The organism is Acinetobacter sp. YH12135 (assembly GCF_013418565.1).
GTDB lineage: Bacteria > Pseudomonadota > Gammaproteobacteria > Pseudomonadales > Moraxellaceae > Acinetobacter > Acinetobacter towneri.
In genome coordinates this window covers 1-115,343 of record NZ_VPBU01000002.1, presented here as the reverse complement: position 1 = coordinate 115,343, position 115,343 = coordinate 1, and the positions used below count along the sequence as shown (strand labels likewise).

Sequence of the window (115,343 nt, the reverse complement as noted above, 5' to 3'; positions counted from 1 at the left end):
AAGACGTCAAACTTGATGATGACGATGAGGAAGAAGAAGCTGAAGCCGAAGAAGAATCTGAAGCAGATTCAGGTCCAGACCCAGAAATTGCAAGAATGCGTTTTGGTGAATTGGAACAGGCTTATCTTGCAAAAATTGCTGCCATTGAAAAACATGGTCGTGAAAGTGCCGAAGCTCAAGAGGCTTTAGAAGCTTTAGCGACTGTATTTATGATGTTTAAATTTACGCCACGTTTATTCGATATTATTTCGGAAATGATTCGTGGTACACATGAACAAATTCGTACTGCTGAACGTGAAGTGATGCGTTATGCGGTGCGTCGTGGTCGTATGGATCGTACTCAATTCCGTACCTCATTCCCAGGTCAGGAATCTAACTTTGCTTGGTTAGACGAGCACATTGCCAAAGCACCTGCCGACCAAAAAGGCTATTTGGAAAAAGTACGTCCAGATATTTTGGCGTTCCAACAAAAAATTGCCGACATTGAAAAAGAGTTAGGCTTAGATGTTAAAGGCATCAAAGAAATTTCTAAGCGTATGGCAGTAGGCGAAGCCAAAGCCCGTCGTGCGAAAAAAGAAATGGTTGAAGCCAACTTGCGTCTGGTTATTTCGATTGCAAAAAAATACACCAACCGTGGTTTACAATTCCTAGACTTGATTCAGGAAGGTAACATCGGCTTGATGAAAGCGGTAGACAAGTTCGAATACCGTCGTGGTTATAAGTTCTCGACTTATGCAACATGGTGGATTCGTCAGGCGATTACCCGTTCTATTGCCGACCAAGCGCGTACCATTCGTATTCCAGTACACATGATCGAAACCATTAACAAGATCAACCGTGTATCGCGTCAATTGCTTCAGGAAATGGGTCGTGAACCGACTCCAGAAGAATTAGGCGAACGCTTGGAAATGGATGAAGTTAAAGTTCGTAAAGTTCTGAAAATTGCCAAAGAGCCGATTTCTATGGAAACGCCAATTGGTGATGATGAAGATTCACATTTGGGTGACTTCATTGAGGACAGCAACATCACCTCACCTGTTGATGCGGCAACCTCTGAAGGCTTAAAAGAAGCGACCCGTGAAGTGCTTGAAAACTTGACTGAACGTGAAGCCAAAGTTCTGAAAATGCGTTTTGGTATTGATATGCCAACCGATCATACTTTGGAAGAAGTTGGGAAGCAGTTTGATGTGACCCGTGAACGTATCCGTCAGATTGAAGCCAAAGCCTTACGTAAACTTCGTCACCCTTCTCGTTCTGAACACTTACGCTCGTTCTTGGAAAATGACTAAGATTGCTGCATAAATGAGCTATTGAAATTTTTAAATTCAGCCTCATTTATTCAACAAGACAAAAAACGCCTGCCCTATGCAGGCGTTTGATATAGAGATAGAGACACACGCTTATGACGTTATTCAACCGTACCCCATCTCGTGAACTACAAGAGCATCTTTGGGTGTTTCCAATGGATTACCCAATTAAACTCATTGGTGACGCGGGTGATGAACTGCGTATTGCTGTGCTTGAAATTTTAGTGAAGCACTTCCCTGAGTTTGATGCACAAAGCATCAGCATTACCCCATCACGCACAGGCAAGTATCATTCAATTACAGCACAATTGCGTTTTGAAGAATTGGAACAAGTGCATGCCATTTATGCAGATTTGGCAGCTTGCCCACTGATTAAAACTGCATTGTAATTTTGTAGATTGATTTTCAAATAACACGCTTTCGGGCGTGTTTTTTGTTTCTGCGCTGCCAAAATCTTATTCAATCCACAAATCCCCTACAGCCGCCACATTTTCGTATAATAAAATCAATTTCTTGCTTTTATGGATAGGACTGCATCACTGTGGATACTGCACAACGGCCAAACCTGATTATTCGTCAATATCATGACCTGACTGACTATCAAGCTCGCTTTCAGGAAATGAAAGACTGGACTGAACAACGTGATGCAGACAGCCCTGACCAACTCTGGATTTTGCAACATCCGAATGTACTGACCCAAGGGCAAGCAGGCAAAGCCGAACATATTTTAATGGCGACAGATATTCCTTTGGTACAGACTGATCGTGGTGGTCAAGTCACATGGCATGGCCCAGGCCAATTGGTCGCCTACTTCATGTTTGACCTGAACCGTTTAGGCTGGAATGTCCGTACTTTGGTATCTTATGCTGAAAACTTGATGATTGAGCTGCTTAAAAAATACGGCATTGAAGCCTATGCCAAAGCAGATGCACCAGGGGTATATGTCAATGAACGAAAAATTGGCTCACTCGGTTTTAAAATTCGTAAAGGCCGTAGTTATCACGGTTTAGCCCTCAATATTGATTGTGACTTGACTGGTTTTCAAAGTATCAACCCTTGCGGCTATGCAGGTTTGGAAATGGTACGTGTGATGGATTTAGTCAATGACTATCCACATTTTGAAAACTTCTGCGCAGATATCATTGAAACTTTACAAAACAGCGGTTACTTTAATGACGTTCAAGTCATTCACGTATAAATGGCTTTCTTTTCAATAAGAAATAAAATAGAGTATTTACTCTAAATAATGATTTATAACACAGGGATTCAGCGCGTGATTTCAACTAAATCTGTGAAACCCGCTTTGCAACTGGCCTATGTCAAACTCATGATGGATGTGATTGGCAGAGGTTTAGTCATGGCAAGTCAGGTCGATGAAGAAATTAAACAGGAAGTTGCAAAATTCCCCAGCAACTTTGTGTTGTCTATGAAAGTTTTTCCGAATGGTCCAGCCTTTGTTGCCAAAGTCACTGCAGATCATCAATTAGAACTGTTACAGAATACGGCACAAAAACCCGATTTAACCATTACCTTCAAACACTTAAATCATGCATTTTTAGTGTTTTCATTTCAGGAAAGTACCGCACAGGCCTTTGCGCATGACCGCATGATTGCTGATGGTGATGTGTCTTATGCAATTCGCTTGGTACGTTGCCTGAATAAAATGGAAGCACTGATCTTGCCTAAATTACTGGCAGAACTGGCGGTAAAACAATATCCGACTGAACTCAGCTTAAAAGAAAAACTATCAGGTGCAGCCAATATCTATCTAAAAGTTGCCCAATCTTATTTCAAACGGAGTGCATAACATGGCGAAGCCTTATTACGAATTTTTTTGCCCAGTCAAAGTCATTGCAGGTCATGCAGCGCTTGAACATATTCCGTTTGAATTGGCGACACTCGGTTCGCAGCGTCCAATGATCATTACCGACAAAGGTGTGCGTTCCAACAATTTGCTTGCACCGATTGAAGCGGCTTTTGAATCTACCGATGCCGTGATTGGCTATGTTTTTGATGATGTCCCGCAAGATTCAAGTGTGGCAACAGTGCGTCGTGCGGCACAGTTGTACCGTGAAAATAACTGTGATGCCATTATCGCGGTGGGTGGCGGTTCAGTCATTGACACTTCTAAAGCCACCAATATTTTAGTCAGCGAGGGCGGTGATGACTTATTGCAATATTCAGGTGCGCATAACTTACCACGCCCACTGAAACCTTTTTTTGTGATTCCAACCACATCTGGAACAGGTTCAGAAGTGACTATGGTTGCGGTGGTATCCGACACAGAAAAGAACGTCAAAATGCCATTTGCATCGTATTACTTAATGCCACATGCAGCCATTTTAGACCCGCGTATGACGCAAACTTTGCCACCACATTTAACAGCAATGACGGCTATGGATGCCATGACGCACGCCATTGAGGCTTATAGTTGCATGGCAGCCAACCCAATTTCTGATGCTTATGCCACTGCAGCAATTAAAAAAATCAGCAATAACCTGTTCAATGTATTAGACAACCCAAGCGATGAACAAGGCCGTTTGGAATTGGCACAAGCATCTACTATGGCGGGCATTGCATTTTCAAATTCCATGGTTGGTTTAGTGCATTCCCTAGGTCATGCGTTGGGTGCTGTGGCACATTTGCCACATGGACTGTGCATGAATTTATTCTTGCCATACGTGTTGGAATACAACAAAGACGTCAATGCCGATAAAATTGCCGAGCTGCTATTACCGTTGGCAGGCGCAGACGTCTATGCGCAAACCCCTGCACATTTACGTGCCGATAAAACCATTGCGACACTCTTAGCTATTCGTGACCGCTTATATGCACTGACCAAATTGCCACGCACTTTACAAGAAACTGGTAAAGTCAGCGAAGCACAATTAGATGAAGTCGCTGAAAAAGCCCTGAACGATGGTTCGATTATTTACAACCCGAAAGAAGCCAATTTAGAAGAACTCAAAGCTATCTTAAAAAAGGCTTGGTAATTCCTACAAAATAGGCGAACATAGCCGAAAATCTAGCCTGATGTTTTTCTAAACATCGGGCTTTTCATTGGTAGACTGCTGCGTCTGATGTTTTTTCATCAATATGGCGTTTTTTCTGCTAAAAAAGAAAGCAAAGATACTGACAAAGCGCGTCATTATGGAGTAGATTGGCGCGTTTTTACTTTTTATGTAGGGGGGATTGTTCGTCTCAAACAATCCTGAACAAACATGACTGATCCTTGATCAACGATTAAGAGGATAACGCCGTTGACAAATATCTCTGGGACTCAATCGGCAGCTAAACTGCAAAAAACGCTAGGACTCTGGCACATTATTATTATTGGTTTAGCCTACATTCAACCGATGACGTTATTCGACACTTTCGGCTTAGTATCGGAAGAAAGTCATTTTCACGTACCCACATCTTATATTTTTGCACTGGTTGCCATTCTTTTAACTTCTTTAAGTTATGGTCACATGATTCGTCGTTATCCTTCTTCTGGGTCGGCGTATACCTATGCACAAAAATCGATTCATCCCAACGTTGGTTTTATGGTGGGTTGGTCATCTTGGCTAGATTATTTACTCTCCCCAATGGTCAACATCATCTTGGCGGTGATTTATCTGGAAGCCTTATTCCCTGATGTGAATCACTGGATTTGGGTGGTGGTACTCACGGCATTTATGACGGGTGTCAACTTGCGTGGCGCGCGTTTTGTCGCCAACTTTAACAGTATGATCGTTTTGGTACAGTTGGTGGTCATTGGCGTATTTACATGGATGATGTACACCAAACTTCAGGCAGGCTTCAATGCCGATGGTCCAATTACTGCCGAGCAACGTTATCAGTTATGGAGCTTAGAACCTTTCTGGAATGAACTTACTTCGGTAGGCGCATTGATTACAGGTGCAACCCTACTCTGCTTCTCATTTACAGGTTTTGACTCACTCAGCTCGCTTGCAGAAGAAACCAAAGACACTGAAAAAACCTTACCGAAGGCAATGTTCTTAACTGCGCTGATTGCGGGTGTGATTTTTATTGTCAGCACCTATTTCATGCAGATTTTCTTCCCGAATGAACCAGGCAGCTACTTTAAAAATATTGCTGAAACACAGCCAGAAATTCTGCTCTTGGTCGGCGGCTCGTTGTTCCAGTCATATGTGCTTGCCTTTGCTATTGTAACGGTAATGGCATCGGGTATTTCGGCTCATGCGGGCGTATCGCGTTTAATGTACGTGATGGGTCGTGATGGCGTGATCAACAAAAAAATCTTTGGTCATATCAGCCCACGTAGCTATACACCTTCATACAATATTTTAATTGTAGGTGCTGTGGCGTTAACTGCTGGTTTTATGAACTTGGATTTTGTCATTTCATTAATCAGTTTTGGTGCCCTCACCGCATTTAGCTTTGTGAATTTATCGGTGATTTCACGTTATGCGCTACGTGATGGTCGCACCAAAGGCTTTAAAGACATTCTCAATTTTGTGATCGTACCGTTGTGCGGCTTTATTGCAGTCTTTGCTTTATGGCTCGAAGTCGATGAAACTTCATTGAAGTATGGCTTATGGTGGGCGATGTTTGGGGTTTTATACCTCGGTTATAAAACCAAAGGCTTTAAACACCCTGCTCCGCAGCACAATGAGTTTGATGATCGCTAAGACAAATAGCATCTCAACCTCTTAAGATCAGGCGCTTTATGCGCCTTTTCTTATGCCTCAAATGGGTTTCAGCTTTAAAGCAGCAAAATAGCGAAAATAAAAAAGCTAAGTACAATTTTGTCTCAGCTTTTTATCTATCAATGCATACAATTACGATGAAGATAGGATCAAATTTGAAATGAATTGATGCTCAAATTAGAGCAATGCTTTAAAACCTTGCTGACGCCATGCCTCATACACAATCACAGCCGTTGCATTAGACAAGTTTAAACTACGTGAGTTTTCTGCCATGGGTAAACGAATCCAGTGCTGCTGCGGAAACAACATGCGTACGGCTTCTGGCAAACCGCGTGTTTCAGGCCCCATCAACAAGGCAACAGGTCGGTTTAAATCCGAAGTATGTGGTGTTTCTGTGCCTTTGGTGGTTAATGGATAAATCGCATCTAAACCCACGCCTTTGCTGTCTAAATCAGCCAAGCATTGCTCAAGATTGTCCCAAATCTGCATACGTGCCCATTCGTGATAATCCAAACCTGCACGTTTCAGCTTTTTATCATCCAACTCAAAACCTAATGGCTTAATCAAATGTAATTGCGCACCTGTATTGGCACACAAACGAATGATATTTCCTGTATTGGCTGGAATTTCAGGCTCATATAAAACAACGTGGATCACAAATTTTCTCTACTTTTCACAATCCCTCCCCAGCTCCCTTTAGAAAATGTAGGAACTCCCCTCTTTTTAAAAGAGGGGTTGGGGGAGATTCATTACCATTTCAACTGTTCACGTAAATTGACCACTTCACCAATAATGGTCAAGGTAGGCGCCTGAATGTGGTGCTGTGCGACTTTACTGGCAATATCCGCCAACGTCCCCACCACCACTTTTTGTTCAGGGGTCGTGCCTTTAGAAATTAAGGCGACAGGCATATCCGCCCGTTGTCCATGTGCAATCAGTTTTTCACAAATGCTTTCTAAGCCAACCAAGCCCATATACAGCACCAAAGTCTGGTGTTCATACACCAATTCTGACCACGGCAATTCAGGCGAACCTTCTTTTAAATGCCCAGTAAGGAAACGCACACTTTGCGCATAATCTCGATGAGTCAGTGGAATGCCTGCATAAGCCGAACAGCCCGAGGCTGCGGTGATGCCCGGTACGACCTGAAATGACACACCTGCTTCATACAATTCTTGAATTTCTTCACCGCCACGCCCAAAAATAAACGGATCGCCACCTTTTAAACGGCAAACTCGCTTACCTGCTTGTGCATATTTCACCAATAATGCATTGATGCCTTCTTGCGGTACAGCATGGTTAGAACGTGCTTTTCCGACATAGACTTTTTCGGCATCACGGCGACACAATTCTAAAATAGGTGCAGACACCAAACGATCATAAATCACCACATCGGCTTGCTGCATTAAACGCAAGGCTTTTAAGGTCAGTAACTCAGGATCACCTGGCCCTGCACCAACCAAATACACCTCGCCTTTCGGTGTTTGCCATTCCGCTAAAGCCTGTTGGATACTTTGGTTTGCAGCGTCAAGATTGTCGTTGAACACCTGTTCTTTAAGAGGACTGGCATATAGCTCCTCCCAAAAAATACGGCGCTCATCTGGATTTACAATTTTCTGTTTTACTGCGGCACGCCACTGACCTGAAAACTCTGCCAGTTTGCCCATACCATGCGGAATGGTACTTTCCAGTTGTGTACGAATTTGACGTGACAATACAGGCGATGTGCCATTACTCGCGACTGAAATCACCAAAGGCGAACGGTCAATGATGGCAGGCACCATAAAACGGCAATGTGGTGGATCATCAACACTATTGACCAGCACATTTTCGGCTTCGCAAGCTGCAAAAACTTGCTGATTGACCAAATTGTTATCCGTTGCAGCAATCACCAAACGATAGTGACGTAACGCAGTAGATGGACTAAAAACATCCTGTACATACTGCCCCTGACTTTGTTGCACCAGTTGCAATAAATTGACATCAATTTCAGGGGCAAGCACATCAACTTTTGCGCCCGCTTTAGCCAGTAACACCGCTTTGCGATAAGCAATATGCCCACCGCCCACAATCAGACAAGGTTGCTGCTGCAACTTTAACGAGATTGGAAAAATATCCACACTAAACCTCAATATTTAAATCTGATTGTAAGCAATTTCATCCTAAGTCGACCTGCACTCAACTTAGTCAATAAACTCTAAACCGCCCATGTACGGACGTAATACTGCAGGAATTTCAATCGAACCATCGGCACGTTGATAGTTTTCCATAACAGCCAATAAAGTACGTCCTACCGCCAAACCTGAACCGTTTAATGTATGCACAAATTCAGTTTTCTTTTGGTCGGCACGGTAGCGTGCTTTCATACGACGCGCTTGGAAATCCCCCATGTTTGAGCATGATGAAATTTCACGGTAAGTGTTTTGACTTGGCACCCAAACTTCTAAGTCATAGGTTTTGGTTGCGCCAAAGCCCATATCGCCACCACATAGAATAATTTTACGGTACGGTAAACCAAGTGCCTGCAAAATACCTTCTGCATGTCCAGTCAATTCTTCTAAAGCCTGCATTGAGGTTTCTGGTTTTACAATCTGCACCATTTCGACTTTATCAAATTGGTGTTGGCGGATTAAACCACGAGTATCGCGACCATAAGAACCTGCTTCGCTGCGGAAACAAGGGGTATGAGCGGCATATTTTAATGGCAAGCGTTCAGGATCAATGATTTCATCACGCACAAAGTTGGTTACTGGAACTTCGGCAGTTGGAATTAGATAGTATTCTTTTTCACCTTGTAGCTTGAACAAATCTTCTTCAAATTTAGGCAGCTGACCAGTACCACGCAATGAATCTGCATTGACCAAATACGGTACATACGCTTCGGTATAACCATTTTGAACAGTATGCGTATCTAACATGAACTGTGTAATCGCACGTTGTAAACGCGCCAATGGCCCTTTTAAAACACTAAAACGAGAACCTGTTAATTTGGTTGCAGTTTCAAATTCCAAACCACCCATTATTTCGCCAAGGTCGGTATGATCTTTAATTTCAAAATCAAACTGGCGTGGTGTGCCCCATTTCAATACTTCTACATTATCAGCTTCGTCTTTACCTTCAGGCACAGACTCATCTGGCAAGTTTGGAATAGACAATGATTTAGCTTCTAACTCATCTTGTAACTCTGCCAAAGCCACTTCAGCGGCTTTGATTTCATCGCCAATAGCAGCCATACGCGCCATAATTTCAGAAGCATCACCACCTGCTTTTTTAATCTGACCGACTTGTTTTGCGCCCGAATTACGCTCTGCCTGTAATGCTTCGGTTTTAGATTGCAATTCTTTACGACGTGCTTCAAGTGCTGCCCACTCTGCCACATCTAATTGCACACCACGTTTTGCCAAGGCTAAATTTACAGCCTCAATATTATTTCTGAGTAATTTCGGGTCAATCATAGCCAATCTTGGAATAAGAAAAAAACTGGCTATAGTGTAAGCGCTTCGGGTTAAAAAATACAGTAACCCGATTCACTGCTGCACCTTATTACAGCAATCTCTGCGTATTTTTGTGCAATTTTATTGGCGAGGATACTGCGGCAAACTTGGCAAATATTCAGGCTTAATTAATTTTTCCGTCGCATAGTAAGGCAGAATCAACTCAGGCATACCTTCTGCATAAGATGCTAATTCATACAACGGATAGACAAAGACCAAACCATTAGCGCCATAATAAAAATTATCGCTCAATTTAAACTTTTCACGGGAAATATCATGTTCATTTAACCAATTATAATTATGGTTAAACAATTCTTCGGTCATTTTGGCTTCCGTATTGGGCAGCATAATATCTTGCAACGCCAAACGCTTTTTCTGTTTTAAATCAAAAGTCACAAATTCTTGGTGATGGATACCATGCGCCGCACCCGCAGGGTAACTGTAGCTTTGCAAACTAAACGTCGCTAAATTGGCATGTTGCCCGATATATCGCACATAGCTTGAACTCTGACTCAGCCGCATAGGATCAGTTTCTTCTACCTTTGGCGTTGCAGTTGATGCCGCAGCTTTTGAAAATGCAATTGGGTCTGCCTTTTGCAAGCGCTGCATAAAATATTCATCAATCCACGCCACATTGGTTTTTACCGTCTGAATATCGTAAGCAGTACAACCACCTTCATCACAAATTTGCTGTTGTGGCAATTTAAGCGCCACCACTTTAGCTTGAATCACAGGAATATCAGCTGCGATAGATGCAGGCGCAGCTTGCTCTGCTTCGGTTTTAGAAGTTGCCTCACTCTTTGGCTGACATGCAGTCAATAGCAATACTGAACTTAAAGCGACAGCACCCAAAAACACCTGTGATTTTAAATATTGCATTAAATTCCCCTCAGCCACGATTCACAAAGTCTAATGATTTGAAATGCAAGCCTGCACAAATCTTGCGATAAAATTGGTTCAATTGAATTAGTCAAGACTATAGATAACTCTTGCTGTTCAATCCTAGAGCAGTTGTGTAACGGAATAATCGGTGGATAAAACTGTTTAAAATTACTACTCAAATTTTTGCGTGATTATTTTTATTTTTTCATTATAAATCAAAATTTTGATAACAAATCCTTAATATAAAATAATGATCTGTGATGACTCAATCTATATCCCGCATACTGCAAAATATGAATTATCCCGAGATTTATCCACAGAAATTGTGGATTTCTCAGGAAGAATATTCAAATAAATTTCCGCTATGCTGAAGCTGAAAACCTTCTCCCTGTGGGAGAAGGCTAGAAAGGGATAGCAAATTATGCTTTTAAAAGAACGTATAAAACATTCAATTATTGATCAATAATGTCCGTGCCTTTTGGCGGCGTGAAATTAAAAGTCGATGCAGGAATTTTGGCATTGACTTTCACATTGTTAAAACGCACATGCGTGGTTTGTCCCAATGAATCCTGCAAAATCATTAAGGTTGGCGCGTTACGTGCACCAAAACTAATGGTTAAACTTTGAAATACGCCATCATCACTTTTTGGGTATAAGGTGTAATAAGTCTTTGACTTATTCGGCTGGGTCACACGATACGACTGCATGATTTGATTGGTATTGCCCGAAAGCAACAACGCAGGCGTATTTGCCACTTGATCATCTAGGCTTTGGCGTACAGCTTGTTGTAAGTCTGGGTCATAAATCCATACGGTTTTACCCGTAGTCACAATTGTTTGTTTGGCTGGACTGGTGGTTTCCCAAAAGAATTTACCCGGACGCTCAACTTTCATAACCCCTTTAAAATTCTGGTTCATGTGCTGTGCCGATAAACCACGGTTTGGCAAAGCCTTGCCATTGTTGCTAACTTTTGTGGTTTGCTCAAAATTGGCGGTAAAACTTTTAATACCATTCAATTGTTTAACAAGGTTTGCTGTCGCTTGTTGCTCCGATGCTGCCACTGGCGCAGCAAACACTGTAGTACTCATGATTGGCGCCAAAGTGGTTGCACCCAATGCCACAGCACACATCGTTTTACGAAGCATATTCATAGATTCACCTTTTTATATTTGCTCAATCGCAATGTTTTGGATGTCCCATCTTAAACCAATTTCTGGCGCTAATATGATAGAAAATAAGAAGTTTTGTATGCTTATTAATATAAAATGTAGAAATTTATCCATCATGATGAAGAACTAAAAGTTATCCTTTGACCCTAATTTTCCATCATACAAGCATAAAAAAACCCACAATCACTTGTGGGTTTTTTCACTATTTCAGCTTACGCTTCAACAGATACGTAGCGACGGCCAAATTGACCTTTCACTTCGAATTTTACTACGCCGTCAGCAGTAGCAAATAAAGTATGGTCACGGCCCATACCTACGTTTGCACCAGCGTGGAATTCTGTACCACGTTGACGAACGATGATGTTACCAGCAGTTACAGTTTGACCACCGTAAACTTTAACACCTAACATCTTAGGATTCGAATCACGACCGTTCTTAGTCGATCCACCGGCTTTTTTAGTTGCCATGTCTATTTACTCCTAGTGATTAGCCTGCAATACCAGTAATTTTCAACTCGGTAAACCATTGACGGTGACCTTGTTGCTTACGGTAGTGTTTACGACGACGCATTTTAACAATACGGATTTTGTCGTGACGACCATGACCAACCACTTCTGCAGTTACTTTAGCGCCAGCAACAACTGGAGCACCGATTTGAACGTTGTCACCGTTTACAACCATTAATACGTCATCAAACGTAATAGTTGCGCCAGTTTCAGCTTTCAATAATTCAACTTTAAGGGTTTCACCCTCAACAACACGGTGCTGTTTACCACCGCTTTGGATTACTGCGTACATAATGTACTCCAAACATGCCCGTGTCGTCGTGCCGATAAAGGGATATATCGATCTTAAAACGAACGCCACTGGGGGTTATTCAAGGGCAAAGATTTTAAGCGATATTCGCACAAACAACAAGCCATTTACGGCAATTATTGCACAACAAGGTTGATTATTTAATACCCAGCCGCGTAAATGACTTTCTGCAGCCTCATCCATATTCAATGGATCAATCAATACAGACAGATTGTGTTGGCGTAAACTGCTGTGCTTGTTAAAATCATGCCCAACTTGAGCAAATAACTGAATTTACCCACAAAGTTATTGACTTCGTTTTCTAGTAGAATTAACAATTACAGCATTTGGCAGGTGCCTAACTATTGCATTCATTGCGTTATTTTCGCAGACTTAAGCAGTTTTCTTGGCTGTAACATAAGTTACAACTGATTCAACTAAGTTGTCATTCAATATTATTGAGGTTTCTCTTCACATGACCATCGACTTTAAGCAAGACATTCTCGCCCCTGTTGCTTCTGATTTTGCCGCGATGGATACATTTATTAATGAAGGGATTACCTCTAAAGTCGCGTTAGTGATGGCGGTTAGTAAGCATGTGGTCGAAGCTGGCGGTAAGCGCATGCGTCCAATTATGTGCTTACTTGCTGCCAAAGCTTGTGGTGCAGAAGATTTAGAGCGTCAACGTAAACTGGCTGCAATTATTGAAATGCTGCATACCGCAACTTTGGTGCATGATGATGTGGTGGATGAGTCTGGTTTACGTCGTGGTCGACCTACTGCTAACGCCACTTGGAATAACCAAACAGCGGTTTTAGTCGGTGACTTTTTAATCTCCCGCGCCTTTGACTTATTGGTCGATTTAAACGATTTGGTATTGCTAAAAGACTTTTCTACAGGGACTTGTGAAATTGCCGAAGGTGAAGTTTTACAATTACAGGCACAGCATCAACCTGACACTACAGAACAAATTTATTTAGACATTATTCACGGCAAAACTTCACGTTTATTTGAACTTGCCACTGAAGGTGCAGCAATTTTAACAGGCACGCCACAGTACCGTGAGCCGTTGCGTTTATTTGCAGGACACTTTGGCAATGCCTTCCAAATTATTGATGATATTTTAGATTACACATCAGACGCTGAAACATTAGGTAAAAATATTGGCGATGATTTAATGGAAGGCAAACCAACTTTGCCTTTAATCTCTGCATTAAGAAATACCACTGGCGAACAACATCAAATTATTCGTCGCAGTATTGCGACAGGTGGTACTTCTGACCTCGATCAGGTTATTGCCATTGTGCAGTCCTCTGGCGCTCTCGATTATTGCCGCCAACGTGCCACAGAAGAAACAGAAGCCGCTATTGCCGCTTTAGAAGCACTGCCAGACTCGGAGTATCGTCAGGCCTTAAAGAATTTAGCCTTATTGGCTTTACATCGCATTCAATAATTTAAGCAGCTTATGCATATAAAACTCAACGATTTATTTAGAAAAATGCAAGAACAGCTGGATACACCAAAAGCTGTTCTGGATGAAAATCTGCTGATTGAACTGGTCAATCGTATCCGTCCAAGTGACACTCAAGATTTAGAAGAAACTCATCAAAAGTTTCAAGCTTTCTTACAAGCCTTGCTGCTGACACCCGATGCCAGCTCAACCTTGCAACATTTTGTTTTACGTCTAATCAATCAATACAAACAAACCAGTTTATATGCCGACACGGGAATTTTATCGCTCGATGGTTTTTGGAATCAGTTGTTTCAGCGTTTGGGCGCGCACTTTTTACCGCTGATTAATGATGAAAGCCAACTGCAAGATTTAGTCCGTCGAGTTTTTCCACTACGTAGTGATAAATACTGGCTCGACAATATTGAAGATACCGAATGGCAGCAATTATTTACTTTACTGAATCGCGGACATGGCGGACAAACACAAAAACGCCTGATTCGCAGTGAAATTATTAAAGCTCTAACAGTGCTGTCATATCGGGTCAGCGGCATTGGTTTATATCCTGAATTTATTAGTGCCTATCCCGAACTAAGTGAATATGATTCACCTTTTTTGGCACAAAACCGCGAAATCAACGAGTTTATTCAGCTTTATAAAGTTGCCGATCAACAACACGATCAAATCAGTGCCATTCAACCACCCGATGCCTCTCAAGCTTTGGTGATGATTGACCAATGTCATGATGTCAGCAGTAAAATTCGTCGTGCCACCAAACGAACTGGCGTCAGCATCAGTCTGACCTACTTATTGTCTTTACTTGAACAATGTTTAGAGCGGATTGAACTGTTGCTGAATTTAATCGTGGCGCAAGACAAAGTCCGTTATGTTTCGGCAGGACAATTACTGGTAGATGTAACTGCGGCATTGTATAGCGAACGCAGTGTACGCTCCTTGCTTGCAGAAAACAGTGAGTTAATTGCCTTACAAGTCACTGAAAATGCTAGTAAAACGGGTGAGCATTATGTAAGTACCGACAAAGACGGCTTTTGGGGCATGTATAAAGCTGCGGCAGGTGCAGGTGTTTTAATTGCCACGATGGCGACTTTAAAAACCCTCGCCTCGCGTTTAGTGCTCGCTCCGATGATGCAGGCCATCATCAACAGCATGATTTATTCATTTGGTTTTATGCTGATTCATGTCTTGCACTTTACTGTTGCCACCAAACAACCCGCAATGACTGCTGCAGCATTGGCTTCTACGGTACAGCATCGTAAAGGCTCTAAAATGGCACAAATTGCCGAACTTGCTGCCTTAATTATTAATATTATCCGCACGCAGTTCGTCGCCATTTTGGGCAATATCTCGATTGCCATTCCAGTCGCAGCCTTAATTGCTTTTAGTTGGGATGCCATGTTGCATGAACCGTTGATGTCACATGCCAAAGCATCCAATATGCTGCACGACTTGAATCCGTTTACTTCACTTGCCATTCCACATGCCGCCATTGCAGGGGTATTTTTATTTCTGTCTGGTTTGATTGCAGGTTATTTCGATAACATGGCCGTGTATCGTAAAGTCGGGCCACGCCTAAAAGCCCATCTGCATTTAAAAAAGCTACTCGGGCAAGAACGTCTCAATATATTTGCCAATTATATAGAACGAAACTTAGGGGCTTTGGCAGGTAATTTCCTGTTCGGGATTATGCTCGGCAGTACCGCCACACTGGGTTATATTTTGGGTTTACCGATTGATATTCGCCACATTGCCTTCGCTTCTGCCAACTTTATTCAGGGTTTAATGAATATTAATGGCTCACCTGAAATTGGCCTGATTATTGTGTCCTTTTTAGGCGTACTGCTAATTGGTTTAACCAACTTATTTGTCAGCTTTACTTTAACCATTATTGTGGCATTGCGTGCGCGTCGGGTACGTTTTGAACAGTGGAAACCTTTGGCAAAATTGGTGCTGACTCACTTCTTAACCCGTCCAAGTGATTTCTTTTGGCCACCGAAACAACCAATTACAGTGGATGACGATGCATCCTCAAATACTGAACGAAATGCTAAAATTTAGTGCACATTTACATTGCGCACAAAGTAACAAAAAAAGAAATTCTTCTCATTTACATTGGCTTGAAATAAAGTGTACTGACTAGTACACTTTATTCCATTCATCAACCGTGCTCAAATCGGTTAAACTTACAGGGATTTTTAGCATGCCTAAAATACTGCTTTATCTCGGTAGTTTACTATTTATAATCAGTGTGTTAGTACTAAACATTCCAAGTTGGCAACAATTTGATGTTGCCAGTGTGGAGTTTTTAAGTACCCAGCGCACCGCACATTTGAATCAATTGGCAATCACACTTTCTGTATTAGGTGGCATGCCATTTGTATTATTTTTAACCTGCCTATGGTGTTTCTATTTGGCATGGTATAAAAAATACACAAAAATTGTTTTTATCAGTGTAGGACTGGTCGTAAGTATTGCGCTTTCATGGCTGCTCAAATACCTATTCGCGCGACCTCGCCCGCCTGAAGCATTGCATTTGGTGGAAACTTTTGGCGCATCATTTCCAAGCGCTCATAGTTTTTATGCTGCAACTTTAGGTTGTTTGGTGATTTACCTGAGTTTGCAACATCCAGCGCATAAAATTTTGTCTGTGTGCGCGTGGTTATGGATGTTGCTGATGGGCATTTCCCGTGTGTATCTGGGAGTGCACTATCCTTCAGATGTCCTCTCTGGTTGGAGCATAAGTTTTATTTGGATCACATTGTGGTATCTGTTTTGCGCTCAATATCTGCAAGACAAACCAATACATAAGTTTAGATAAAAATCTAATAGAGGTGAAAGAATGATGTCTGCAAAGCTTTGGGCTCCTGCCCTGACTGCTTGCGCATTAGCCACAAGTTTAGCACTTGTGGGTTGTAGCAAAGATCCAAAAGATGCACAGCAAGCAGGTGCAGCTCAGGAAATGCCACCGACTGAGGTTGGCGTACTGGTGGCACAGCCACAAAGCGTGGAACAGTCTGTAGAACTGTCTGGACGTACCACAGCCTTTGAAATTTCAGAAGTTCGCCCACAAACCAGTGGTGTGGTTCTGAAACGTTTATTTACCGAAGGCAGCTACGTGCGTGAGGGTCAGGCGCTTTATGAAATTGACTCACGTACCAACCGTGCCAGTCTAGACAGTAGCCGTGCAGCACTCACCCGCCAGCAAGCGCAATTGAATGTGTTACGCATTAAAGAAGGTCGTTACCGTCAGTTGGTAGGCAGCAATGCAATCTCTAAACAAGAATATGATGACATTGTGGCACAGGTAAAACTTGCCGAAGCCGATGTTGCTGCGACTCAAGCAGAAGTACGCAATGCCGAAATTAACCTAGGCTATTCGACTGTACGTGCCCCAATTTCAGGGCAAACTAACCGCTCTACTGTGACTGCAGGTGCATTGGTTACGGCTAGTCAGGCGGAACCATTGGTGACGATTCAACGCTTAGACCCAATTTATGTAGACATCAATCAGTCCAGCGCAGAATTACTACGTTTACGTCAGCAATTGAGTCAGGGCAGTTTAAACAGCAGCAACAACACCAAAGTGAAGTTAAAACTTGAAGATGGCAGCTACTACCCTGTTGAAGGTCGTTTGGCTTTTTCTGATGCCAGCGTGAACCCAGAAACAGGCACCGTAACTTTACGCGCCGTGTTCCCAAATTCAAATCATTTATTATTGCCAGGGATGTTTGCCACTGCGCAAATTGTGCAAGGTGTGATTCCTAACGCGATCTTAATTCCACAAGCTGCGATTAGCCGTACCCCAACAGGTCAGGCAATGGCAATGATTGTCAATGCCAAAGGTATCGTTGAGCCGCGTCCTGTAACCACAGTTGGTACGCAAGGCAGCAACTGGATTGTGACTGAAGGTTTGCAAACTGGCGATAAAGTGATTGTCGAAGGCATTGCCAAAGTAAAACCTGAACAGCAAGTGGTCGCTAAGCCGTATCAACCGCAAGGCGCTGCTCCTCAAGCTGCACCTGCTGCACCAGCAAAATCGGGGGATGCCAAACCAGCCTCAGAAGCCCAAGCAACTGAATCAAAAGCTACTTCAAATACATAAGGAGTAGACGTTAATGGCTCACTTTTTTATTCATCGCCCCATTTTTGCATGGGTGATTTCATTGGTAATCATGTTGGCGGGGATTATTACCCTCACCAATATGCCAATTGCCCAATATCCGACCATTGCACCGCCAACGGTCACCATTGCTGCAACCTATCCGGGTGCATCTGCTGAAACTGTGGAAAACACAGTAACGCAAATTATTGAACAACAAATGAACGGCTTGGATGGTCTGCGCTATATTTCATCCAACAGTGCGGGGAACGGTTCTGCATCCATTACGTTAAACTTTGAACAAGGTATCGACCCAGATATTGCACAGGTTCAAGTACAGAACAAATTGCAATCTGCTACGGCGCTCTTGCCTGATGATGTGCAACGTCAAGGCGTGAAAGTGACCAAATCAGGAGCGAGCTTCTTACAGGTTCTCGCTTTTTATTCACCTGATGAAAGCCTGTCTGCCGATGATATTAAAGACTATGTTAACTCTAACATTTCTGAACCGCTGAGCCGTGTTGCAGGTGTGGGTGAAGTACAAGTCTTTGGTGGCTCATACGCGATGCGTATTTGGATGGACCCTGCCAAAATGGCGAGCTTGCAAGTCACACCAAGTGATATTGCTCAAGCGATTCGTACCCAAAACGCACAGGTTGCGGTAGGTCAATTGGGCGGCGCACCTGCAATTCAAGGTCAGGCTTTGAATGCTACAGTAACTGCGCAAAGCTTGCTGCAAACACCTGAACAATTCAGCAATATTTTTCTAAAAAATACCGCTTCAGGCGCTCAAGTGCGCTTGGGTGATGTGGCACGAATTGAACTTGGTGCAGACAACTATCAGTTTATTTCTAAATACAACGGCAAGCCTGCGGGCGGTGTCGCAATTAAATTATCTACAGGTGCTAACGCCCTAGATACTGCTGCTGCTGTGGAAGAACGCCTCAAGCAATTACGTCCTAACTACCCTGCGGGTTTAAAGGATGAGTTGGCTTTTGATACCACGCCATTTATTGAACTTTCGATTAAGAGTGTTGTTAAAACCTTAATTGAAGCGATCATTTTGGTCTTTATTGTGATGTTCCTGTTCTTGCAGAACTGGCGCGCCACAATTATTCCAACTATGGCCGTACCTGTGGTGGTACTGGGTACCTTTGCCGTGATCAACATGTTTGGCTTCTCGATTAACACCCTGACCATGTTTGCCATGGTACTGGCGATTGGTCTATTGGTCGATGACGCAATTGTCGTGGTGGAAAACGTAGAACGTGTCATGGTCGAAGAACATCTTGACCCTGTGGCGGCGACTGAAAAGTCGATGAAACAGATTTCAGGCGCACTGATCGGGATTACCTCGGTATTGTCTGCGGTATTCGTACCTATGGCATTCTTTGGTGGGACTACAGGCGTTATTTATCGTCAATTCTCAATTACGCTTGTGACTGCAATGGTGTTGTCACTGGTCGTAGCGTTGACCTTTACCCCTGCCCTATGTGCCACGATTCTTAAACAACACGATCCAAACAAGCCTGAAAGCAACGGTATTTTTGCGCGTTTCTTCCGCTGGTTTAACCGCAGTTTCGATAAGCTCTCGGTTAAATATCAAGGTGGTGTTAACCGCATGACGCATCATAAAATCTTCTCGGGGGTTTTATATGCAGTGGTACTGGGCATTATTGTGCTAGTGTTCCAAAAACTACCATCATCATTCTTGCCTGATGAAGATCAGGGCGTGGTGATGACATTGGTACAACTCCCACCAAATGCAACTTTGGAACGTACTGACGCCACCATGACCAGCATGACCAACTTTTTCAGAGAAAATGAAAAAGAGCATGTGCAGTCGGTATTTAGTGTTTCAGGCTTCTCTTTCTCAGGCGTTGGTCAAAACGCAGGTATGGCGTTCATTAAGTTAAAAGACTGGAGTGAGCGTACAAGCCCTGAATCTCAAGTTGGTGCAATTATCCAGCGTGGTATGGCACTGAACATGATTGTGAAAGATGCCACTTACATCATGCCATTACAGCTTCCTGCGATGCCAGAATTAGGTGTCAGCTCAGGCTTTAACTTGCAACTGAAAGATGCTGCGGGCAATGGTCATGAAAAACTCACCATGGCACGTAATATTGTGTTGGGTGAAGCATCTAAAGACCCTCGCTTAATGGGCGTACGTCCAAATGGTCAAGAAGATACACCACAGTACCGTATTATTATTGACCAAGCGCAAGCAGGTGCGGCAGGTGTCAGCATTGCTGAAATCAACAGCACCATGGGCATGGCTTGGGGTGGTTCGTACATCAATGACTTTATTGACCGTGGTCGCGTGAAAAAAGTCTATGTGCAAGCCGAATCTGATTCACGCATGATGCCTGAAGACCTGAACAAGTGGTATGTCCGCAACAACCGTGGTGAAATGGTGCCATTCTCTGCCTTTGCAACAGGTGAATGGACTTATGGTTCACCTCGTTTGGAACGCTATAACGGCGTATCTGCCAAGAACATTCAGGGTGCACCTGCGCCAGGTGTCAGCTCTGGTGAAGCCATGCAAGCGATGGAAGAAATTGTCGCAAAACTTCCATCTATGGGCTTAAACGGCTTTGACTATGAATGGACAGGCCTATCGCTAGAAGAACGTGAATCGGGCGACCAAGCACCGTTCTTGTATGCGTTGTCTTTACTGATTGTATTCCTGTGTTTGGCAGCCTTGTATGAAAGCTGGTCTATTCCATTCTCGGTGCTGTTGGTGGTACCGTTGGGTATTGTCGGAGCATTATTGCTCACCTTCGGGGGCATGATCTTGTTCAAAAACCCGAACCTATCCAACAACATTTACTTCCAAGTGGCAATTATTGCCGTGATTGGTTTATCAGCCAAAAACGCGATTTTGATTGTGGAATTTGCCAAAGAGCTACAAGAAAAAGGTGAAGACCTGTTTGAAGCGACCTTGCATGCTGCAAAAATGCGTTTACGCCCAATCATTATGACCACTTTGGCCTTTGGTTTTGGTGTATTGCCGCTTGCACTTTCATCAGGTGCGGGTGCAGGTAGCCAACACTCAGTAGGTTATGGTGTGTTAGGTGGTGTGATTAGCTCAACCTTGTTAGGGATCTTCTTTATTCCTGTATTCTATGTCTGGATTAGAAGTATCTTTAAATACAAACCAAAACAACAAAATAATCAGGAGCATGTATCGTGATGCAAAACTTATGGTCGCATACAGGCCGTGGTATTGCGGTTTCTGCCCTCGCGCTTGCTTTGACAGCTTGTCAAAGTATGCGTGGGCCAGAGCCCGTCGCTCAGGCAAGTATTCCAAGCAGCTATACTGCTGCTGCATCGGGTACTTCAGTGGCTGAACAAGGTTATAAAGATTTCTTTGCCGATCAACGCTTATTACAAGTTTTGGATATGGCATTGAACAATAACCGTGATTTACGCACAGCGACGCTGAATATCCAACGTGCCCAACAAGCCTATCAAATTACCGAAAACAACCAGTTACCTACCATTGGTGCTAGCGGTGGCGTACTGCGTCAAGACCAAGGTACTGCTTTAGGCACACACACACGCTATAACGTTGGTTTAGGTGTAACTGCCTACGAACTAGATTTTTGGGGTCGTGTACGCAGCTTAAAAGACAATGCATTAGATAACTTCTTGGCAACTCAAAGCTCGCGTGATGCCACACAAATTGCCTTGATTGGTCAGGTGGCGCAAGCATGGCTCAACTATTCTTTTGCCAATGCCAATTTAAAACTGGCAGACCAAACCTTAAAAACACAGCTTGAGTCTTATAACCTCAACAAAAAGCGTTTTGATGTCGGCATTGATAGTGAATTACCTGTCCGTCAGGCACAAATTTCAGTTGAAACTGCACGTAATGATGTCGCCAACTACAAAACCCAAGTCGCGCAAGCACAAAACTTGCTGAACTTGTTGGTGGGCGAACAAGTTCCAAGTGCGTTATTGCCAACGCAGCGTGTGACGCACATTACCAAAACTACCGCAATTGGCGCTGGCTTACCAAGTGACTTGCTGAATAACCGTCCTGATATTCGTACTGCAGAGTATCGACTATCGGCTGCGGGTGCCAATATTGGTGCAGCAAAAGCACGTTTATTCCCAAGCATTAGCCTCACGGGCAATGCAGGCTATGCATCAACTGACTTGAGTGATTTGTTTAAATCAGGCAGTTTTGTTTGGGCAGTGGGCCCGAGCATCGACTTGCCAATTTTTGATTGGGACACACGCCAAGCCAACATCAAAATTTCAGAAACGGATCAACAAATTGCTTTGGCTGACTATGAAAAATCAATTCAGTCTGCATTCCGTGAAGTGAATGATGCTTTGGCAGTTCGTCAAAATATTGGTGATCGTTTAGCGGCACAAAAACGCTTGGTTGATGCGACCAATACCACTTATAAATTATCTAATGCACGCTTCCGCGCAGGCATTGACAACTATTTAACCGTGTTGGATGCACAGCGTACGTCTTATGCAGCAGAACAAGGTTTATTGTTGTTGGAACAAGCCAATTTGAACAATCAGGTGGAGTTGTATAAATCTTTGGGTGGCGGTGTGAAAGCCAACACTTCAGATGCCACATCACAACCTGCATCATCGGCAGAACGTAAAGTGCAATAAGTCTTTGCGTCTACCTTAAATTTACTGCTTAACAGCTCAGATATAAAGACTAAATCAGCTCACTTCGGTGGGCTTTTTTATTGCTTTTTGCAAGCACATTTCATATCTTCAATACGTCTTGTTTTTAAATATTAGAATCTTATGTTGCTTAGTAATCTTGAATCTGTACCAGGTCATCGTATTTCACGGCAAATTGATGTGGTCTATGGCAGCACCGTACGCAGTAAGCATGTGGGGCGTGACTTCTTGGCAGGACTCAAAAATATTGTCGGTGGTGAATTAACGGCTTATACCGAATTACTAGAAGAATCACGCCAAGAAGCGATGGATCGTATGATTGCTAAAGCACGTGGTTTAGGTGCCAATGCTATTGTTGGGATTCGCTTTTCTACTTCAAATATCGCTCAAGGTGCTTCGGAATTGTTTGTTTATGGTACAGCAGTGGTGGTCGAGGCAGATATTCCTAAACTTCCAGACCCATTTCCAGCATCACACTAAAGCAAAGATTATTGAACAGGAATAACATCACATGGATAATTTAATTCTGCAAATTGTTGTCTTTGCGATTTTATTTGCCGTAGGCTTTGGTTTTGGGCGACACAACGAACGCAAACATTTCAAATATTTAGCCGAGCAAGAACTGCGTTTAAGTTATATTCAGCTTGATAATAACCGCTTCCAGACCAGTCCCAATTTTGGGCAATTGATACACAGCAATGTGGTCATTTCTCATGATTATTTTAAGTTTGTGATTGCCAATATTCAGAACTTCTTTGGCGGGCGCTTGACCAGTTATGAAAGTATTGTCGAGCGGGCGCGTCGTGAAGCCATCGTCCGTTTAAAATTAGAAGCTGAAAAAATGGGCGCAAATCATATTATGGGGCTGCGTTTAAGCACCACAGAATTGGGGATGCAAGGCGGCATGGTCGAAGTCTTTGCTTATGGAACGGCGGTTCAAAATAGCGTTAGTCAATTCTCTGCAAAACGCTGAGTACATCTTTCAGCGTTTGTAAAGAATTTAGTATAAATACTGATCTCGATAAGGCTGAGGAATTTGATATTGCCGACCATCAAATTTTAAAGTGAAACGCTGTTGAGTAGACACTCGTTTAGTTTCTTTGCAATTTTCTAAATCGCCCGACATTTCATAATGTTGAATACGATCACGTAATTGCATATCAAAATATTGTCGAGTTGTATTTCGCAAGATCATTAAAATAGCTTTGCTTTCTATTACTTTGGCATTACAACGTGTATCGGTTTCTGCCTGATAGCGCGCTACGATTAAGCCGTTTAAAATTTTCTTGTTATGTTGTAAATCATATAAATCGAGTACTTGCGCCGAAAAAGGATTGGCACTTGAACGTCCTGCATAATTCCTTCTTAAACCAATTGCCCTTAAGCTTTCAGAAACTTGATACGGCGCCAAATCTAAATGGATAGAACGCAGTTCAATTGCATCTGAAGGCAAAAGCTCTTTCACGTGATAGATTGAATGAAGCTTTTGCGTTTTACTATTTACGGTTAAAAAAGTCAGCTGATAATCATCTACAGGTTGATCATCTTTTGTCTGAGTTTCAGCATAAGCAATTAAAGTTTGTTCAGTAACATTGGGGAAATCTGCACAAGCCAAAAAGTCCTCATTCACTGTGGTTGTATTTGTGTGCTGTCGTAAAATCTTTTCAATATATTCAGGTTGTTTACACAACGAATCATCGTTTGTTTGTAATTTGGCAAATGTCGTTTGAGTCATCCCTAAGAAAGCGAAAAGCCACGCGCTGATAAAAAAAAACCTTTCATTATTAAACGCATGGCTCATCCTTCTTTTTGTTTTTATTATTTTATTTTGAAGTCACTTTGATTAAAAATTACTTCACTTTGGTTTTACGAATCATTTTATATAAAGTACTTGGCGATAAACGCGACACCAACACGCCCAGTTTTTCTTTAGCGCCCCCGACCACGATATATTCATCGCCTGCCATGAGTGCTTTAACTGTATTTTTAGCAAAAACATCGGCATCTAAACCATTTTCAATGGCTTCATCTTGATGTCCTTGTGGTTTGCCTTCACCATTCAACGCATTAAAAGACACATTGGTATTCACAAATCCTGGGAAAACAACTGAAACCTGTACGCCCTGCTCCGCTACTTCGGCACGCAAACTATTCGCCCACATGTGAATGGCACTTTTCGCTGCAGAATATGACGCGCGATATTGCGTACCCAATAATGCTGCAACACTAGATACAAAAATAATGCGACCATGTTTTTGCTGTAAAAAGGTCGGCAAGACAGTTTTGGTCAGAAAGACCTGAGAAAAATAATCCACTTCCATAATGGTGCGTTCAGTCTGCATGGTCGTATCAGCAATTAAAGCGCGCTGACTTAAACCTGCATTATTAATTAGCCAGTCAATGCGTCCTTTACGTGCCAAAACTTGTTCATACGCATGTAACACCTGACTTTCATTGGTAATATCTGCACATACAGAAAGATGACGTTCAGGATTCAGCAAACTCACGCGTACTTTTTCAAGTTCTTCATAACGACGTGCGGTTAAAATCACTTGTGCACCTTGTAAAGCACACTCTTTTGCCAATGCCTTACCAATGCCAGAAGATGCACCTGTAATCCACACCACTTTATGTTCCAAGTTTTCTCGTTTTGCCATAACCGTTTGTCCGCGTTATTTAAAAATTTAAGTCATCAAAATTTAAGTCTTAGGTTTTGCAGGATGCTGCAAAAACCCAAGAAAATGGTTTAAATATATCTCTGCACTTTCCAAATCGAATTGCGCACCCATTTTTTCTAGGCGTTTATACCCCAGTTGCGTAGTCAAATGAATCACGCCGTTTAAAGTTTTATCGACCACCAAATTAAATTTCAGCATTTTTTTCGGATCACGAATTAAATAACCCACGCCCTGATCAATAATTTGAGTAAACCCTTTAAATGCAGGCGCAATACATGCACTGTTGCCCTGCCGAATTTGCTCAATACAACCCAACGTTTCTTTCATAACAATACTATCGACAGGATAAGTCACAAAACCTTGCCCTTCCTGCTGATACATCATGCTTGCCAGATAATTCACCATAGGCGTTAAGCGTTCATTGCCAAAAAACGACACCGACCATGGCATATATTTTTGCATGGTTTGTATGACTTGCTGAATAATTTTTTCAGATTCACCATCCAGTGAATGACTAGAACGTGACAATTCACCAAAAAGTTGCTCAATAATTTCACAAGAAATATCGGTCAGTACCGCCCCCAAAGCTTTAGATAAACTTTCCGATTCACCTGCATTGAGTTGTTGATGAATGTGTTGAAATCTTTGATATGTTTCTGGTTTTAATTTTAAAGATACAGCATAAGTCATAACTGAACTTGCCTATTTTGACCGCATTGATGTGTTTTCATCTATTTTAAAATCCATTGCTTAAACCCAGTTTAAAACAGTGTTACAGGCAACGGAGAACTTGAAGTTTTTATCATACTTGTCGCCCATCATACGATGAGTTTGCCCAACTGCCAATTGCGATAAGTTTGGCTGAGTTGAATCTCGCTTAGCGGGCAATTTTTTTGCTACAATAGTTGCAATTTTTTATTCACTTTTAACCTGTTCTTACTATGACTGATTCAGCGCAAAATATTGCTACAACCTACGATCCTACCGAGATCGAGAAAAAATGGTACAAGACTTGGGAAGAAAACGGCTACTTTAAGCCGTCTGAAAAAGGCGAATCATTCTGTATCATGATTCCGCCGCCAAACGTCACAGGTAGCTTGCACATGGGTCATGGTTTTAACAACGCCATTATGGATGCCCTCACGCGCTTTAACCGTATGTCGGGTAAAAATACCTTATGGCAACCGGGTACAGACCACGCGGGTATTGCCACACAAATGGTAGTAGAGCGTCAATTGGGCGCGCAAAATATCAGCCGCCATGACTTAGGTCGTGAAAAATTCATCGAAAAAGTCTGGGAATGGAAAGAACAATCTGGCGGTAACATTACCCGTCAAATCCGCCGTTTAGGTTCTTCGGTAGATTGGTCACGTGAACGCTTCACTATGGACGAAGGCTTATCGAATGCGGTGAAAGAAGTTTTCGTGAAATTACACGAAGAAGGTTTAATTTACCGCGGCAAACGCCTTGTAAACTGGGATCCAAAATTACAAACTGCCCTTTCTGACTTAGAAGTTGAGTCGGATAAAGAAGAACAAGGTTCATTGTGGCACTTCAAATATTTCTTTGAAGATAAATCACTACGCACTCACGATGGTAAAGATCACATTGTAGTGGCAACCACTCGTCCTGAAACATTGCTGGGTGATACTGCGGTTGCGGTTGCCCTTGATGATGAGCGTTACTCGCACCTTGTTGGTCAAAACATCATCCTCCCAATTACAGGTCGTGCCGTTCCAATCGTAAAAGATGAGTATGTCGATAAAGAATTCGGTACAGGTTGTGTAAAAATTACCCCTGCACACGACTTCAATGACTATGAAGTGGGTAAACGCTGCGAATTGCCAATCATCAATATCTTCAACAAAAATGCTGAAGTATTGGCTGAGTTTGAATATATTGCGAAAGCAGGCGAACAAATTTCTAAAACCATTCCTGCACCTGCAGACTACATTGGTTTAGAGCGTTTTGAAGCACGTAAAAAATTAGTTGAACAAGCGGAAAGCGAAGGTTGGTTAGATCAAATCCAACCGTACACCTTGAAACCACCTCGCGGTGACCGTTCGGGCGTAATTGTTGAGCCATTATTGACTGACCAATGGTATGTGAAAATTGCACCGTTAGCGCAACCTGCAATTGAAGCGGTGCAAGATGGTCGCATCAAGTTCGTGCCTGAGCAATACAGCAATATGTATATGGCGTGGATGAACAACATTCAAGACTGGTGTATCTCGCGTCAATTGTGGTGGGGTCACCGTATTCCTGCTTGGTACGATGCTGAAGGCAATGTTTATGTAGGTCGTAACGAAGAAGAAGTTCGTACGAAAAATAATATCCCTGCCGATGTTCAATTAAACCAAGACGAAGACGTACTGGATACATGGTTCTCCTCTGCACTTTGGACATTCTCGACCTTAGGTTGGACGGGTGATGCCAAGAAAGATGCAGAAAACTACTTCTTAAATACCTTCCACTCCACTGATGTATTGGTGACAGGTTTTGACATCATCTTCTTCTGGGTGGCGCGTATGATCATGATGACCATGCACTTCATGAAGAATGAAGATGGCACGCCACAAGTACCGTTCAAAACAGTTTACGTTCACGGTTTGGTACGTGACAGCGAAGGTCAAAAAATGTCGAAGTCTAAGGGCAACGTGCTTGACCCATTAGACTTGATTGACGGTGTAGATCTTGAAACTTTAGTACAGAAACGTACGACGGGTTTGATGAACCCGAAACAAGCAGCGAAAATTGAAAAATCGACCCGCAAAGAATTCCCAGAAGGGATTCAGGCTTATGGCACAGACGCGGTTCGTTTTACCTTCTGCGCATTGGCAAATACAGGTCGTGACATCAAGTTTGATATGAAACGTGTGGAAGGTTATCGTAACTTTGCCAACAAAATTTGGAATGCTACCCGTTTTGTATTGATGAATGTTGAAGGTCAAACGGTTGGTCAAGAGGCACGTCAAGACCTTTGGGAATTGCCTGAACAGTGGATTGTGAGCCGTTTACAAAAGGCAGAGCAAGCTGTTCATCAAGCGTTTGCAACTTACCGTTTAGACTTGGCTGCGCAAGCGATTTATGACTTTATTTGGAATGAATACTGCGACTGGTATGTAGAGCTAACCAAACCTGTTCTGAATGATGAATCTGTTTCTGAAGAACGCAAAGCAGAAGTTCGTCGTGTATTGCTTGCAGTGATGGAAGCTTCGTTACGTCTTGCTCACCCAATCATGCCGTACTTGACGGAAGAAATTTGGCAAACCCTTGCACCAATGATTGGCTTGGGTGGCGAAACCATTATGTTGGCAAACTACCCTGTTGCAGATGAAGCCAAAATCAACGAACAAGCCGAAGCAGATATGCAATGGCTACAAGGTTTGATTGGTGCGGTGCGTAACATTCGTGGTGAAATGGGTCTAGGTAATGCACGTTTATTGCCTGTACTTTTACAGAACACGACTGAAGCAGAAAAAGCACAAATTTCTCGTATTGAGCCGTTGTTTAAAGCATTGGCAAAAGTTGAGAACATTACCTTCTTGGCGGATGGTGAACAACCACCATTGTCTTCTTCTTCTGTAGTCGGCCATGTGTCTGTATTTGTTCCAATGAAGGGTTTAATTGACCCGAAAGCGGAATTGGGGCGCCTACAAAAAGACTTAGACAAGGTTCAAAAGCAGCATGACCAAATTGCCACTAAACTTAGCAATGAAGGTTTTGTAGCTAAAGCCCCTGCGGCTGTGGTTGAAGGCGAGAAAGTGAAACTTGCTGAATTTGCAGATCAGTTAGCGAAAATTAAAGCGAATATGGAGCAGATTGCGGCGCTTTAATGTGTTGTTAGTTTGATCTAAAATCCCCTCAATTGAGGGGATTTTTATTTAGTCATCTTCCCAATCAAACTCATCATCCCAATTGATATGAGAAGAATCATATAAATAACGAGTAAAATTAAATTCATCCAAGTTTGCATAAAATTGAATTAGCTTGTTCACTTCTTGATTAACTATATTTTCTTGCTCTAATTTTAATTTAGGTAAATGTATATCATGGCGACCACTTTCAGCTGCGAAAATATTACCTTGATCATATATTGCTTCTGTCTTGTAATTACCTTTTGCTAAATCATAACCAAGATACTGAGCAAATTTTTGCCATTTCCATGCTTCAATCAAATTATTCTCTTTTAATTCTTTGATTTCATCAAAGCTATCACAGACGATTCGATCGAATATTTCTCTCAGGCATCCTTCATCACCACGTTTTGCTAATGCCAATTCTATATCTGATGGATAAGTTGAATAACTATAGTTCTCTATATCTTCATCAACGTCTTCATAATCATCATTATCTCTAAATTGGTAAAGTTCTAGCTGAGCAGGAAAACTTCCTAAATCAGCAGCTATTTTCAAATACTTTACATAGTTCTCTTTATATTCATCATTCTGTTCTTTTTCTTGAATAAAATAATCTAAGTCTGGCTTCCAAGTTGGACTAATTTCTTGACCTTGCAAATATCTATGATACAGATAGTTCATATCTTTATTTTGTTCATCAAAATCATTTTCACAATCACTATAAAATTGTGCAATCAAATATGGATAAATCGAATATTCAGGAAACTCTATAAAAGTTTTTTTTAGGCGGGTTAGTACATTCTTTCGTATTGATTCATCATCTAGGGCTTCTCGAACAAGCTTACTAATTTCTTCAGCTGTTAAATATAAAAAATGATAATCTGAAATATATTTTTGAAACACTGGGGCTACAGTAAGTGATATATTTAATTCCCCACAACGTTCTACAAACAACTCTGCATTCAATTGATCATCTATTGAATCTATATAAATTGGGTAAGAACTTAGTTTTAAACTATTAAATTTTTTAAAACCAAAAAGTGCTGCAACTATTTCATTTATATGAGAACGTTTAATCTCTATATTATGAGATTTAATAGCTTGTTGGATTTCAAAAGCTAATGTGCTAATAGTAGACATGTTTATCCTTAAAATTGTTTCTTAGAATCAAAATTGGACACACGTTTAAACTTTTGAATCTAATAACGAAACAAAATAAAGAAAACATTTAAGAAGATTTGGTTACTCAATATAAGAATTGATTTGTCTTTTTTTACTCGTGTGTAAGTAAGGTGGACACCTATACTTCATAATAACAATCAAAAGATAAAAATCAAGTCTTTTATAACTTCCCAATTTTGCTTATTCCCAACTCAATGACCAAGCCAATTTCATGACAGTAAAAATCTACAATATACGGTTCAATGACCTGCTGACGTCTAAATTTAAGCTCCATAAAGCGTTTGGCACGAAGTCGCTGCTACAGCAAATTTTCAGCATCCCTAGCAACATGACGCATAGCTTTGGCAAATTGTAAGAGTTGCGGATTCATCTTCTTATTCATTATTTTTGTATTTATAGTTTTTAGGCAATATAACAAATTTCTATGTTTCTAAACCACTAAAATAATTGCAGTTCTTTACTCAAAACCACTATTTTACCCACTCAATTTAAGCATAGTATCAAGCATCAAAATAACAAAATAGACAATCTATGGATTGGTTCACCATCTTCATTCACGACACCACATGGACATTTGTTGCAGAATTAATGATTCGTGCTGCACTCATGTTTGGCATGATTATTCTATTTTTACGCCTCACAGGAAAACGCGGAGTACGCCAGCTTTCTATTTTTGAATTGGCCATTATTTTATCGCTCGGTTCTATTGCGGGCGACCCTATGTTCACTGAAGATTTACCCTTGGTACATGCCTTGGTGGTGATGACAGTGGTGATTGGGATGTATCGCCTGACCACATGGCTCATGATGAAATACCAACCCTTTGAAGATTTGATTGAAGGTAAATCGCTATATATTGTAGAAGATGGTGAATTGGTCTTAGAAAAAATTAAGTACGGTAAAATGTCGCATGATGAATTCTTTGCCGAAATGCGCCAACAAGGCGTGGAGCATTTAGGGCAAGTACGTGTTGGCTTACTAGAAAGTGATGGAAAATTCAGCATGTTGTTTTTTCATGGCGGTGCCACACGCTATGGTTTACCCTTATTCCCTAAAGCTTACCAACCCGTGAACCGCACAACTCCAAACACGTATTATGCCTGCATGTATTGTGGGCATGTCCGTTTACTTGAACACGCCAATGAAGTCTGTCCGCGTTGTAATCACCAACAATGGACACTGGCAATCAATACTGCATATCGCAGCTAGAATATGTTGATTTTAGCTGCAACACACCTCTATGCGACTTAAATTGTCGCAGGATTGTCATAATTTAACGTTATACTGCCTGCGCTGCCGAAGAGAAGCACTGAAAGCGCAAATAATAATTTTTGAAAATACAAAAACGAGGTCGGTATTGGCTTTAATGTGGATACCTTTTATACTCCAGCGACTCTTTAAAGGTCGCTTTTATTTTTTCCACGCAATGACTTTTTAACGTGGTTTAGGTCTGTCATCCTGTCTTGATGATCTACCTTGTTATTCAAGTGCTGATGATTGAACGCTTTTCGCAAGCTTTGCCCATTTCCAGATCAGTACAAAGCATAGAATCGCAACAATACAAATCAACAGTAAATAATTCGCGTAGCCTAAAGCATCGCCTAAGATTCCACTCAGGGTATAAAGTACCCCGCTCACAGTCGCCATAATCGCAACCTGAAATGTAAAATCAGTCCCTGCATATTGTTTACGACTGTACTGCATAATCAAGGTTAGCATCACTACAAGTAACATGGCAGAGCAAAAATCTTCCGCAGCATTAATGCTATAAATCAGCCAGTGTGCCACATCAACTTGCTGTTCATACAATTCAGCCAAATAAGCATAGGCCACTAAACTCAAAATTTTAAGCACAGAAAAAATGATGAGGGCATGCGCTCTAGACCACCATTTCAGCATCAACCCTGCGATGCCTGCACCCAACAAAGCGGCCATTGCTCCCAACATGGTCACATAAATGCCAATTTGAGAAAAGCTTAAGCCTAAATCTACCATTAAAGGTTTTAATAAAGGGCCAGCCAAACCATCGGCAATTTTAAAGCTGAGTAACACCCATAGCCATGCGTACAGTACAGGCGTTTCCACAAAATAGCGCAGATATTCACGAATCGCAGCAAGACGTGCGTGAAATGACATTTTACTTTGAGCTTGAACAAGCACTTGTTTAGCAGCATGTTGTGGCTCTTTAAACATTAAAATTGGCAAGGTATTTAAAAACACCAATCCCGCTAAAATTAAGAAAGTTTTTTGCCAATCTAGCCAATCCAATGCCCACAGAATTGCACCACCACCCACAATAAAGCCCAGTCGTGAACCAACCACCTGAAAGGTATTACCCCAATGTTGCTGTTTGGCTTGTAAAATATTGACCGCCAAACCATCGGTGGCAATATCTTGGGTTGCACCGACCAAGTTCATACCGAGCAAAGCCACAAAAAACACCCACAAATATATAGGATGATTTAAGGACTCAATCGGTAAAAAGGACAGCCCAATCAGCACCAAAACACTCAGCCACTGGCACGGCAAAATCCAGCTACGATAATGCCCAAAATATGAATGTCCAAAGCGATCCACCAAAGGTGCCCAAAACACTTTGATTGACCATGGCAGCATTAACAAACCGAAACCGCCAATATGTGCCAAAGACACACCTTGCGCACGTAAAATCACAGGCAAGGCATGGGTCATAAAACCAACAGGCAAGCCCTGCGCCCAATACAGAGAAAATAACAACAAATAAGTTTGGCGCAAATTGGGCATAGCATCTCAATTTAGATATGGGCAAAAGATCAAAAAAACGCAGTACTACACTAAAATTTTGAATAATGGATTGTTATTTTTCATCACTTTCACATTCAGATTTCGACTATTTTGCCAATGAATCAGACAAAGCGAAAGTCTAATATCTTGAATAGATTTAGATTCATGCGTCATGATATTGGGTATTTATTGTTGTTAATCACGCACGTCAGGATGACATCGCATTCATGAAAATCACCAATCCTTTTGCACGCAGTGCACGGCAATTTCCACAGTTACCCGACCAAGTTCCACAACGTGGAACAGCCAGCAGTCGTGCTTTATTTAAAAATATTTTTTTGGCGCAAGGCTGGCAAATGGTGGGCGAATTTCCCAACTTGCCCAAAGCAGTTGCTATTATCTCACCGCATACGTCAAATATTGATGCGTGGCATGGTTTTACCGCCCTACTCGGTTTAGGTATTCAAATTACTATTTTTGGTAAGCACACTTTATTTGAAACCCCACTCAAGCCACTTTTAAACTGGATTGGGGTAATTCCTGTGGTGCGCCATTCTCCTCAAGGACATACCCAAGATATTATTGAGATTGTACGAAAAAAAGAAAAAATCTGGATTGGTATGGCGCCCGAAGGCACACGTAAACAAGCCGAAAATATCCGCAGTGGCTTTTACCATATTGCCTACGGCGCCAATATCCCAATTGTGATGTTCTCTTTTGATTATGCACACAAAACCATTCATATTTTGGGCGTGTTTCATCCTACGGGCGATTATGCTCAAGATTTAGATGCAATTTATACGCAATATCACGGCAAGTTTTCGGCTAAAAATCCACATTGGTTGGCAAAACCGTTACAAAAGCTTTTGAAAAAGGGCTAGTCAAAGTTTCTATTTTTTGTTCAGATGGGCGCAATATTCTTTGATCTAAATTTAGATTTGATATGCAACTGATTCGTTATTCTTTAGTGGGCGTACTAGCTCTAACTTTGGCTGGCTGCGACAAAACAACAAAAACACCGCCAAGCACCACACCTATCCAAGCACGTGAACCTGTAATTGCACTGGCGCTGGGTGGCGGTGGTGCTAAAGGTTTTGCACATATTGGCGTCATTAAAGTTTTAGAGTCTCACGGGATTAAACCAAAAATTGTCACAGGCACCAGTGCAGGCAGCTTTGTCGGCAGTTTATACGCCAGTGGTAAAAGTCCTTATCAGCTCCAACATATTGCCCTAACCTTTAAAGAATCCGACATTCGTGATTTAACCTTAAACCGTCAGGGTTTTATTGCAGGTCAAAAGTTACAAGACTTTGTCAATCAACACGTAGCCAATAAACCGATTGAAAAATTTCCAATTCGTTTTGCTGCCGTTGCCACACGTTTAGATAATGGACGTAAAGCCGACTTTATTAAAGGCAATGCTGGTCAAGCCGTACGTGCCTCTTGCAGTATTCCGAATGTTTTTGTACCTGCCACCATTGGCGGAACACAATATGTGGATGGCGGCTTGGTCAGCCCAATTCCCGTACAGACGGCTAAAGCGATGGGTGCCGACTTAGTCATTGCAGTGGATATTTCTGCACGTCCGACAGGCAATCAACCTGTCAGCATGTGGGGCTTACTCGATCAAACCCTCAATATTATGGGGCAGCAAAGCATCAATCAGGAATTGGCGCAGGCCAATATCGTGATTCAACCTAAAGTTGGACATATTGGTACTCTAGATTTAAAAGCCAGTAACCAAACCATTTTAGAAGGTGAAAAAGCCGCACAATTACAGGTCAAAGCAATTCTGCAAGCCATCAATAACTTTAAAAAATCACCTGCCGCGCTGAAACCTGCACCGCGTCCGAAATTTTAGGATTCAGTGATTTTTTTAATATTCATAAACTTATTGATCTGTTAAAGTGATGAGAGCGCATCTTTTTAAGTCGATGCGTTTCTCTAAGCAATTAGAATTAACCAATCGTAAAAAATACGCGAGTAGATGTATGGAATTCGTTCTTGAACCTTGGCACTGGTTTGTACTAGGCGTTCTGTTAATGCTTTCAGAACTGGTCTTGCCTGCGTTTGCCGCTTTATGGTTTGGCATTGGGGCAGTCATGGTCGGTATTTTATACTGGATGTTCCCCATGATGGGTACCACTACCCAATTGGTGATGTGGATTATCTTGTCGGTACTGTGTACCTTGGCGTGGTTTAAATTTATCAAACCCTTATCTACCGATAAAACCAAAGCAGGCTTGTCACGCGAAGCCACTATTGGACAAATTGGCATGGTCATTCAAACCAACTTAGAACATGATCAAATTAAAGTCCGTTTCCCGATGCCCGTACTTGGTTCAGACGAATGGAACTGCCGCACCGCAAGCCCTGTGCAAGTGGGAGATCGTATTCGCGTGATTGATATTTTGGGTAATGATTTGGTGGTGCAGCCGCATCACAGCACACATGACAACGAAAAAGTGAGAAATTAAAATGTCTGGTGGATCTATTATTGTTTTAGCGATTTTAGCCTTTGTTGGAATTACCATTTTTAAAGGCGTGCGAATTGTTCCGCAAGGTTATAAGTGGATTGTGCAACGTCTGGGTAAATACCACACCACACTTGCACCGGGACTTAACTTCGTCATTCCTTATGTCGATGAAGTGGCCTATAAAGTCACCACCAAAGATATTGTATTAGATATTCCATCTCAGGAAGTCATTACCCGTGACAACGCAGTTCTGCTCATGAATGCGGTAGCGTACATTAATCTCACGACTCCTGAAAAAGCAGTGTATGGCATTGAAAACTATACTTGGGCGATTCAAAACCTTGTTCAAACCTCATTGCGTTCTATTGTGGGTGAAATGGATTTGGATGATGCCTTGTCTTCGCGCGATCACATCAAAGCCAAACTCAAAGCAGCCATTTCTGATGATATTTCAGACTGGGGAATTACCCTTAAAACTGTAGAAATTCAGGATATTAAACCATCGCATACCATGCAGGCAGCTATGGAAGAACAAGCTGCAGCAGAACGTCAGCGTCGTGCTACCGTAACCAAAGCCGATGGTGAAAAACAAGCGGCTATTTTAGAAGCCGATGGTCGTTTGGAAGCTTCACGTCGTGATGCAGAAGCGCAAGTTGTATTGGCAGAATCTTCTCAACGTGCCATTGAAATGGTCAGCTCTGCGGTAGGTGATAAAGAAATTCCTGTGGCGTACTTATTGGGTGAGCAATATGTAAAAGCCATGCAAGATATGGCGAAATCCAACAATGCCAAAACTGTGGTCTTACCTGCAGATGTCCTGAATACCATTCGTGGTGTTATGGGTCGCAATAATCCATAAGCAAATCAGATAAACATCAAGATGATAGGCAGCTTTCAAGCTGCCTATTTTATGCCCATTCAGAAAAAAATCTGAAATATTTTTTAATGTATGGTTAAATTTCGCGTTTCTTGATGAAATCAGCACCGCAGATGAGATGTCTGCACTCACCAAATTGAGTGACTCACATCTAGCAGCGGTCTGTATTTTAGTCGACTGTCCAAAACCCAAATGGATACTGTATGAGCGCACTCAACCCCACCATTATTACTTTCCTGTTTTATATTGTCGCCATGATTGTCATTGGTTTATTGGCTTATCGCGCGACTCGAAATTTCTCGGACTACATTTTAGGTGGTCGTCGTCTTGGCAGTTTTGTCACTGCACTTTCTGCAGGCGCATCCGATATGAGTGGCTGGTTGCTGATGGGCTTACCCGGTGCCATTTATCTTTCAGGTTTGTCTGAAATGTGGATTGCCGTTGGTCTGATTATTGGCGCATGGCTAAACTGGCTTTTGGTGGCAGGTCGTTTACGAGTACACACCGAAGTACAGCACAATGCACTGACTTTGCCTGATTATTTTTCTAACCGTTTTAATGATCAAAGAAAAATTTTAAGGATTGTATCTGCCTGCGTAATTCTAATTTTCTTTGCGATTTATTGTGCTTCGGGCATGGTTGCAGGTGCGCGCTTATTTGAAAGTATGTTTGATCTGCCTTATAGCACTGCATTGTGGATTAGTGCTATTGCCACCATCAGCTATGTGTTTATTGGTGGTTTCTTGGCAGTCAGCTGGACGGACACCATTCAGGCTGGCTTGATGATTTTTGCGCTCTTGCTGACCCCTATCATTACCCTACTCAGCTTTTCTGACCTAAGCCAAGTCACACTTGCTTTAGAAGCGGCTCGTCCGCAGGCGCTGAATTTAGTCGGAGATTTAAGCTGGGTCGCGATCATTTCCCTCATGGCATGGGGCTTAGGCTATTTTGGACAGCCACATATTTTAGTGCGTTTTATGGCAGTTGATTCAGTCAAGTCTATTCCGAATGCACGTCGTATTGGCATGACATGGATGACCTTATGTTTAGGCGGTGCGGTGGCTGCGGGCTTTTTTGGTATCGCCTACTTCCAGCAACATCCTGAACTGGCAAGTGTGGTCAATGCCAATCCTGAAACAGTATTTATGGAATTGACCAAAATCCTGTTTAATCCGTGGGTGGCAGGTGTGGTACTGGCTGCAATTTTAGCTGCTGTGATGAGTACCCTAAGCTGTCAACTTTTGGTCTGTTCAAGTACTTTAACCGAAGATTTTTACAAATCGTTCCTGCGTAAAAATGCCTCACAAAATGAATTGGTGTGGGTCGGACGCGGCATGGTACTCATGATTGCGCTGCTTGCTATTTGGATGGCGGGTAATCCTGAATCAAAAGTCTTGGGATTGGTTTCTTATGCTTGGGCAGGCTTCGGTGCAGCATTTGGTCCACTAATCATTTTGTCTTTGTTCTGGAAACGCATGACTTTAAATGGTGCATTGGCGGGGATGGTTGTCGGCGCACTTATGGTCATTCTTTGGAAAAACCTTTGGGCAGATACGGGTATTTATGAAATTATTCCGGGCTTTGTCTGTTCTTGGATTGCGATTGTCGTGGTGAGTTTATTGGGTAAAGCGCCAAGTCATGAAGTGACAGACCGTTTTGAACAGGCCGATCAGCAATATAAAGAATCGCACTAAGCTGTAGATTGATCTGCATAGAGATAAAAAAGCGATAAAAAACCAGTGCCTTGAACTGCACTGGTTTTTATGTCTGAGAAAAGTTTTAGTACACTCAAATCAAGTCAATGAATCTGTAGTTTTCTCTTTCTCTGCTGCGACTTTTTTTCTTGCCTTACTAAACCGTTTGGCAGGCCAAACCATCATAAAACGTGCACCACCCAAGTTCGGACTCTGATCGACTTCAATTTTGCCACCAAACCAATAAGCAATGCGGCTTACAATAGACAAACCTAAACCATAACCACCTGAAGCACGGGTGCGGCTGTCATCTAAACGAGCAAAGGCTTCAAATACACGTTCTCGGTCTTGTTCGGGAATCCCCGGCCCATCATCTTCCACACAAACATAGGCCATGCCTTGTTCGTTAATACCGCCACTGATCAAGACTTTATGGTCACAGTAACGGACTGCATTGCCCACCAAGTTCTGTACCACACGGTGCAAGTAACGGCGTTCAGCTTCCACTTCCAAAGTCACAGGTGGGGCAAGCAATTGAATATCTTTTTGGGTTTTCAATGCTTCTGTTTCCGTAGCCACCTGCTCTAGCACTTCAACCAAAACGATCTTTTCAATTTCTAAAGATGGCATGCCCTGTTCAAGTTTGGCATAGGTCATGATCTCATCAATCAAGGTGTTTAAAGCCTCAATATCTTTATCAATCATTTCGACTTGCTGTAAGCGATATTCGTAATCATCTTCTTCTGCCAGCATTTCCATACCAAAACGAATACGTGCCACAGGCGTGCGCAGCTCATGCGATACAGCGCGCATCAGTTCACGCTGCGCCTCAATCAAACGCTGAATATGGTCGGACATGCTGTTATAACTAGATGCCAAACTTGCCATTTCATCTGTGCCATCTACAAGCAAACGCATGTTTAAATCACCCGATTTGGTGCGGTTTAAGGCATAGTTCACTTGGCGGATCTTACGTTGCATAGGCAAGATCAAACCATAAACCCCCAAGCTCAACATAAACATACTGAGCAAGGTAATGCCTGCTGCCAACTGGAATGGCATCCAGTTAAATAACGGCACAGGCCCTAAAACCAAGACTTCTGAGGGTGAATTTGGCATCGGTGACACAATCGAGATGGTTGTACCACGCACGGTGGCATTGTCACGATATAAAATAATGCTGTGATCGAGTCTTAAACGCCCAATCTGTTCAGAATCGAGTGGCAGTTCCTGAATATTTTTAATATTGACCGGATAAGAAAAGTGCTGCTGAATTTTGGCTAGATATTCTTTTTCCTGACCCGGGTAATACACCAAATAATCTAAAACAAAAATCGGCAAAGCTTTCATTTGCCGTTCTGTAATTTTATCTGCCTTGATATATAAATAATGATTTGGATCATCTTTCATACCCAAAATAATATAGGCAATCATATTTTCGGCATTATAGCGCACAGCCGCTTTACGTTCTTTAATCCGTCTAAGCTCTGCGCGCGACAAATCTACTTTGTCTGCCTGCACATAGTAGATGGGCAATTCCAGCAAATCGGATGCATCAGAAATCCAGTCTTTCTTTTGCTGTTCGTTTTGCTGTCGTGCAATCCCTTCACTAATAATATAAGCCATACCATCAGTTAAAGACTCACGATATTCTTGCGCACGCTGATAGTTGATGATTTGCACCAATAAGTACGCCAAAATGGCAACTACTGCAACTAAGATCACCAATCCTGCATATATGCGCAAGAATATACTGTGTTTAAGCACAAAATCCGTCCTATGTGACTTATTTTATATTTGAGCCAGTATTTGACTCAGAAAAAAGCGTATTACATGCCGTTGGTTTCTTTAACGAACAAATAACCTTTACTGCGCACAGTTTTAATACGTTTTGGATTTTCAGGATCATCGCCAATTTTTGGACGAATACGTGAAATACGCACGTCAATTGAACGGTCTTGACCATCATATTCAATGCCGCGTAGACGCTCAAAAATATCTTCACGAGATAAAATACGCCCTGCATTTGAAGCCAATAACCATAACAAGTCATATTCTGCGCTGGTGAAATCAACCAATTCACCATTTAAAGTTACAGAACGACCACCGTTATCAATCACTAAATCATCAAATTCAATGCGCTGTGCCACTTCATCTTCAGTCACTTTGTCGGTACGGCGCAATAAAGCACGAATACGCGCCAACAACACACGCGGCTGCACAGGTTTTGCAACATAGTCATCTGCACCCATTTCCAGACCTAGCACCTGATCCATATCTTCAGTACGCGCAGTCAGCATTAAAATTGGTTGATGATAATGTGGACGAACTTCACGACAAATGGTTAAACCATCGGCACCTGGTAACATCACATCGAGCACCACAAGATCAGGTTGCTCGGCAATAATACGGCGAATCGCACGGTTGCCATCTGGTTCTACCCCAACTTCCAAACCATTGCGAATTAAGTATTCCTGCGTAAGTCGTGCAAGGCGTTCATCATCTTCAACAATTAAAATTTTTGGTAACTTTTCTTCTTGACTCATAACCTGTCCCTTTATTGGATTCGACCTATCCTTTTAAAATCTGAGAGATAGGTCTTGATATAATTTGCAATATACACACGTTTACATTGTAAACAAGATACTGTTCACCAAACTGATACATCTGCGTATTATTTTGTTATATTTTTATTAAGCATTGAATTTATAGCACTTTTCTAGTTTTGGTGATTTTTAAACATATTTAAGAAATATAAAGTTACAAAATGGGTATTTTTTGCACTAGATCAAGCCTTTGCCGCCTTTGGAAAAATTATCTCCTAACTTTTCAAGTTATCCACAAGGTTATCTATAAGCAGTTTTTCCGAGCTTTGCTATGCTATGCCCTTGTCTGATAAGGCTTATAGCCGAAAGGACAAAATTCGGTATTTTTGAGATAAATTTGAATCCTAAAATAGTCAAAATTTAAAAGAAAAAGTCAATATTGATCTACCCTCAATTTTCCCGTATCTTGTGTTCAATTCAATTTTAAACCACTAAGTCTTGTGTTTATCCCTCAATCACTGCGGCCTAAGTTTTGCCCAGTTTAATGGTCCATAAACATAACAATAGATGACAATGGAGCTATGCTGACATGAGCGTAATCACCTCAACCCCTGGTCAATTACAAGTGATTAAACGCACTGGTGATGTTGCCGCTTTTGATGCTGAAAAAATTGCAGTTGCAATTGGCAAAGCGTTTTTGGCTGTAGAAGGTCAACAAAGCGCCGATTCAAGCCGCATTCATGATCGGATCGAACAACTGACTGAAATGGTGTTGAACACATTCAACCGCCGTTTACCGTCTGGCGGAACTATTCACATTGAAGAAATTCAAGACCAAGTTGAACTTGCGCTCATGCGTACAGGCGAGCAAAAAGTTGCTCGTGCTTATGTCATCTACCGTGAACAACGCTCAGAAGCGCGTAAGCAAGCAGGTGAAAACCATCACCCGACGTTACAAGTGACTGATGCAAACGGTCAGCTTAAACCACTAGATTTAGGTGCGTTAAAAGCAACCGTGAATAAAGCGGCAGAAGGTTTAGAAGGCATTGATGTAGATGCCATCATTGATGAAACCGTGAAAAACCTCTACAACGGTGTAAAAGAGTCTGACATCTCAACCACCATGATGATGGCGACTCGTACCCGTATTGAGCAAGAGCCGAACTATACCTATGTGACTGCGCGTTTATTACGTAATGACTTGGTAGCAACAGGCTTAGAATTTTTAGGTTTGGCAACAGATACACCTGAAGGCGAAGCATTAGAAACTTTCCTGAAAAAAGGTGTAGAACTTGATTTGCTTTCTGCAGACTTACTTGAGTTTGACCTTGCCAAACTTGCTGCAGCGATTCAGCCTGAACGCTCAAACCAGTTTACCTATTTAGGTCTGCAAACTTTATTTGACCGTTATTTCATTCACTCAGATGGCGTACGCTTTGAACTTCCACAATTGTTCTTTATGCGTGTGTCAATGGGTCTGGCGCTTAATGAAGATGACCGTGAAGCACGTGCAATCGAGTTCTATAACTTATTGTCTAGCTTCGACTACATGGCTTCTACGCCTACCCTGTTTAACTCAGGTACGCTACGTCCACAGTTATCAAGCTGTTACTTAACTACAATTTCTGATGACCTTTACAACATTTATGGTGCAATGCGTGACAACGCAATGCTGTCTAAATGGGCAGGTGGTTTAGGCAATGACTGGACGCCAGTACGTGCCTTGAACTCATACATCAAAGGAACAAACGGTAAATCTCAAGGTGTTGTTCCGTTCCTTAAAGTTGCTAACGATACAGCTGTTGCGGTCAACCAAGGTGGTAAGCGTAAAGGTGCGGTATGTGCGTACTTAGAAACCTGGCACTTAGACATCGAAGAATTCCTAGAGCTGCGTAAAAACACAGGGGATGACCGTCGTCGTACCCATGATATGAACACAGCCAACTGGGTACCTGACTTGTTCATGCAACGTGTCTTTGAAGATGCAGAATGGACATTGTTTACGCCATCTGAAACACCAGACTTGCACGACTTGACGGGCGAAGCTTTTGCTGAGCGTTATGCGTACTACGAAAGCATTGCCAAAGAAACCAACATGCTACATAAGAAACTTCGTGCGAAGGACTTATGGCGCAAAATGTTGTCAATGTTGTTTGAAACAGGTCACCCGTGGATCACATTCAAAGACGTATGTAACTTACGTTCACCGCAACAACACGTTGGCGTAGTGCACTCATCTAACTTATGTACTGAAATTACCCTCAATACTAACCAAGATGAAATTGCGGTATGTAACTTGGGTTCAATCAACCTTGTGCAACACGTTCAAGGTGGTGTGTTAGACCGTGAAAAATTAGCACGTACTATTAAAACTGCAGTACGTATGCTCGACAACGTCATCGACATCAACTACTACGCTGTACCACAAGCACGCAATTCAAATTTGAAACATCGTCCTGTAGGTATGGGCATCATGGGCTTCCAAGATGCGCTTTATGAGATGAACTTGGCTTATGGTTCAGATGCTGCAGTTGAATTTGCCGATGAATCTATGGAAGTGATCAGCTACTACGCGATTCAAACGTCTAGCGACTTAGCGGTTGAGCGTGGTACTTACGAAACATTTAAAGGTTCATTGTGGGATCAAGGCATCTTACCAATTGACTCTTTAGACATTGTGGCGAAATCGCGTCCAGAACGTATGTTTGAAGTAGACCGTACACAGCGTTTGGATTGGGACAGCTTACGTGCCAAAGTTCAAAAAGACGGTATGCGTAACTCAAATGTGATGGCGATTGCACCGACTGCAACCATTTCAAATATTTGTGGCGTTTCTCAGTCTATCGAGCCGACATTCCAAAACTTGTATGTGAAATCGAACTTGTCTGGTGAATTTACAGTAATCAACCCTTACCTCGTTCGTGCATTGAAAGAGCGTGATTTGTGGGATTCTGTGATGGTGAATGACCTGAAACACTTTGAAGGTTCAGTACAAAAAATTTCACGTATTCCTGAAGAATTGAAAGCGATTTTTGCGACTGCGTTTGAAGTTGAACCACGCTGGATTGTAGATGCAGCATCACGTCGTCAAAAATGGATTGATCAGGCGCAATCGTTGAACTTGTATATTGCAGGTGCAAACGGTAAGAAACTTGACCTGACTTATAAAATGGCATGGTTGCGTGGTCTGAAAACGACTTATTACCTACGTGCATTAGGTGCAACATCTGCAGAGAAATCAACCATTAACACAGGTGCATTGAACGCAGTAAAACCTGCAACTGTTACGGCAGCGCCTGTAGCAACTCCTGCACCAGAAGCGGCTGCAGCTGTTGATGAAGATTTTGCTCAAGCAGCACCAGTGCCAATGGCATGTAGTATTGATAATCCTGATTGTGAGGCGTGTCAATAAGCTTCACTTGACCTCCCTTGCATAGCATTGCTATTCACCTCCTAAAAGGAGGGGGATCACACGAAGCAAATGGTGGGATGCAAGTCCCCCCTGCAAAGATGAAAAGCATTGCTCCGTATGCGGGATTACGAAATTTAAGCAATAAAAAAGCCCTCTAGCGTCCGTCAAAACTAACTAGAAGGCTTTCAATCTCGAAGTGATACCAAGATGGTCACAACGAGGCTGGCATATGAGAATGCGATAGAGATTCTAACACTGAATTATCTATCGAGCCAGTAAGAGTCATCTTGATTTTGTATCAAGGAGTACTGAGCATGGCTAACAATCAAAAAGCAGCTAGAAGTGCTATCACTGGTCAATACGTTACTTTGGAATATGCTAAAAAGCACCCAAAGACTACGATTGTTGAAACAGTGAAGCCTGTAAAATCATCTAAAAAATGATTTTAGCCGTGAATCTTAGTTTTGACTAAGATTCACTTTATAAAACTTAAAAGGAAATCATCATGCCACACATGACCCACAACTATATGTTAGGACTCGCGGTCTTGCTGGTTTCCTTTGTAGTGTTGTTTTACGCACCAATTGCTTACTTTTGGGTACAAGCGGCAAAACAACAGCGAAAGCAAAATAAGTCGTGAGCAAATTGGTCGGAATGTACATTTTTCAGACCTAGATGAGCAAAACTTAATTTTGCTTTCACAAATTAAGCGTATATTAAGACATCTCAGCGTAGCTGGATGTCCATAAAAGATATAAAGCAACGAAGAGAGAATTGATATGTCTATCCTAAGTTGGGACGATTTCGAAGATGATTCGCAAAAACCGGCTGCTCCTGAACACAAGTCTGCGCCCGTCGAGCCGCAAAAAGCGCATGATACGCAGATGGTATCTCATGCAGAGCAACCACAGACGACTGTGGCAGCTGCACAACCCGCTGCAGCCCCTAGAAGTAGAACAACAGATTCAACCGATCCGTTGGCAAGAGCATCTAACGCTCTAGATCAATTGGACGTTGCTCCTGGTCTTGAAGAACTGGAAATGGGTGCATCGCGCGTACAGGTTGATGATAAAGCCATGATCAACTGTCGTGCAGACTTAAACCAGCTTGTACCGTTCAAATACGAATGGGCATGGCAAAAATATCTAGATGGTTGTGCAAACCACTGGATGCCGCAAGAAGTCAACATGAACCACGACATCGCGTTGTGGAAGTCTGAAAATGGCTTAACTGAAGATGAGCGCACCATTGTTATGCGTTCACTTGGTTTCTTCTCTACTGCAGACTCATTGGTTGCTAACAACTTGGTATTGGCAATTTATCGCCACATTACCAACCCTGAATGCCGCCAGTACATTTTGCGTCAAGCCTTTGAAGAAGCGATTCACACTCACGCTTACCAGTACTGTATCGAATCGTTAGGTATGGATGAAGGTGAAGTCTTCAATATGTACCGCGAAGTACCATCGGTTGCACGTAAAGCAGCATGGGGCTTGAAGTACACGCAATCTTTAAGTGATCCTACTTTCAAAACAGGTACACCAGAAAACGACCAAATTTTGCTACGCAACTTAATCGCATTCTATTGTGTACTTGAAGGTATTTTCTTCTACTGCGGTTTCAGCCAAATCTTGTCGATGGGTCGTCGTAACAAAATGAACGGTGTTGCAGAGCAATTCCAGTACATTTTACGTGATGAATCTATGCACTTGAACTTTGGTATCGACATGATTAACCAAATCAAGATTGAGAACCCGCACTTGTGGACTTCAGAATTCCAGCAAGAAGTGATTCAAATGATTCTTGAAGGCACGATGCTTGAAATTGAATATGCGCGTGACACTATGCCACGTGGCGTATTGGGTATGAACGCAGGTATGATGGAAGAATATTTGAAATTCATCTGTAACCGTCGTTTAAGTCAGCTCGGTTTACCTGAACAGTTTGTTGGCGTAAACAACCCGTTCCAATGGATGTCTGAGATGATGGACTTGCGTAAAGAGAAGAACTTCTTTGAAACGCGTGTGACCGATTACCAGACTGGCGGTGCATTGAGCTGGTAATATCGCGACACATAAAATATCGTTGTGAGACACATGAGTTGTCATTGAGAAAACCGCCATTCATGGCGGTTTTTTTAAAGATACGATCGAGTATTTAATGGCTAGGTTGTGCAAATACCTAACAATTTGATTTTTTTAATTTATTTATTTTTAAAATTTCCATAAACCTTTAAAAATCGTTATCTTACAAAATATTTATACAACAATGCCGTTTTTTTACTTCTTTTGTTCATTATGAGAATAGGACAATAATCCAACAGCCCAAAAACGACAAAAAACAAAATAAATAAAGGCGCATCACGCGCCTTTATTCAGGCTGCTCACATTTATGCAGGAATACGCAACACCTGTCCTGGGAAAATGTCATCGGCATTTTTTAGTAATGGACGGTTAGCTTCAAAGATTTTGTTGTATTGGTTGGCATCCCCATAAAATTCTTTAGAAATTTTAGATAAGGTATCGCCTGATTTTACTGTATAGAACTTGCTTTCTGGTTCTGGGGTTGCAACTGTGAGTTGATCATCTACTTGTGCAACATGGTCAATATTACCCACTGCAAGAATAATTTTTTCACGGTCTGCCTGACTGTTGACCTGTCCACGCACTGTCGCTAAGTCAGTAGTTGCGTTATAACTCACCGATAAACCTGTCACAGGTAAGCCTAAACTTTTCACATGCCCCAAAAGTTTATTGGCAATTTCTTGTGCTGATGGTTCTGCAGGTGTGCTTGGTGCAGCTTGTGGCTCTGCAGGTGCTGTATTTTTCTTACCAATCCCTTTTACAAAATCAAAAAGACCCATGAGGTACTCCTATTTTTTTCTGCTGTTATAAAGCGTCGCTCACTTACATAAGCACGTTTCTGTTCTCATTCATTTATAACTAAAAAAATAAGCGACTTCGGTTGTGATTAGACACTAGCCTGGTAACAAAATGTAAGCTACATCACACATTTAACAAAATGCGCCTTTTTCATATTCGATTGTAAAAACGACAGCGCATAAAAAAGCCACCTTGCGGTGGCTTTCATTTCAGCAGAGCTGAAATCAACAATTAACCAAGTTTTTTAGTTACGTAGTCGATTGCTGATTGAACTGTTGTGATTTCGTTAGAATCTTCGTCTGGGATTGTGATGTCAAAATCGTTTTCGAAAGACATTACAAGCTCTACTAAGTCTAAAGAGTCAGCACCTAAGTCATCCATAAAAGATGCTTCGTTTTTGATTTCTTCAGCTTTAAGACCAAGTTGTTCTGCAACCGCTTGTTTAACGCGTTGTTCGATATCGCTCACAGGAATTCTCCTCATTGCTTGTGGCGTTTTTAATGCCGTTAGTTTAATTGAATCTATAAAATTTTGAAAGTTTATACTTGAGCTTAGCTCATGTATAAACCACCATTTACGTGTAACACTGTACCAGTGATGTAACCAGCTTTGTCAGAAGCCAAGAAACTCACTGCATTTGCGATATCTTGTGGATCACCTAAACGGTTTAATGCCACTTGCTCACTCATTTTTTTGCGAATTTCTTCACTTAGCTGATCTGTCATTTCAGTTGCAATAAAGCCCGGAGCAACCGAGTTTACTGTAATTTGACGACTGCCCATTTCTTTGGCAAGGCTACGGCTGAATGCTTCAATACCGGCTTTTGCCGCAGAATAGTTCGCTTGTCCTGGGTTCGCAAAATGTGCTACCACAGAACTAATATTAATAATGCGTCCAAAACGTGCTTTGGTCATGCCCTTCAAGACACGTTTAGATAAACGGTAAACTGCCTTTAAGTGAATGTTGAGAATGTCATCCCAATCATCTTCTGACATACGCAGTAACAAATTATCTTTGGTAATGCCCGCATTGTTAACTAAAACCAAAACTGAACCATAGCTTTGTTCAATTTCAGAAACCAATGCATCAATGGCTGCACCATCACGGACATCCAATACTTTACCTGCACCGTTTTCTGCAAAACTTGCCGATAATTTTTCTGCGCCCGCTTCAGAAGTGGCAGTACCTACCACAAAAAAACCGTCTTGAATGAGTTGCTGAGCGATGGCTGCACCAATCCCTCGGCTTGCACCTGTGACTAATGCAACTTTACGTTCTTGTGTCATGCAATTTTCCCTTCTGCCACTAAAATGGCATTTAGTGCATCTTCCATACGACTTTGTGTGTCGAGTGGGAATGCTTTTTCGATATTCGGTAAACGCTTCGCAAGATTCGCCAATACGTTGCCTGGGCCACATTCCACGATATATTCAATACCCTGATCTTGTAGGTATTGCATGGTTTGTGTCCACTGCACCGATTGGTACAATTGCGCAGTGAGTGCCTGACCTAATTGCGCAACATCTGCCGCGATTCCAGCGTTGACATTTTGTATTACAGGAATACGCGGTAGCTCAATGGCAGTTTGTTCCAAAGCTTGTGCAAACTGTTCGGCAGCAGGTTTCATCAATGAACAGTGTGAAGGTACAGATACAGGCAGGGCAATGGCTTTACCGCCATTTTCTTTGGCCAATGCCATTACTGCTTCGACTAAAGTTTTATCGCCTGCAATAACCACTTGCCCTTGTGCATTGTAGTTGGCTGCTTCTACCGAGCCACGACCTTGCACATTCACTTGTTCACATAGCTCAAGCACTTTGGCATCTTCAAGGCCTAAAATGGCAGCCATTGCGCCCTGACCTTGTGGCACAGCGTTTTGCATTAATTTGCCGCGCAAGTTTACCAGTTTAACGGCATCGCCCAAGCTCAAGCTGCCTGCAGCTACTAATGCGCTGTATTCGCCCAATGAGTGTCCTGCCAAATATTTTGGTGCAACACCACCCAACTCTAACCACACACGCCATAAAGCGATACTTGCAGTGAGTAATACAGGCTGAGTAAATTCTGTTTGGTCTAAACCTTCACCACTTTGTGCAATGTGCCATAAGTCAAAGCCAATCGCTTCAGAGGCTTCTGCAAATGTTTCGCGCACACCGCTAAACTGTTCTGCAAGCTCAGCCAACATGCCGGCTTTTTGTGAGCCTTGACCAGGAAAGACAAATGCAGTTTTAGTGGCTTGAGCTGCTTGCTCGAGTCGTTTAGCAGACATAAAAAATCCTTTAATTAAGATGCGCAAATTGTAGTTTTTTGCAGCTACAACCCACACCTTCTCATGTAAGCTCAGTTATGGAGCGGAAATTTAACACTTAATTTTGTTTTTAGTAATTGCCAAATACAACAAAAATCGGGCACAAAAAAAGGGAGCTTACGCTCCCATTTTTTCTACTAAGCTTGACGCTTAATACATCACCAATTATTCAGCATCTGCTTTAGCGAATAATTGACGACCACGGTAGAAACCATCTTTAGTTACGTGGTGACGACGATGAGTTTCACCAGTAGCTTGGTCTACAGTTAATGCATTCTCGGTTAAAGCGTCATGTGAACGGCGCATGTCACGGCGAGAGCGACTTTTACGGTTTTGCTGAACGGCCATGATGGCTCCTTACAAAGATCGAAAAAATGGATCAGAACAAATTGAGTTGTCTTAACTAAAAATTATAACATAATTTTCAGTTAAGTTTACCTTTCAAACTTGCCAAAGCATCAAACGGATTATCACGTTTTTCTTCGGCAATGTTCTGAATGGCAGGTTGATGCTTATGCTCGCAAGCGTCATGCTTAGGAGATAAAGGCAACAACAATAACAATTCATCTTCTATAAGTGACAGTAAATTAGCCGTCGCAGGCGAATCATAATCGCCTTTGGTGGTGGCTTCACTTTCACCTAATACAATGAAATCAGCATCCTCATCCAAGCGCTCTATCAGTGACTCATCATCCACAAGAGCTAGATGAAAATCTGAAACGAGGTCTATTTCTACAGAACCCAAGCAGCGTTGGCATTCCATTGGAACTCTCGTTTCAATATGACCATCTAGCCATACAATGCGATGATACGCATCCATTGATAGCTTACAGTCTATGTTAACCAATTGATCATCAATTGATCCAACAGCTTCACGGGCGATACGAGCAAAGCGAGACAATGGCAGGTTACCTGACCATGTAAAGCCCTGTTCAGCCCATTTAAACGGCTCAATCTGTGCCGGAAAGGTATTTGCTGACATAATTAAGGCGGCAATTCTACAAATTCATCAGTACTCTGTCAAAGATTAAGATACAATTTTGTACTTATTTAGACAGACCAATTTTGGGTAACACAGTCATGCATCTGTTGCAGCCGCAAACAGAAGTGAATTTTTCATCACTTGTGAGCACACTTCCAACCACCAATTCTGACACTTCGCACCCCCAAGTGCAACTCTCGGACTGGGCAAAACTCAATACAGAAACGGAACAGGTGGACTGGCTCATCTTACACTTTAATCACTGGTTTTCCCACCTAAATGTGAACTTGGTCAAAGGTGATTTTGAACCTGAGTACTTTCCTGCCACAGCAACACAGCCTGCAAGAATTCAATTTGCACATGGTTTCTTTAATAGTGCCTTACATGAAATTAGCCATTGGAGCATCGCAGGCGAACAACGACGTTTACTGCCAGACTTAGGCTATTGGTATGCTCCCGATGGTCGTACTCAGGAACAACAAGCCTTATTTGAACAGGTTGAAATTAAACCTCAAGCCATTGAATGGCTGTTTGCTCAAGCGTTTGGACGAAAATTCCGTGTATCTTTAGATAACCTGACCGGTGAAGGTGGAGATGGCCGCACATTTAAAGACAATGTCTTTGCCCAAGTACAGCGTTATTTTAACGGAGAAGCCAAATTACCACGCGATGCAAAACGCTTTATTGAATGTATTTGTTACTGCACCCGAGGTGGCAAAACATTACAAATTGCAGAGTTTGAACGAAAAAATTTGGATTAAATGCAATAAAGCACAAGGCAATGATTGCAACTGACATCAATCCCCTTTCATAATGAGCCTAACGTCACACTTACGCTACTGAGGAATTCATATGTTGCATTTAAGAGTACATCCTGAAAATCCACAGCCGCGTCTAATCAGCCAAGCGGTTGAACGCATACGCGCAGGCGATGTGGTGGTCTATCCAACCGATGCTGCTTATGCGATTGGTTGCCAAATTGGTAATAAAAACGCGATGGAACGCATTTCACAAATTCGTGGTTTAGGCGCAAAACACCAATACGCTATTATTTGTGCCGATTTATCGGATATTGCCACCTACGCCAAAGTGGACAATGCCATGTATCGTCTACTGAAAAACAATACGCCTGCGGTCACCACATTTATTTTACCTGCGACCAGTGAAGTTCCGCGTCGCTTGATGCATCCCAATAAAAAAACCATTGGTTTGCGTATTCCAAGCAACCCCATTTGTCGCATGCTGCTTAAAGAATTAGGCGAACCTTTACTGACTAGCACCCTGATTTTACCGGGGCAAGAAGACCCTTTAGATGATCCATACGAGATTGATCTACAACTCAACAAACGTATTGATGTACTGATTGATGGTGGCTTAGGCACACTTAGCACCACCAGTATTATTGATTTATCGGGCGACAACCCGCAAATTGTGCGTCGTGGTGTGGGAGATGTGAGTGCTTTTGAATAAGCATTCACCACCTGCAAAGCGATTGACAGCACTACGGTTTAAAAGCCTTACTTGCACGAATTAAACCCATGACTTTATTTCAGGTATTGTTAAATTTGCAGCAGTTTTCGGATGAGATGCACATTTATGTGCAACATCCGTGGACGCTAGAGTCCGATGCAATCGTGTGTTCCCAAACTGCATTCACAGCAACAATACCTGAACCTCCCGATTCTTATACTTACTTTTTAGATGCAGCACTATGTAAAGCACTTTTAGCGCAATCGCAAACTCGTAATCTGTGTTTACAAGACAGCTGCATGGCAATGATTGAATACGCATTACAGAATAAACAGAAATAAATACTTAAAGATTGAATGAGTTAATTTTTACAACTTGCCTTAAATCTCCCTCAATCCCGATTTATTTTAGGCTTTTTTTGATATTTGGTCGTAGAACAGATTTATTTCAATCACGATATCCTTTAGACTAACCGCTATTAATTCTGAGCTATTTCTCCATCTCCTTCTTATCTGAAGCGGAAATAGCATTTGCATGCTTTTGAAAATTCGCGTGGCCCAACACTGTAATGAATCAATCCCTCCACAATGCGATGGAACCTGCCCAACACATTCGTGTGTTAGATGAGTGGCAAGAGTCGATTCCTGAGGATTTGTATATTCCTCCTGCAGCATTTGAAATTCTGTTAGAGCATTTCGAAGGACCACTCGACTTTTTAATTTACCTGATTCAAAAAAATGGCTTCGATTTACTTCAGTTAGATATTGCCCCGATTGCATCGCAATATTTGTCGTATATGGATGCCATGAAATCGCTAAATATTGAACTGACTGCCGATTATATGGTGATGGCGGCATTACTGGCCGATTTAAAATCCCGCCTATTGTTGCCTAAACCTGCCAGTATCAGCAGCATTGAAAAAGACCCAAAACAAGAGCTGATTGACCGTTTAGAAACCTATTTAAGAGTCAAACAAGCAGCTGAACGCTTGGGGCAAATGCCTGTTTTAGAACGCGATACTTTTGCTACCAATGTTAGCTTAGGGCATACCGCAGTCAATAATGTCGGCTATGCAGCCGATCAATTACGTGATGCCTTGTTCTGCATTTTTAATCGTCCTGAACCTGTCACCCATCAAATTTTGCAAGAACCTGTTTTACTTGAAGAACGGATTGCATTTATTGAAGCCAAACTCGCATCGGGTGAAGTACTGAGTTTTGATGCGTTGCTAAAACCAAGTCAGGGACGCATGGGCATGGTTGTGACCTTTATGGCGATTTTAGAACTGACTCGCCAGCAAAAAGTGTGCATTATCAGCAGTGGGATTGAAACACCATTGAGCATTCAAGGGGCGCAGGCATGAATCCAGAACCCATGATTTCTAGCTTGTCTGAAGGCGAACAACAGCATGAAGTGCTGATGCAACTCGAAGCAATTATTTTTGCCAGTGACAGTGCTGTGTCTTTAGCGCGTCTGAAAGAAGCTTTTCAAGATAAATATAGCAAAGCGCAATTACGCCAGTTTTTACAACAATTGGCCATGTTACAACATGGTCGCTCGATTGAACTGATCGAAACCGCACAAGGTTTCCGTTTTCAGGTGCGGGCAAAGTATCGTACAATTATTACACAGGTGTGGCCTGAACGTCCGACCCGACTTTCGCCCTCACTGCTAGAAATACTGGCGGTGATTGCCTACCACCAACCTGTGACCCGAGCAGATATTGAACAAATTCGCGGAGTATCAAACAATAGTCAAATTTTACGCACATTGTTTGATTGGAACTGGATTAAAGAATCAGGTTTCCGAGAACTCCCAGGAAGACCTGCGTTGTTGGTTACAACGCCTCAATTTTTAAATGCGTTTGGCTTGAATTCCTTAAGTCAATTGCCTCCCCTACAGGATGCCAAGGAAGCTTTCATGGCACTCGATGCATCTGCGTCTGTGTCTTGAATAGGTAAACTGTTGATGATCATTTCTAAGGTTATGCTGTCATGAGTGAAAAGTTGCAAAAGGTACTCGCACGAGTAGGCTTGGGTTCTCGCCGTTATATGGAAGAAGTCATTGCCGCTGGTCGTGTGAGTGTCAACGGCCAAGTTGCCCAAGTGGGTGAACGTATCGAACCAGGTGATGAGCTTCGCATCGATGGTCGTAAAGTTCAGTTCCAAATTGAAGATGAAATTCGTCGTCGCGTTCTGATTTACTACAAACCAGAAGGCGAAATTTGCTCACGCAACGACCCAGAGCAGCGCCCAACTGTATTTGATAACCTGCCTGCAATTGCCAATGATCGTTGGGTAATGGTTGGTCGTCTGGACATTAACTCGACAGGTTTATTGCTATTCACCAACGATGGTGAATTAGCCAACCGTTTAATGCACCCATCGAACGAAATTGAACGTGAATATGCAGTTCGTGTGATGGGTGAAGTGACACCACAACTGAAAAACAACATGCTGCGCGGCGTAGTGCTAGATGATGGCCCTGCCAAGTTTGAATCTTTCTCTGAAATTGGCGGTGATGGTATTAACCGCTGGTATCAAGTGGTGGTAAAAGAAGGTCGTAACCGCGAAGTTCGTCGTATTTTTGAATCACAAGGTCTGAAAGTCAGCCGTCTATTGCGTACCCGTTACGGCACGGTAATTTTACCGCGTGAATTGCGTACAGGTCGCTGGATGGAATTGGATAAAAATGACATCGACAACCTTGCCAAAGCAGTTGAATTAAAACCACGTCAAGGCACAGGTTTGTACGGCATGGCAAAACGTCGCAATGAGCGTATGCAAGAAAAACCATTGGCAGCACGTCGTGGTGGTTTCTTGCGTCAGCAACGTCGTGACACCGAAGAAGCTGCACAAAACACAGGTTTTGCACCGCGTGAACGTCGTCAGGACGGTAACAGTTACGGCAACCGCGAACCACGCCAAGACGGTAACAGTTACGGCAACCGCGAACCACGCCAAGACGGTAACAGTTACGGCAACCGTGAGCGTCGTCAAGATGGTAACAGCTATGGCAACCGCGAACGTCGCCAAGACGGCAATAGCTATGGCAACCGTGAGCGTCGCCAAGACGGTAACAGCTATGGCAACCGCGAACCACGTCAGGATGGTAACAGCTACAGCAACCGTGAACCACGTCAGGATGGCAACAGCTACGGCAACCGTGAACGTCGTGACGAAAATGCACCACGCAAACCGTTTGGCAATAAAAGCTTTAAAAAATTCTAAAAGCTGAAATACGCCAAATTGATAAAAAGCCACACGTTCATGTGTGGCTTTTTTATTGGGCAAATTGGTTGGACAAAAAATAATAAAAATTAAATATTTGGCAATACAGGAATTTCAATCCACTGTGCTTTTGGAAAGCTTTTTGACAAATAATTTTTTAAATATTTGGCAGTATCCTGCGAAATTAAAGGGTCTTGTGATTCATCGTTCAAATTATATGCCAATGCATGTAAATTCAAACCACGTGTTTTTAAAGCTTCCAAACTGAGCAAAGTGTGGTTAATACTGCCCAAACGCCCAGAACTCACCAAAATAACAGGATATTGTTTTTGCTCAATATAGTCGATGGTGAGTAGGTCTGTGGTCAGCGGCACCATGAGTCCACCCGCACCTTCTAATAATACTGCATCATACTTTGCTGCCAGTTGCGCAGTCGCAGCCTCAATTTTAGCAAAGTCAATCTCACGACCATCAATTTGTGTAGCCAAATGCGGTGAAGCAGGATAGCTAAAAATTTCAGGCATGGTGAGTTTGTCATCATCTTCAGGCAACCATTCACTGCCCATAATTTTACGATGCTGCTCAATATCTTCTGAAACGTCTTGATTGCCCGTTTGAATCAGTTTTTGGGTAATGGTCTGAATACCCTGTTCATTCATGGTCTTGGCTAAATAACCCGTGGCATAGGTTTTGCCAATCCCTGTATCAATACCACTCACAAAATAGACTTGAGCTGTCATGGCATTCTCCGTGCAAGACAATAAATAGGATGATACGTGAGCGTATAACTTTTTTGCTGTGAGCTATGCTGCTGACTAAACTGTTCATAGCCCCGATAAAATTCGGTTAAAGTCGTTTTGTTCCAACGCTGCCCTTGTGCTGTACCCGTGACACCTGTGGCTTTTAAATGCTGCAAAATCTGTTTAGGATGTTCAAAACTTAATGATTCAAGCTGCTCTGAACAGTGTAATACTTCAAAGCCCTGCTGTTTAAGCTGTTGTTGTAACGCATCCATACTCAAATAATGTAAGCCTTGACCTGTTAATTGCTTAATTTCAGTCAAGTTTTGAGGGCCAAACGTCGAAAAGCACAAATACCCTTGCGGCTTTAACGCTTGATTCGCCTTGCGCAATAATGCTCCAAAATCTTCCACCCATTGCAAAGCCGAACTCGAACAAATTAAATCCAAAGACTGCGGAAAATCGAGCTGTTCTATATCGCCAATTAAGCCATGAATTTGCGTACTAGTTGTTTGAGGATGATGCAGATACGCATGCAACACTTCGGCATATAAATCATTTAAAGTCAGCTGTTGAATTTGAAATTCACGCAGTAGCAAGTCGGTTAAATTCCCTGAACCACAGCCGATTTCCAAGACGTTTTCAAAGCAAGGCTGAGGTTGATCTGACAACTTTTGCTGCACAATATATTGCTGCATTTTTGCCATTAACTGCTGACAAATTTGCTGCTGTACCACGGCATGCGTTTTATAACTCTGATGAGCGCGGGCAAAACGCTGTGCCACTTGTGCCTTATCTATACGCATACGCACACTCAAAGCAAATCCAGTAACTGTGTTAAATCTGCCGTTTCAAATTGCGTATTTAAACAAATCCGCAGTCTTGAACTGCCTTGCGGCACAGTCGGTGGACGTACAGGCATCACATAAAAACCTGCAGTCTGTAACTGTCGGGCTTTGCTTACAGTTGCAGTAGAGTCGCCAATAATCACAGGTACAATTTGCGAAGTTGATGGGCAAGCAAAACCTTTGGCCTGAATCCCCTGCTGTATAGATTGGCTCAAGGCCGCCAAATGCTGACGCTGTGCCTGCATGTGCACAATCTGATTCAGCATAAACTGCGTCCACGCCATACAAATAGGTGGCTGTGCGGTACTAAAAATTAGCGGGCGCATCCGATTAATTAGGTAATCACGGATAATCGGATCACAGATCAAATATCCCCCAACTGAAGCAACGGCTTTGCCAAACGTCCCAACCAGAAAATCAATGGCATCAATCACGCCATATTGTTCGGCACAACCTAAACCTTGCTGCCCACGTACGCCAATCGCATGTGCTTCATCGACATATAACATGACTTTGGCAAAATGCTGTTTCAGCGCGACCAATGCGGCTAAATCAGTTTCATCACCATCCATACTAAAAATGGATTCAGTCACCACAATAATGCGTTCATAATTGTCATCAGCATGATATTGCATCAGCAATTGCTGCAAATGTGCCAAATCATTATGCCGATAACGCAAATATTTGGCAGATGACAAACGAATGCCGTCAATCATGCTGGCATGTACCAGTTTATCGGCCAAAATTAGGGTTTTCGCATCTGCCAATGCAGGTAAAATACCAATATTCATGTGATAGCCGCTATTAAACAGCAAGGCAGCTCGCCCATGAAATAATTGCGTTAATGTGGCTTCAAGCTGTTCATAGGCAGGGAAATTTCCAGTCAGTAAACGTGATGAAGATGCACTCATTAAACGCTGTGCATTCGGTGTTTCATCAAAAAACTGTTCACGTAAGCGCAAATCAGAGGCTAAACCCAAATAATCATTGGAAGATAAATTCAGCATCTGCTGTTGCTGAATTTCAATCGTTTTACCTTGCTGTTGATTGCTGCGAAACTGACGAAAATTGCCCTGTTGGCGAAGCTGATCAAGCTGTTCTGCATAGTGATCGAGTAAACTCATGCGCTCGCTCCTTGCATGCCTGCCACCACCTCAGCCAATTGCTGCAATAAAGTATTTAGTTCTGCTGCTGTAATCACATACGGCGGCATCACATAAACCAATTTACCAAATGGACGCACCCAAATACCGCGTTGCACAAATTCTTGTTGCAAGCTTTGCATATCGACAGCATGTTTAAGTTCTACCACACCAATTGCACCTAAAACCCGCACATCCTGCACCCATGCCAAATTAGCCAATGGCGTTAAATGCTGTTCAAGTTGCTGCTGAATGCGTTGAATATTGGCTTGCCAGTCTTGTTCTAATAATAATTGGGTACTTTTTACTGCAACCGCGCAGGCCAGTGGATTTGCCATAAAGGTCGGGCCATGCATAAACACACCTGCCTCACCCTGCGAAATCATTTCTGCAACATGCTTCGTGGTCAATGTGGCAGACAAAGTCATATAACCGCCTGTCAGCCCTTTGCCGATACACATAATATCGGGTTCGACCTGAGCATGTTCCCATGCAAACAACTTGCCTGTACGCCCAAAACCTGTGGCAATTTCATCAAAAATTAACAACACATCATATTGCTCACAAAGCAATTTGGCTTGACGCAAATATTCAGGATGATAAAAACGCATGCCGCCTGCACCTTGCACAATTGGTTCAATAATCATGGCGGCAATCTGCTGATGATGCTCTACCAAACTTTGCGCCAATTCTGCAATATCAGCAGGATTCCACTCTTGGTCAAAACCTGTTTGTGGTGCAGATACAAAATAACGACGCGCCAAACTTGAGCCAAAAACCTGATGCATCCCTGTAACAGGATCACAAACCGACATGGCATTCCATGTATCGCCATGATAGCCAGAACGGGTGGTAATAAAATTGGTTTTTTCAGTTTTGCCTTGTGCAGTCCAGTATTGCACAGCCATTTTCAGCGCCACTTCAACGGCGACGGAGCCTGAATCTGCATAAAAAATTTTATCTAAACTCGGTGGGGTAATTTCGAGCAACAAACGCCCTAACTCAATGGCAGGACGATGGGTCAATCCACCAAACATGATATGCGCCATACTGTCGAGTTGCTCAGTCACAGCACGGTTCAGCTCAGGATGGTTATAGCCATGAATCGCGCACCACCACGATGACATGCCGTCAATCAACTGGCGACCATCTTCAAGTTCAATGGTGCTGCCAAATGCCCGCTTAACCTTAAAGGTTGTTAAGGGCTGAGTCATAGAGGTGTAAGGATGCCAAAGATGTTCACGATCAAAAGCCAAATCCATCTGTTCTGTCATCCCACCATCATCCTTGATCTTGTAAAAAACTTGATGTGCTAAATCTTAAACCTGTCTACAGATAAAATAAATTGCGAGATTTGTCACTTATGGACCTGTTGGCGGGTTTTTCTGTAAATATTGGCAGATTTTGCTAGTCAACTCATCGGCATGGAACAATGGCAGCCCATGCGAGCCTTGCAAAACATCTACGCTTAAAAACTTTGCAGCTAAATTTTGCAGTTTAGCTGCAACTTTGCAATCAACTAAAACATCCTGCTCGGCAAAAAGATGATACTGCAGACCTGTATAATTTTTAATCTTAGTCACCAAGTTTAAGTTTTCCAATAAATCCAAACCGTGTTGAAGCAAAGATTGCGGCTGTGGCTGAACCAAACTTTGTAATTGTAATAGGTCGGTTTTACTACTAGTGACACCCTGACACACCATAAAACCAAAACGCTTTAGGGTCAGAATTGGGTCTTGTGCAAAAGATTGTTTAAACTGGGCAAACGTGGCTTGTGGCATAGCGGTATCCCAATCGGCTTGTGCAACAAAACACGGATTGGATGCAATGGTAATTAAGGTTTTATATCCTGCATATTGGCTGGCAATCGCATCGACCAGTAGCGTTGCCAATTGCCCACCCAGTGACCAGCCCATAATTACATCAAACTGACGTGCAAATTCAACCTGTTGCTGCATGACTTGAGCATCAGTAGCGTTAAAAATATTGATGAGCTCAACCCGAAAACCTTGTGCAGTTAAGGCTTGCTGTAACGGATTTAAGAGTGCAGTACCACCGCCCCAGCCTGTAATCAATAAAATCTGTTGTTGCACGTGGCTTGCTCTCAAGTTAGAAAATCACCTCAGTATAATACTGAATCGGCTCAATCGACATCTGCAAAGCACCAAGATACATCCTTAAAAAAACCAATTGATATAAAAAAGCCAATCTATAAAAACCGATCTATAAAAAAACCCGACTTATCATAAATCGGGTTTTGGTCTATTTTGCTTTGATCAGATTACATTTGCGATTGAATGTAGTTTTGTAAACCAATCAATTCAATTAAACGTAATTGTTTTTCCAACCAGTAAGTATGGTCTTCTTCGGTGTCGGTCATTTGTTGACGCAACATATCACGGCTGACATAGTCACCCTTTTCTTCACACAATTTTACGCCTTGTGCCAATTTTTCACGGACTTCATATTCGAGTTTTAAATCGGCTTTTAAGCAAGACACTACATCTTCACCCACGTCGATGTCATCGCGCTGCATATTTGGAGTGCCTTCAAGGAACAATACACGACGAATTAAAGCATCGGCATGTTGCGCTTCTTCCTGCATTTCATGGTCAATGCGTTCAAAAATTTTGCTTAAACCCCAATCTTCATACATACGTGAATGGATCAGGTATTGATCGCGAGCAGCCAGTTCGCCACCAATCAACATATTTAAATAGTCTACGACTTCTGGATTGCCACGCATTTGCTATACTCCCTTTCTTAATCCAGTCATTATGGACACATTCAGGCAAAATTGCAAAAGTTAATTACTGTAAACCCATGATTTTTATAGAATAAAAATGAGAAACATACGCATTTGCAATATAACTTAAAAATTCCCATATATAAAACAACTGCTTGGCAAAACTTAGCTTTAAAAATGACAATACAATGATTTTGCTTCAATTTGTAAATATTGAAAGAAACTGTACTTTGACGCACAGGTATCGTAAAAAATGCCTCAAAAGCAGATTTTAAACCCCAGCTGCTATATGATAGTCACGAGTTCCATCAGTTTCCTAAAATAATGACAAATCTAAATACATCAGCACCCATTTTAGTCACAGGCGCAACAGGCTATATTGCCAGTTGGGTCATTAAAAACCTGCTTGAACAAGGACATACTGTACATGCCACAGTTCGTGATCTGAATAAAACTCTCAGTTTTCAACATCTGACGGATATCGCCGAAAAAGGCACAGGAAATTTACAATTATTCCAAGCCAACTTACTTGAAGAAGGCGCTTTTGATGTTGCCATGCAAGGTTGTGAAATCGTGCTACACATGGCTTCACCTTTTGTGGTCACTAATTATAAAGATGCAATCAAAGACATTATTGAACCTGCCGTAATTGGCACCGAAAATGTTTTAAACAGTGTTAACCGTACTGCATCGGTAAAGCGTGTGGTGGTCACCTCTAGTATTGCCGCAACCTATGGTGATGCGATTGATATTTTAAAGACTGCACACAACCGTTTTGATGAAAGCCATTGGAATACGACCAGTAGTCCTGAACATCAGCCTTATCCTTATTCAAAAGTAGCAGCAGAACGTAAAGCTTGGGAAATGGTACAAGCACAGCAACGCTGGGATTTGGTCTGTATTAACCCTGCTTTGGTGCTCGGGCCATCCTTAACCAAAAACACGCAATCGGGCAGCGTGGAGGTTCTCTTGCAATTTGCCAATGGCTTAACGCTAGCAGGTGTGCCAGCCATGTGGAATGGTATTGTAGATGTACGTGATGTTGCCGATGCCCACATTCAAGCCGCTTTCAACCCTGCAGCGCAAGGTCGCTATATTATTAGTGGTGGTACATTCAGCTTACTGGAAATGGGCAAAATTTTGGCACAGCATTTTGGACGTAAATATCCGTTCCCACGTAATCAGTTACCTAAATTTGCCTTTAAAGCCTTTGGTCCTTTACTTGGTTTTTCCCGTAAATTTGTGGAACTGAATATGGGCTACCCAATTTATTTTAATGCGGAAAAAAGTCAGCGTGAATTGGGCATGCACTACCGCAATATTGAAACCAGTTTGATAGAGCACTTTCAGCAATTGATTGATGACGGGATTGTCAAAAAACGCTAAATCATCAACTTTTCTAATAAAACAAAGGCACTTCATCATGGAAGTGCCTTTGTTTTTAAGCAGATAAAATGCGCATGAATCATGCTTATTCAAGCACACCATATTCTTGCATGAGCTGAATAAACTCAGCTTCATTCATCACTTGCACACCCAACTTCTCGGCTTTTTCTAGCTTTGAGCCAGCTTTCTCACCAGCCACAACACATTTGGTTTTGCCCGACACACTGCCGCTGACCCGTGCACCCAACGCTTGCAATAATTGGGTTGCTTCATCGCGTCCCATTTGGCTTAAAGTACCCGTAATCACCCAGCTCTCACCATTTAACGGCTGGCGTGTTGGTGCTATCGGAGCATCCCAATGAATGCCTGCTGCCAATAATCGATCCAATACTTCTAAATTATGCGGCGCTTGGAAAAAGTCCAAAATCCATTCTGCCGTAATATCTCCCACATCTGGAGTTTTCTTTAACGCTTCTAAATCAGCTTCACGCAAAGCCTCTAAAGTCTGAAAAGTATTGGCAAGCATCCGCGCGGTGGTTTCGCCCACACCACGAATTCCCAAGGCATAAATAAACGCAGCCAAAGTAGTTTTTTTGCTGTTTTCAATCGAGTCAATCAAGTTTTGAACCGACTTCTCACCCATTTTTTCAATGCCGAGCAAAGTGTCGCGGTGTTCGTGTAAATGATAAATATCAGCCACATTTTGTAGCAAGTTCAGATGCAGTAATGACTCCACCCAACGATCACCCAAACCTTCAATATCCATGGCTTTACGTGACACAAAATGACGAATCGCTTCAATACGCTGTGCCGCACAATACAAACCGCCTGAACAACGCGCCAAAGCCTCACCTTCAGGCATCACCACAGGCGAATCACACACAGGGCATTGTTCAGGTAAATGCACTTCTTGCGCATCGGCAAGGCGAAATTCAGGCCAGACTTTTTCAACTTTGGGAATCACATCACCACTACGGTAAACACTGACCGTATCGCCTAAACGCACATCCAAACGGTGAATTTCACCAATATTATGCAAAGTAACATTGGATACCGTCACACCACCTACCGCAACGGGGTTTAAACGTGCCACAGGCGTCAACGTACCTGTGCGCCCCACTTGCCAATCAATATTTTCAATGGTGGTTAAAGCGGCAACTGCAGGGAATTTATAGGCAGTCGCCCAGCGCGGCTCACGACTTAAAAAGCCCAATTGCTGTTGCTGTTTCAAGTCATTGACCTTGACCACCATGCCATCAATTTCAACGCTTAAATTCGGACGCTCAAGGTTAATTTGCTCATAGGCCGCCTGAACATCTTGAATGCTCTTGCAGACAAAATGACGTTCGCCAATTTCAAAACCAAACTGCCCCAACCATGCCAAACTGTCGGACATGGTGCTTTGTCCATGAGGCGGCACACATTGCGCAATGCCATAAGCATAGAATGCTAAAGGACGTGAAGCCGCAATATTCGGGTCTAACTGACGCAAACTGCCTGCTGCTGCATTGCGTGGATTGGCAAAGGTTTTTTCACCTTTGGCTGTATTGGCTGCATTGAGTTTTTCAAAACCAAGTTTTGGCATCAACACTTCACCACGCACTTCCAAAAATTCAGGAATAGCCGTTTCTGTCGCACTCAAAACTTTCGGTAAATTGCGGATAGTTTTGACGTTGTGGGTAATGTCTTCCCCTGTTTCCCCATCACCACGGGTCACACCACGCACTAAAACACCATGTTCATACCAAAGTGAAATCGCCAAACCATCAAATTTGAGTTCGACATCGTATTCAATATTTTGGTTGGGCAAACGCTCTTCGACACGTCTTGCAAAGGCAAATAATTCTTCCTGATTAAACACATTGCCTAAAGACAACATTGGCACAGCATGTGTAACCGTGGTGAACTTTGCCAAAGGTGTGCCACCGACTTTATTGGTCGGTGTATCGGGTTGAACTAAATCTGGATACTGTTGTTCCAACGCTTTTAGTTGATGGAAAAGCTGATCATATTCACTGTCTGCAATTGTCGGTTGATCCATCACATAATAGGCATGATTGTGCTTGGCAAGCAGTTGAATCAATTGACGCATTTGCGCCACGACGGTTAAATCTACAGACATATTTTCCACCATAAAAAAGGGCGGTCTTGTTCCGCCCTTCAATTTTTTCTATGTAGCGCATGCTACAGCTTGTATTGCTGCGCACATTATAAAAATGCGGCTGCAAAGTTGCAATTTATCCTACTGCACTCAGTTCATTTGCCAAACACTTGACGTAGCTTATACCCAGTACGAGATCGCAATTCTAGACATGACTTGCCTGACCAGCACGATAATCTATCGCCTGATGACGCCAGTGTTCACGTAATTGTGGAGTAAACTCTAAATGGTTTTGGTCATAGACCGTTCCATCAATTTCACGTGCAATCAGTCCTGAAATGCTGACCATGGTATCAAAGGCATTTTGCACATCGCTGTGCGGCAAAGCGAGGAAGAACGCTAAACCTTTAACTTGTTCGCTCGATAAAGTTTCTAAATCAAAACCATCTGCGCCTTCATCATTAATTTGTAAAACTGAAAATAATAATTTAGTGCCATCTTCGTTATAGCGATGGAAACATGACATTTCACCGAAACGTAAACCATATTTCATCAAGACTTTTAAGGCTTTATCGCCCGAAAGTATGCGACGTTCAGGGAAGACATTCAGCGCGATAAAAGATTCAGCGGTTGCCAAGGCACTTTCTTCATCCATGATTTTTTGTTCATGCAAATGCGAATCTAAAATGCTGCTTTCTTCATTAAATTCTGAAATTTCGGCAGTTTCAATGTGTTGATTCAGACTGTATTCAGTCGAAGCTTTGTTTTGCTCGACAGTCTGCGCATTCGGTTCAGTTTCTACAATCACTTGCTGAATTTCATCCGATAATGAATATTCTGAAGTTGTCGCTGTCGGGCTTGGCGTGTCTTGTGCAACTTCAGACTTCGATATCGTTGTGGATGGATCAAGCTCAGAATTTTCTGTATTTGCCTGCAAACTCGGTTCAACTTTGTCAGTTTCTGTGCTTGAAGAAGCCACGACATCATCCGTTAAAGCCTGTGGTTCAGACTTGGCAGGCGCATCTTGCGTAACTTCATCTACCGTTAAAGTCGGCTCCACACGCAGTGGCGTAGCGTCGCTTTGCAATTGGTCACGTACATGGCGTGGAATAATCGGTTTTTGGCTTTCTGCATTAAATTGCAGTTCCGAATCTAAGGATGGCGCTGAATCTACAGGTTTTTTTAGAATCATTTTCAAACCAAACGCCATGATCACAATAGCGATGACAATTCCAACGATTGTGGTGATTTCCATATTATGCCTCCGCGACTAGGCCGTATTCTGCGGCTTCTTCTAAATTTACGGTTACTAATTTTGAGGTTCCCGGTTCAGGCATGGTAACACCTAAGAGGTCGGTTGCCATCGTCATAGCAAGTTTATTATGTGTAATGTAAATGAATTGCACTTGTTCAGAAAGTTCTTTTACTAAATTACAAAAGCGCCCCACGTTAGCATCATCTAACGGTGCATCAACTTCATCGAGTACGCAAAATGGCGCTGGGTTTAAACGGAAGATTGCAAAAACCAAAGCCAAAGCTGTCAGTGCTTTTTCACCCCCTGAAAGTAAGGCCAAAGAACTGTTGCGCTTACCCGGTGGACGCGCCATCAATTTCACCCCAGATTGCCAGTCATCTTCCAAGCTCAGACTCGCTTCACCGCCATTAAAGACTTTAGGAAACAACTCCTGCAATTCGGTATTCACCTGATCAAAAGTATTCATAAACAGTTTACGAGTTTCCTGATCAATACTTTTCATTGCCGCCTGTAACTGCGAAACGGTATTTTCCAAGTCTTCAATTTGATGGCTTAATTCTGCAAAACGGGCAGATACTTCTTCATATTCTTCCGAAGCCGCCAAATTGACCGCACCCAATTTATCAAACTGTTGCTGCGCTTTCGCCAGTTTTTGTTGATGCGCAGCGACATCAATCTGCAAACCTGTGATGATCTCGCTGTTTAAATCTTTTAACTGTTCAGAATAATGCTGATAGTCCGACTTTGCCGATTGCCATGCCAAGCGCTTTTCTTCGAGTTTGGCACGTAATTGTTCATCTTGCTGCTGTTGCTGCTGCCGTTGCTCGGTCAGTTGCTGCTGTTTGGACTGCACACTGTTCAATTCCACTTGCCATTCCTGCCAAGTTTTTTGCAGCTTTTCAGTCTGCTGCTGCTGCTCTGAAAACTGAGTTTCCAAGTCAGGCAATTCCAACTGAACAGGATCGACAAACTTTTTGGCTTGTTCCATTTGCGCCACAATTTGTTGATATTGTGCTTTTAAGAAAGTGGCATCTTTTTCTAACAGTTCAATTTGCTGCTGAGTTTGTACCGCTTGACGACGTAACAGATCCACTTCTTGTTGCTGCTGCTGAAACTGTTGCTGTGAACTATCCAGCTGCTCATTCAGCTGCTCGACCTGAAATTGCAAGATTTTATACTGCGGTAAGGCTTGCTCAAGTTTAAAAGCCAAAGCATGCAAATCAATTTCCAGATCATCTTTTTGCATGGCATCTTCTTCAAGCTGCTCATCTAATTGTGCCAATTGATGCTGTAATTGCTGTTGCTGTACTGCAAAAGCCTGTGCCGCACTTTCGGCTTTCGCCATTTGCACATCTAGCGTTTGCAAGGCTTGCTGTTGCTGTTTGAGCTGTTGCTGTTGTTGCTGCAATTGCTGCTGCAACTGTTTTACCTGTTGCTGCAATTCAGGCAGTTGCTGTTCTGCTTGCTCATATTGTGGCAGTTGCAACGCCAACGCCTGTTCAATTTCATCCAAGCGAATCCGATGGCTTAATGCCCCTTGCCCTGCCTGTGCCGCTTCATCATAAAACAGCCCGATTACCCAGTCTGCTCCCACATGATAACCATCTAAACTAAGGATAGACTGCCCTGCTTGTAATTGCACTTGCAATGCCAAAGCCTGCGATAAACTTTCTGTAATTGCGACACTTTGCCACAAGCTACTTTGCGGTGAAGCAATCCAGTCACTGAGCGACTCACACCCCGAAAGCTGTATTTTTGATGTTTTTGAATCTACAGCCAAATGAATTTTTAGCTGACGTGCGCGGCTGTCCTGAAATTCAATATCTGCTTCTACCACCTGCGCAGATAACCATTTAGCCAAGAACTTTTCAATTAAATTGGCATGTGGTTTCGCCACATCTGCAAGTTGTAATACTTGCATCAACTGCACCACATCGGTTTGGGCTTTTGGACTTTGCTTAATGAGCAATTGATTGAGGTTTTTCTGTTCTGACTGCAAAATCTGAATCTCAGATTTTAAGGTCGCACACTGTGCTTTGTGCTCATTATAGTTGGTCTGCAACGTGGCGAGTTGCTGAGTGCTGTCTTGAATATTCTGTTCTAGTGTTAGCATTTCAGCCTGCAAGCGGGTCTTTTCGTCTTGCAGTTGTTGCATTCCCTCTTGCTGATCTTGCGGCTGAATTTGTGCAAACTGCTGTGTCAGGGTTTGTTTTTGCTGTTCAATACGGCTGATATTTTTGGCTAACTGCTCACTTTGCGCCTGCATGTGCACATGCTTTTGTTGTTGCTGTTCTACTTGCGCTTTGACTTGGGCATATTGTGCAGCTTGGGTTTGTTGCTGTGCTTTTAAATCCTGAAATTGCTGGCTCTGCTGCTGCGCCAAATGATCTTGCTGCTGTAGATTTGCCTGTTGGTTTTCTTGCTGATCGACCAAACTCTCTAGCTGCAATTCAATCAACTGCAAACGCTCTTTGGTTTGTGCTTTTTGTTGTTCAAGCTGCGATAAAGTCGCGGTATTTTGCTGAAACAAACTTTGTTTTTGTTCCAAAGTCATTTTCAGTTCAGCCAGTTTCTTTTCTGCCTGTTGCCATTCTTGCTGTAGCGGTGTCGATTGCTGAATCAAACGCTGAAACAACTCACTGGTCGCAGTTAAGTCATGTTCCAAAGTGGTCAGCTCAGAGCGCACCAATTTAAAACTTTCCCCTAACTCATTCATACTCAGGGTATATTCTTGCTGTAAACGTGCACTTTGTTCACACTGAAAAGACAACACTTCGACTTTAATGGTGCGAATTTCGCTCTCAAGCGCTTTGTATTGAATTGCTGTTTCTGACTGACGTTTTAAGGTTTTTAATTGCGATTTTAGTTCTGAAGCAATATCTTCCAAACGCGCCAAGTTCTGCGTGGTGTGATCCAAATGCAGCATGGTTTCACGACGACGCGCCTGATAACGTGACACGCCTGCCGCTTCTTCAATAAACACCCGCATTTCTTCAGGTTTAGCATCAACCAAACGATTAATCATGCCCTGTTCAATAATTGCATAAGAACGCGGGCCTAAACCTGTACCCAGAAAAATATCGGTGATGTCACGACGACGACACTTGGTTCCATTTAAAAAATATTCAGACTTACCATCACGGTTGACCTGCCGACGTACCGACAGTTCATTATAGGCGTTATAAGCACCGCCCAATTTGCCATAGGTATTGTCAAAACGCAGTTCCACACTGGCTACACCTACAGGTTTGCGTTTGGCAGTTCCTGTGAAAATTACATCCTGCATACTGCCGCCACGCAACTGGCGCGCACTAGATTCGCCCATCACCCAACGAATGGCGTCAATCACATTGGATTTACCACAACCATTCGGCCCCACCACAGCGGTACGGTTGGCTTTAAAATGTAAGGTCGTACTGTCGGCAAAAGATTTGAAGCCAGAAAGTTTTAAACTGCTTAAACGCATAATGTCCCAATTAACGGCGTGAACGTCTTGCCCATGCAAGCTCGATCTGTTTCATACGGGTCAGAGATTCCAACACCAAGTTGCGCAAGTGTCGGCAAAAATCTTCCATAAATAAAGTGGCTTGTTGTGATTTTCTGCTTAAAATTGCATCACTCACCAGTTTAAATAATTCAAAAGATTCTTGTAACTCCCGACGCGAAGTATTTAAGGTCAAAAAGTAACTGCGTCTTAACGATGGCAATAACTCTTGATAGAACTTCATTAAATATAAATTTCCCACCATATCAGGCTGCCGTGCCAGATATTGAAAAATTAAATCATAAAACTTTTCAGTATTGCCCAAGCGACATTGCTCTGCCAGTTGCAGCAAAAGTTGTTGTAAGGCTTCGGCTTCATGCATTCGCCACGTGTCCGCAATACGCTGCACAATATAACCCAATAACAAACTGCTGCTGTCAAACAAAGCTCGGACTTGCTGTGCCGACATTTCCGACACAATTGCACCACGACGTGGAAAAATTTCAATCAGATGAGTACGTTGCAATAACAACAGCGCTTCACGTACCGAACCACGACTCACGTCCAGTTCTTTGGCGATGCGCAATTCCTGAATACGCTCACCTTCAACCAAATCACCGCTAATAATCTGTTCTGCGATGTGTCGGGCAATTTGTTCCGATAAACTTTCTGATTCTTGTTGTTGCATACTGTTCCTATCTTGTTTTTATAAGATGCAGTGATGAAAATTCGGAGCTACTCTCATTTAAGACATCTCAGGATCATCCTTCGACTACAAGCATAGCTCCGATACAAGCATCTTTCTTTTTACTGCGAAACAGATCACAACGCCATGACATTGTCCGACAATTTCATGGCGCTAGAGCCAATTTTACATGGCTTAAAACAAAGAAAATAGCGACTCAACTTAGAAAAATACTCGCATACCCTGATATACAAAATAACAGCCAACGGTGGTCAACAAGCAGGCAAAACATTTTTTCAACATCGCTGGCGATAACAAATGTGCCACTTTCGCACCAACTTTGGCAGTAATAAAGCTCATCACACTAATGCCTATAAATGCATAAATGTGGATATAACCAATGGTATTGGGTACTGCAACTTCGGCTTGCTTACCAAACCACATAAAGCCTAATGCGCCCGCCACCGCAATTGGCAAACCACAAGCGGCTGAGGTTGCTACCGCTTTTTGCATGACCACGCCGTAACGGTTTAAGTACGGCACTGTTAAACTGCCACCGCCAATCCCAAAAATTGCAGAGGCAATGCCAATCCCACCGCCCGCCATGACTTGCTTTGCAGTTGAAGGCAAATGATGTGAAGGATCAACCGCAATATTTGCGCCTCTAAACATCTTAAAAGCCACCCACAGTGCAAAACCGCCAATTAATAATTGTAAGCCTTGCCCCGAAAGGAAATCGGCAATACCTGCACCAACAAATGCACCCACAATTAAACCAGGCGCAAGATTACGAAATACAGGCCACATCACCGCACCTTTTTTATGGTGTGCCGTAACTGAGCTGATCGAAGTTACAATAATGGTTGCCAATGATGTCCCCACCGCCATGTGCATTAACACCGATGGGTCATAATTGAGTTGAGTGAACACAATATATAAAATTGGCACAATAATTAAGCCGCCGCCCACGCCAAACAGCCCTGCTGCAAATCCAGCAATTGCACCAATCAATAAATATATGATTAACTCCATAAATATATTCCACTATTTGTAAATTCGTATGGATGTAGAAACCCGACAACTGCAACAACAACTCACAGAAGCAGGACAGCTTCCAGAAGTACTCATCCTGAAGCCGATTACCACTTCCACCAATGATGATGTACGGGAAATTGCACAAAAAGGTGTGCAGAGTGTCTTGGTATGCAGTACCAGACAAACGCATGGTCGAGGACAACGTCAACGGCAATGGGTATCACCCGAAGGGAACATCTATTTAAGCACATTGCTAAATTTACGAACACCTGTAAATGGGCGTTTGGCTTTAGAAATTGCGTTAAATATCTTGCAAATGCCGAGTCTACAGGCGCTGAATCTACAAGTAAAATGGCCAAATGACTTATACAGCCCGCAAGGCAAATGGGGTGGCATCTTAATTGAGCCAATTTCTGCACAGCAAGTCATTGTTGGGGTTGGGCTTAATCTTGCACCTGTCAGCTCAGCAGTTATTGATCAAAAAACCACATCTTTAACCGAACTGGGTTTGGTATCTATTGATCGTGTGCGCCTGATCGCAGAGCTTTATCTTGCCATTCAACAAGCCTGCGACTGGTTTAATCACGATTGCTATAATTTGGCATCTCGCTTCAATCATCATGCCGCATTTATGCAACAACAAGTTGAATTTGAACATTTTAAAGGTACTTGTCAGGGTACTTTTTTAGGCATTCAGGATGATGGCGCAGTGCAAATTGAAACGGCACAAGGGCTTGAAGTTTTTTATCAGGGACGTTTACGCCCTATCGATCATGCCGAGTCATCTTCATGAAAAATTTATGGCTAGATATTGGTAACACCCGCCTGAAATATTGGGTCACAGAACAAGACCGCATCATCGAACATGAAGCAGAATTGCATTTGCAATCTCCTGCCGATTTGTTGCTGGGTTTGATTCAACACTTTAAAAGTCTGAATGTGCATAAAGTAGGCGTGTCATCGGTACAAGATCAGAAGAATAATCAACGCATTCACTTGATTTTAAAAACCCTGAATGTGCCTGTGATTTATGCCAAAGTGCATGCAGATTATGCAGGTTTGCATTGTGAATATGATATTCAACAACTGGGGATAGATCGCTGGCTGCAAGTGCTTGCCGTGGCAAATGACCCACAAGAAAATTATTGTGTCATTAGTTGTGGTACGGCGCTGACTATTGATTTGGCGGATGGACTGACGCATTTAGGCGGCTATATTTTACCGAACTTATATTTGCAACGTGATGCACTGATTCAAAACACCAAAGGCATTAAAATTCCCGATGCTGCATTTGATGAACTCACCCCAGGACGCAGCACCATTGATGCTGTTCATCATGGTATTTTACTCGGCTTGCTCAGCACCATTGAGCATGTAATTCGACAGTCACCACGTAAACTGATTTTAACGGGTGGCGATGCACCGCTGTTTGCCAAATTCTTGCAGCAATATCAACCGCAAGTCGAGCAAGATTTATTGCTCAAAGGTTTGCAGCGTTATATTCAATATGCAACCCATGAAGTGCACTAAAAACCAAACATTGCTCCATCTACGCTGATAAATCTTTCGGTGTAGCTGTCATCTACGAATAAAGAACAACAAAAAAGCAGGCGCATTTTTATGCGCCTGCTTTTTTAACACTTTGATTCTAAGATGTTTTTAACAATTATTTCTTGGTTGGGTCGTTGCCACCAAACAATGGCCCCATACCGCCGCCACTGAATTGCTTTTGTAAACCGCCCAGTGAACGCATCATTTTTGCCATGCCCGATGGATTGGCAAATTTTTTCATCATTTTTGCCATTTGTGCATGTTGCTTGATCAACTTATTCACTTCTGACACATCCATACCACAACCCGCAGCAATACGTTTTTTACGGCTTGGATTCATCAGGTCTGGGTTACGACGCTCTTTGATGGTCATCGACTGGATAATCGCTTCCATCTTTTTCACTTGCTTTTCAGGATTGGCTTGCGCAATTGCATCTTGAATACCTGAGTTGCTCATGCCAGGCAACTTGTCTAAGAAGCCCATCATGCCGCCCATTTTATTCATTTGTTCAAACTGCATCAGCATATCTTCAAAGTTGAAGCTGCCGCCTTTTTGCAGTTTTTTCGCCATTTTTTCGGCTTTTTCTTTGTCGATTTTACGTTCAACTTCTTCGACCAAAGACAGCACGTCACCCATGCCCAAAATACGTTGTGCAACACGTTCTGGGTGGAATGGCTCTAGGGCATCGAGTTTTTCACCCATCCCCAAGAATTTAATTGGTTTACCCGTAATCGCACGAACTGAAAGTGCTGCACCACCGCGCGCATCACCATCAGTTTTAGTAAGGATTACACCTGTTAATGGCAAGGCATCATTAAAGGCTTTGGCTGTATTTGCCGCATCCTGACCCGTCATGGCATCAACCACGAACAAGGTTTCAGTCGGTTTAATCGCTGAATGTAATGCCTTGATTTCATCCATCATGTCATCATCGACGTGCAAACGACCTGCAGTATCGACAATTAACACATCAGCAAACTGAATTTTTGCCTGTTCGATGGCACGGTTGGCAATATCGACAGGGTTTTCATTGGCATTTGAGTCAAAGAAAATTGCGCCAACTTCGCCTGCAACCGTTTGTAGCTGTTTAATTGCCGCAGGACGGTAAACGTCGGCAGACACCATCGCCACTTTTTTCTTTTGACGTTCTTGTAAGAAACGTGCCAATTTTGCTGCAGTGGTGGTTTTACCCGCACCCTGCAAACCTGCCAATAACACCACAACCGGTGGCTTGGCAGCAAGGTCAAGGCTTTCATTGGCCTCGCCCATCATTTTTGTGAGTTCGTCATAGACAATTTTGACGAACGCCTGACCAGGGGATAACTGAGTCATCACTTCCTGACCCAATGCCTCTTCCTTAACTTTCGCGATGAATTCACGAGTTACAGGTAACGCCACATCGGCTTCAAGAAGTGCCATACGTACTTCACGTAACGTATCTTTAATATTGTCTTCGGTTAGCTGCCCTGAGCCAGTAACATTTCTTAAACTCTGCGTGAGTCGTTCTGTTAAGGTATCAAACATTGCAAATTCCGCTTAAAATAGCCATTAGCAAAAAAATGTTTCTTTAAAATAGAAAATTTATGCACAAGATGCTATAGGATACTGTAGTTCGCATCGAATTTATATAAATGAATATTCATCATCCTGAAAAAGGTTTGACATGATCAGTCTCCCCTTGGTTTATACGATTTTAGCATTAATCGCTTATACCAGTTCTTTTTGGTATTTATTTTCACATTTAATGTCTAAACGTGCGCCAAATCACTGGTTTATTCGTTCTCTGCTCAGTTTGGGCTTATTGCTGCATGCTGCCGTGTTGTATAACGATATGTGGACGCCGATGGGTGTCAACTACAACGTGTTTAACCTAATGTCATTTACTGCGGGTTTAATGTTGTTATTGAGCTTGCTGTTCAGCAGTTACCGACCTGTAATTGCGCTAAATTTGATTGGTATTCCTGTAGCAGCAGTGGGTTTAATTGCAGGTTTTTCATTCAGCCAACATAATTTATTTATTAACCAAAACTCGATTGGCTTAGACATTCATATTATTTTGTCGCTGTCTGCTTATGCCGTATTGTTGATGGCGACCATTCATGCCGTGTTAATATGGTTTCAAAACCGCGAACTCAAAAACAAACAAAAGCGTCGAGTTTGGGTAAATTTGCTGCCCTCTTTGCAAGATATGGAATCTTTGCTGTTTGATATGCTAATCGCAGGTTTTGCCCTACTGACTGTCGCATTAGGCTTTGGCTTCTTTACAGTAGAACATTTCTTTGCACAGCATTTAGCGCATAAAACGGCGTTTAGTATTATTTCGTGGTTTGTCTATGGTGCATTACTACTTGGACGCTACAAGTTTGGTTGGCGTGGTCAAAAAGCGATTCGCTTTACCATTATTGGTTTCTTTTTATTGGCGCTCGGTTTTATTGGTTCTAAGTTTGTGTTGGAAATGATTTTGGGGAAGTGAGTTGATTACACTTTTACAATGATCAGAGCGAACGAGTTAATCTATTTATGCCGAGAGCAGATAGAGAACAGAAATATTAAAGTCCTTGTGAAGACCACATCAATTCCAAGCCATTGCCTAGACATCCTCCATAAAAAAACGTATAACTCCACTTTTGTTTGAGCTGGTAGCATCCTGTGAAACTAATTCTTGCACCCATGGAAGGCTTAACCGACCCCATCATGCGTGATGTACTCACGTCTGTAGGCAGTTTTGACTGGTGTGTGACAGAGTTTATTCGGGTCACAGATAGTATTTTACCAGACCATATCTATCATACTTATTGCCCAGAACTACTCACCAACGGTAAAACTGCCGCAGGCACGCCTGTACATGTGCAATTTTTGGGGAATAATCCTGAAATGTTAGCCGCCAATGCAGCCAAAGTTGCGGCTATGGGTGCACCTGCAATTGATATGAACTTTGGCTGCCCTGCCAAAACAGTCAATCGGCATCGTGGCGGTTCAGTTTTACTCGATGAACCCGAAGTGGTGTATGAACTGGTTAAAGCGGTGCGCGATGCCGTTCCTGCTCATATTCCAGTTTCCGCCAAAATGCGTCTAGGCTATATGGATCGGAACTTCATGCTAGAAAATGCGCATGCCATTGAAGATGCAGGCGCAGCATGGGTTACAGTGCATGCACGTACCAAAGCCGATGGCTATACCCCTCCTGCATTTTGGGATCAGCTACGCCCTATTCGTGAAGCATTGAAGATTAATGTCATTGCCAATGGTGAAATTTGGAACAATGCCGATGCCAAACAATGCCAGTTAGAATCGGGCTGTGAAGATTTGATGATTGGCCGCGGTGCAGTCACCACTCCAGATTTGACCCAATGTATTCGTCAAAATTCAGACCTGCCTTTGCTGAGTTGGCAAGATTTGCTGCAACTGCAAATTCGCTTTATTCACGGCCCTGCCAAAACTGAAATTGGCATGCAAGGACGTTATAAACAATGGCTCGGTATGATGTCGAAACATTACCCCGAAGCCAAAGCTTTATGGGATGAAATCAAGCGTCTGAAAAAGTTGGATGAAATCATTGAAAAATTAGTCGCACACGCGACTTAAACAGTGCATCCAGCGAGCTCCAGATTTATCTAAAAAATTTCAGCTTTTATTAGGGTCTGCTCAGTTTTAGCCTACAGCACAAGCCATTTATGAAATGTCAACAGACCCTAGTGAATGTCATTTATTCAACCTTGCTGACAAAGCTTGGCATTTCCCATGCACTGCCTGCAAAACCTTTGCATTGTCCTGCATCCAATTGATAGCTTTTGACAAACTGCTGACCATTCCACGCCCACTCAATTTGACTGAAACAATCGCCAATTCCACGCCCTTTTTGATAGGCAAAAATCTGTCCATTGCTAAATTCTGAAGCAGAATCAGTTACAAATTGCTGTATCTTTTGCAGTTTTTTATCCATAACCCAATAAGCCACACCCCAATTATAAGCCCCTCGCCAACAGCTTGCCTCAACCAACACGCTATCTTGATTTAAGGGATAAGTATGAATCTGCTGTTCTGCTTGTTCAGGTTCAAACAGCATATAACAATCTTCACGATCTACAGTTTTTTGTAAAATTGGATATAACTTTTCTGCACTGGCCGCGGTAAGCACCTGTGCTTTGGCGGTTCGGTGTTGAGGCTGCATGAGAATGTTAATTTTAGGCATCGCTTGCGCTTTTAAGACCTGCGTGGATGCTTGATTGCCTTTTGCCAATATTGCGGAGTCTGTACCCACACGTTTTTGAAATTCATCCATTTTTAGCAACACTGCACTCATGCCTGCATCAGACAATTTCCAGCGTTGTTGACCATGTTTTAACTCGATCACGACATGCTGACGCGCCTGTGCCAACAGCTTTTGCACACTGGCAGCAGATAAATTGGCGATACTTTCATGAAAGTTTAATTGCTGCAAAGCGCGTTCATTTAAAAATAAAGTGGCTTGAGCAATATCTTCTTGAATTTGCAATTGCCCTTGTACAGCACTCTTTGCACCTGCTTGACGGGTCAATAACATACTGATCGGTTGTTCAAAATCATCATCGCTTTGGTAGCCTGCGGCACGGCAGGTTCCTGTATTATCACAGGCCAACTCCCAATCTTGATGCTGAAAATACAGTCCTTGCAAAGCAGTCGACTGGCTTGAAGCAATCGTTTTTTCAGCAGTGATCGGTGCTGCAAAAATACCAACACTACCGAATAAACCACTGATCGCCAGCAATATTTTTAGATTGCATCTGAAATTCATAATCTTCGCAACTCCTGAAATGGTCATCTATAATTCAACGGCTCAATCAAAGCTAAATTTAGCACCTTGCCTACTCAGCTCAATAAAAAAGCACGCCAGAGCATGCTTTCCTAATGCAATTGAACATCAAGATTTAATGTAAAAAATTACGATTCCTGTGTTAAATCCTTGACCGTGGTGCTTGCGCCATTGGTTTTCACTGACTCAATTCCTTTGTCACGCGATTGTTCAGAAGTATAGAGCTGACTCGTACCAATAATCTGATGGTTGGCAGCTTTTAAATTAAAATACGGCTTATCATTCTTAGATGTCAGTCGATCATAACGCCCATCATCCTGACTGTTCTTTTGTACCGAAGCGATGCCATTTTTTGCCGATGCTTTCGCCTTATACTGTTCACTGGTTAAGATAATTTCGCCATTCCCTGCTTTAAGTACAAAGCGATACTGACCATTGCTTGCTTGTGAAATCTCAAACCATCCTGACATAATTGCCCCCAGTTTTCTTGTGAGTGGTAAAGTGTGTTTTGAATGATGATAGGTTTTCAAACTGCCTAAAAATATTCTTTTCACTTAAAATATAAAGGGCTTAGGCACAAGAAAACAATATTAATTTTGTACACTCTTAAAGTTATTGTTGCTCAATTTGAATACTAAAATACTTTTATAAACTCCATAAAAAAGCGCAGGCAACTCAAGTCGCCTGCGCTGTTGAAATCTGCTTAAACTTAAGCTTTTTTCACATATTCAGATTTTAATTTCATAGCCCCCATGCCATCAATCTTACAATCAATGTCATGACCATCTGCAGCATCTGGAATTAAGCGAATATTTTTCACTTTCGTTCCCACTTTTACAGCAGCCGAAGAACCTTTAATTTTCAGGTCTTTAATCACAGTCACCGTGTCGCCATCTGCCAACACGTTGCCGTTTGCATCTTTAATCACAGCAGCAGTTTCTTCTAGCTGTTCCCCTTCTTTCCACTCATGTGAGCATTCAGGACAAATCAGTAGGTCGCCATCTTGGTAAGTGTATTCTGATTGGCATTTTGGGCAATTTGGCAAAGACATAAAAAACCTCAAAAACTATATTATAGCATTTTTTACTGAATTTTCATAAACTTAAAATCCTTATAAAGCACAAGGATAATCAAATAAAACTCTTTAATTGGACTGTGCTAAGCGTTGCAGCATCACGCGTTTTAATACCACTACATGATTGTGCTGCTCATCTTTAGCTGCTGTGACCAGAGTGATTTTTTGCTGCTGTGCCAGTTCACACAACGCCTGTAAAGCTTCTTCTTGCTCTGCTAATTCAGCTATATAACGCTGCTGAAACTCATCCCAATGTTGTTCAGGGTTTTGATGATACCATTTACGCAGCCCAGTCGAAGGCGTAATTTCTTTGGGCCATAAGTCAATACGAGCGCGTTCTTTACTCACACCACGCGGCCATAAGCGATCAACCAGCACCCGTGTTCCATCTGCCTGAGTCGCTTCAAGATAAGCGCGTTTGATTGCAATATCCATATTTGCACCTCTGCATCTTTTATGATGACGTCATCAGCGCCAAAGTTTTAGGCAGCAGATTATGTATCACAAATAAAAAAGCATGTGATCAACACATGCTTTTCAGATACCCGATTTAATCTTCGTAATCGTCTTCGTCTTCATCATCGTAGACGTAAGCCATACAGCCCCAGCCATCGTATTCACCGCCATGTTCTTCAGCAATTTTGCTGAACCATTGCTCTAAATCGACAATGTCTGAATACTCTGGTTCCATGTAAACATAAATGGTAATGATCCATTCAACTGCGTCAGATTCTTCATCTTGGAATAATGAAATTTTTTGTTCTTCGGCCAACAAATACAAAGCACATTTTTCAGCTTGTTCTTGTGTGGTAAAAGCGATGGAGTACTCAATCTCATGTGGCTCTGTCAGGTCATCCCCATCTTCATGCATTTGCCAAAGTACATTGCCATTATCATCATCAGGGAATTGTTCATAGTCACGTGTCATGCGAATATCCTTGTTATCTTTTTAGCCAATATATATCTGGCAAGTGACAAAATAGTGAATTCAACATAGCACAAATTTGCCCGAAGGACTCAATTTTCATCTCGTTTTACACTGACTTTAGTCTGAATTACCCAGAAGCTTGCTTTTACATGACACTACAATTGCTTTAAGCATTTGCAGCCAGTTTAATTTGTGGCATCTGACAAGATGCTTTCCTGTTTAAATGCCAACAGTAAAGCAGCAAACTTTAATTCTTCTTGTCGAAGTGTTAAGTAAGAGTCTAGAATTTTTGCGTGTCCAAATGCAGCCGCATAATGATTCAGCAAAGTAAAATCATCCTGCAAAGCTTGAAGCGATTCAGCCAGATTATGTTCAGTCAGCTGCGCCAAATATAAATCTGCTTTACTATTAAATGCTTGAGCCAGCAAAGTCACTGCCGCTAGACGGCGTTGCTCATCGACAAAAGCACAATGCGCAACTTCTTGATTTTTGACCGCATCTTGAATCTTGTGTCGTACTTGCTGCAGGTGTTGTGCTGCATCACTATAGCCATAACCTTCAATCAGATCATCCAATAGCTGCTGTGCAGGCAACTGAAAAGCAGGCGTATGATGTTCAATTTTATGATACAGCGCGGTCATAATCTGTTCGAGTTGCTGACGTTCTTCAACCAAGTTATAAAAAGCACCCAATTGATCTTGTGCTGTTTTAAGCGTTTTGGCTTTGGTTTTTTGCTCATGCTCGGCTAAAAAATCTCGGACTTTTTCAACTTGTTGCTTGCACTGCTCCCGCGTATTTTCCGCTTCGGATTTAATCATTTCTACAAACATTTCTACTTGTTGACGACGTTCTAATACATATTGCTCAACGTCTAAAATATGTTGATAGTGCTGCAAGGTTTCTAAACGACCTTTTAAACTGCTTATTTCGATGCGTAGCATGGTGAGCTGATGCTCTAATTCATTACTTTCTAACTCATCGGACGCCAAATTGGAGCGAGTGCGGTCTAAATTGCTTTGTAAAGATTGAATGCTGGCAGACAACTCACGGCGGCGCTGAGATTGCCAAAAAATAATCACCACCAAAACAATAATGATTGCACCCAATATATACAGCATATAACTTCTCCCACCGCATTGGTCTGCCATATTTTAAAAAGTCATCTTCAGTTTTAAAAACGCTTTCTAACCCGCTTTGATAGCCCACCACACTCAAAAACACAAAATTTTAAAACAGCGAGTTATTCATTTCCTTCATTTATGCCAAGGCAAATGAATAACGACAGCTCTAAGGATACGTTAGCGAGTTAGCGGCACGAAGACTATCCCAATTTTTGAGTATTTTCACAAAAAAATTGAAAAATATGCGCCTGTTAGAAAAATTGAATCCCAAAATCTCTAAAAAGGAAGCTGTGCTCGAATTGCAACAGGAACTTGGCTTAAAGGTTGCGTGAAAGCCAAATAACTGGCATGCAGCGCCATCCGACCTAAAGTACTTTTTTTCGGTTCAGGATGATATAACTTATCGCCTGTAATGGGATGTCCAATATATTGCATGTGTACCCGTAACTGATGCGAACGCCCTGTGATTGGGGTGAGCAAAACACGGGTAATATCTTCAACCGCACAATATTCCAAAGCTTGATACAGCGTTTGCGCAGGCTTGCCTAAATCGAAATGCACAATTTGGCGTGGACGGTTTTCCCAGTCAGTAATTAAAGGCACATCGACACTGCCCTCACCTTCAAGTTTGCCTTGAATTAAAGCAATGTAGTTTTTTTCTACTGTTCGCGCCTGAAACATTTTACTCAATGCGACTTCTGCATCACGATGCTTGGCGAACATGAGAATGCCTGAGGTCGCCATATCTAAACGATGGGCAATTTTTGCCTGAGGATAATCTGCGAGTACTCTTAAATATGCGCTGTCCTGATGTTCGGGCAAACGCCCAGGCACCGACAATAAACCTGCGGGCTTATCAATCACCAATAAATCGTCATCTTCATAGACAATTACTAAGGGATCTTGTGGAGGTGCATAAATAAAGTTGTCGTTTAAAGCCATGAACATACAGCATACAAAGCGGTGCGGGCAAAATATCAAGCACAGCCCGAACTGTCAATTCAGTCGGGCGATGTACTTTTTAGTGTAAAGATTTAGATTTTAAATTGGCTGAGTCTGCCAAGCTTAATCTGTCAAACTTAGTCTGCGAAACTTAGTCTGCTAAATAGTATTCCACCGTAGACACCACACGTACTTTTTTCAAATATGGCGTGTTGCTGTCACGATCTTCAATACTAAATACACCCTGATTGGCTGATTTAATTTTACCTAGACGACTGTCAGAATCTGCGGCAAATTTTTCTGCAACACTGCGGGCATTTTGTGTGGCTTGCTCAATCATGGCAGGTTTAATGTCATTTAGTTGTGTATATAAATATTCGGTACGTTGCCCGTAATCTTCACCACCAAAGGCAATTCCATTTTTGCCTAAATCGACCAAACGGCTTTGTGCGCTGCGCACTTTATCAATATTTTTGGTATAGACCGTAATGGTTTGATGTGCGGTATAACGCAAAGCAACATTGCCATCGCCACCATATTGCTGGGCGTATTTATCGGTAATTACAGGAGCAGCAATGGTGATTTCTTCAGGACTAAAACCTTCATTTTTTAAAAAGTTTTGAATCTGGGATGTTTGGCTTTGCATGGTGTCGTACAGCGCGGCCAAGTCTTGACTGGCGGTACTAAAACGAATTGGCCACACCGCGACATTGGCTTTTACTTCACGTTCAGACAAACCTTTGACTGAAACCACACGCTCATATTGTTTAATTTTGAGTGCGCTATTGCCCAATATCCAACCTGCGAGCACCATTCCCAAACAAATTAGACCGCCTAAAATCAATGCAGGTTTAAATTGATTCATGTTTGCCAACTCCTCAAATTGCGGGCTTTTCGCCTCTATTTCAATGACCGTGTGTTTTTAATGTACTGTCTAAAGTGGTTGTTTCTATGCTTTTCGATGCTTGTTTATAGAGTTTTAAATTAAGGTCGCATCATATACAGCGCAATGAGTGGCGCAATATTCAATAGCAATACCCCAATTTTATAGACTGCCATGCCGCCATAATGAATGGCATCAAAACTTGCATCTGACAATTTGAACCATCTGCCATGTAACTGTCGCAGCCAGTCATGCGCGAAAATCACCACCACAAACCACAGCATTAAAATGGCATAGTTAATCAGTGCGCAGGTCAGTAATAAACGACACCAAAAATCGTAATCAACACTCATATCACACCTAATTAGATGTAGATGATTATTGCAAATTAACAGATTTGAATGAAAAATTTGATGGGAGTTTTGTAGCAGAAAGATGGTTTAAAATTCATTTAAGCTTTTATTTTGTCTGGATTTTATTGTCTTGATCTTGTTTTGTTTTTTATATTTTTAACAATATTCTTTAGGGTGTTAGGGAAAACAACTGTGGTTTACTTCAACTATCATGCTGGATAAGCCATGATCTTATAGCCTATAAACTTCTGGTTTATAGCGTCCTAAGCCGAATCGAGACCTTTTGGGTAAGTACTACACGCACGTTGTACGCAACTGGTAGCAATCTACTCTTTTCGATCCCCATCACACCCTTGAGATATATAGTAGTGATTTGAGGATGGGATTGTTTCCCCGTAATGATTTTATTTTGATTAATTTTTAAAATTTTTATCACTTTTTAAGTCATATTTTAAAAAATTTTCCAAATAGACATTTTTTATGCACTTAAATCATCAAATAAAGCTCAAATATTAAATTTATTACCACACTTATTTTTAAAATATTTTCAAACTGACCACAAACCTATGTGGAGGATTCAACAACTTTCTTTTTTCCTCGAATCCAGCGAATTGCCCAAATTAAGGTCAGGAGCACCACAAAAACCACCAATACAGGCACAATGAAGGACAACACTGAAAGTACGGCAGCCCCAATCCACTCTCCTGTAGAAATCACAGGATTTGCAACACCGCCTGTGGTTGCGGTTGATACACCACGTGCCGCAACTGTACTCATTTGCACCACACCTGCTGTTCCACCACCGACAATAATGGCAGAAGCCCAACTGGCAAATTGCGACATTTCGCCACTGCTTACAGCCATTGTGGTGAGTGTACCTGCAATCATGGCGGCAGGCGTTGCAACGGTATCGAGTAAGTTATCAACCCACGGTACATAATACGCAGCAATTTCACTGATTGTTGCCACGGTCAAAGCCAGACAAACAGCAGGCATCGCCAACCATTCAAAACCTTTTAAGGGTTCAAACCAACCCATGAGCGCGGCAACACTCATAACCAATATAGGTACGAAAACCCGAAAACCACTGGCAGCACTTAGCCCAATGCCGACACATAAACCGAGTATTGTTTCCATGTTGTACCTCATTGCCTTGGGTTTTCTATGGGTAAAATAGCAAAAAGCCCCATCGGGTGATAGGGCTTTAGATTAAAAACAGGATCAGCTGTTTTAAGTCGTGTAGCTTAGGCAACCTTGTTGTTATATTCGGTGCCATGGCATTTGGTACACGGTGGTAGACGGTCTGTACCAATTTCTAAGTAAACGCGATGCCCGCATTGGACACAAAAATAGAAGCCTGTTCCTGGTTTATCACCTGCAGTTACCATCTTTGTTCTCCGTGTGGTTTAGAAATGGTCAATCCAGTATATCTATTCTGTGATGATTGTCTATTGTCCATTTTGACAGGTGATGATGGCAGTTGGGCAAAGGATGATTTTTATAAAAAATCTAACTCACTTACAAAGGATTAGATACCCAGTTTTCGACTTTTAATCCATCGACACGAGTAAATTCTTTTTCGTTATTGGTGACCATGACCCAATGATTTGCACGTGCATGTGCTGCTAACCATAAGTCATTTGCGCCAATGATCTGCCCCTTAGATGCAAGGTTCTGGCGTATTTCTGCATAATGGTGTGCAACATTTTCATCCAATTCAACCACTTGAATCATTGATGTTAATTCATCTATGACTTTTAAAGCCTTTTCTTTATGTTGACTTTTTTCTGCACCAAAACGTAATTCTCCCAACGTAATGACAGAAATTAATATATTTCGATGCGGAAGATGTTTTTCAAAATGCTGACGCACAATTTCAGGTCGGTATTTAATAATGTAAATACAAATATTTGTATCTAATAAATATTGTACTTGCATTAGAACATTTCCCGTTCTTGAGGCGGCAGATCTTCTCTTTCATCTGCATAAAAGTCATTTGGCATTTGGGATAACGCTTTAAATAACCGATCTACTGTGACGGGTTTTTCACGGAGAATGACTTCATCACCACGACGAAAAATTTCAACTTCTTTGCCTTCAAAGCGAAATTCTTTAGGCAATCGAATGGCTTGACTTCGTCCTGTCATAAAAACTTTTGCGGTAGTCATTGGGCTACTCCATCGTTTTTAATACATACCTTATGATAGGTATTTATTGAATGTTTTTCAACCAACGAAACTTCCATTTTTAAATTTTATTGTTTTTGATAACTGCTGATTTTTTGAATGAATGATACTTTTTAGAAAATTAAGTTAGGTTTACAAAGAATTTGCTGTTTAATTCACAATATATTCATCTTCCAGAAAAAAAGACCTCACTTAATCATGAGGTCTTTTCTCAACAATAATCATTCTCTAACACTTCTTTAAAGAATAAAAATTAAAGAAGATTCTTAAAACATCATCAAGCCACATTCCCTTCCAAGAAGTCCTGCGCAAAGCGTTGCAATACACCGCCCGCTTCATACACAGATACTTCTTCTTCGGTATCTAAACGACAAGTTACAGGCACTTCAATCGTTTGGTTTTTACCATCATCCGTTGAACGCTCAATCACCAAAGTCAAAGTCGAACGTGGCGCAATATTACCAATCACGCTATAAAGTTCCGTACCATCCAAACCTAAAGTTTTACGGTTAACACCCGCTTTAAACTCAAGTGGCAATACGCCCATACCCACCAAGTTGGTACGGTGAATACGCTCAAAACCTTCAGCCACAATCGCTTCCACACCCGCAAGACGCACGCCTTTTGCAGCCCAGTCACGGCTTGAACCCTGACCATAATCTGCACCCGCAATAATAATTAACGGCTGCTTACGGTTCATATAAGTTTCAATCGCTTCCCACATACGCATTACTTCGCCTTCAGGCTCAATACGCGCTTTAGAACCTTGCTTAATTGTGCCGTCTGAACGTACCACCATTTCATTAAACAATTTCGGATTCGCCAAAGTTGCACGCTGTGCAGTCAAATGATCACCGCGATGCGTTGCATAAGAGTTGAAATCTTCTTCTGGCAAGCCCATTTTTGCCAAATATTCCCCTGCTGCCGAGTCTAAAATAATCGCATTCGATGGAGATAAATGGTCTGTGGTGATGTTATCGCCCAAAATTGCCAACGGACGCATATTGGCTAAAGTACGTGGCGCAGCCAATGCACCTTCCCAATATGGTGGACGGCGGATATAAGTACTTTGTGGACGCCAGTCGTAGAGTGGACTTTCAGATTTTTCCGACTCTCCCAAATCGAACATTGGAATGTACACTTGGCGGAATTGTTCAGGTTTAACCGATTCTTTCACCAAAGCATCAATTTCAGCATCAGATGGCCAAATATCTTTCAGATAAATCGGGTTACCATTTTGATCTGTGCCCAAAGCATCTTTTTCGATGTCAAAACGAATCGTTCCTGCAATCGTATAAGCCACAACCAACGGTGGCGATGCCAAAAATGCTTGTTTCGCATACGGATGGATACGACCATCAAAGTTACGGTTACCCGACAGCACAGCAGTCGCATACAAGTCACGGTCAATAATTTCTTGTTGAATCGCTGGGTCTAATGCACCAGACATACCGTTACAAGTAGTACATGCATAAGCGACAATACCAAAACCAAGTTTTTCTAAGTCTTTCAGTACGCCTGCTTCTTCCAAATACAATGCAGCCGCTTTAGAACCTGGTGCAAATGATGATTTCACCCAAGGCTTACGCACTAAACCTAACTCATTGGCTTTACGTGCCAACAAACCTGCTGCTACAGTATTACGCGGGTTTGAGGTATTAGTACAAGAGGTAATCGCAGCAATGATGATGGCACCATCTGGCATTAAACCATCAGTACGGTTTTCAACCACACCTGCAATGCCTTTTTCTTTTAAGTCTGCAGTTGAAACACGCGCATGCGGATTCGATGGGCCTGCAATGTTACGAGTTACTGTTGAAAGGTCAAAACGTAATACACGTGGATACTCTGCCTGTGTCATTTCAGATGCCCAAAGACCAATTTCTTTAGCATAAGTTTCAACCAGTTTGACCTGATCTGCTTCACGACCTGTTAAGGTTAAATAGTCGATGGTGTTTTGATCGATGTAGAACATAGCGGCAGTTGCACCATATTCAGGTGTCATGTTGGAAATCGTGGCACGATCCCCCACCGACATGCTATCTGCACCTTCACCAAAGAATTCTAAATATGCACCGACCACACGTTCTTTACGCAAAAACTCGGTTAAAGCCAATACGATGTCCGTTGCCGTAATACCAGCCTGACGCTGACCGACCAACTCCACACCAATAATGTCTGGCAGACGCATCCAAGAAGCACGACCCAACATCACGTTTTCAGCTTCAAGACCGCCTACACCTACAGAAATGACACCCAAAGCATCGGTATGTGGTGTGTGTGAGTCTGTACCCACACAAGTATCTGGGAATGCAATGCCTTCACGGTTTTGAATGACTGGTGACATTTTTTCCAGATTAATCTGGTGCATGATGCCGTTGCCTGCAGGAATCACATCAACATTTTCAAATGCAGTTTTCGTCCATTCAATAAAGTGGAAACGGTCTTCATTACGACGATCTTCCACTTCACGGTTTTTACGGAAAGCATCTGGGTCAAAACCGCCATATTCCACAGCTAAAGAGTGATCGACAATTAACTGGGTAGGTACGACAGGATTCACTTTAGAAGGATCGCCGCCCTGATCGGCAATCGCATCACGTAAACCTGCCAAGTCAACGAGCGCAGTTTGCCCCAAGATGTCGTGACACACCACACGCGCTGGATACCACGGAAAATCATGCTCTTGTTTACGCTCAATCAATTGTTTTAAAGATTGTTCTAAAATTGCAGGGTCACAACGGCGCACTAACTGTTCTGCAAGTACTTTTGAGGTATAAGGAAGTTTGGCATAAGCGCCTGGCTGGATATCTTCAACGGCTTGTCGCACGTCATAAAAATCGAGCTGAGTGCCTTGCAGTGGTTTGCGGTAGTTGTTATTCATCTGGTATTCGCCCTTACTCTATTGTTCTCAACATCTTATGGGATGATTGTTTCCACCCGTCGAAAGCATTGTACGCTGCCAAAAACCCATTTCCCAAATCCTATATATTTCATATACTTAAATATAAAAACAGGGGTTTTTGAAACATTTAATTACATTTTGAGTAAAATTCTTGCCCTAAAAATGCTTTTTTTTGAAAAATAGCGCAAAATTGACCTCATTCTTTAGTCTTAGATTTCAATGTGAAAGGTTATTCATGCGCGATTTAGCTTTCAGTGCTTTAAGTTTAAACGGTGTCGATGCACAAAAATTCCTGCAAGGTCAGGTAACAGTCAATGTCGAAACATTAGCTGAAAATACAACCTGTTATACCGCAATTTGCAGTTTAAAAGGACGCGTTCAGTTTGGCTTCTGGCTTAAAAAAATCTCGTCCGAATGTTTTGAAATCATCAGCACAGCCGACCAAGCCGAAGATTTAGCCAAACACATTAAAAAGTTTGGTGCATTTTCAAAAATGCAGCTTGAAACCATCGGTACGGTTTACCCAACCATTCAGGGCAATCAAACTGAATTTTCAGCTGAAGTGACTGATTTAAACGCATGGCAACTACAAGCGATTGAAACAGGTCAGGCATGGATTCAAGCCTCAACAGCAGAAGTGTTTCAACCGCAGGAATTGCGTTTGCATCAACGAGATGGCGTGCATTATGACAAAGGCTGTTATTTGGGTCAGGAAGTCGTGGCACGTTTATGGTTTAAAGCCAAACCAAAACATTGGTTGCATTTAATTCAGGGTTCAGGCGAAGCACCTGCACCTGCCGCCAAACTGAATAATGATGTGGAAGTGGTGAATAGCATAGCGACTGCAGAAGGTTTTAAAGCGTTGGTGGTTGCCAAACCAAGTGCTTTGGAAGAGTTAGCTGTACAAGTATTGGCTTTGCCTGAACATTTGAATGGCGATGTTGCACGTCCGCAATAAAATAGATTCCACCCGCTCAGGTTAAGGGAGTCGCAAGATTCCCTTCAAATGACAATGAAAAAGCATTCGTACACATTTTTTATATTTACATTCACACTTTTCAACTTATGATGAATGCACCACTGTAAAAACAAAACGCACATCAACGGAATGATGTGTAAAAGAGAACAAGGTACAACTCAAATGATGAAAAAACTACTCATTGCGGGTGCAATCGCCCTATCTAGCAGCATCAGTATGGCAAATAGCAACATTCCAACCGATCCTGCTTTTGCCAAAATTGAACAATTAATGCAAGCCAACAAGGTTAAAGATGCCTATCAGGAATTAGAAAAGCTTGCCAAAACAGGCAATGCGCAAGCCATGTATAACTTAGGCTATTTGACACAAACTGGACAAGGCACAGCAAAAAATGAAAAGAAAGCCATTCAGTTGTATGAGCAATCTGCCCAAAAAGGCTACCCAGTTGCGAGTTATGTTTTAGGCAAAAACTATCTTACTGGCGCACTGGGTTTAAAACAGGATGCTGCTAAAGCCAAACAATATTTACAGACGGCATCCAATCAGGGTTTTAATGATGCCACAGTCGATTTAGCCGTTTTATATTTCTCGGAAAATACGGCAGCATCTGACCAAAAAGGTTTAAAACTATTACAACCTTTAATTGCCAAAGATCATTATCAAGCCATACATGCAAAAGCCTTGTACGAAATTAGCACAGGCTTTAAAAACAAAGATGAAGCACCAATTAAGCAAGGGCTGCAAAGCATTCAAAACTTGGCGCAAAAGGGTTATATTCCTGCACTCATGGCAGTGGGCAATATGTTTGTGAATGGCAATATCGTGCCGCAAAACTTGCCTGAAGCGAAAAAGATTTTTGCCTCACTGGCACAGGAAAATGTAGCGCAAGCCAAAGAATCATTGGCTGTGGTTGAAAAAATGATGGCAGATCAAGCCAAAGCTTCCAACAAGGCAACCGCTAAGAAAAGTTAAGATAGTTTCTTTATAAAGGCTATTAATCAGAGAAATTTTAAAAAAAGTCTGTATCAGCATGGTACAGACTTTTTTTTATGATTTGAGCACTTCGATACCGTTGCTATAAATACTTACCCGATTGTGTCAATAAAATCGCCACCATCACAAAACCAAAAACTGTACTCAACACCAAGGGGGCTAAGGCTTTTTCATGTAAACCATAGTGCTGCCCGAAAATACCAAAGGCAATTGGCATTGGTAAAGCCGCAAGCAAAGTCCCGACAAATAGCATTTCTCGGTTCACATCTAATGCCCATAAAATTCCAAAAATCGTGAGTGGCATCAGCAATACTTTGAATGCAACCAAAACAATACTTTGCAAATTCACCGACTTGATTTGCATGCCGACCAAACTTCCACCAATCACAAATAAAGCCAAAGGTGAAGCAGTTTTGCCCAACATTTCCAGCACTTGTGCAATAGCTTGCGGCAGTTTGAAATTCAACAATACGCACAGCATACCCAATAAAATAGATAAAATTACTGGATTTTTCAGTAAGCGCTGCACAGTTTCGGCATACACCTGCCAACCTGATTTCGCTGAAGATTGTAGCCCTCGTTCTGCCAAAATCAGCATCAATGCCACAATAATTAAATTTTCGACAATTAAAGTTAAAGACAAATAAATTGCCGATTGACTGCCAATCAACAAAGTCAAAATAGCAGTGCCAATAAACCCTGTATTTGACATTGATGCACCCATTGCCAAGACACTGGCATGGGTTAAGTTTGAATTAAAATAATGCCGATACAGTAAAAAGGCAAAGATAAACAGCAGAATAGAACCGCCACCGTAACCTAAAAAATAAGCGGGATGCCAGATTTCTGACAAACTTTTACTGGCCAATGCCTGCAATAGAAATGCAGGCAACGCCACTTTCATGACAAATTGACCTAGAAACTGAATTGCATTAGATTCTATAAACTGGCTTTTTACGGTGAAATATCCCAAAAGCACGACGGCGCAAATGGGAAATAAAATACTCAGTAACACCCTGACATCCTTTTTCAGTGTTGCCCATATTTCTGCATGGTTTTACTGATTTACCTTACACCGAATCCTCCAATAAAGCACGGCAAAATAGTTTAAGTTTCACCTATTTTAAGTGATCCAATCTCAGGTTTCTGCATCACCCTCTATTGGCTTAAACGGCTGGAATAAACGACGGAATCCGTGTGGCTGACATCTTAAATATTGTGGTGCAATCTCAACCTGCTCACCCAATTCAGCAGCTGCATGCCATGGCCAGCGCGGGTCGTACAAAATTGCACGTGCAATAGCAATGGCATCGGCCTGTTCATATTGCAAAATACCTTCTGCCTGCATCGCTTCAGTAATCAAACCCACCGCAATTACAGGGATTTTTACAGCTTGCTTAATTGCATGAGCAAACGGCGTTTGATAACCCGCATGCACATCAATTTTTTGATCGACATGCAAACCTCCGCTAGACACGTGAATATAAGCCGCACCTAAATGCTCTAGTGCCTTTGCCAAACCCACAGAAGATTCCACATTCCAGCCATCTGCATCATCCATCCAGTCTGTTGCAGAAATTCGCACCCCAATTGGATAGCCTTTTGGTACAGCATTTTGAATGGCTTGAAATACTTCCAATGTAAGGCGAATCCGATTTTCCAAACTGCCGCCATATTCATCTTGGCGGTGATTAGACAATGGCGACATAAATTGATGCAATAAATAGCCATGTGCGGCATGAATTTCGATTAAGTCAAAACCTGCATCCACCGCTCGCACTGCGGCGCTGGCAAAGTCTGCAATGACCTGTTGAATTTCATCTTGCGTTAAAGCATGCGGTGGATGTTCGTGCGATTGAAATGGCAACTCACTGGCCGATACCGTCTGCCAGCCATGTTCTTCATTCGGTGCAAACTGTCCTTTGCCCTGCCACGGTTTATCGGTTGAAGCTTTACGACCCGCATGTGCCAACTGCACAGCAAATGGCATAGGCGATAAACTTTTAACTTTATGCAATAGTGCTTTCATCTGCGCACGCTGCATGTCATTCCATAAGCCTAAATCTGCATAACTAATACGTCCTTCTGCCTGCACTGCCGTGGCTTCTACTATACACATCCCTGCGCCGGACAAGGCATAATTGGCCCATTGCTGCTCATGCCAATAGCTCAATTCACCTTGTTCATTGGCAGAATATTGACACATCGGGGCGATAACAATTTTGTTGGCAAGTTGCAGTGATCCAAATTGAATCGGCTGAAAAAGTAATGTCACGCTGCAAGCCCTCATACAGTGCGATTCACCAAAAGCGAATCATTAAATAAAAAAGAAGTAATCACTCAGAATCTGCCATCTGTTTTAGATGGTTTTTCTATAATAGATGTTTAAAAATGATTTATTTATAACGTGTTGTATGGTTTTTGCAAAGCCTGCTTTTGTTTTACACAGAATAATTTTGCGACAGCACACTATGGCTTGTATTCTATGGATAATGCCCAATATTAAGCGCATTACTGTATATCCTTGCCTGCTTAATTTCTAAAAGCGGATTGAATTTGTACCATGCCAGAATTACCAGAAGTTGAAACTACCAAAACTAGTCTATTGCCGCTACTTGATCAAAAAGTCCTGAATGTAGAAGTACGTCAAGCCAATTTACGCTGGCCCATTCCAGAAAACCTACATAAACTCACAGGACAAAAATTACTGCAATTGACCCGCAGATCCAAATACATTCTGGCGCAATTTGAACAGGACAGCATGTTGTGGCATTTAGGCATGTCGGGCAGTTTTCGTCTTTGCGATGCGCAGGAAGATTTACGCAAACACGACCATTTGATTATTCAGTTTGAAGATATACAATTGCGCTACCACGACCCACGTCGCTTTGGCTGTATTTTATGGCTAAATGAAAGCTCTCAACGCAAACTGATAGATCCACTTGGCCCTGAGCCGTTGAGTGATGCCTTTAACCCCGACTATCTTGCACAGAAGCTCAAAAACAAAAATGTTGGCATCAAAGTTGCAATTATGGATAACCATGTCGTGGTGGGTGTGGGCAATATTTATGCCACGGAAAGTCTGTTTAATTTAGGTATTCACCCTGCACAACCTGCATCATCACTCAGTTTGAAACAGATTGAAAAACTAGTGCTCGAAATCAAACGCATTTTAAAACAAGCGATTGATTTAGGCGGTTCGACCTTACGTGATTACAGCAATGCGATGGGCGAAAATGGCTATTTCCAACAAACCTTGTTGGCGTATGGACGTGCAGGTGAAATGTGTGTGAACTGTGAAACCACACTAGAAAATTTAAAACTGGGCCAACGTGCCTCGGTATTTTGTCCTGAATGTCAGCCTTTGAAAAAAGTACTCACTTCGACTAAAGCTGCAACAAGCAAACGAGGTAAAAAAGTATGAGAACCGCTATTGTGCGTCATATTTTAGTGAAAGATAAAGAAACCTGTGAACAACTGAAAAAGCGGATTCAATCAGGTGCTGATTTTGCCAAAATTGCCAAACAATTTTCGACCTGCTCTTCAGGAAAAAAAGGTGGGGAATTGGGTGAGGTCAAAAAAGGACAATTGGTACCCGTCATTGATAAATTAGTGTTTACCGCAGCAGAACGCGTACTACACGGACCTGTAAAAAGTCAGTTTGGTTTTCATTTGGTAGAAGTAAAGTTTCGGATGTAATTTTTATGCCTTCAGCGCCTCTCCATCCTAGAGAATAGGGTGCAAACAAACGGCGCATAAAGCGCCGTTTGTTTTGATTGCGTATTAAAAATTATTGACGTTTTTTCAATTCATCACGAATTTCACGTAGCAACGCGATATCTTCTGGCGTTGCTGCTGGTTCTGGCGCTGCTTCTTCTTGTTTACGGCGCATACGATTAATCATTTTCACCATTAAGAACACCACCCATGCCAAAATAATGAAGTTAATTAAAATTGTAAGGAAGTTACCATAGGTCAGGACATTTACACCTGCTTTGGTTAACTCATCTAAAGACTGTAAATTGTTTGGGTTATCGCCCAAAACAAAGAACTTTTGTGTAAAATCCACACCACCGCCAGTGATCACAGTAATCAATGGCATGATGATATCTTTCACTAATGAGTCAACAATTTTACCAAATGCCCCACCAATAATCACACCGACAGCCAAGTCGATCATGTTACCTTTTACCGCAAATTCGCGGAACTCTTGAATAATACTCATTTAAATCTCCAGTTTTTTTGACTTTAATTTATGTGACGAAGTATACATTAATTTTATAGCTTCATTTCCACGTAATTTACTCGGAAATCATCTGCTTTTATATATTGGTTTGCTAATTTTAAACAAAAAATGCCATCAATAAATTGATGGCATTTTTAAATTTTGCTGCCCCGCATGAGGACAACATCATTTTTAAAACTTATTTACCAGAACGGTTACGTTTACGTTCGTTTTCAGTCAAGTAACGCTTACGGATACGAATTGACTTTGGCGTTACTTCAACCAGCTCATCATCTTCAATAAATTCAAGCGCTTGTTCAAGCGTGAATTCAATTGCAGGTACCAGTGTCAACGCATCATCAGTACCAGAAGCACGTACGTTTGTTAACTGTTTCGCTTTGGTTGGGTTAACCACCATATCATCTGAACGAGAGTTAATACCAATGATCATACCTTCGTAAACTTCTAACTGAGGCTTGGCGAATAAACGACCACGGTCTTGCAAGCTGAACAATGCATAACCCAAGCACGTACCTTGAACCATAGAGATCAACACACCGTTTTGACGTTTGGCAACTTGACCTGCTTTCATTGGGCCATAGTGTGAGAAGCTTGACGTCATGATACCCGTACCAGAAGTCATGGTCATGAATTCAGAACGGAAACCAATTAAACCACGTGAAGGCACAGTGGCTTCAATACGGATACGGCCTTTACCGTCTACTTCCATATTGGTCATCTCACCTTTACGGTTACCCATTTGTTCCATCACAGCGCCTTGGTGCTGTTCTTCCACGTCAAAAGTCACGTTTTCGTATGGTTCTTGCATTTCGCCATCAATCTCTTTCAAGATGACTTGCGGACGAGATACACCCATTTCGAAGCCTTCACGGCGCATGTTTTCAATCAATACAGAAAGGTGAAGCTCACCACGACCAGATACTTTGAAACGGTCTGGACTGTCAGTATCTTCTACACGAAGTGCAACGTTATGAATCAATTCACGGTCAAGACGTTCACGGATGTTACGTGAAGTCACGAATTTACCTTCTTTACCTGCAAACGGTGAGTTGTTGACTTGGAATGTCATCGATACCGTTGGTTCGTCTACAGAAAGCGGTGGTAAAGCTTCTACATTTTTCGGATCACAAATCGTGTCAGAAATATGCAATTCGTCCATGCCTGTTACACAAACGATGTCACCTGCAGATGCAGATTCGATGTCGATACGCTCTAAACCGTGGTAACCCATGATTTTTAAGATACGACCGTTACGTGTTTTGCCTTCTTGGTCAATCACGGTTACAGGTGTATTCAATTTCACAGAACCACGTTGAATACGACCCACACCAATCACACCCACGAAACTATTATAGTCAAGTGAAGAGACTTGCATTTGGAATGGACCATCAACATCAACTGCTGGTGGCTCGACGATATCTACAATTGTTTGGAATAACGGCGTCATATCTTCCGCTAATTCGTCTGGCGCAGGACCAGCAACACCACGTAAGCCTGATGCATATACGATTGGGAAGTCTAATTGGTCATCGGTTGCACCCAAGTTATCAAACAAGTCAAATACTTGATCAATAACCCAGTCTGGACGCGCGTTTGGCTTGTCTACTTTGTTGATGATCACGATTGGCTTCAAACCACGTGCGAACGCTTTTTGCGTTACGAAACGTGTTTGTGGCATTGGGCCTTCTTGTGAGTCAACCAAAAGAAGTACGCAATCCACCATCGACATTACACGTTCAACTTCGCCACCGAAGTCGGCGTGTCCCGGGGTGTCCACAATGTTAATGCGGTATTCAGTATCAGTACGTTTGTCTAACCATTTGATTGCAGTGTTTTTTGCAAGAATGGTAATACCACGTTCACTTTCAATAGCGCCTGAATCCATGACACGCTCAATCTCGCCCGCTCGTTCACCGAGTGCGCCCGATTGTTGTAAAAGTTTATCCACAAGAGTTGTTTTTCCGTGGTCAACGTGCGCAATAATTGCGATGTTGCGGAGAGTTTTAATATCAGACATTTAAATTCAATACGCTATAAATTTGAGGGCAAATTATACAGAAAAATACTAAAGTTTTATAGTGACACTTTATTGACACACACAATTTTTTTTGATGAGTGGCGTGCTTTGGGTTTTGTAAAGCTGTGTAACTCGATTAGAATAGCACCACTTTTGCAATTTTTTATGACTCATGTCTGATTTAAACCACTCTCCCCATCCAAAAGACCAGCTCGATTTGGTCTATGGTCTGAATGACCGTCCAAAACCATTCATCGCTTTTTTAGCAGCTTTTCAGCATTTACTGGCAATTATTGTTCCAATTGTCACACCAGGTCTCTTAATTTGCTTGGCTTTAGGTGTTTCCAAACAAGATACCAACATGATCTTGTCAATGTCTTTGGTCATTTCAGGCATTGCAACCTTTTTACAATGTAAAAAAGTCGGCCCTTTTGGTGCAGGTTTGCTCATTGTGCAAGGCACCAGTTTTAACTTTATTGGCCCAATCATTGGTATTGGCTCTGCTATGGTCGCCGCAGGCACACCTGTTGAATCGGTCATGGCGGCAATTTTTGGCGTGGTCATTGCAGGTTCGTTTATTGAAATGGGCGTATCGCAAATTTTACCGTGGGTCAAAAAGCTGATTACCCCATTGGTCACTGGTATTGTGGTACTTCTCATTGGTTTGACCTTAATTAAAGAAGGTTTAATCAGTATGGGCGGTGGCTACCAAGCCATGAGCAATAATACCTTTGCCAATACCGACAACCTGATTATGTCGTGTACCGTCTTGGCAATTATTATTATTTTGAACCGCATCAATATCACGTGGATTAAAAGCTCTGCCATTTTAATTGCCTTGGTGATTGGTTATGCAATGGCAGGCATGATGGGTCATCTCGACTTTTCAGGTCTGAAAGATGCCCCTCTGGTACAAGTGCCGACTCCGATGCATTTTGGACTGGATTTCTCTTGGAGCTTATTCATTCCATTGGCATTTATTTATTTGGTGACGTCATTAGAAGCCATTGGTGATATTACCGCGACCTCTAAACTCTCCAATCAACCTGTCGATGGCCCACAATGGATGCAACGCATTAAAGGCGGTGTATTGGTAAATGGCGCTAACTCATTCTTGGCAGGGATTTTCAACACCTTTCCAAGTTCGGTATTTGCCCAAAATAATGGCGTGATTCAACTTACAGGTGTTGCTAGCCGTTATGTCGGTATTTGGATTGCTGCCCTACTCATCATTTTAGGTTTACTTCCTGCAGTTGCAGGTGTGATTCAGGCTGTGCCTCAAGCCGTACTAGGTGGTGCTGTGATGGTGATGTTTGGTGCCGTTGCCGCTTCGGGAATCAATATTCTTTCAGGTGTCGCTTTAGATCGTCGTGCCTTACTGATTATTGCAATTTCATTGGGCTTAGGCTTAGGTGTTGCACAAGTGCCACAAATTCTGGAACACTTACCTGAATTATTCCGTAATATTTTCAGTTCAGGCGTTGCAACAGGCGGTATTGCAGCACTCATTTTAAATATTGTGCTTCCTGAAACTAAAAAGTAATTGCATGTCCAAAAAACACTGTCTGAGCTGAACTTAGACAGTGTTTTTCTATTGGAGAGAGAACCATGAACCCCCAAAGCGAAGTTTTACTCAGACAATATGACTATTTGTCTGGTCGCGTTCTACTGATCAATGCCCCGACCGATCAACTCCTCGCAGAATTGGGTGACTCAATCCAAGCTTCTGTTTGGACATGGAATTTTAACGACTATCAATACTTTCAAAATCGACAGGCGCAAGTGCATTTTGGTGCAGAATCGCCTGCAGGTGAATTTGATCAGGCTGTTATTTTTGTGCCGAAATCCAAGGAACTGCTCAATTACCTGATTCACACCATTGCCGCACAACTCCCACAAGGCAGCAGCGTATTTTTAGTCGGTGAAAAGAAAGCAGGAATTGAACGGGCTGCAAAGCAATTACAACCTTATGGCAAAACACTCAAACTAGATAGCGCCCGCCACTGCCAACTATGGCAGCTGATTTTAGACTGCAAGGTTCAAACTAAAGCCTTAGCAGATTGGGCGCAAAACTATACAGTTGCTACACCTAAAGGCGATTTACAGATTTGTGCCTTGCCGGGTGTATTTAGCCAAAAACACTTGGATGTTGGCACGGCTGTATTACTGCCTTATTTGAATCAGGTTACTGCTGGGAAAATTGCAGATTTTGGCTGTGGTGCGGGTGTGATCAGTGCTTACTTAGCCAAACTTAACCCTGAAAATCGTATTTTTGCCTTAGATGTCGATGCCTTTGCTTTAGCGTCAACGCAAATGACGTTTGAAAAAAATCAGCTCAATCCACAACAGCTTGAAATTAAAGCCGTGACAGGCATTGAAGATGCACCGCTATTTTTGCATGCCATCGTGAGTAACCCCCCGTTCCACCAAGGCATTCACACACATTACGATGCCAGTGAAAACCTGTGTAAAACTTCACGTCGTCATCTGAAATCGGGTGGTGAACTTTGGATTGTGGCCAATCGCTTTTTGAATTATCCACTCTTAATTGAACAAAGTTTCGGTCAATGCACAATCAAGGCAGATCAACAAGGCTTTAAAGTGCTGTTTGCCAGCACGCAGAAAAATACAAAGGAAGTAGGATGAGCGACTCACACAACAGTAGAAAACTGCAGCGTAAGCTCGGTGCGCGTCATTTAAACATGATCGCCATTGGTGGCTCAATTGGTACAGGTTTATTCCTTGCTTCAGGTGCGACCATTGCCAATGCAGGTCCTGGTGGCGCCTTGCTTGCGTATGCCCTAATTGGCGTCATGATTTATTTTTTGATGACCAGTCTAGGCGAACTTGCAACGCATAATCCAACTTCAGGCGCGTTCTTTACCTATGGCAGTAAATATGTCGAAGGTGGTTTCGGTTTTGCACTAGGTTGGAACTATTGGTACAACTGGGCTATTACCGTGGCATTTGAATTGGTTGCGGTGCAATTCATCATGAAATTTTGGTTTCCTGATATTCCTGGCTTTTACTGGAGTGCATTATTTTTAGCGGTGGTTTTCGCAATTAACGCATTAACCGTCAAAGGTTTTGGTGAGTCTGAGTTCTTCTTTTCTTTGGTCAAAGTACTTGCGATTGTGGCATTCATCATTATCGGTATTTTTATGATTGTCAAAATCATGCTCAACCCTGATGTTGCTACATTTGCCAATTGGAGCAAAGGCGAAGCGCCATTTGTAGGTGGACTATCTGCCTTAATTGGTGTGGCGATGATTGCAGGATTCTCATTTCAAGGTACTGAAATGGTTGGCGTTGCAGCGGGTGAATCTAAAAATCCTAAGAAAACCATTCCGATTGCAATTAAACAAATCTTCTGGCGTATTTTATTGTTTTATATCGTGTGTATTTTCATTATTGGTACCTTAATCGCCTATGATGACCCACGTTTACTTCAAGCAGCCGCCACCGATAACATTGCACTCTCTCCGTTTACTTTACTGTATGAACAGGCAGGCTTTGCCTTTGCCGCAAGTGTCATGAATGCAGTAATTTTAACTGCGATTCTTTCTGCCGGTAACTCGGGTATGTATTCATCGACCCGTATGCTATTTGATATGGCACGTAAAGGCAGTGCTCCAAAAGCTTTTGCCCGCTTGGATGCTCGTGGCGTCCCAATGAATGCACTGTATGCCACAACAGCAATCGCTGCACTATGTTTTTTAACAACATTTATTGGCGAAAAACAAGTATTTAACTGGCTTCTGAATATGTCAGGCATGTGTGGCTTTATCGTTTGGCTCGGGATTGCTGTATCGCATTACCGCTTTCGTAAAGGCTATTTGGCACAAGGCTACAAACTTGAAGATTTAGATTACCGCGCCAAATTCTTTCCTTTTGCGCCATGGTTTGCCTTTATTTTGTGTGCAATTGTCGTGTTAGGGCAAAACTACCAAGCAGTGCTTGAAGGTGAATGGCTCGCTGTTTTATCGACTTATATTGGTATTCTTTTGTTCTTGGTCATTTGGTTAGGCTATAAATGGAAACACAAAACCAAACTGATTGCATATCAGGATATGGATGTGAAACCACTACACCCTGATCATGACTAAAAAAATTCTTCTTCTATTGCATTTCATTTGAGAAGCTAAGATTCAAAAAACAGTCAACATTTGGCTGTTTTTTTAGCGTAAATTTCAAGCAAATTCGAGTTACAACATATTTTGTTATCAATATTACGGCGAGAGATCACGCCACAAACTGCTCAATGTTGATTTTATAATCGTTAAACAACGATTTGATCGACTGATAGACATCGAGTCCATATTTTAAAAGTTTGATCTGCGACGACGCTTTGGAGTTTTTAAATGAATTAACGATAAACTTGGTATAAAAATTCGACTAAGTTTACGAGTCAACAGACCGAAATATTAAGCACCATCTGCCTCTACCTTATTTACTCTTTATTTTAAAAATCATACTTTTACAATATTTTTTAAAAGTATTGAATGTAAATCATTTCAGGCACTCTTTAGTCAATATATTTCATAAAAATAAGCATAAAAAAAACGACTCCGAAGAGTCGTTTTTTCAACTTAACTCAAATTATTGAGCTTGTTGTTCAACAGTCACTGTACGGCTGCCAGTGATCGTCGCGAATACACGACGGTTCATAGCACGACCTTCTTTAGTGTTGTTGTCAGCAATCGGTTGATCCCAAGCGAAACCTTGAGTAGACAAACGAGCTGGATCTACATTGTATTCATTTACAAGTGAAGATTTAACAGAGTTCGCACGCGCTAAAGATAAACGTTCGTTCAATGCACGTGGACCAGTGTTGTCAGTGTGACCTTCGATGCGAGCAGTAGCATTTGGATATTCGACTAACTTCTCAGCAACTTTAGCGATTTCTGGCTTGTACTGATCTTTGATGTTTGATTTGTTCGTATCAAAGAACACACGAAGTTCCATGTTCAGGTCTTCAGTCAACTCTTGTGGAGCTGGTTGAACTGGAGCAACGGTTTCAACTGGAGCAACTTCTACTACAGGAGCAGCTGGCTTCAAGTGACCACCAAGAACTACGTTAAGACCAGCTAAAGCTGTATAGTTCCAGAATTTTTCGTCAAAGTGGTAAGTTCCACGTGCTTCAGTACGAAGAGATAAAGCATCGTTCAAACGGAAGAACGCACCCACACCTGCATTACCTAAAGTACCTTCTTCACCATCACGGTAACCTAACGCCGCATTATCAAACTCATACTTATAGTGACCAGCACCTAAAAGTACGTATGGCTTAATTTTGCTGTCATAGTTTTTAGTAATTAGATCAGAAGTCGCATAGAAGTTACCTGCGATGTTCTTCGCTTTGTATTCACCAGCATTTGGGTCTACATCACCTTTAACTTGGCTGTATTCGGCTTCAAAGCCTAACCAAGGGGTAAGTTCTACACCAAGCGCAGCACCTACAAACAAATCGTCTTGTAGTTCGTGACTAGTTGTCAATTTGTCGTTGTTGTGCTCAGTATCTTGAAAAGTATAACCAAGCATTAATGGGGTAACAGTTACGCCCGCGTTTGCAGCAGCTAAAGGAGCAGCTACGAGCATTGCTAATGCAATACGACTCATTTTCATGGATTTATCCTCCAGAGATAACAATTGTTGTTCAAGCTCAAGCCTAAATTTTCGACTACCCTGAGATAGGCTTTCTTATACCCCAGTATTATTTTTAAGCTAGTCACTTTGAATCATACAAACACTTTATTACTTTTCCAAGTGCTTGATAATTTTAATCAAGTAAATTATTGACAAAATTACTTACAATTTCCGTTGTAATTCGGTAACTTTCTACTCAATTTTTTATTGTGAATAGCTTATCTTTCTTGCGCTTTATTTTAACAGCTTTCTCGAAAGTTGTTTAATATTTATTATACAGCAGATAAAGCGCTATAAAACAACAAATTACTCAAATTAATCATAAAAAAACATAACAATAACAGGTATAGACTTATGTCAAATATAAGCAAAAACGGCTTCACGCTGTTTGAATTGATCGTCACGTTAGCAATTAGTGCGATTTTAGTCATGATTGCCCTGCCCTATTTTCATCAGCTGATGGCACAACAAGAACTCAAGCGAATTCAGTATTCATTACAGTCCAGCCTGAAAATAGCACGCTCCCATGCCTTCACCCATCATAGTAATGTTGTGATCTGTCCAACACATGACTTTAGCCAATGCAGTAAGCAAAACTGGAATACGGGTTTTATGATTTTTATTGATCGAAATAAAAATCGTCAGATAGACAACAATGAATACATTCTTTATACAGAAAAAACTGCACTTAAATACGGTACCTTGGATTGGCGTGGCACTTTAAACATACCCAGTGTAACTTTTAATGCACAACAAGGTTTGCCGATCGGCTCGAATGGTAGTTTCTTTTACTGCTCTACTCACGTCGCGAGCAAACGACTGGTGCTTAGTAAAATGGGGCAAACTCGAGCTGAAGACATCAATGGATGTTAACTGAGCAGTCTAAATGATCTTTATATTGTCACTTTATTCTCATCTTTTTTTGCCTATACTGCTGAAGTGATCTATTCCTGCTTGGAATTAAATCTAGACAAAAGCACATATAAAAAACTGGGAGAATAAAATGACGGATATCGTTATTGTAAATGGTGCACGCACTGCAATGGGTGGCTTTCAAGGCAGTTTAGCCAATGTGACTGCACCAGAATTAGGTGCGGCGAGTATCCAAGCGGCCATTCAACGTGCGGGGGTACAAGCAACAGAAATCGATGAAGTCATTATGGGCTGTGTTTTGCCTGCTGGCTTAAAACAAGGTCCTGCACGTCAAGCTATGCGTCAAGCAGGTTTACCAGATTCAACAGGTGCAGTGACCATCAATAAACTGTGTGGTTCGGGCATGAAAGCTGTCATGCAAGCTGCCGATGCAATTAAAGCAGGTTCTGCTTCCATCATTGTTGCAGGTGGCATGGAGTCGATGAGTAATGCACCTTATATTCTGACTAAAGCACGTGCAGGTTACCGCATGGGACACGGTGATGTGAAAGATCACATGTTCTTAGATGGCTTAGAAGATGCAGAAACAGGGCGTTTAATGGGCTCATTCGCACAAGATATGGCCAATAGCAAAGGTTACACACGCCAACAAATGGATGACTTTGCGATTCGCTCACTCAAACGTGCACAAACTGCAGTCAATGAAGGCTATTTTGTCGATGAAATTGTGCCTGTACATGTTTCAACACGTAAAGGTGACGTGGTTGTCGATAAAGACGAACAACCGTTTAATGCCAATATTGAAAAAATCCCAACCCTTCGTCCAGCTTTTGCCAAAGATGGCACGATTACCGCAGCCAATGCCAGCTCAATTTCAGATGGTGCTTCAGCCTTAGTCCTAACGTCTGCAGAAAATGCAGCAAATAAAGGTTTACAACCATTAGCAAAAATTGTGGCTTATGCCACCAATTCACAACACCCATCTGAGTTCACCATCGCCCCTGTTGCTGCGATTCAAAAAGTATTGGATAAAGCGGGTTGGCAAGTTGCAGATGTAGATTTATGGGAAATTAATGAAGCTTTTGCCATGGTCACCATGTGCCCAATGGATGAGTTCAAGCTTGATCCTGAAAAAGTGAATATTAACGGTGGTGCATGTGCGCTTGGGCATCCTGTGGGTTCTACAGGTTCACGTATTATCCTAACTTTGATTCATGCGCTTAAACGTACAGGTGGCAAGCGTGGTGTGGCTGCTCTCTGTATTGGTGGTGGTGAAGCAACTGCGGTCGCGATTGAATTACTTTAAGTGCCTTGCAACCCCTATTTCGTAAAGAGGGATTGAGGTAGATTGAATAAAGTCATTCCCTAACCCTTCTTTATTCAAAAAGTAAAAAGACGAATCATTGATTCGTCTTTTTGCTTATAGCTTTAAAAAGTTTAGAGCAATTCTGCACGCAACTGTTCAGGCGATTTCATTGACAATAAACCTGGCGCAACATCATAAGCAGTTTTTGCACCATATTGCTGCATTTGGTTTAAACGATAACAAGCACGTGCGTAAGCCACCAAAATACTCGCGGTAAACTCAGGATTGCTGTCTAACTTCAATGAGAACTCAAGCACTTGTTTTTGTTCATCGCTGGTATTGCCACTGCGAATGACAAAACCGCCATGTGGCATGCGTTGGTGATCTTTGGCTAAAGTCGCTTCATCAATGAAATTTACGGTTGTGTTGTAGTCAGCGAAATAATCTGGCATGGTCACAATCACTTGCTCTACCGCAGCAGCATCGGCACCTTCTGCAAGCACGACATAACATTCACGAGTATGTTTATCTTTGGTGCTTAATAGAGGGCGCGCACCGCTACGCACTTGCTCAATGGCATCATTTGATGGAATAGTATATTGCACACCTGCTTTTACACCATCAACACGACGAATGGCGTCTGAGTGACCCTGACTTAAACCTTTACCCCAAAAAGTATAGGTTTCACCATCTGGTAACAAAGCTTCACCAAATAAACGATTAATCGAGAACATGCCTGGATCCCAACCAATTGAGATGAGTGCAGTTTTCTTGTTCGCTGTCGCAGGTGCATCTACAGATGCATAATATTCAGGAATACGTGCATGCGTATCGAAACTATCGACAATATTAAATTGGCTCGCCAATACAGGACCTTGTTGTGGCAAGTCATCTTTTGAACCACCACATAAAATCAGCACGTCAATTTTGTCTTGAAAATCTGACAGTGAATCCATGTGAAACACTGCTGTTTCAGCAAAACATGGTGAAACGCTTTCAGGCGCACGACGGGTAAAAATACCCACCAATTGTAAATCTGGGTTTTTCTGAATCGCCGTTTCAACGCCACGACCTAAGTTGCCATAACCAGCAATGCCAATACGGATAGAATTTTGCATAAAGACAAATCACTTCATCATGAAAAAATTGAAAAATAAATCAGAGGATAATCACATCAAATTATCGTCTTGATTGATTTTTGATAATGTAAAAATAACGCCTACATAAGACTGCGATGCTACATCAGCGTGCTTATACTACAGCACTTTACGGTAAATTAAATCATTAAGAAGTGCGATAAAACAAGCCGTTTGATCATTTTAAGGCAAACAAAAAGCCTGCACATGGCAGGCTGTTTGTAAATGTGTGAACCGTGATATTTCGATAAAATCTATCTACATTTCGATGAAATCCATTATCAATATATTACGCACCTGTTTGATAATTTGGTTTTGGCACTGCGGTAGAAGCTTGATAAGGATGGGTAAAGTCCGCCAAACCTGCTGCAGCTTCTTGCACATCTTTACCTTCTTTAATCACGAAAGTATCGAAACCTGCACGCTTCATATAATTTAAGACGTCTTTAAAGACATCACCGACTGCGCGAAGTTCACCCTGAAAGCCTTGACGGCGTAACAATGCCACAAAAGAATAACCACGGCCATCGTTAAAACCTGCAAATTCAATAAAAATCGCATCCAGTTCTGCCAATGGAAATTCATGGTTTTCAGGCGAAGCATCTACCGTTAAATATAGGGCTTTTTTACCTGAAATTTGTGCCAACTGATCAAGCTGTTCAACGCTGAGCACCACATCACCTTGCGGTAATGCTGCATCTTCAGCAATCACTTGATAAGTATTGTCTGCAATCGTGCCATCTTTCGCGAGCACAGGTAGTGCAGTATTAAGCATAAGCGCGCTCCTTAAATGGTTGAATGCCGACACGGCGATAAGTGTCGATGAAGTCTTCACCTTCACTACGCAAATCTAAGTAGGTATTTAAAATTTCTTCCACCACATCAGGAATCACTTCAGCAGCAAAAGATGGCCCTAAAATATCACCGATTGACGCATCATGGTCTGCATGCCCGCCCAAAGTGATTTGGTAGAATTCCGCGCCTTTTTTATCGACACCTAAAATCCCGATATTACCAACGTGGTGATGACCACAAGCGTTCATACAACCTGAAATATTTAAATCCAGTTTGCCAAGATTATAAATGGTATCCAAATCATCAAAACGGCGTGAAATGGCTTCTGAAATTGGAATAGATTTGGCATTGGCAAGTGAACAGAAATCACCACCCGGACAGCAAATAATATCGGTAATAAAGCCAATATGCGCGCGCGCCAAGTTGTTAGCATCTAGCACTTGCCACAATGCAAACAGGTCTTTTTGTGGCACATCTACCAAAGCAATATTTTGCTCATGCGTGGTACGCAACTCACCAAAGGTATATTGATCGGCTAAATCTGCAATCAGATTCATTTCTTCTGTCGTCATGTCACCCGGTGCAACACCTGCACGTTTCAATGAAATGGTGACAATACGATAGCCTTGTACTTTGTGCGCATTGGTGTTGATGTTGAACCATTGCTTGAATTTTGGATACTGCGCAAACAGCTCGCTAAAATCTTCATCGGCATAGTTTTGATAAGCAAATGGCGTGAAGTTTTCATCCATTTTTTGCAAAGTTTCTGCATCAATTTTTAAGGTTTTCACCGTATGTGCAAATTCAGCTTCAACTTTTTCTGCAAATACTGCTGGAGTTAAGGCTTTTACCAAAATTTTGATACGTGCTTTATATTTATTGTCGCGACGACCATGCAAGTTATAAACACGTAAAATAGCTTCTAAGTAAGCAATCAAATCTTCACGTGGCAAGAACTCACGAATAAAGCTACCGATAATTGGAGTACGACCTAAGCCGCCACCAACTTTAATTTTATAGCCAATTTCGCCTGCTTCATTTTTAACAATATAGACGCCAATGTCATGAAATGCAGTCGCAGCACGGTCAATTTCTTCCAGTGCAGACACCGCAATTTTGAATTTACGTGGCAAGAAGGCAAATTCAGGGTGGAAAGTCGACCACTGACGAATTAATTCACAGGTTGGACGTGGGTCAGCAATTTCGCCCGCCACGACACCTGCATACTGGTCTGTGGTGGTATTACGAATACAGTTACCCGAAGTCTGAATTGCGTGCATTTGTACGGTTGCAAGCTCTGCCAGCATGTCAGGCACATTTTCCAGTGCAGGCCAGTTAAACTGAATATTTTGACGTGTTGATACGTGCGCATAGCCACGGTCATAGTCTTTGGCAAGCTGCGCAACTTTACGCAATTGCTTAGAGTTCATCAGACCGTAAGGCACCGCAATACGCAACATTGGCGCATAGCGTTGTACATACAAACCATTTTGCAGACGCAATGGACGATATTCATCCTCAGTCAATTTGCCTGCTAAATAACGTTCCGTTTGGTCGCGGAACTGTGCAACACGTTCATTAATCAGTTGCTGATCGAAATCAGTATATAAATACATGGCGTACAGCTAGTCATTTCTATTATCACGGCTGACAGCATAGCGAGATTCAATCTATCAACAAAATGTGTTTTTTACATATTTCTTAGCGGTTTTATTGATAAGCCATTGCAACATCACAGCCTGTAAGCCTTTGCCAAAATTTACAGGCTTTTTATAGAGCTATCACAAAATAGTGCATGCTTTAGCACTTTTTCTGCTATAGCATCTGTTCGAACTTTTATTTAATACCTATGGTTATGACTTGGCTTCATCTTCATCCTGATTTTTAGTCTGAGATGACCACTGCCCTGCACCCAAAGCCTGCCCTATATAATCGCAACGCATTTGAGAACGTGAAAATTTAATTGGACACGCCAACTGAGTTTCAGTTTTTGCGGCATTCTGCTGAATAGGAACTTCTACTGTCCAACCGCGTTGCTGTGCCAAAGGTGAATGTAAGGCTTCATCTAAAGTTAATACAGGTTCAACGCAGACATCATGTTGCGCGAATACCTGCTGCCATGTGGCAAAACTTTGTGTTTTGATTTTATCTTGAATGGCCTGTTTAACTTGCAAGCGCTCTTGCGGATCTAAAGATGCTCCTTTTTCCAAAAGTATCGGCAAATTTAAAATCTGTGCCAAACCCTGCATAAACTGCGGCTCTAAACTACCAACTGAAAGATAACGACCATCTGCTGTTTCATAATAGTCATAATAGGTGCCGCCATTTAAGTAAGATTGCTCGGCATATTGAGGAACCTGTGCTGCCAAAACTGCCGAAGCGGCCATATTGTTTAAAGTCGCAACGCAATCGGTCATCGAAATATCAATATACTGCCCTAAACCACTGCGCTGACGTTCAATCACCGCACTTAAAATTGCCACTAAGGCATGTAATGAACCACCTGCAATATCGGCTACCTGAATACCGAGCGGCGGTGGCCCGCCTGCTTGCCGCCCACTATGCCCCGCAATGCCAGACAAGGCTAAATAGTTGATGTCATGTCCTGCCCTTTGTTGATAATCGCCTGTTTGTCCATAACCTGTGATGGAACAATAGATCAGTCGCGGATTAATTTTTGCCAAGCTGGCATAGTCCAGCCCTAAACGCTGCATCACGCCTGGTCTAAACTGTTCCAATACAATATCGAATTCGGCAATTTTATCGTGAATAAGCTGAATACTTTCGGGGGATTTTAAATCCAAAGTAATTGACTGTTTATTCCGATTCAAATAACTGTGCGAAGTCGCTTGTCCATTGGCATAGGGCGGAAATAAACGAATTAAGTCAGGACGGGTTGCCGATTCAATATGAATCACCTCTGCACCCATATCCGCCAAATACAAACTGGCAAAAGGGCCGGGCAATAAGGTAGAAAAATCTAAAACTTTTAAACCGCTCAGTGCATGTGTCATTGTTGTGATTACTCGATTTTTACTGATTTTCCGTTCATCTTATAAACAGCAAAACTGTAACACAATGTCATGTTCAGCCATTTACCTTGATCATTTCGGCAATTTATTATGTAAAATAAGTAAAATTGGTATTGTAAATTGCCAATTTCAATTTTTAGCGTCATTTAGGTCAAGCTTACGTGAATACAAAAGAGACTGAAGGATTTAACATGAGCAGAGATACCATTAGTATCCATTTTGTAAATGCAGCGCTCACGGGTGTTAAGCGACTCGGCATGGATGTCGAAACCTTATTATCTCATGTCGGTATTGAGGCAGAACTTCTGCGCCAACCGAAAGCACGTATTTCACCTGAACAATATACTCGCTTTATTAAAATGTTGTGGATGGTGACCCAAGACGAACACGTGGGTTTTGATTCTCAGCCACGTCGTTTGGGTACATTCGCGATCATGTGCCAATTGGTAATTCACGCCAAAACACTGGGCGATGCCTTAGAACTCTCTTCGCAATTCTACAAACTGTTTGGTGATGATTGGTCGGTTACCTTAGAACGTGATAAACACGAAGCACGTTTGGTACCATCTATTCCACAAGCTATGGATCCTGATCACTTTATTACTGAAAGTATGTTGATGATTTGGCACGGCTTGGCATCTTGGCTGATTGAACGTCGCCTGCCTTTGGAGCGCGTACATTTTGGCTATCCACGTCCTGCACATGCAGATGAATACGATGCGCTGTTCTTTGCGCCTGTCATGCAATTTGACATGCCACGCACCGAAATTACCTTTGCTGCCGACTACTTGGATTTACCAATTCGTCAAACCCAAGAAACCTTAGACGAATTCTTAAAAACCGCGCCTGCGCAATTGTTGGTGAAATTCAAAAACACCAATTCTTTAACTTCGCGTATTCGTGACGTGTTAAAGAGCCAAATTGGCGAAGAAATGCCAACCTTGAACGATGTTGCATCCATGCTGTACCTATCGCCACAAACCTTGCGTCGTCGTTTGGCTGCAGAAGGTAAAAGCTATCAAGGGGTAAAAGATGCATTACGCCGTGATGCCGCGATTCACCTATTGCTGAATCCTGAACTTACCCTTGAAGATGTGGCACAACAAGTTGGCTTTAGCGAAACCAGTACTTTCCACCGTGCTTTCAAAAAGTGGACTGGCGTCACACCTGGTTTATACCGTCAGTTGCACGGTTATCATTAATTTAGAATCGACAATTCACAATAACTCGTAATTCCAATCGATTGCCCTTGCACACCGCAAGGGCTTTTTTTATCGCTCTATTATAGTTTCAATCTTTCTGCCAAATTACTGCGTCATCCCAATTAGCAAAAAACCTCACTGACCTGTACCGTTCTCGTCATTGCACTTCAAAATTTTCAGATTACACTCAAAAGCAATCATAAAGAAAACTATCGACAAGGGATTGATTATGAGCGAGGCCTACATCATTGATGCTATTCGCACTCCGCGCGGCAAAGGAAAAAAAGATGGCGCATTACACGAAGTTAAACCCATTCGCCTACTCACAACCTTATTGAATGAATTGCAACAACGACACAACCTAGACACCTCACAAGTAGACGATATTGTTTTGGGTTGTGTCACACCAATTGGCGATCAGGGTGCAGATATTGCCAAAACCGCAGCGATTGCCGCAGGTTGGGACAATGATGTTGCTGGGGTACAAATCAACCGCTTTTGTGCCTCAGGTTTAGAAGCCGTGAACCTCGCAGCGCAAAAAGTTCGTTCGGGTTGGGAAGATTTAATCGTTGCAGGTGGTGTGGAATCTATGTCACGCGTGGCAATGGGTTCCGATGGTGGTGCTTGGGCATTCGACCCTGAAACCAATATGGCTTGTGACTTTATTCCACAAGGTATTGGCGCTGACTTAATTGCCACACTCGATGGCTATAGCCGTACAGAAGTCGATCAATTTGCAGCAGCATCACAGCACAAAGCCGCAGCAGCACAAGCACAGGGACATTTCGAGCGCTCGATTGTACCTGTCAAAGATCAGGCAGGTGTGGTGATTTTGGCACAAGATGAATTTATCAAACCACAGACCACGGCTGAAAGCTTGGCACAGCTCAAGCCGAGTTTTGCCAATATGGGACAAATGGGTTTTGATGCGATTGCCCTGCAAAAATATCCTGAAGCAGGACAAGTCAATCATGTGCATCATGCAGGCAATTCATCAGGTATTGTTGATGGCGCGGCATTGGTCTTGATTGCATCGGAACAAGCGGTACAACAACACAACTTAAAACCACGCGCCAAAGTGCTTGCTACCGCACTGGTTGGCACAGACCCTGCCATTATGCTCACAGGACCCGCGCCTGCAGCACGCAAAGCCTTAGCCAAAGCAGGACTGAACATTGAAGATATTGATCTGTTTGAAGTCAATGAAGCCTTTGCAGCCGTGGTTCTGCGTTTTATTACAGAACTTCAGGTTGATCCCGCCAAAGTCAATGTGAATGGTGGTGCTATTGCCTTGGGTCATCCACTTGGCGCTACAGGTGCCATGATTTTAGGCACTTTACTGGACGAGCTAGAACGACAAGATAAGAAACGCGGCATGGCTACATTATGTGTAGGTGGTGGGATGGGAATTGCCACCATTATTGAGCGAGTATAAGGAGTATAAAAATGAGCGCCATTCACTATCAAAAAAATGCCGATAATATTGTCACTCTAACCTTTGACTCACCAAATCAATCTGCCAATACCATGAATGCCGATTTTAGAGATGCATTAGCGCAAGTGGTGCAAAAGTTACAGGCAGACGAACAGGTGGCGGGAATCATTTTTACCTCTGCAAAAAAAACCTTTTTTGCAGGCGGTGACTTAGATGAGTTAATTCAAGTACAGCCTGAACATGCCAGCTCATTTTTTCAGATGATTGAAAACCTAAAAGCACAGCTGCGTTATATTGAAACCCGTGGTATTCCTGTGGTAGCTGCCTTAAATGGCACGGCACTCGGCGGCGGATGGGAACTTGCTCTGTGCTGTCATCATCGTATTGCAATTCGTGATACAAAAACCAAGTTTGGTTTACCCGAAGTGACTTTAGGTTTATTGCCTGGTGGCGGTGGTATTGTGCGGATGGTACGTTTATTGGGTTTACAAACTGCCCTGCCGCTGTTGATGGAAGGCAAACAGCTGAGTGTGGAAAAAGCACAAAGTTTAGGTTTAATCCATGATCTTGCTGAAAATGAAACAGAATTACTCAGCAAAGCCCAAGACTGGATTCTTGCACATCCTCAATCACAACAAGTATTTGATGTCAAAGACTATAAAATCCCTGGGGGAACACCATCTACACCTGCTGTCGCGCAAATGCTTTCCATTGCTCCTGCCATGCTACGCGACAAAACCAAAGGCTGTTACCCTGCGCCTGAAGCAATTTTGAGTGCAGCAGTAGAAGGTGCGCAGGTTGATGTCGATACAGCCTTACGCATTGAATCTCGCTATTTTACCCAGCTCGCAACAGGTCAAATTTCTAAAAATATGATTGGCACCTTTTGGCATGGGCTGAATGCGATTAAATCGGGCAGTGGCCGTCCGCAAGGCATTGCACCGCATCAAACTCAAAAAGTCGGCATTTTAGGTGCAGGCATGATGGGCGCAGGCATTGCTTATGCCACAGCAAGCAAAGGCATTGCGGTTGTTCTTAAAGATGTATCCATCGAACAAGCTGAAAAAGGCAAAGCTTACAGTCAAAAACTATTGGATAAACAAGTATCGCAAGGTCGTATAAGTGCAGAGCGAGCAGCACAAGCCTTAGCCAATATTCATCCAACGGCACAGGCTGCCGATTTACAAGGCTGTGATTTGATTATTGAGGCGGTATTTGAAAATCCTCAACTCAAGGCGCAAGTCACACAAGAAGCCGAAGTTTTTCTGGCAGAACAAGGTGTGATGGCATCCAATACCTCAACTTTGCCAATAAGCGGGCTTGCCCAAGCTGCGCAAGATCAACAGCGCTTTATTGGACTGCATTTCTTTAGTCCTGTCGATAAAATGCCATTGGTCGAAATCATTAAAGGAAAAAATACCTCTACCGATACTTTGACAAAGGCCTATGATTTTGTGCAGCAGATTGGTAAAACACCGATTGTGGTCAATGACAGCCGCGGCTTTTTTACCAGTCGGGTGTTTGGCACTTTTGTGCAGGAAGGCTTGCGCTTACTGGCAGAAGGCGTACATCCTGCCAAAATTGAAATGGCTGCTTTAAAAGCAGGCATGCCTGTTGGCCCACTTGCCATTCAGGATGAAGTATCTTTAACCTTATCTGAACACGTGGCACAGGAAGCACGTAAGGCGTTGCAAGCCGAAGGAAAAGACCGACCACTGTCGAGTGCAGATGAAGTCATTCAAACCATGATTCATCAATTCTCGCGTAAAGGCAAAGCTGCAGGTGCAGGCTTTTATGACTATCCTGAACAGGGTAAAAAACAGCTTTGGTCGGGGTTAAGCCATTGGTATCAAAATACCGAAATCGCTGAACAAGAGATGATAGATCGCTTTTTATTTGTGCAAGCACTGGACAGCTTACGTTGCTTAGAAGAAGGTGTTTTAGAATCTGTCATTGATGCCAATGTTGGTTCAATTTTTGGCATTGGCTTCCCTGCATGGACAGGTGGTGCTTTACAATTTTTGAATCAATATGGTTTAACACAGGCTTTGGCACGAGCACAGCAACTTACTGCTGAATATGGCGAGCGTTTTACCCCACCTAAAATCTTGCAAGATCGTGTTGCTGCAGGTGCTAAAAGCATTTAAAGCTAAACTTTAAATTTAAAGCAATCTGGGAGGGATATATCATCCCTCTTTTTATTTGCTCAAAATTACAATGAATATCCCTGCATAAATAGAATTTAATCCGTTTTTCATGCATTTTATGTTATAAAGTTACATAATTTTAAGATTTAGATTCAAATTGGGTAGATGCACATGACCGAACGCCTTACTCCTGAAAAATCACCTTGGGGTTGGAAAGCACTATTTATTTTCTGTATTTTGGGTGGAATTTTCATGTTTATTTTCTGGTTAGCGGTCACGAATGAACCTGACTACATGCCTAGCCAGCAACAAAAGCAGAATACTCAGCAACACGCCTTTAAAAATGCGCCAGCTATGTCACAAGAAGCATTGGCAAAAGCACAAGCAGATCGTGAAGCACGTGAAGCTTTGGCTGCTGAAACTGCAGATGCACACGGTATGACTGAAACAGAACATGCCAATATGCCTGAAAACCATGAGCCAGCACCCGCACATGGACATTAATATGCGCTAGCGGCTCTGTTCATACAGTTTATAAAAAGAAATCGCCATGATCACATTCCATCATGGCGATTTTTATTTTGCACGATTAAAATCAGGACTATCGACAATTCATTTAAAATATCAATCGCATATCTACATGCGGAATACCACAATCTAAATACGACTCACCCTCAACCTGAAAACTCAAACTTTGATAAAACGGAATCGCGTGTTCCTGCGCAGACAACTTGACCCACGGACGTTGCTGCTGCTTTGCCACCTGAATAATATGCTGCATTAAAACACGTCCCACACCTAAACCGCGCTGTGATTTCAACACTGCGACCCGTCCAATACTGTGATTTTCCAGTAAACGTGCTGTTGCAATCGCCTGTCCAGTTGCATAGACCACAAAATGCAAGGCAACTGCATCTTGTGCATCCCACTCATCTTCAGGCGCAATTCGCTGTTCCTGAATAAAGACTTGCTCACGAATAGATTTGGCCTCTGCAGCAAATTGTGTCCAAGTGCCCGATTGAATTTCATAATCTTGCATCTTTATATCCTGTTCCATCTTGCTTAGCACTTAGAACCAATGCCCTGTTGATCCCACTGATCGTTCAACAACAACTCCAAAGAATGTTTTTGAATACCGTACATGGTTTTTAAATCACGAATTTGTGCCAAAACTGCTTGATCAGGTTCACTCCAATTTTGACGTTTGGTTGCCAAAATCATTTTGTTTTTACTGGTGTGTTCTAAAGCGACAAACTCAAAAACTTTGGTGTCATAACCATAGGCTTTGAGCAATAAAGCGCGGATGGTATCGGTTAACATTTCCGCCTGTTGCCCTGCATGAATGCCAAATTGCAGCATCGGTTGCAACACGCTTGGGCTTTGTAATTGTGGACGCAACTCTTTATGGCAACACGGCGCGCACATAATCATTTGTGCATTCAGGCGAATACCAGTATGAATTGCAAAATCGGTGGCGACATCACAGGCATGCAAAGCAATCATTACATCTAAATGTTCTGGCTGATAGGTGCGCACATCGCCCTGAAAAAAATCTAGCTGCTGAAAGTCTGAAGCACTCGCCACCGACTGACAAAACTCAACCATTTTCGAGTTTAGTTCCACCCCAGTCACAAAAGGAAGAAATTGCTGCTTTTGCAAATAGTCATATAACGCAAAAGTTAAATAGCCTTTGCCTGAGCCAAAATCCACCACGCGCACAGTATTTTCCGAAATTTTGATTTGCGCCAAGGCACCCGAAAAAATTTCAATAAATTTATTAATCTGTTTCCATTTACGCGCCATGCTCGGAATAATTTGCGCTTTGGCATCGCTAATCCCCAAGTGTTGTAAAAATGGGCTGGATTGATCGACATAACGCTGCTTTTCTCGGTCATGTCCTTGTGGTTCTTTCGGTTTCGCTATAGTCGGTGCTGTTTTACTAATGCTGAGCATGGCTTTCTTTTTGTTCTTTTTTAGCTGAATTTCCTGATCTGTCGTAAATAAATTGGCCTGTTTACAATCTGCCAATAAGTGACTCAATTGTATCTGTGCTTCTGCCAAAGGATAGTTTTTGGTGATATCCTGCGTTTTATGGCGATACAAACAAGTTAAAACGGTGTCTTGAGAGGTGGTCCCACTTGTTTGAACAACTAAAAGCGTATTTATAAGTGATATTCCGCTCTAGTTAAGCCACCTTGTTTTGTTGGGGTAGCTGATCATAGTAAAACTCATTTGGTGTCATTTTGTCTAGACTCGAATGAGGTCGTTTCAAATTATAAAACTCAAAATATGCACTTAATTGCTTTTTCGCATCTGTGACACTGCTATAAGCTTTGAGATACACCTCTTCATATTTAACGCTCCGCCATAATCGTTCAACCATCACATTATCTACCCATCGACCTTTACCATCCATACTGATTTGAATGCCATTTGATTTCAATACATCAATAAATGCATCACTGGTGAA

Annotated in this window: 105 protein-coding genes and 3 pseudogenes (1 of these 108 running past the window's edge); 49 read left to right on the top strand and 59 right to left on the bottom strand. The window is 42.2% G+C overall.

Annotation, left to right across the window (positions count from 1 at the left end; all coding sequences use genetic code 11):
- The 6 genes from rpoD to FTU70_RS02215 form a co-directional block, all read left to right on the top strand.
- Positions 1-1,289: the 3' portion of an RNA polymerase sigma factor RpoD gene (gene rpoD / locus FTU70_RS02240; protein ID WP_004972247.1), read on the top strand. 598 nt of this gene lie to the left of the window's left edge; the window shows 1,289 of its 1,887 coding nt (coding positions 599-1,887); its start codon lies beyond the left edge, outside the window; the stop codon is at positions 1,287-1,289.
- 113 nt (positions 1,290-1,402) lie between these two features.
- Positions 1,403-1,696 (top strand): YbeD family protein, encoded by a 294-nt coding sequence (locus tag FTU70_RS02235; protein WP_004972250.1) that lies wholly within the window; start codon positions 1,403-1,405, stop codon positions 1,694-1,696.
- A 152-nt stretch (positions 1,697-1,848) separates the two neighbouring features.
- Positions 1,849-2,505 (top strand): lipoyl(octanoyl) transferase LipB, encoded by a 657-nt coding sequence (gene lipB, locus FTU70_RS02230; protein WP_180059953.1) that lies wholly within the window; start codon positions 1,849-1,851, stop codon positions 2,503-2,505.
- A 75-nt stretch (positions 2,506-2,580) separates the two neighbouring features.
- Positions 2,581-3,114 carry a hypothetical protein gene (locus FTU70_RS02225; RefSeq protein ID WP_026438100.1) on the top strand — a complete coding sequence of 178 codons (534 nt, stop codon included), beginning with the start codon at positions 2,581-2,583 and terminating at the stop codon, positions 3,112-3,114.
- 1 nt (position 3,115) lies between these two features.
- The gene (locus FTU70_RS02220) at positions 3,116-4,300 is read left to right on the top strand and encodes an iron-containing alcohol dehydrogenase (RefSeq protein ID WP_104853139.1); all 1,185 of its coding nucleotides are present in this window, start codon (positions 3,116-3,118) and stop codon (positions 4,298-4,300) included.
- A 267-nt stretch (positions 4,301-4,567) separates the two neighbouring features.
- A complete protein-coding gene (locus FTU70_RS02215) occupies positions 4,568-5,962 on the top strand; it encodes an APC family permease (RefSeq protein WP_131260687.1) in 1,395 nt (464 codons plus the stop codon).
- 195 nt (positions 5,963-6,157) lie between these two features.
- Here the strand turns inward: FTU70_RS02215 and FTU70_RS02210 are convergent, their stop codons facing one another.
- From FTU70_RS02210 to rplU, 7 genes are all read right to left on the bottom strand, one after another.
- Positions 6,158-6,637: a tRNA (cytidine(34)-2'-O)-methyltransferase gene (locus tag FTU70_RS02210; protein ID WP_004972260.1), complete on the bottom strand. Its 480-nt coding sequence runs from the start codon at positions 6,635-6,637 to the stop codon at positions 6,158-6,160.
- A 92-nt stretch (positions 6,638-6,729) separates the two neighbouring features.
- Complete coding sequence (cysG, locus tag FTU70_RS02205) at positions 6,730-8,100, bottom strand: siroheme synthase CysG (protein WP_131260688.1); 1,371 nt, start codon at positions 8,098-8,100, stop codon at positions 6,730-6,732.
- A gap of 63 nt (positions 8,101-8,163) precedes the next feature.
- The gene (serS, locus tag FTU70_RS02200; RefSeq protein ID WP_004972265.1) at positions 8,164-9,435 is read right to left on the bottom strand and encodes a serine--tRNA ligase; all 1,272 of its coding nucleotides are present in this window, start codon (positions 9,433-9,435) and stop codon (positions 8,164-8,166) included.
- Positions 9,436-9,555: 120 nt separating this feature from the next.
- Positions 9,556-10,353, bottom strand: coding sequence for an RsiV family protein (locus FTU70_RS02195; RefSeq protein ID WP_154320981.1), 798 nt, complete (start codon positions 10,351-10,353; stop codon positions 9,556-9,558).
- A 455-nt stretch (positions 10,354-10,808) separates the two neighbouring features.
- On the bottom strand, positions 10,809-11,507 hold the full coding sequence (gene lolA / locus FTU70_RS02190) for an outer membrane lipoprotein chaperone LolA (protein WP_179990204.1): 699 nt from the start codon (positions 11,505-11,507) through the stop codon (positions 10,809-10,811).
- Positions 11,508-11,737: 230 nt separating this feature from the next.
- Positions 11,738-11,992, bottom strand: coding sequence for a 50S ribosomal protein L27 (gene rpmA, locus FTU70_RS02185; RefSeq protein WP_004760935.1), 255 nt, complete (start codon positions 11,990-11,992; stop codon positions 11,738-11,740).
- 19 nt (positions 11,993-12,011) lie between these two features.
- Complete coding sequence (gene rplU / locus FTU70_RS02180) at positions 12,012-12,323, bottom strand: 50S ribosomal protein L21 (protein ID WP_004972275.1); 312 nt, start codon at positions 12,321-12,323, stop codon at positions 12,012-12,014.
- A gap of 472 nt (positions 12,324-12,795) precedes the next feature.
- On the opposite strand from rplU, the gene sdsA reads away from it, so the two are divergent.
- The 8 genes from sdsA to FTU70_RS02140 all read left to right on the top strand — a co-directional run bounded on the left by sdsA (position 12,796) and on the right by FTU70_RS02140 (position 23,519).
- Positions 12,796-13,773, top strand: coding sequence for an All-trans-nonaprenyl-diphosphate synthase (sdsA, locus tag FTU70_RS02175; protein WP_104853134.1), 978 nt, complete (start codon positions 12,796-12,798; stop codon positions 13,771-13,773).
- A gap of 12 nt (positions 13,774-13,785) precedes the next feature.
- Positions 13,786-15,846: a site-specific recombinase gene (locus tag FTU70_RS02170; RefSeq protein ID WP_167845837.1), complete on the top strand. Its 2,061-nt coding sequence runs from the start codon at positions 13,786-13,788 to the stop codon at positions 15,844-15,846.
- A 142-nt stretch (positions 15,847-15,988) separates the two neighbouring features.
- On the top strand, positions 15,989-16,606 hold the full coding sequence (locus FTU70_RS02165) for a phosphatase PAP2 family protein (RefSeq protein ID WP_004972280.1): 618 nt from the start codon (positions 15,989-15,991) through the stop codon (positions 16,604-16,606).
- 21 nt (positions 16,607-16,627) lie between these two features.
- Positions 16,628-17,890 carry an efflux RND transporter periplasmic adaptor subunit gene (locus FTU70_RS02160; protein ID WP_179996898.1) on the top strand — a complete coding sequence of 421 codons (1,263 nt, stop codon included), beginning with the start codon at positions 16,628-16,630 and terminating at the stop codon, positions 17,888-17,890.
- Positions 17,891-17,903: 13 nt separating this feature from the next.
- Complete coding sequence (locus FTU70_RS02155) at positions 17,904-21,083, top strand: efflux RND transporter permease subunit (protein WP_004972283.1); 3,180 nt, start codon at positions 17,904-17,906, stop codon at positions 21,081-21,083.
- Positions 21,083-22,528 carry a multidrug efflux RND transporter AdeIJK outer membrane channel subunit AdeK gene (gene adeK / locus FTU70_RS02150; protein ID WP_180059978.1) on the top strand — a complete coding sequence of 482 codons (1,446 nt, stop codon included), beginning with the start codon at positions 21,083-21,085 and terminating at the stop codon, positions 22,526-22,528. Before FTU70_RS02155 ends, adeK begins: the two co-directional genes overlap by 1 nt.
- 141 nt (positions 22,529-22,669) lie before the next feature.
- Entirely contained in the window at positions 22,670-23,026 is a 357-nt protein-coding gene (locus tag FTU70_RS02145) for a YbjQ family protein (RefSeq protein ID WP_004972285.1), read from the top strand.
- Between the two features lie 31 nt (positions 23,027-23,057).
- Positions 23,058-23,519: a YbjQ family protein gene (locus FTU70_RS02140; protein ID WP_131260693.1), complete on the top strand. Its 462-nt coding sequence runs from the start codon at positions 23,058-23,060 to the stop codon at positions 23,517-23,519.
- 27 nt (positions 23,520-23,546) lie between these two features.
- Here FTU70_RS02140 and FTU70_RS02135 read toward each other — a convergent pair whose 3' ends face one another.
- From FTU70_RS02135 to FTU70_RS02125, 3 genes are all read right to left on the bottom strand, one after another.
- Positions 23,547-24,281 (bottom strand): hypothetical protein, encoded by a 735-nt coding sequence (locus tag FTU70_RS02135; protein WP_096902728.1) that lies wholly within the window; start codon positions 24,279-24,281, stop codon positions 23,547-23,549.
- 115 nt (positions 24,282-24,396) lie between these two features.
- Positions 24,397-25,203: an SDR family NAD(P)-dependent oxidoreductase gene (locus FTU70_RS02130; RefSeq protein WP_004972288.1), complete on the bottom strand. Its 807-nt coding sequence runs from the start codon at positions 25,201-25,203 to the stop codon at positions 24,397-24,399.
- 42 nt (positions 25,204-25,245) lie between these two features.
- Positions 25,246-25,914, bottom strand: a complete 669-nt coding sequence (locus tag FTU70_RS02125; RefSeq protein WP_004972289.1) for a hypothetical protein — start codon at positions 25,912-25,914, stop codon at positions 25,246-25,248.
- Between the two features lie 251 nt (positions 25,915-26,165).
- On the opposite strand from FTU70_RS02125, the gene FTU70_RS02120 reads away from it, so the two are divergent.
- Positions 26,166-29,060: a valine--tRNA ligase gene (locus FTU70_RS02120; RefSeq protein WP_180059950.1), complete on the top strand. Its 2,895-nt coding sequence runs from the start codon at positions 26,166-26,168 to the stop codon at positions 29,058-29,060.
- Positions 29,061-29,108: 48 nt separating this feature from the next.
- Here FTU70_RS02120 and FTU70_RS14285 read toward each other — a convergent pair whose 3' ends face one another.
- Both FTU70_RS14285 and FTU70_RS02110 read right to left on the bottom strand, forming a co-directional pair.
- Positions 29,109-30,224: a hypothetical protein gene (locus tag FTU70_RS14285; protein ID WP_257222529.1), complete on the bottom strand. Its 1,116-nt coding sequence runs from the start codon at positions 30,222-30,224 to the stop codon at positions 29,109-29,111.
- Positions 30,225-30,435: 211 nt separating this feature from the next.
- Positions 30,436-30,648, bottom strand: a pseudogene (locus FTU70_RS02110) (DUF559 domain-containing protein); the annotation flags it as partial.
- A 149-nt stretch (positions 30,649-30,797) separates the two neighbouring features.
- Here FTU70_RS02110 and FTU70_RS02105 point away from each other — a divergent pair.
- The gene (locus FTU70_RS02105; protein WP_131260696.1) at positions 30,798-31,475 is read left to right on the top strand and encodes a YetF domain-containing protein; all 678 of its coding nucleotides are present in this window, start codon (positions 30,798-30,800) and stop codon (positions 31,473-31,475) included.
- A gap of 270 nt (positions 31,476-31,745) precedes the next feature.
- Here the strand turns inward: FTU70_RS02105 and FTU70_RS02100 are convergent, their stop codons facing one another.
- Entirely contained in the window at positions 31,746-33,029 is a 1,284-nt protein-coding gene (locus FTU70_RS02100) for an MFS transporter (protein ID WP_179996290.1), read from the bottom strand.
- A 227-nt stretch (positions 33,030-33,256) separates the two neighbouring features.
- On the opposite strand from FTU70_RS02100, the gene FTU70_RS02095 reads away from it, so the two are divergent.
- The 5 genes from FTU70_RS02095 (at position 33,257) to putP (ending at position 38,077) form a co-directional block, all read left to right on the top strand.
- Positions 33,257-33,910 carry a 1-acyl-sn-glycerol-3-phosphate acyltransferase gene (locus FTU70_RS02095; protein WP_004972299.1) on the top strand — a complete coding sequence of 218 codons (654 nt, stop codon included), beginning with the start codon at positions 33,257-33,259 and terminating at the stop codon, positions 33,908-33,910.
- 62 nt (positions 33,911-33,972) lie between these two features.
- Positions 33,973-34,890 carry a patatin-like phospholipase family protein gene (locus FTU70_RS02090; RefSeq protein WP_096902052.1) on the top strand — a complete coding sequence of 306 codons (918 nt, stop codon included), beginning with the start codon at positions 33,973-33,975 and terminating at the stop codon, positions 34,888-34,890.
- Between the two features lie 130 nt (positions 34,891-35,020).
- Positions 35,021-35,506 carry an NfeD family protein gene (locus tag FTU70_RS02085; RefSeq protein ID WP_180059948.1) on the top strand — a complete coding sequence of 162 codons (486 nt, stop codon included), beginning with the start codon at positions 35,021-35,023 and terminating at the stop codon, positions 35,504-35,506.
- Position 35,507: 1 nt separating this feature from the next.
- Positions 35,508-36,365 carry an SPFH domain-containing protein gene (locus FTU70_RS02080; RefSeq protein ID WP_004972306.1) on the top strand — a complete coding sequence of 286 codons (858 nt, stop codon included), beginning with the start codon at positions 35,508-35,510 and terminating at the stop codon, positions 36,363-36,365.
- 221 nt (positions 36,366-36,586) lie between these two features.
- Positions 36,587-38,077: a sodium/proline symporter PutP gene (gene putP / locus FTU70_RS02075; protein ID WP_154320988.1), complete on the top strand. Its 1,491-nt coding sequence runs from the start codon at positions 36,587-36,589 to the stop codon at positions 38,075-38,077.
- Between the two features lie 99 nt (positions 38,078-38,176).
- Here the strand turns inward: putP and bfmS are convergent, their stop codons facing one another.
- Positions 38,177-39,844, bottom strand: a complete 1,668-nt coding sequence (gene bfmS, locus FTU70_RS02070) for a sensor histidine kinase BfmS (RefSeq protein WP_373685304.1) — start codon at positions 39,842-39,844, stop codon at positions 38,177-38,179.
- Between the two features lie 62 nt (positions 39,845-39,906).
- On the bottom strand, positions 39,907-40,623 hold the full coding sequence (bfmR, locus tag FTU70_RS02065; RefSeq protein ID WP_096902057.1) for a response regulator transcription factor BfmR: 717 nt from the start codon (positions 40,621-40,623) through the stop codon (positions 39,907-39,909).
- A gap of 589 nt (positions 40,624-41,212) precedes the next feature.
- Here bfmR and FTU70_RS02060 point away from each other — a divergent pair.
- The 4 genes from FTU70_RS02060 to FTU70_RS02055 all read left to right on the top strand — a co-directional run bounded on the left by FTU70_RS02060 (position 41,213) and on the right by FTU70_RS02055 (position 46,098).
- On the top strand, positions 41,213-44,035 hold the full coding sequence (locus FTU70_RS02060; RefSeq protein ID WP_180059946.1) for a ribonucleoside-diphosphate reductase subunit alpha: 2,823 nt from the start codon (positions 41,213-41,215) through the stop codon (positions 44,033-44,035).
- A gap of 314 nt (positions 44,036-44,349) precedes the next feature.
- Complete coding sequence (locus tag FTU70_RS14280; protein WP_257222528.1) at positions 44,350-44,478, top strand: hypothetical protein; 129 nt, start codon at positions 44,350-44,352, stop codon at positions 44,476-44,478.
- Between the two features lie 62 nt (positions 44,479-44,540).
- Positions 44,541-44,675: a hypothetical protein gene (locus tag FTU70_RS14275; protein WP_004972322.1), complete on the top strand. Its 135-nt coding sequence runs from the start codon at positions 44,541-44,543 to the stop codon at positions 44,673-44,675.
- A 139-nt stretch (positions 44,676-44,814) separates the two neighbouring features.
- Positions 44,815-46,098 carry a ribonucleotide-diphosphate reductase subunit beta gene (locus FTU70_RS02055; RefSeq protein ID WP_180059944.1) on the top strand — a complete coding sequence of 428 codons (1,284 nt, stop codon included), beginning with the start codon at positions 44,815-44,817 and terminating at the stop codon, positions 46,096-46,098.
- A 326-nt stretch (positions 46,099-46,424) separates the two neighbouring features.
- Here the strand turns inward: FTU70_RS02055 and lysM are convergent, their stop codons facing one another.
- From lysM to FTU70_RS02025, 6 genes are all read right to left on the bottom strand, one after another.
- Entirely contained in the window at positions 46,425-46,898 is a 474-nt protein-coding gene (gene lysM, locus FTU70_RS02050) for a peptidoglycan-binding protein LysM (protein WP_004972325.1), read from the bottom strand.
- 250 nt (positions 46,899-47,148) lie between these two features.
- Positions 47,149-47,385, bottom strand: a complete 237-nt coding sequence (acpP, locus tag FTU70_RS02045; RefSeq protein WP_001279871.1) for an acyl carrier protein — start codon at positions 47,383-47,385, stop codon at positions 47,149-47,151.
- An 83-nt stretch (positions 47,386-47,468) separates the two neighbouring features.
- The gene (fabG, locus tag FTU70_RS02040; protein ID WP_004972328.1) at positions 47,469-48,203 is read right to left on the bottom strand and encodes a 3-oxoacyl-ACP reductase FabG; all 735 of its coding nucleotides are present in this window, start codon (positions 48,201-48,203) and stop codon (positions 47,469-47,471) included.
- Positions 48,200-49,186 carry an ACP S-malonyltransferase gene (fabD, locus tag FTU70_RS02035; RefSeq protein WP_096902067.1) on the bottom strand — a complete coding sequence of 329 codons (987 nt, stop codon included), beginning with the start codon at positions 49,184-49,186 and terminating at the stop codon, positions 48,200-48,202. The genes fabG and fabD overlap by 4 nt, the downstream gene beginning before the upstream one ends.
- A gap of 204 nt (positions 49,187-49,390) precedes the next feature.
- Positions 49,391-49,573 (bottom strand): 50S ribosomal protein L32, encoded by a 183-nt coding sequence (rpmF, locus tag FTU70_RS02030; RefSeq protein WP_004972331.1) that lies wholly within the window; start codon positions 49,571-49,573, stop codon positions 49,391-49,393.
- Positions 49,574-49,649: 76 nt separating this feature from the next.
- The gene (locus FTU70_RS02025; RefSeq protein WP_180059942.1) at positions 49,650-50,207 is read right to left on the bottom strand and encodes a DUF177 domain-containing protein; all 558 of its coding nucleotides are present in this window, start codon (positions 50,205-50,207) and stop codon (positions 49,650-49,652) included.
- 98 nt (positions 50,208-50,305) lie between these two features.
- Here FTU70_RS02025 and FTU70_RS02020 point away from each other — a divergent pair, with 98 nt between their 5' ends.
- The 6 genes and pseudogenes from FTU70_RS02020 to rluB form a co-directional block, all read left to right on the top strand.
- On the top strand, positions 50,306-50,968 hold the full coding sequence (locus FTU70_RS02020) for an elongation factor P hydroxylase (RefSeq protein WP_096902070.1): 663 nt from the start codon (positions 50,306-50,308) through the stop codon (positions 50,966-50,968).
- A 91-nt stretch (positions 50,969-51,059) separates the two neighbouring features.
- Positions 51,060-51,677, top strand: a complete 618-nt coding sequence (locus FTU70_RS02015; protein ID WP_004972336.1) for an L-threonylcarbamoyladenylate synthase — start codon at positions 51,060-51,062, stop codon at positions 51,675-51,677.
- 68 nt (positions 51,678-51,745) lie between these two features.
- Entirely contained in the window at positions 51,746-52,018 is a 273-nt protein-coding gene (locus FTU70_RS02010; protein ID WP_180059940.1) for a hypothetical protein, read from the top strand.
- 227 nt (positions 52,019-52,245) lie between these two features.
- The gene (locus FTU70_RS02005) at positions 52,246-53,040 is read left to right on the top strand and encodes a ScpA family protein (RefSeq protein ID WP_179989214.1); all 795 of its coding nucleotides are present in this window, start codon (positions 52,246-52,248) and stop codon (positions 53,038-53,040) included.
- Positions 53,037-53,630, top strand: a complete 594-nt coding sequence (gene scpB, locus FTU70_RS02000; protein ID WP_154320996.1) for an SMC-Scp complex subunit ScpB — start codon at positions 53,037-53,039, stop codon at positions 53,628-53,630. The genes FTU70_RS02005 and scpB overlap by 4 nt, the downstream gene beginning before the upstream one ends.
- A 41-nt stretch (positions 53,631-53,671) precedes the next feature.
- Positions 53,672-54,592, top strand: a pseudogene (gene rluB / locus FTU70_RS01995) (23S rRNA pseudouridine(2605) synthase RluB); the annotation flags it as partial.
- 404 nt (positions 54,593-54,996) lie between these two features.
- Here rluB and bioD read toward each other — a convergent pair.
- The 6 genes from bioD to bfr all read right to left on the bottom strand — a co-directional run bounded on the left by bioD (position 54,997) and on the right by bfr (position 60,383).
- Positions 54,997-55,647, bottom strand: coding sequence for a dethiobiotin synthase (gene bioD, locus FTU70_RS01990; RefSeq protein WP_096902081.1), 651 nt, complete (start codon positions 55,645-55,647; stop codon positions 54,997-54,999).
- A complete protein-coding gene (gene bioC, locus FTU70_RS01985) occupies positions 55,644-56,453 on the bottom strand; it encodes a malonyl-ACP O-methyltransferase BioC (RefSeq protein ID WP_179988531.1) in 810 nt (269 codons plus the stop codon). Before bioC ends, bioD begins: the two co-directional genes overlap by 4 nt.
- 8 nt (positions 56,454-56,461) lie before the next feature.
- Positions 56,462-57,619 carry an 8-amino-7-oxononanoate synthase gene (locus tag FTU70_RS01980; protein WP_180059938.1) on the bottom strand — a complete coding sequence of 386 codons (1,158 nt, stop codon included), beginning with the start codon at positions 57,617-57,619 and terminating at the stop codon, positions 56,462-56,464.
- Positions 57,616-58,899 (bottom strand): adenosylmethionine--8-amino-7-oxononanoate transaminase, encoded by a 1,284-nt coding sequence (gene bioA, locus FTU70_RS01975; protein WP_096902098.1) that lies wholly within the window; start codon positions 58,897-58,899, stop codon positions 57,616-57,618. Before bioA ends, FTU70_RS01980 begins: the two co-directional genes overlap by 4 nt.
- 99 nt (positions 58,900-58,998) lie before the next feature.
- The gene (locus tag FTU70_RS01970; RefSeq protein ID WP_179988530.1) at positions 58,999-59,730 is read right to left on the bottom strand and encodes a hydrolase; all 732 of its coding nucleotides are present in this window, start codon (positions 59,728-59,730) and stop codon (positions 58,999-59,001) included.
- Positions 59,731-59,918: 188 nt separating this feature from the next.
- Positions 59,919-60,383: a bacterioferritin gene (gene bfr, locus FTU70_RS01965; RefSeq protein ID WP_004972356.1), complete on the bottom strand. Its 465-nt coding sequence runs from the start codon at positions 60,381-60,383 to the stop codon at positions 59,919-59,921.
- 324 nt (positions 60,384-60,707) lie between these two features.
- On the opposite strand from bfr, the gene FTU70_RS01960 reads away from it, so the two are divergent.
- Positions 60,708-61,769, top strand: coding sequence for an aldehyde reductase (locus FTU70_RS01960; protein WP_179989211.1), 1,062 nt, complete (start codon positions 60,708-60,710; stop codon positions 61,767-61,769).
- A gap of 85 nt (positions 61,770-61,854) precedes the next feature.
- On the opposite strand, the gene ligA is transcribed toward FTU70_RS01960, so the two are convergent.
- The 5 genes from ligA to FTU70_RS01935 all read right to left on the bottom strand — a co-directional run bounded on the left by ligA (position 61,855) and on the right by FTU70_RS01935 (position 70,326).
- Positions 61,855-63,891 carry an NAD-dependent DNA ligase LigA gene (ligA, locus tag FTU70_RS01955; RefSeq protein ID WP_004972359.1) on the bottom strand — a complete coding sequence of 679 codons (2,037 nt, stop codon included), beginning with the start codon at positions 63,889-63,891 and terminating at the stop codon, positions 61,855-61,857.
- Positions 63,892-64,075: 184 nt separating this feature from the next.
- A complete protein-coding gene (locus tag FTU70_RS01950; RefSeq protein WP_180059936.1) occupies positions 64,076-65,125 on the bottom strand; it encodes a cell division protein ZipA C-terminal FtsZ-binding domain-containing protein in 1,050 nt (349 codons plus the stop codon).
- Position 65,126: 1 nt separating this feature from the next.
- Positions 65,127-68,591 carry a chromosome segregation protein SMC gene (gene smc / locus FTU70_RS01945; protein WP_179996296.1) on the bottom strand — a complete coding sequence of 1,155 codons (3,465 nt, stop codon included), beginning with the start codon at positions 68,589-68,591 and terminating at the stop codon, positions 65,127-65,129.
- Positions 68,592-68,601: 10 nt separating this feature from the next.
- Positions 68,602-69,297, bottom strand: coding sequence for a GntR family transcriptional regulator (locus FTU70_RS01940; protein ID WP_004972365.1), 696 nt, complete (start codon positions 69,295-69,297; stop codon positions 68,602-68,604).
- A 219-nt stretch (positions 69,298-69,516) separates the two neighbouring features.
- Positions 69,517-70,326: a sulfite exporter TauE/SafE family protein gene (locus FTU70_RS01935; RefSeq protein WP_004972366.1), complete on the bottom strand. Its 810-nt coding sequence runs from the start codon at positions 70,324-70,326 to the stop codon at positions 69,517-69,519.
- Between the two features lie 28 nt (positions 70,327-70,354).
- Here FTU70_RS01935 and FTU70_RS01930 point away from each other — a divergent pair, with 28 nt between their 5' ends.
- Positions 70,355-71,122: a biotin--[acetyl-CoA-carboxylase] ligase gene (locus tag FTU70_RS01930; protein ID WP_004972369.1), complete on the top strand. Its 768-nt coding sequence runs from the start codon at positions 70,355-70,357 to the stop codon at positions 71,120-71,122.
- Positions 71,119-71,859 carry a type III pantothenate kinase gene (locus tag FTU70_RS01925; RefSeq protein ID WP_004972372.1) on the top strand — a complete coding sequence of 247 codons (741 nt, stop codon included), beginning with the start codon at positions 71,119-71,121 and terminating at the stop codon, positions 71,857-71,859. Before FTU70_RS01930 ends, FTU70_RS01925 begins: the two co-directional genes overlap by 4 nt.
- 136 nt (positions 71,860-71,995) lie before the next feature.
- On the opposite strand, the gene ffh is transcribed toward FTU70_RS01925, so the two are convergent.
- On the bottom strand, positions 71,996-73,405 hold the full coding sequence (ffh, locus tag FTU70_RS01920) for a signal recognition particle protein (RefSeq protein WP_096902093.1): 1,410 nt from the start codon (positions 73,403-73,405) through the stop codon (positions 71,996-71,998).
- Between the two features lie 139 nt (positions 73,406-73,544).
- Between ffh and FTU70_RS01915 the strand changes: the two genes are divergently transcribed.
- Positions 73,545-74,354: an inner membrane protein YpjD gene (locus FTU70_RS01915; protein WP_180059934.1), complete on the top strand. Its 810-nt coding sequence runs from the start codon at positions 73,545-73,547 to the stop codon at positions 74,352-74,354.
- Positions 74,355-74,530: 176 nt separating this feature from the next.
- Complete coding sequence (locus FTU70_RS01910) at positions 74,531-75,466, top strand: tRNA-dihydrouridine synthase (RefSeq protein WP_180059932.1); 936 nt, start codon at positions 74,531-74,533, stop codon at positions 75,464-75,466.
- A 121-nt stretch (positions 75,467-75,587) separates the two neighbouring features.
- Here FTU70_RS01910 and FTU70_RS01905 read toward each other — a convergent pair whose 3' ends face one another.
- From FTU70_RS01905 to acnD, 14 genes are all read right to left on the bottom strand, one after another.
- A complete protein-coding gene (locus tag FTU70_RS01905) occupies positions 75,588-76,655 on the bottom strand; it encodes a DUF1176 domain-containing protein (RefSeq protein WP_180059930.1) in 1,068 nt (355 codons plus the stop codon).
- A gap of 146 nt (positions 76,656-76,801) precedes the next feature.
- Complete coding sequence (locus FTU70_RS01900; protein ID WP_004972386.1) at positions 76,802-77,143, bottom strand: YegP family protein; 342 nt, start codon at positions 77,141-77,143, stop codon at positions 76,802-76,804.
- A gap of 239 nt (positions 77,144-77,382) precedes the next feature.
- A complete protein-coding gene (locus tag FTU70_RS01895) occupies positions 77,383-77,724 on the bottom strand; it encodes a zinc ribbon domain-containing protein YjdM (RefSeq protein WP_004972388.1) in 342 nt (113 codons plus the stop codon).
- 93 nt (positions 77,725-77,817) lie between these two features.
- Entirely contained in the window at positions 77,818-78,183 is a 366-nt protein-coding gene (locus FTU70_RS01890) for a DUF488 domain-containing protein (RefSeq protein ID WP_180059928.1), read from the bottom strand.
- 115 nt (positions 78,184-78,298) lie between these two features.
- Positions 78,299-78,676 carry a ribonuclease E inhibitor RraB gene (locus FTU70_RS01885; RefSeq protein ID WP_004972392.1) on the bottom strand — a complete coding sequence of 126 codons (378 nt, stop codon included), beginning with the start codon at positions 78,674-78,676 and terminating at the stop codon, positions 78,299-78,301.
- A 185-nt stretch (positions 78,677-78,861) separates the two neighbouring features.
- Entirely contained in the window at positions 78,862-79,794 is a 933-nt protein-coding gene (locus FTU70_RS01880) for a DUF5660 family protein (RefSeq protein WP_180059926.1), read from the bottom strand.
- 279 nt (positions 79,795-80,073) lie between these two features.
- Positions 80,074-80,739: a pseudouridine synthase gene (locus tag FTU70_RS01875; RefSeq protein WP_180059923.1), complete on the bottom strand. Its 666-nt coding sequence runs from the start codon at positions 80,737-80,739 to the stop codon at positions 80,074-80,076.
- Between the two features lie 151 nt (positions 80,740-80,890).
- Positions 80,891-81,604, bottom strand: coding sequence for an SIMPL domain-containing protein (locus tag FTU70_RS01870; protein WP_004972399.1), 714 nt, complete (start codon positions 81,602-81,604; stop codon positions 80,891-80,893).
- Positions 81,605-81,723: 119 nt separating this feature from the next.
- Complete coding sequence (locus FTU70_RS01865; protein WP_004972400.1) at positions 81,724-81,975, bottom strand: DUF6868 family protein; 252 nt, start codon at positions 81,973-81,975, stop codon at positions 81,724-81,726.
- A gap of 564 nt (positions 81,976-82,539) precedes the next feature.
- On the bottom strand, positions 82,540-83,112 hold the full coding sequence (locus FTU70_RS01860; protein WP_136144743.1) for a DUF4126 domain-containing protein: 573 nt from the start codon (positions 83,110-83,112) through the stop codon (positions 82,540-82,542).
- Between the two features lie 107 nt (positions 83,113-83,219).
- A complete protein-coding gene (locus FTU70_RS01855; RefSeq protein ID WP_096901556.1) occupies positions 83,220-83,363 on the bottom strand; it encodes a hypothetical protein in 144 nt (47 codons plus the stop codon).
- 130 nt (positions 83,364-83,493) lie between these two features.
- Positions 83,494-83,913 (bottom strand): type II toxin-antitoxin system VapC family toxin, encoded by a 420-nt coding sequence (locus FTU70_RS01850; RefSeq protein WP_004972405.1) that lies wholly within the window; start codon positions 83,911-83,913, stop codon positions 83,494-83,496.
- The gene (locus FTU70_RS01845) at positions 83,913-84,143 is read right to left on the bottom strand and encodes an antitoxin (protein ID WP_004972406.1); all 231 of its coding nucleotides are present in this window, start codon (positions 84,141-84,143) and stop codon (positions 83,913-83,915) included. Before FTU70_RS01845 ends, FTU70_RS01850 begins: the two co-directional genes overlap by 1 nt.
- 295 nt (positions 84,144-84,438) lie before the next feature.
- Complete coding sequence (gene acnD, locus FTU70_RS01840; protein ID WP_180059921.1) at positions 84,439-87,045, bottom strand: Fe/S-dependent 2-methylisocitrate dehydratase AcnD; 2,607 nt, start codon at positions 87,043-87,045, stop codon at positions 84,439-84,441.
- A gap of 256 nt (positions 87,046-87,301) precedes the next feature.
- Between acnD and FTU70_RS01835 the strand changes: the two genes are divergently transcribed.
- Both FTU70_RS01835 and FTU70_RS01830 read left to right on the top strand, forming a co-directional pair.
- A complete protein-coding gene (locus FTU70_RS01835) occupies positions 87,302-88,024 on the top strand; it encodes a folate-binding protein YgfZ (protein WP_004972410.1) in 723 nt (240 codons plus the stop codon).
- Positions 88,025-88,210: 186 nt separating this feature from the next.
- Positions 88,211-89,017, top strand: a complete 807-nt coding sequence (locus tag FTU70_RS01830) for a tetratricopeptide repeat protein (RefSeq protein ID WP_026438287.1) — start codon at positions 88,211-88,213, stop codon at positions 89,015-89,017.
- 103 nt (positions 89,018-89,120) lie between these two features.
- On the opposite strand, the gene FTU70_RS01825 is transcribed toward FTU70_RS01830, so the two are convergent.
- Complete coding sequence (locus FTU70_RS01825; RefSeq protein ID WP_180059919.1) at positions 89,121-90,053, bottom strand: AEC family transporter; 933 nt, start codon at positions 90,051-90,053, stop codon at positions 89,121-89,123.
- A 123-nt stretch (positions 90,054-90,176) separates the two neighbouring features.
- Positions 90,177-91,313: an NADH:flavin oxidoreductase/NADH oxidase gene (locus FTU70_RS01820; RefSeq protein ID WP_180059917.1), complete on the bottom strand. Its 1,137-nt coding sequence runs from the start codon at positions 91,311-91,313 to the stop codon at positions 90,177-90,179.
- Between the two features lie 288 nt (positions 91,314-91,601).
- Between FTU70_RS01820 and mutM the strand changes: the two genes are divergently transcribed.
- A complete protein-coding gene (gene mutM / locus FTU70_RS01815) occupies positions 91,602-92,462 on the top strand; it encodes a bifunctional DNA-formamidopyrimidine glycosylase/DNA-(apurinic or apyrimidinic site) lyase (RefSeq protein ID WP_004972419.1) in 861 nt (286 codons plus the stop codon).
- Positions 92,459-92,737 carry a peptidylprolyl isomerase gene (locus tag FTU70_RS01810; protein ID WP_096901561.1) on the top strand — a complete coding sequence of 93 codons (279 nt, stop codon included), beginning with the start codon at positions 92,459-92,461 and terminating at the stop codon, positions 92,735-92,737. The genes mutM and FTU70_RS01810 overlap by 4 nt, the downstream gene beginning before the upstream one ends.
- 91 nt (positions 92,738-92,828) lie before the next feature.
- Here the strand turns inward: FTU70_RS01810 and mscL are convergent, their stop codons facing one another.
- Positions 92,829-93,263: a large conductance mechanosensitive channel protein MscL gene (gene mscL, locus FTU70_RS01805; protein WP_004972423.1), complete on the bottom strand. Its 435-nt coding sequence runs from the start codon at positions 93,261-93,263 to the stop codon at positions 92,829-92,831.
- Between the two features lie 199 nt (positions 93,264-93,462).
- Complete coding sequence (gene typA / locus FTU70_RS01800) at positions 93,463-95,301, bottom strand: translational GTPase TypA (protein ID WP_104853091.1); 1,839 nt, start codon at positions 95,299-95,301, stop codon at positions 93,463-93,465.
- A 172-nt stretch (positions 95,302-95,473) separates the two neighbouring features.
- Here typA and FTU70_RS01795 point away from each other — a divergent pair, with 172 nt between their 5' ends.
- The 3 genes from FTU70_RS01795 (at position 95,474) to FTU70_RS01785 (ending at position 99,407) form a co-directional block, all read left to right on the top strand.
- Complete coding sequence (locus FTU70_RS01795) at positions 95,474-96,844, top strand: uracil-xanthine permease family protein (protein WP_004972426.1); 1,371 nt, start codon at positions 95,474-95,476, stop codon at positions 96,842-96,844.
- 65 nt (positions 96,845-96,909) lie between these two features.
- Positions 96,910-97,947: a methyltransferase gene (locus FTU70_RS01790; RefSeq protein ID WP_180059915.1), complete on the top strand. Its 1,038-nt coding sequence runs from the start codon at positions 96,910-96,912 to the stop codon at positions 97,945-97,947.
- A complete protein-coding gene (locus tag FTU70_RS01785; protein ID WP_096901564.1) occupies positions 97,944-99,407 on the top strand; it encodes an amino acid permease in 1,464 nt (487 codons plus the stop codon). The genes FTU70_RS01790 and FTU70_RS01785 overlap by 4 nt, the downstream gene beginning before the upstream one ends.
- A 493-nt stretch (positions 99,408-99,900) precedes the next feature.
- Here FTU70_RS01785 and omp38 read toward each other — a convergent pair whose 3' ends face one another.
- Positions 99,901-100,926, bottom strand: a complete 1,026-nt coding sequence (gene omp38 / locus FTU70_RS01780) for an outer membrane protein Omp38 (RefSeq protein ID WP_180059913.1) — start codon at positions 100,924-100,926, stop codon at positions 99,901-99,903.
- Positions 100,927-101,301: 375 nt separating this feature from the next.
- Between omp38 and FTU70_RS01775 the strand changes: the two genes are divergently transcribed.
- Positions 101,302-101,820, top strand: a complete 519-nt coding sequence (locus FTU70_RS01775) for a GspH/FimT family pseudopilin (RefSeq protein WP_178867341.1) — start codon at positions 101,302-101,304, stop codon at positions 101,818-101,820.
- A 130-nt stretch (positions 101,821-101,950) separates the two neighbouring features.
- On the top strand, positions 101,951-103,126 hold the full coding sequence (locus tag FTU70_RS01770; protein WP_180059911.1) for a thiolase family protein: 1,176 nt from the start codon (positions 101,951-101,953) through the stop codon (positions 103,124-103,126).
- Between the two features lie 131 nt (positions 103,127-103,257).
- Here the strand turns inward: FTU70_RS01770 and FTU70_RS01765 are convergent, their stop codons facing one another.
- The 4 genes from FTU70_RS01765 to FTU70_RS01750 all read right to left on the bottom strand — a co-directional run bounded on the left by FTU70_RS01765 (position 103,258) and on the right by FTU70_RS01750 (position 108,071).
- Entirely contained in the window at positions 103,258-104,244 is a 987-nt protein-coding gene (locus FTU70_RS01765) for a diaminopimelate dehydrogenase (RefSeq protein WP_180059910.1), read from the bottom strand.
- 307 nt (positions 104,245-104,551) lie between these two features.
- Positions 104,552-105,037, bottom strand: a complete 486-nt coding sequence (locus FTU70_RS01760) for a DUF934 domain-containing protein (RefSeq protein ID WP_180059908.1) — start codon at positions 105,035-105,037, stop codon at positions 104,552-104,554.
- Positions 105,030-106,673, bottom strand: coding sequence for a nitrite/sulfite reductase (locus FTU70_RS01755; RefSeq protein WP_004972445.1), 1,644 nt, complete (start codon positions 106,671-106,673; stop codon positions 105,030-105,032). Before FTU70_RS01755 ends, FTU70_RS01760 begins: the two co-directional genes overlap by 8 nt.
- Before the next feature lie 237 nt (positions 106,674-106,910).
- Positions 106,911-108,071: a CaiB/BaiF CoA-transferase family protein gene (locus tag FTU70_RS01750; RefSeq protein WP_180059906.1), complete on the bottom strand. Its 1,161-nt coding sequence runs from the start codon at positions 108,069-108,071 to the stop codon at positions 106,911-106,913.
- Between the two features lie 209 nt (positions 108,072-108,280).
- Between FTU70_RS01750 and FTU70_RS01745 the strand changes: the two genes are divergently transcribed.
- The 4 genes from FTU70_RS01745 to FTU70_RS01730 all read left to right on the top strand — a co-directional run bounded on the left by FTU70_RS01745 (position 108,281) and on the right by FTU70_RS01730 (position 113,377).
- The gene (locus FTU70_RS01745) at positions 108,281-109,291 is read left to right on the top strand and encodes an AraC family transcriptional regulator (RefSeq protein WP_004972448.1); all 1,011 of its coding nucleotides are present in this window, start codon (positions 108,281-108,283) and stop codon (positions 109,289-109,291) included.
- A 229-nt stretch (positions 109,292-109,520) separates the two neighbouring features.
- Positions 109,521-110,726, top strand: a complete 1,206-nt coding sequence (locus FTU70_RS01740; RefSeq protein ID WP_096901568.1) for an acetyl-CoA C-acetyltransferase — start codon at positions 109,521-109,523, stop codon at positions 110,724-110,726.
- Positions 110,727-110,737: 11 nt separating this feature from the next.
- Positions 110,738-112,873 carry a 3-hydroxyacyl-CoA dehydrogenase NAD-binding domain-containing protein gene (locus FTU70_RS01735; RefSeq protein WP_180059904.1) on the top strand — a complete coding sequence of 712 codons (2,136 nt, stop codon included), beginning with the start codon at positions 110,738-110,740 and terminating at the stop codon, positions 112,871-112,873.
- 171 nt (positions 112,874-113,044) lie between these two features.
- Positions 113,045-113,377: a hypothetical protein gene (locus FTU70_RS01730; RefSeq protein WP_004972453.1), complete on the top strand. Its 333-nt coding sequence runs from the start codon at positions 113,045-113,047 to the stop codon at positions 113,375-113,377.
- A 112-nt stretch (positions 113,378-113,489) separates the two neighbouring features.
- Here the strand turns inward: FTU70_RS01730 and FTU70_RS01725 are convergent, their stop codons facing one another.
- The 3 genes and pseudogenes from FTU70_RS01725 to FTU70_RS01715 all read right to left on the bottom strand — a co-directional run.
- The gene (locus FTU70_RS01725; RefSeq protein WP_004972455.1) at positions 113,490-113,912 is read right to left on the bottom strand and encodes a GNAT family N-acetyltransferase; all 423 of its coding nucleotides are present in this window, start codon (positions 113,910-113,912) and stop codon (positions 113,490-113,492) included.
- Positions 113,913-113,935: 23 nt separating this feature from the next.
- Positions 113,936-114,988: pseudogene (locus tag FTU70_RS01720) on the bottom strand (SAM-dependent methyltransferase); the annotation flags it as partial.
- Between the two features lie 70 nt (positions 114,989-115,058).
- Positions 115,059-115,343, bottom strand: a 285-nt coding sequence (locus FTU70_RS01715) for an integrase core domain-containing protein (RefSeq protein ID WP_129717574.1), incomplete at its 5' end; no start/stop codon positions are given.

Coding starts and splice junctions, on each gene's coding strand:
- FTU70_RS01735 (WP_180059904.1), top strand. CDS start 110,738: ATGAGCGCCATTCACTATCAAAAAAATGCCGATAATATTGTCACTCTA.
- FTU70_RS01980 (WP_180059938.1), bottom strand. CDS start 57,619: ATGAGTTTACTCGATCACTATGCAGAACAGCTTGATCAGCTTCGCCAA.
- FTU70_RS02155 (WP_004972283.1), top strand. CDS start 17,904: ATGGCTCACTTTTTTATTCATCGCCCCATTTTTGCATGGGTGATTTCA.
- FTU70_RS01765 (WP_180059910.1), bottom strand. CDS start 104,244: ATGCAAAATTCTATCCGTATTGGCATTGCTGGTTATGGCAACTTAGGT.
- omp38 (WP_180059913.1), bottom strand. CDS start 100,926: ATGAAAATGAGTCGTATTGCATTAGCAATGCTCGTAGCTGCTCCTTTA.
- FTU70_RS01790 (WP_180059915.1), top strand. CDS start 96,910: ATGAACCCCCAAAGCGAAGTTTTACTCAGACAATATGACTATTTGTCT.
- FTU70_RS02160 (WP_179996898.1), top strand. CDS start 16,628: ATGATGTCTGCAAAGCTTTGGGCTCCTGCCCTGACTGCTTGCGCATTA.
- FTU70_RS02060 (WP_180059946.1), top strand. CDS start 41,213: ATGAGCGTAATCACCTCAACCCCTGGTCAATTACAAGTGATTAAACGC.
- FTU70_RS01730 (WP_004972453.1), top strand. CDS start 113,045: ATGACCGAACGCCTTACTCCTGAAAAATCACCTTGGGGTTGGAAAGCA.
- serS (WP_004972265.1), bottom strand. CDS start 9,435: ATGATTGACCCGAAATTACTCAGAAATAATATTGAGGCTGTAAATTTA.
- FTU70_RS01725 (WP_004972455.1), bottom strand. CDS start 113,912: ATGCAAGATTATGAAATTCAATCGGGCACTTGGACACAATTTGCTGCA.
- FTU70_RS02235 (WP_004972250.1), top strand. CDS start 1,403: ATGACGTTATTCAACCGTACCCCATCTCGTGAACTACAAGAGCATCTT.
- FTU70_RS01760 (WP_180059908.1), bottom strand. CDS start 105,037: ATGCTTAATACTGCACTACCTGTGCTCGCGAAAGATGGCACGATTGCA.
- FTU70_RS01810 (WP_096901561.1), top strand. CDS start 92,459: ATGAGAACCGCTATTGTGCGTCATATTTTAGTGAAAGATAAAGAAACC.
- FTU70_RS01935 (WP_004972366.1), bottom strand. CDS start 70,326: ATGGAGTTAATCATATATTTATTGATTGGTGCAATTGCTGGATTTGCA.
- FTU70_RS02145 (WP_004972285.1), top strand. CDS start 22,670: ATGTTGCTTAGTAATCTTGAATCTGTACCAGGTCATCGTATTTCACGG.
- FTU70_RS02135 (WP_096902728.1), bottom strand. CDS start 24,281: ATGACTCAAACGACATTTGCCAAATTACAAACAAACGATGATTCGTTG.
- rplU (WP_004972275.1), bottom strand. CDS start 12,323: ATGTACGCAGTAATCCAAAGCGGTGGTAAACAGCACCGTGTTGTTGAG.
- FTU70_RS01915 (WP_180059934.1), top strand. CDS start 73,545: ATGATCAGTCTCCCCTTGGTTTATACGATTTTAGCATTAATCGCTTAT.
- smc (WP_179996296.1), bottom strand. CDS start 68,591: ATGCGTTTAAGCAGTTTAAAACTTTCTGGCTTCAAATCTTTTGCCGAC.
- mutM (WP_004972419.1), top strand. CDS start 91,602: ATGCCAGAATTACCAGAAGTTGAAACTACCAAAACTAGTCTATTGCCG.
- FTU70_RS01900 (WP_004972386.1), bottom strand. CDS start 77,143: ATGTCAGGATGGTTTGAGATTTCACAAGCAAGCAATGGTCAGTATCGC.
- FTU70_RS01850 (WP_004972405.1), bottom strand. CDS start 83,913: ATGCAAGTACAATATTTATTAGATACAAATATTTGTATTTACATTATT.
- FTU70_RS02090 (WP_096902052.1), top strand. CDS start 33,973: ATGCAACTGATTCGTTATTCTTTAGTGGGCGTACTAGCTCTAACTTTG.
- FTU70_RS01740 (WP_096901568.1), top strand. CDS start 109,521: ATGAGCGAGGCCTACATCATTGATGCTATTCGCACTCCGCGCGGCAAA.
- ffh (WP_096902093.1), bottom strand. CDS start 73,405: ATGTTTGATACCTTAACAGAACGACTCACGCAGAGTTTAAGAAATGTT.
- FTU70_RS01880 (WP_180059926.1), bottom strand. CDS start 79,794: ATGCTGTATATATTGGGTGCAATCATTATTGTTTTGGTGGTGATTATT.
- rpmA (WP_004760935.1), bottom strand. CDS start 11,992: ATGGCAACTAAAAAAGCCGGTGGATCGACTAAGAACGGTCGTGATTCG.
- FTU70_RS01950 (WP_180059936.1), bottom strand. CDS start 65,125: ATGGAAATCACCACAATCGTTGGAATTGTCATCGCTATTGTGATCATG.
- FTU70_RS02010 (WP_180059940.1), top strand. CDS start 51,746: ATGACTTTATTTCAGGTATTGTTAAATTTGCAGCAGTTTTCGGATGAG.
- FTU70_RS01845 (WP_004972406.1), bottom strand. CDS start 84,143: ATGACTACCGCAAAAGTTTTTATGACAGGACGAAGTCAAGCCATTCGA.
- FTU70_RS02015 (WP_004972336.1), top strand. CDS start 51,060: ATGTTGCATTTAAGAGTACATCCTGAAAATCCACAGCCGCGTCTAATC.
- FTU70_RS01855 (WP_096901556.1), bottom strand. CDS start 83,363: ATGGTAACTGCAGGTGATAAACCAGGAACAGGCTTCTATTTTTGTGTC.
- bioD (WP_096902081.1), bottom strand. CDS start 55,647: ATGACAGCTCAAGTCTATTTTGTGAGTGGTATTGATACAGGGATTGGC.
- FTU70_RS01830 (WP_026438287.1), top strand. CDS start 88,211: ATGAAAAAACTACTCATTGCGGGTGCAATCGCCCTATCTAGCAGCATC.
- FTU70_RS02195 (WP_154320981.1), bottom strand. CDS start 10,353: ATGCAATATTTAAAATCACAGGTGTTTTTGGGTGCTGTCGCTTTAAGT.
- FTU70_RS02055 (WP_180059944.1), top strand. CDS start 44,815: ATGTCTATCCTAAGTTGGGACGATTTCGAAGATGATTCGCAAAAACCG.
- adeK (WP_180059978.1), top strand. CDS start 21,083: ATGCAAAACTTATGGTCGCATACAGGCCGTGGTATTGCGGTTTCTGCC.
- bfmR (WP_096902057.1), bottom strand. CDS start 40,623: ATGAGTCAAGAAGAAAAGTTACCAAAAATTTTAATTGTTGAAGATGAT.
- FTU70_RS01905 (WP_180059930.1), bottom strand. CDS start 76,655: ATGAATTTCAGATGCAATCTAAAAATATTGCTGGCGATCAGTGGTTTA.
- FTU70_RS01795 (WP_004972426.1), top strand. CDS start 95,474: ATGTCTGATTTAAACCACTCTCCCCATCCAAAAGACCAGCTCGATTTG.
- FTU70_RS01770 (WP_180059911.1), top strand. CDS start 101,951: ATGACGGATATCGTTATTGTAAATGGTGCACGCACTGCAATGGGTGGC.
- fabD (WP_096902067.1), bottom strand. CDS start 49,186: ATGTCTGCTAAACGACTCGAGCAAGCAGCTCAAGCCACTAAAACTGCA.
- FTU70_RS01785 (WP_096901564.1), top strand. CDS start 97,944: ATGAGCGACTCACACAACAGTAGAAAACTGCAGCGTAAGCTCGGTGCG.
- FTU70_RS02220 (WP_104853139.1), top strand. CDS start 3,116: ATGGCGAAGCCTTATTACGAATTTTTTTGCCCAGTCAAAGTCATTGCA.
- FTU70_RS01860 (WP_136144743.1), bottom strand. CDS start 83,112: ATGGAAACAATACTCGGTTTATGTGTCGGCATTGGGCTAAGTGCTGCC.
- FTU70_RS01930 (WP_004972369.1), top strand. CDS start 70,355: ATGGATGTAGAAACCCGACAACTGCAACAACAACTCACAGAAGCAGGA.
- FTU70_RS02120 (WP_180059950.1), top strand. CDS start 26,166: ATGACTGATTCAGCGCAAAATATTGCTACAACCTACGATCCTACCGAG.
- FTU70_RS01890 (WP_180059928.1), bottom strand. CDS start 78,183: ATGGATATTGCAATCAAACGCGCTTATCTTGAAGCGACTCAGGCAGAT.
- putP (WP_154320988.1), top strand. CDS start 36,587: ATGAGCGCACTCAACCCCACCATTATTACTTTCCTGTTTTATATTGTC.
- FTU70_RS01775 (WP_178867341.1), top strand. CDS start 101,302: ATGTCAAATATAAGCAAAAACGGCTTCACGCTGTTTGAATTGATCGTC.
- mscL (WP_004972423.1), bottom strand. CDS start 93,263: ATGAGTATTATTCAAGAGTTCCGCGAATTTGCGGTAAAAGGTAACATG.
- FTU70_RS02095 (WP_004972299.1), top strand. CDS start 33,257: ATGAAAATCACCAATCCTTTTGCACGCAGTGCACGGCAATTTCCACAG.
- ligA (WP_004972359.1), bottom strand. CDS start 63,891: ATGTCTGTAGATTTAACCGTCGTGGCGCAAATGCGTCAATTGATTCAA.
- FTU70_RS01745 (WP_004972448.1), top strand. CDS start 108,281: ATGAGCAGAGATACCATTAGTATCCATTTTGTAAATGCAGCGCTCACG.
- FTU70_RS02025 (WP_180059942.1), bottom strand. CDS start 50,207: ATGTCAGCAAATACCTTTCCGGCACAGATTGAGCCGTTTAAATGGGCT.
- FTU70_RS01895 (WP_004972388.1), bottom strand. CDS start 77,724: ATGTCTTTGCCAAATTGCCCAAAATGCCAATCAGAATACACTTACCAA.
- bfr (WP_004972356.1), bottom strand. CDS start 60,383: ATGCGTGGCAATCCAGAAGTCGTAGACTATTTAAATATGTTGATTGGT.
- typA (WP_104853091.1), bottom strand. CDS start 95,301: ATGTCTGATATTAAAACTCTCCGCAACATCGCAATTATTGCGCACGTT.
- FTU70_RS14280 (WP_257222528.1), top strand. CDS start 44,350: ATGGCTAACAATCAAAAAGCAGCTAGAAGTGCTATCACTGGTCAATAC.
- FTU70_RS14275 (WP_004972322.1), top strand. CDS start 44,541: ATGCCACACATGACCCACAACTATATGTTAGGACTCGCGGTCTTGCTG.
- FTU70_RS01960 (WP_179989211.1), top strand. CDS start 60,708: ATGACAAATCTAAATACATCAGCACCCATTTTAGTCACAGGCGCAACA.
- lysM (WP_004972325.1), bottom strand. CDS start 46,898: ATGGGTCTTTTTGATTTTGTAAAAGGGATTGGTAAGAAAAATACAGCA.
- rpmF (WP_004972331.1), bottom strand. CDS start 49,573: ATGGCCGTTCAGCAAAACCGTAAAAGTCGCTCTCGCCGTGACATGCGC.
- sdsA (WP_104853134.1), top strand. CDS start 12,796: ATGACCATCGACTTTAAGCAAGACATTCTCGCCCCTGTTGCTTCTGAT.
- FTU70_RS14285 (WP_257222529.1), bottom strand. CDS start 30,224: ATGTCTACTATTAGCACATTAGCTTTTGAAATCCAACAAGCTATTAAA.
- FTU70_RS01885 (WP_004972392.1), bottom strand. CDS start 78,676: ATGACACGTGACTATGAACAATTCCCTGATGATGATAATGGCAATGTA.
- FTU70_RS02170 (WP_167845837.1), top strand. CDS start 13,786: ATGCATATAAAACTCAACGATTTATTTAGAAAAATGCAAGAACAGCTG.
- FTU70_RS01835 (WP_004972410.1), top strand. CDS start 87,302: ATGCGCGATTTAGCTTTCAGTGCTTTAAGTTTAAACGGTGTCGATGCA.
- FTU70_RS02125 (WP_004972289.1), bottom strand. CDS start 25,914: ATGACTTATGCTGTATCTTTAAAATTAAAACCAGAAACATATCAAAGA.
- lolA (WP_179990204.1), bottom strand. CDS start 11,507: ATGAATATGCTTCGTAAAACGATGTGTGCTGTGGCATTGGGTGCAACC.
- FTU70_RS01925 (WP_004972372.1), top strand. CDS start 71,119: ATGAAAAATTTATGGCTAGATATTGGTAACACCCGCCTGAAATATTGG.
- FTU70_RS01875 (WP_180059923.1), bottom strand. CDS start 80,739: ATGGCTTTAAACGACAACTTTATTTATGCACCTCCACAAGATCCCTTA.
- scpB (WP_154320996.1), top strand. CDS start 53,037: ATGAATCCAGAACCCATGATTTCTAGCTTGTCTGAAGGCGAACAACAG.
- FTU70_RS02005 (WP_179989214.1), top strand. CDS start 52,246: ATGAATCAATCCCTCCACAATGCGATGGAACCTGCCCAACACATTCGT.
- FTU70_RS01865 (WP_004972400.1), bottom strand. CDS start 81,975: ATGAGTGTTGATTACGATTTTTGGTGTCGTTTATTACTGACCTGCGCA.
- FTU70_RS01940 (WP_004972365.1), bottom strand. CDS start 69,297: ATGCAACAACAAGAATCAGAAAGTTTATCGGAACAAATTGCCCGACAC.
- FTU70_RS02020 (WP_096902070.1), top strand. CDS start 50,306: ATGCATCTGTTGCAGCCGCAAACAGAAGTGAATTTTTCATCACTTGTG.
- bioA (WP_096902098.1), bottom strand. CDS start 58,899: ATGGATTTGGCTTTTGATCGTGAACATCTTTGGCATCCTTACACCTCT.
- FTU70_RS01870 (WP_004972399.1), bottom strand. CDS start 81,604: ATGAATCAATTTAAACCTGCATTGATTTTAGGCGGTCTAATTTGTTTG.
- FTU70_RS02100 (WP_179996290.1), bottom strand. CDS start 33,029: ATGCCCAATTTGCGCCAAACTTATTTGTTGTTATTTTCTCTGTATTGG.
- FTU70_RS01755 (WP_004972445.1), bottom strand. CDS start 106,673: ATGTATTTATATACTGATTTCGATCAGCAACTGATTAATGAACGTGTT.
- fabG (WP_004972328.1), bottom strand. CDS start 48,203: ATGACACAAGAACGTAAAGTTGCATTAGTCACAGGTGCAAGCCGAGGG.
- FTU70_RS02105 (WP_131260696.1), top strand. CDS start 30,798: ATGGATTGGTTCACCATCTTCATTCACGACACCACATGGACATTTGTT.
- FTU70_RS02165 (WP_004972280.1), top strand. CDS start 15,989: ATGCCTAAAATACTGCTTTATCTCGGTAGTTTACTATTTATAATCAGT.
- FTU70_RS02140 (WP_131260693.1), top strand. CDS start 23,058: ATGGATAATTTAATTCTGCAAATTGTTGTCTTTGCGATTTTATTTGCC.
- bioC (WP_179988531.1), bottom strand. CDS start 56,453: ATGCGTATAGATAAGGCACAAGTGGCACAGCGTTTTGCCCGCGCTCAT.
- FTU70_RS02080 (WP_004972306.1), top strand. CDS start 35,508: ATGTCTGGTGGATCTATTATTGTTTTAGCGATTTTAGCCTTTGTTGGA.
- FTU70_RS02130 (WP_004972288.1), bottom strand. CDS start 25,203: ATGGCAAAACGAGAAAACTTGGAACATAAAGTGGTGTGGATTACAGGT.
- acnD (WP_180059921.1), bottom strand. CDS start 87,045: ATGAATAACAACTACCGCAAACCACTGCAAGGCACTCAGCTCGATTTT.
- FTU70_RS01750 (WP_180059906.1), bottom strand. CDS start 108,071: ATGACACATGCACTGAGCGGTTTAAAAGTTTTAGATTTTTCTACCTTA.
- FTU70_RS02085 (WP_180059948.1), top strand. CDS start 35,021: ATGGAATTCGTTCTTGAACCTTGGCACTGGTTTGTACTAGGCGTTCTG.